General features: G+C 69.6%; 99 protein-coding genes, 3 tRNA genes and 1 pseudogene (1 of these 103 only partly in view). 54 read left to right on the forward strand and 49 right to left on the reverse strand.

The annotated features are described in order from the left end of the window. On the forward strand, nucleotides 1–1,548 hold the 3' end of the coding sequence (locus JHB91_RS00830; RefSeq protein WP_199470830.1) for a S8 family serine peptidase. 1,755 nt of this gene lie to the left of the window's left edge; only the last 1,548 of its 3,303 coding nucleotides appear in the window; its start codon lies beyond the left edge, outside the window; the stop codon is at nucleotides 1,546–1,548. 75 nt (nucleotides 1,549–1,623) lie between these two features. Here the strand turns inward: JHB91_RS00830 and JHB91_RS00835 are convergent, their stop codons facing one another. From JHB91_RS00835 to rnd, 7 genes are all read right to left on the reverse strand, one after another. Further along, the gene (locus JHB91_RS00835) at nucleotides 1,624–2,493 is read right to left on the reverse strand and encodes a DMT family transporter (protein WP_199472603.1); all 870 of its coding nucleotides are present in this window, start codon (nucleotides 2,491–2,493) and stop codon (nucleotides 1,624–1,626) included. Between the two features lie 41 nt (nucleotides 2,494–2,534). Then, nucleotides 2,535–3,596: a UDP-N-acetylmuramate dehydrogenase gene (gene murB / locus JHB91_RS00840; protein ID WP_343225032.1), complete on the reverse strand. Its 1,062-nt coding sequence runs from the start codon at nucleotides 3,594–3,596 to the stop codon at nucleotides 2,535–2,537. Beyond that, a complete protein-coding gene (locus JHB91_RS00845) occupies nucleotides 3,593–4,648 on the reverse strand; it encodes a quinone-dependent dihydroorotate dehydrogenase (RefSeq protein ID WP_199470832.1) in 1,056 nt (351 codons plus the stop codon). Before JHB91_RS00845 ends, murB begins: the two co-directional genes overlap by 4 nt. 7 nt (nucleotides 4,649–4,655) lie before the next feature. Next, complete coding sequence (locus tag JHB91_RS00850) at nucleotides 4,656–6,191, reverse strand: aldehyde dehydrogenase family protein (protein ID WP_199470833.1); 1,536 nt, start codon at nucleotides 6,189–6,191, stop codon at nucleotides 4,656–4,658. Between the two features lie 65 nt (nucleotides 6,192–6,256). Further along, nucleotides 6,257–6,333, reverse strand: a tRNA-Arg gene (locus JHB91_RS00855). A gap of 128 nt (nucleotides 6,334–6,461) precedes the next feature. Beyond that, nucleotides 6,462–6,537, reverse strand: a tRNA-Ala gene (locus JHB91_RS00860). Nucleotides 6,538–6,551: 14 nt separating this feature from the next. Next, nucleotides 6,552–7,670, reverse strand: a complete 1,119-nt coding sequence (gene rnd / locus JHB91_RS00865; RefSeq protein WP_199470834.1) for a ribonuclease D — start codon at nucleotides 7,668–7,670, stop codon at nucleotides 6,552–6,554. A 179-nt stretch (nucleotides 7,671–7,849) separates the two neighbouring features. Between rnd and JHB91_RS00870 the strand changes: the two genes are divergently transcribed. Together JHB91_RS00870 and JHB91_RS00875 are read left to right on the forward strand one after the other, a co-directional pair. Beyond that, the gene (locus JHB91_RS00870; RefSeq protein WP_233398493.1) at nucleotides 7,850–9,664 is read left to right on the forward strand and encodes a formylglycine-generating enzyme family protein; all 1,815 of its coding nucleotides are present in this window, start codon (nucleotides 7,850–7,852) and stop codon (nucleotides 9,662–9,664) included. 23 nt (nucleotides 9,665–9,687) lie between these two features. Then, entirely contained in the window at nucleotides 9,688–10,596 is a 909-nt protein-coding gene (locus JHB91_RS00875; protein WP_199470836.1) for a M48 family metallopeptidase, read from the forward strand. 29 nt (nucleotides 10,597–10,625) lie between these two features. Here JHB91_RS00875 and phbB read toward each other — a convergent pair whose 3' ends face one another. The 4 genes from phbB to gluQRS form a co-directional block, all read right to left on the reverse strand. Beyond that, nucleotides 10,626–11,378 carry an acetoacetyl-CoA reductase gene (gene phbB / locus JHB91_RS00880; protein ID WP_199470837.1) on the reverse strand — a complete coding sequence of 251 codons (753 nt, stop codon included), beginning with the start codon at nucleotides 11,376–11,378 and terminating at the stop codon, nucleotides 10,626–10,628. Beyond that, nucleotides 11,375–11,881 (reverse strand): polyhydroxyalkanoate synthesis repressor PhaR, encoded by a 507-nt coding sequence (phaR, locus tag JHB91_RS00885; protein WP_199373028.1) that lies wholly within the window; start codon nucleotides 11,879–11,881, stop codon nucleotides 11,375–11,377. Before phaR ends, phbB begins: the two co-directional genes overlap by 4 nt. A gap of 89 nt (nucleotides 11,882–11,970) precedes the next feature. Next, nucleotides 11,971–12,711, reverse strand: a complete 741-nt coding sequence (locus tag JHB91_RS00890) for a beta-ketoacyl-ACP reductase (protein ID WP_199470838.1) — start codon at nucleotides 12,709–12,711, stop codon at nucleotides 11,971–11,973. Between the two features lie 48 nt (nucleotides 12,712–12,759). Continuing rightward, nucleotides 12,760–13,686 (reverse strand): tRNA glutamyl-Q(34) synthetase GluQRS, encoded by a 927-nt coding sequence (gluQRS, locus tag JHB91_RS00895; RefSeq protein ID WP_199470839.1) that lies wholly within the window; start codon nucleotides 13,684–13,686, stop codon nucleotides 12,760–12,762. Nucleotides 13,687–13,771: 85 nt separating this feature from the next. On the opposite strand from gluQRS, the gene htpX reads away from it, so the two are divergent. After that, nucleotides 13,772–14,677, forward strand: coding sequence for a protease HtpX (gene htpX / locus JHB91_RS00900; protein ID WP_199470840.1), 906 nt, complete (start codon nucleotides 13,772–13,774; stop codon nucleotides 14,675–14,677). A gap of 422 nt (nucleotides 14,678–15,099) precedes the next feature. Here htpX and JHB91_RS00905 read toward each other — a convergent pair whose 3' ends face one another. After that, entirely contained in the window at nucleotides 15,100–17,190 is a 2,091-nt protein-coding gene (locus JHB91_RS00905; protein ID WP_199470841.1) for an EAL domain-containing protein, read from the reverse strand. 107 nt (nucleotides 17,191–17,297) lie between these two features. Continuing rightward, nucleotides 17,298–18,302 (reverse strand): EF-P beta-lysylation protein EpmB, encoded by a 1,005-nt coding sequence (gene epmB / locus JHB91_RS00910; RefSeq protein ID WP_199470842.1) that lies wholly within the window; start codon nucleotides 18,300–18,302, stop codon nucleotides 17,298–17,300. 59 nt (nucleotides 18,303–18,361) lie between these two features. Between epmB and efp the strand changes: the two genes are divergently transcribed. The 8 genes from efp to JHB91_RS00950 all read left to right on the forward strand — a co-directional run bounded on the left by efp (nucleotide 18,362) and on the right by JHB91_RS00950 (nucleotide 26,033). Further along, nucleotides 18,362–18,928, forward strand: coding sequence for an elongation factor P (gene efp, locus JHB91_RS00915; RefSeq protein WP_199373022.1), 567 nt, complete (start codon nucleotides 18,362–18,364; stop codon nucleotides 18,926–18,928). After that, a complete protein-coding gene (locus JHB91_RS00920) occupies nucleotides 18,928–20,277 on the forward strand; it encodes a TRZ/ATZ family hydrolase (protein ID WP_199470843.1) in 1,350 nt (449 codons plus the stop codon). The genes efp and JHB91_RS00920 overlap by 1 nt, the downstream gene beginning before the upstream one ends. Before the next feature lie 2 nt (nucleotides 20,278–20,279). Beyond that, entirely contained in the window at nucleotides 20,280–21,005 is a 726-nt protein-coding gene (ubiG, locus tag JHB91_RS00925) for a bifunctional 2-polyprenyl-6-hydroxyphenol methylase/3-demethylubiquinol 3-O-methyltransferase UbiG (protein ID WP_199472604.1), read from the forward strand. Next, nucleotides 21,002–21,694 carry a phosphoglycolate phosphatase gene (gph, locus tag JHB91_RS00930; RefSeq protein ID WP_199470844.1) on the forward strand — a complete coding sequence of 231 codons (693 nt, stop codon included), beginning with the start codon at nucleotides 21,002–21,004 and terminating at the stop codon, nucleotides 21,692–21,694. Before ubiG ends, gph begins: the two co-directional genes overlap by 4 nt. Next, nucleotides 21,691–22,362, forward strand: a complete 672-nt coding sequence (locus tag JHB91_RS00935) for a phytoene/squalene synthase family protein (RefSeq protein ID WP_199470845.1) — start codon at nucleotides 21,691–21,693, stop codon at nucleotides 22,360–22,362. Before gph ends, JHB91_RS00935 begins: the two co-directional genes overlap by 4 nt. Before the next feature lie 77 nt (nucleotides 22,363–22,439). After that, on the forward strand, nucleotides 22,440–23,369 hold the full coding sequence (gene folE2 / locus JHB91_RS00940; protein WP_233398494.1) for a GTP cyclohydrolase FolE2: 930 nt from the start codon (nucleotides 22,440–22,442) through the stop codon (nucleotides 23,367–23,369). A gap of 199 nt (nucleotides 23,370–23,568) precedes the next feature. Further along, complete coding sequence (locus JHB91_RS00945) at nucleotides 23,569–25,146, forward strand: diguanylate cyclase (RefSeq protein WP_199470847.1); 1,578 nt, start codon at nucleotides 23,569–23,571, stop codon at nucleotides 25,144–25,146. A 2-nt stretch (nucleotides 25,147–25,148) separates the two neighbouring features. Next, nucleotides 25,149–26,033, forward strand: a complete 885-nt coding sequence (locus JHB91_RS00950) for a hypothetical protein (RefSeq protein ID WP_233398495.1) — start codon at nucleotides 25,149–25,151, stop codon at nucleotides 26,031–26,033. Between the two features lie 25 nt (nucleotides 26,034–26,058). On the opposite strand, the gene JHB91_RS00955 is transcribed toward JHB91_RS00950, so the two are convergent. The 3 genes from JHB91_RS00955 to yidD are packed head-to-tail and all read right to left on the reverse strand — an operon-like array spanning nucleotide 26,059 to nucleotide 28,510. Continuing rightward, nucleotides 26,059–26,901 (reverse strand): M23 family metallopeptidase, encoded by an 843-nt coding sequence (locus JHB91_RS00955; RefSeq protein WP_199472606.1) that lies wholly within the window; start codon nucleotides 26,899–26,901, stop codon nucleotides 26,059–26,061. A 26-nt stretch (nucleotides 26,902–26,927) separates the two neighbouring features. Further along, complete coding sequence (locus JHB91_RS00960) at nucleotides 26,928–28,277, reverse strand: dihydroorotase (protein WP_199470848.1); 1,350 nt, start codon at nucleotides 28,275–28,277, stop codon at nucleotides 26,928–26,930. Continuing rightward, nucleotides 28,274–28,510, reverse strand: a complete 237-nt coding sequence (yidD, locus tag JHB91_RS00965; protein WP_199373015.1) for a membrane protein insertion efficiency factor YidD — start codon at nucleotides 28,508–28,510, stop codon at nucleotides 28,274–28,276. The genes JHB91_RS00960 and yidD overlap by 4 nt, the downstream gene beginning before the upstream one ends. A gap of 245 nt (nucleotides 28,511–28,755) precedes the next feature. On the opposite strand from yidD, the gene dksA reads away from it, so the two are divergent. Both dksA and JHB91_RS00975 read left to right on the forward strand, forming a co-directional pair. Next, on the forward strand, nucleotides 28,756–29,889 hold the full coding sequence (gene dksA / locus JHB91_RS00970; protein WP_199373254.1) for an RNA polymerase-binding protein DksA: 1,134 nt from the start codon (nucleotides 28,756–28,758) through the stop codon (nucleotides 29,887–29,889). A 141-nt stretch (nucleotides 29,890–30,030) separates the two neighbouring features. Beyond that, nucleotides 30,031–30,543, forward strand: a complete 513-nt coding sequence (locus tag JHB91_RS00975) for a hypothetical protein (RefSeq protein WP_199470849.1) — start codon at nucleotides 30,031–30,033, stop codon at nucleotides 30,541–30,543. 76 nt (nucleotides 30,544–30,619) lie between these two features. Here the strand turns inward: JHB91_RS00975 and JHB91_RS00980 are convergent, their stop codons facing one another. The 3 genes from JHB91_RS00980 to cysS all read right to left on the reverse strand — a co-directional run bounded on the left by JHB91_RS00980 (nucleotide 30,620) and on the right by cysS (nucleotide 33,749). Beyond that, on the reverse strand, nucleotides 30,620–31,825 hold the full coding sequence (locus tag JHB91_RS00980; RefSeq protein WP_255527525.1) for an MFS transporter: 1,206 nt from the start codon (nucleotides 31,823–31,825) through the stop codon (nucleotides 30,620–30,622). 68 nt (nucleotides 31,826–31,893) lie between these two features. Next, complete coding sequence (locus JHB91_RS00985; protein WP_199373014.1) at nucleotides 31,894–32,334, reverse strand: SufE family protein; 441 nt, start codon at nucleotides 32,332–32,334, stop codon at nucleotides 31,894–31,896. Further along, nucleotides 32,331–33,749, reverse strand: coding sequence for a cysteine--tRNA ligase (gene cysS, locus JHB91_RS00990; protein ID WP_199470850.1), 1,419 nt, complete (start codon nucleotides 33,747–33,749; stop codon nucleotides 32,331–32,333). The genes JHB91_RS00985 and cysS overlap by 4 nt, the downstream gene beginning before the upstream one ends. Before the next feature lie 105 nt (nucleotides 33,750–33,854). Here cysS and JHB91_RS00995 point away from each other — a divergent pair, with 105 nt between their 5' ends. The 7 genes from JHB91_RS00995 to argH all read left to right on the forward strand — a co-directional run bounded on the left by JHB91_RS00995 (nucleotide 33,855) and on the right by argH (nucleotide 41,627). After that, a complete protein-coding gene (locus JHB91_RS00995; protein ID WP_199373012.1) occupies nucleotides 33,855–34,349 on the forward strand; it encodes a hypothetical protein in 495 nt (164 codons plus the stop codon). 235 nt (nucleotides 34,350–34,584) lie between these two features. Beyond that, the gene (locus tag JHB91_RS01000) at nucleotides 34,585–35,616 is read left to right on the forward strand and encodes an N-acetylornithine carbamoyltransferase (RefSeq protein WP_199373011.1); all 1,032 of its coding nucleotides are present in this window, start codon (nucleotides 34,585–34,587) and stop codon (nucleotides 35,614–35,616) included. Between the two features lie 68 nt (nucleotides 35,617–35,684). Continuing rightward, nucleotides 35,685–36,893 (forward strand): argininosuccinate synthase, encoded by a 1,209-nt coding sequence (locus JHB91_RS01005; protein ID WP_199470851.1) that lies wholly within the window; start codon nucleotides 35,685–35,687, stop codon nucleotides 36,891–36,893. Between the two features lie 17 nt (nucleotides 36,894–36,910). Next, nucleotides 36,911–37,996 carry an acetylornithine deacetylase gene (locus tag JHB91_RS01010; protein ID WP_199472608.1) on the forward strand — a complete coding sequence of 362 codons (1,086 nt, stop codon included), beginning with the start codon at nucleotides 36,911–36,913 and terminating at the stop codon, nucleotides 37,994–37,996. Then, on the forward strand, nucleotides 37,993–39,366 hold the full coding sequence (locus JHB91_RS01015; RefSeq protein ID WP_199470852.1) for an acetylglutamate kinase: 1,374 nt from the start codon (nucleotides 37,993–37,995) through the stop codon (nucleotides 39,364–39,366). The genes JHB91_RS01010 and JHB91_RS01015 overlap by 4 nt, the downstream gene beginning before the upstream one ends. Beyond that, nucleotides 39,359–40,306 carry an N-acetyl-gamma-glutamyl-phosphate reductase gene (gene argC, locus JHB91_RS01020; protein ID WP_199470853.1) on the forward strand — a complete coding sequence of 316 codons (948 nt, stop codon included), beginning with the start codon at nucleotides 39,359–39,361 and terminating at the stop codon, nucleotides 40,304–40,306. Before JHB91_RS01015 ends, argC begins: the two co-directional genes overlap by 8 nt. 16 nt (nucleotides 40,307–40,322) lie before the next feature. Beyond that, nucleotides 40,323–41,627 (forward strand): argininosuccinate lyase, encoded by a 1,305-nt coding sequence (argH, locus tag JHB91_RS01025; protein WP_199470854.1) that lies wholly within the window; start codon nucleotides 40,323–40,325, stop codon nucleotides 41,625–41,627. 47 nt (nucleotides 41,628–41,674) lie between these two features. On the opposite strand, the gene JHB91_RS01030 is transcribed toward argH, so the two are convergent. Beyond that, entirely contained in the window at nucleotides 41,675–42,943 is a 1,269-nt protein-coding gene (locus JHB91_RS01030) for an MFS transporter (protein WP_199470855.1), read from the reverse strand. An 84-nt stretch (nucleotides 42,944–43,027) separates the two neighbouring features. After that, nucleotides 43,028–43,104: transfer RNA gene (locus tag JHB91_RS01035), tRNA-Pro, on the reverse strand. A gap of 134 nt (nucleotides 43,105–43,238) precedes the next feature. Between JHB91_RS01035 and hisS the strand changes: the two genes are divergently transcribed. The 14 genes from hisS to hisIE all read left to right on the forward strand — a co-directional run bounded on the left by hisS (nucleotide 43,239) and on the right by hisIE (nucleotide 56,654). After that, nucleotides 43,239–44,630 (forward strand): histidine--tRNA ligase, encoded by a 1,392-nt coding sequence (gene hisS / locus JHB91_RS01040; RefSeq protein ID WP_199470856.1) that lies wholly within the window; start codon nucleotides 43,239–43,241, stop codon nucleotides 44,628–44,630. Beyond that, nucleotides 44,620–46,527, forward strand: coding sequence for an aromatic amino acid lyase (locus JHB91_RS01045; protein ID WP_343225033.1), 1,908 nt, complete (start codon nucleotides 44,620–44,622; stop codon nucleotides 46,525–46,527). The genes hisS and JHB91_RS01045 overlap by 11 nt, the downstream gene beginning before the upstream one ends. Continuing rightward, a complete protein-coding gene (locus JHB91_RS01050) occupies nucleotides 46,524–46,880 on the forward strand; it encodes a hypothetical protein (RefSeq protein WP_199470857.1) in 357 nt (118 codons plus the stop codon). Before JHB91_RS01045 ends, JHB91_RS01050 begins: the two co-directional genes overlap by 4 nt. A gap of 185 nt (nucleotides 46,881–47,065) precedes the next feature. Continuing rightward, on the forward strand, nucleotides 47,066–47,644 hold the full coding sequence (locus tag JHB91_RS01055; protein ID WP_199470858.1) for a hypothetical protein: 579 nt from the start codon (nucleotides 47,066–47,068) through the stop codon (nucleotides 47,642–47,644). A gap of 5 nt (nucleotides 47,645–47,649) precedes the next feature. Further along, nucleotides 47,650–49,122 (forward strand): hypothetical protein, encoded by a 1,473-nt coding sequence (locus JHB91_RS01060; RefSeq protein WP_199470859.1) that lies wholly within the window; start codon nucleotides 47,650–47,652, stop codon nucleotides 49,120–49,122. 98 nt (nucleotides 49,123–49,220) lie between these two features. Beyond that, the gene (locus JHB91_RS01065; RefSeq protein WP_199470860.1) at nucleotides 49,221–49,547 is read left to right on the forward strand and encodes a YerC/YecD family TrpR-related protein; all 327 of its coding nucleotides are present in this window, start codon (nucleotides 49,221–49,223) and stop codon (nucleotides 49,545–49,547) included. A gap of 11 nt (nucleotides 49,548–49,558) precedes the next feature. Next, complete coding sequence (gene hisG / locus JHB91_RS01070; RefSeq protein ID WP_199373000.1) at nucleotides 49,559–50,473, forward strand: ATP phosphoribosyltransferase; 915 nt, start codon at nucleotides 49,559–49,561, stop codon at nucleotides 50,471–50,473. Beyond that, nucleotides 50,470–51,777 carry a histidinol dehydrogenase gene (gene hisD, locus JHB91_RS01075; protein WP_199372999.1) on the forward strand — a complete coding sequence of 436 codons (1,308 nt, stop codon included), beginning with the start codon at nucleotides 50,470–50,472 and terminating at the stop codon, nucleotides 51,775–51,777. The genes hisG and hisD overlap by 4 nt, the downstream gene beginning before the upstream one ends. Continuing rightward, a complete protein-coding gene (hisC, locus tag JHB91_RS01080) occupies nucleotides 51,774–52,856 on the forward strand; it encodes a histidinol-phosphate transaminase (RefSeq protein WP_199470861.1) in 1,083 nt (360 codons plus the stop codon). Before hisD ends, hisC begins: the two co-directional genes overlap by 4 nt. Beyond that, entirely contained in the window at nucleotides 52,853–53,926 is a 1,074-nt protein-coding gene (gene hisB, locus JHB91_RS01085; RefSeq protein WP_199470862.1) for a bifunctional histidinol-phosphatase/imidazoleglycerol-phosphate dehydratase HisB, read from the forward strand. The genes hisC and hisB overlap by 4 nt, the downstream gene beginning before the upstream one ends. 2 nt (nucleotides 53,927–53,928) lie before the next feature. Continuing rightward, nucleotides 53,929–54,525, forward strand: coding sequence for an imidazole glycerol phosphate synthase subunit HisH (gene hisH / locus JHB91_RS01090; protein ID WP_199470863.1), 597 nt, complete (start codon nucleotides 53,929–53,931; stop codon nucleotides 54,523–54,525). Continuing rightward, nucleotides 54,522–55,295 carry a HisA/HisF-related TIM barrel protein gene (locus JHB91_RS01095; RefSeq protein ID WP_199470864.1) on the forward strand — a complete coding sequence of 258 codons (774 nt, stop codon included), beginning with the start codon at nucleotides 54,522–54,524 and terminating at the stop codon, nucleotides 55,293–55,295. Before hisH ends, JHB91_RS01095 begins: the two co-directional genes overlap by 4 nt. Further along, nucleotides 55,289–56,062, forward strand: a complete 774-nt coding sequence (gene hisF, locus JHB91_RS01100; RefSeq protein ID WP_199470865.1) for an imidazole glycerol phosphate synthase subunit HisF — start codon at nucleotides 55,289–55,291, stop codon at nucleotides 56,060–56,062. The genes JHB91_RS01095 and hisF overlap by 7 nt, the downstream gene beginning before the upstream one ends. After that, nucleotides 56,055–56,654 (forward strand): bifunctional phosphoribosyl-AMP cyclohydrolase/phosphoribosyl-ATP diphosphatase HisIE, encoded by a 600-nt coding sequence (gene hisIE / locus JHB91_RS01105; protein WP_199470866.1) that lies wholly within the window; start codon nucleotides 56,055–56,057, stop codon nucleotides 56,652–56,654. Before hisF ends, hisIE begins: the two co-directional genes overlap by 8 nt. Nucleotides 56,655–56,671: 17 nt before the next feature. Here the strand turns inward: hisIE and JHB91_RS14045 are convergent, their stop codons facing one another. Beyond that, nucleotides 56,672–58,507, reverse strand: coding sequence for a diguanylate cyclase (locus tag JHB91_RS14045; protein ID WP_199470867.1), 1,836 nt, complete (start codon nucleotides 58,505–58,507; stop codon nucleotides 56,672–56,674). Nucleotides 58,508–58,665: 158 nt separating this feature from the next. Here JHB91_RS14045 and JHB91_RS01115 point away from each other — a divergent pair, with 158 nt between their 5' ends. Beyond that, nucleotides 58,666–59,940, forward strand: a complete 1,275-nt coding sequence (locus tag JHB91_RS01115; protein WP_234446938.1) for a calcineurin-like phosphoesterase C-terminal domain-containing protein — start codon at nucleotides 58,666–58,668, stop codon at nucleotides 59,938–59,940. Nucleotides 59,941–59,949: 9 nt separating this feature from the next. On the opposite strand, the gene mtnC is transcribed toward JHB91_RS01115, so the two are convergent. The 5 genes from mtnC to JHB91_RS01140 are packed head-to-tail and all read right to left on the reverse strand — an operon-like array spanning nucleotide 59,950 to nucleotide 64,685. Further along, nucleotides 59,950–60,642 (reverse strand): acireductone synthase, encoded by a 693-nt coding sequence (gene mtnC / locus JHB91_RS01120; RefSeq protein ID WP_199372990.1) that lies wholly within the window; start codon nucleotides 60,640–60,642, stop codon nucleotides 59,950–59,952. 12 nt (nucleotides 60,643–60,654) lie between these two features. Then, nucleotides 60,655–61,209: an acireductone dioxygenase gene (locus JHB91_RS01125; RefSeq protein WP_199372989.1), complete on the reverse strand. Its 555-nt coding sequence runs from the start codon at nucleotides 61,207–61,209 to the stop codon at nucleotides 60,655–60,657. 18 nt (nucleotides 61,210–61,227) lie between these two features. After that, nucleotides 61,228–61,872 (reverse strand): methylthioribulose 1-phosphate dehydratase, encoded by a 645-nt coding sequence (locus JHB91_RS01130; protein WP_199372988.1) that lies wholly within the window; start codon nucleotides 61,870–61,872, stop codon nucleotides 61,228–61,230. A 35-nt stretch (nucleotides 61,873–61,907) separates the two neighbouring features. Next, complete coding sequence (locus JHB91_RS01135) at nucleotides 61,908–63,206, reverse strand: amino acid permease (protein ID WP_199372987.1); 1,299 nt, start codon at nucleotides 63,204–63,206, stop codon at nucleotides 61,908–61,910. A gap of 12 nt (nucleotides 63,207–63,218) precedes the next feature. Next, nucleotides 63,219–64,685 carry an amino acid permease gene (locus JHB91_RS01140; RefSeq protein WP_199372986.1) on the reverse strand — a complete coding sequence of 489 codons (1,467 nt, stop codon included), beginning with the start codon at nucleotides 64,683–64,685 and terminating at the stop codon, nucleotides 63,219–63,221. A gap of 249 nt (nucleotides 64,686–64,934) precedes the next feature. Here JHB91_RS01140 and JHB91_RS01145 point away from each other — a divergent pair, with 249 nt between their 5' ends. Continuing rightward, a complete protein-coding gene (locus JHB91_RS01145; RefSeq protein ID WP_233348146.1) occupies nucleotides 64,935–65,441 on the forward strand; it encodes an NUDIX hydrolase in 507 nt (168 codons plus the stop codon). Here the strand turns inward: JHB91_RS01145 and serA are convergent. Further along, on the reverse strand, nucleotides 65,435–66,676 hold the full coding sequence (gene serA / locus JHB91_RS01150; RefSeq protein WP_199373250.1) for a phosphoglycerate dehydrogenase: 1,242 nt from the start codon (nucleotides 66,674–66,676) through the stop codon (nucleotides 65,435–65,437). The two genes, JHB91_RS01145 and serA, sit on opposite strands and share 7 nt — an antisense overlap. 111 nt (nucleotides 66,677–66,787) lie before the next feature. Between serA and JHB91_RS01155 the strand changes: the two genes are divergently transcribed. The 5 genes from JHB91_RS01155 to JHB91_RS01175 all read left to right on the forward strand — a co-directional run bounded on the left by JHB91_RS01155 (nucleotide 66,788) and on the right by JHB91_RS01175 (nucleotide 73,187). Further along, complete coding sequence (locus JHB91_RS01155) at nucleotides 66,788–68,200, forward strand: FAD-binding oxidoreductase (RefSeq protein ID WP_199470868.1); 1,413 nt, start codon at nucleotides 66,788–66,790, stop codon at nucleotides 68,198–68,200. Next, the gene (locus JHB91_RS01160) at nucleotides 68,197–68,499 is read left to right on the forward strand and encodes a DUF2388 domain-containing protein (protein WP_199372983.1); all 303 of its coding nucleotides are present in this window, start codon (nucleotides 68,197–68,199) and stop codon (nucleotides 68,497–68,499) included. Before JHB91_RS01155 ends, JHB91_RS01160 begins: the two co-directional genes overlap by 4 nt. A gap of 7 nt (nucleotides 68,500–68,506) precedes the next feature. Next, nucleotides 68,507–70,345 (forward strand): DUF4105 domain-containing protein, encoded by a 1,839-nt coding sequence (locus tag JHB91_RS01165; RefSeq protein WP_199470869.1) that lies wholly within the window; start codon nucleotides 68,507–68,509, stop codon nucleotides 70,343–70,345. A gap of 71 nt (nucleotides 70,346–70,416) precedes the next feature. Continuing rightward, nucleotides 70,417–71,985, forward strand: coding sequence for a glycosyltransferase family 39 protein (locus JHB91_RS01170; protein ID WP_199470871.1), 1,569 nt, complete (start codon nucleotides 70,417–70,419; stop codon nucleotides 71,983–71,985). A gap of 5 nt (nucleotides 71,986–71,990) precedes the next feature. Beyond that, nucleotides 71,991–73,187, forward strand: a complete 1,197-nt coding sequence (locus JHB91_RS01175) for an MFS transporter (protein ID WP_343225034.1) — start codon at nucleotides 71,991–71,993, stop codon at nucleotides 73,185–73,187. 13 nt (nucleotides 73,188–73,200) lie between these two features. Here JHB91_RS01175 and yeiP read toward each other — a convergent pair whose 3' ends face one another. From yeiP to JHB91_RS01210, 7 genes are all read right to left on the reverse strand, one after another. Continuing rightward, complete coding sequence (gene yeiP / locus JHB91_RS01180; protein WP_185115472.1) at nucleotides 73,201–73,767, reverse strand: elongation factor P-like protein YeiP; 567 nt, start codon at nucleotides 73,765–73,767, stop codon at nucleotides 73,201–73,203. 9 nt (nucleotides 73,768–73,776) lie between these two features. Beyond that, nucleotides 73,777–74,547, reverse strand: coding sequence for an SDR family NAD(P)-dependent oxidoreductase (locus JHB91_RS01185; protein ID WP_199372979.1), 771 nt, complete (start codon nucleotides 74,545–74,547; stop codon nucleotides 73,777–73,779). Between the two features lie 31 nt (nucleotides 74,548–74,578). Beyond that, nucleotides 74,579–77,161 (reverse strand): EAL domain-containing protein, encoded by a 2,583-nt coding sequence (locus JHB91_RS01190; RefSeq protein WP_199470875.1) that lies wholly within the window; start codon nucleotides 77,159–77,161, stop codon nucleotides 74,579–74,581. Then, nucleotides 77,158–78,051, reverse strand: coding sequence for a hydroxymethylglutaryl-CoA lyase (locus tag JHB91_RS01195; protein WP_199472610.1), 894 nt, complete (start codon nucleotides 78,049–78,051; stop codon nucleotides 77,158–77,160). Before JHB91_RS01195 ends, JHB91_RS01190 begins: the two co-directional genes overlap by 4 nt. Before the next feature lie 8 nt (nucleotides 78,052–78,059). Beyond that, nucleotides 78,060–80,072, reverse strand: a complete 2,013-nt coding sequence (locus tag JHB91_RS01200) for an acetyl/propionyl/methylcrotonyl-CoA carboxylase subunit alpha (RefSeq protein ID WP_199470877.1) — start codon at nucleotides 80,070–80,072, stop codon at nucleotides 78,060–78,062. Between the two features lie 48 nt (nucleotides 80,073–80,120). Then, nucleotides 80,121–80,504, reverse strand: coding sequence for a GxxExxY protein (locus JHB91_RS01205; protein ID WP_199372976.1), 384 nt, complete (start codon nucleotides 80,502–80,504; stop codon nucleotides 80,121–80,123). Between the two features lie 78 nt (nucleotides 80,505–80,582). After that, entirely contained in the window at nucleotides 80,583–81,365 is a 783-nt protein-coding gene (locus tag JHB91_RS01210; RefSeq protein WP_199470879.1) for an enoyl-CoA hydratase-related protein, read from the reverse strand. 84 nt (nucleotides 81,366–81,449) lie between these two features. Between JHB91_RS01210 and JHB91_RS01215 the strand changes: the two genes are divergently transcribed. From JHB91_RS01215 to JHB91_RS01225, 3 genes are read left to right on the forward strand one after another with little or no spacing between them, the layout of a single operon-like run. Next, complete coding sequence (locus JHB91_RS01215; protein WP_199372974.1) at nucleotides 81,450–81,698, forward strand: FeoA family protein; 249 nt, start codon at nucleotides 81,450–81,452, stop codon at nucleotides 81,696–81,698. Then, complete coding sequence (locus JHB91_RS01220) at nucleotides 81,695–83,575, forward strand: ferrous iron transporter B (protein WP_199470881.1); 1,881 nt, start codon at nucleotides 81,695–81,697, stop codon at nucleotides 83,573–83,575. The genes JHB91_RS01215 and JHB91_RS01220 overlap by 4 nt, the downstream gene beginning before the upstream one ends. A 3-nt stretch (nucleotides 83,576–83,578) precedes the next feature. Beyond that, the gene (locus tag JHB91_RS01225) at nucleotides 83,579–83,818 is read left to right on the forward strand and encodes a DUF6587 family protein (RefSeq protein WP_199372972.1); all 240 of its coding nucleotides are present in this window, start codon (nucleotides 83,579–83,581) and stop codon (nucleotides 83,816–83,818) included. Between the two features lie 107 nt (nucleotides 83,819–83,925). On the opposite strand, the gene JHB91_RS01230 is transcribed toward JHB91_RS01225, so the two are convergent. The 11 genes and pseudogenes from JHB91_RS01230 to JHB91_RS01280 all read right to left on the reverse strand — a co-directional run bounded on the left by JHB91_RS01230 (nucleotide 83,926) and on the right by JHB91_RS01280 (nucleotide 95,464). Further along, nucleotides 83,926–84,825 carry a hypothetical protein gene (locus JHB91_RS01230; RefSeq protein ID WP_199470883.1) on the reverse strand — a complete coding sequence of 300 codons (900 nt, stop codon included), beginning with the start codon at nucleotides 84,823–84,825 and terminating at the stop codon, nucleotides 83,926–83,928. A gap of 297 nt (nucleotides 84,826–85,122) precedes the next feature. Further along, nucleotides 85,123–85,434, reverse strand: a pseudogene (locus tag JHB91_RS01235) (hypothetical protein); the annotation flags it as partial. After that, on the reverse strand, nucleotides 85,431–85,988 hold the full coding sequence (locus JHB91_RS01240) for a polymer-forming cytoskeletal protein (protein ID WP_199372969.1): 558 nt from the start codon (nucleotides 85,986–85,988) through the stop codon (nucleotides 85,431–85,433). The pseudogene JHB91_RS01235 and the gene JHB91_RS01240, both read right to left, overlap by 4 nt. 125 nt (nucleotides 85,989–86,113) lie before the next feature. Further along, the gene (locus JHB91_RS01245) at nucleotides 86,114–87,721 is read right to left on the reverse strand and encodes a carboxyl transferase domain-containing protein (RefSeq protein WP_199470885.1); all 1,608 of its coding nucleotides are present in this window, start codon (nucleotides 87,719–87,721) and stop codon (nucleotides 86,114–86,116) included. Between the two features lie 99 nt (nucleotides 87,722–87,820). Beyond that, nucleotides 87,821–88,180: a hypothetical protein gene (locus tag JHB91_RS01250; protein ID WP_199372967.1), complete on the reverse strand. Its 360-nt coding sequence runs from the start codon at nucleotides 88,178–88,180 to the stop codon at nucleotides 87,821–87,823. Between the two features lie 116 nt (nucleotides 88,181–88,296). Continuing rightward, on the reverse strand, nucleotides 88,297–88,644 hold the full coding sequence (locus tag JHB91_RS01255) for a hypothetical protein (protein ID WP_199372966.1): 348 nt from the start codon (nucleotides 88,642–88,644) through the stop codon (nucleotides 88,297–88,299). A gap of 122 nt (nucleotides 88,645–88,766) precedes the next feature. Next, nucleotides 88,767–89,942: a thiolase family protein gene (locus JHB91_RS01260; protein WP_199470886.1), complete on the reverse strand. Its 1,176-nt coding sequence runs from the start codon at nucleotides 89,940–89,942 to the stop codon at nucleotides 88,767–88,769. A 93-nt stretch (nucleotides 89,943–90,035) separates the two neighbouring features. Further along, complete coding sequence (locus tag JHB91_RS01265) at nucleotides 90,036–91,193, reverse strand: isovaleryl-CoA dehydrogenase (RefSeq protein WP_199470888.1); 1,158 nt, start codon at nucleotides 91,191–91,193, stop codon at nucleotides 90,036–90,038. 104 nt (nucleotides 91,194–91,297) lie between these two features. After that, on the reverse strand, nucleotides 91,298–92,401 hold the full coding sequence (locus JHB91_RS01270; RefSeq protein ID WP_199372963.1) for a Glu/Leu/Phe/Val dehydrogenase: 1,104 nt from the start codon (nucleotides 92,399–92,401) through the stop codon (nucleotides 91,298–91,300). Between the two features lie 178 nt (nucleotides 92,402–92,579). Beyond that, the gene (locus tag JHB91_RS14065; protein WP_343225035.1) at nucleotides 92,580–93,839 is read right to left on the reverse strand and encodes a 2OG-Fe(II) oxygenase; all 1,260 of its coding nucleotides are present in this window, start codon (nucleotides 93,837–93,839) and stop codon (nucleotides 92,580–92,582) included. Then, complete coding sequence (locus JHB91_RS01280; protein WP_199470890.1) at nucleotides 93,836–95,464, reverse strand: phospholipase D family protein; 1,629 nt, start codon at nucleotides 95,462–95,464, stop codon at nucleotides 93,836–93,838. Before JHB91_RS01280 ends, JHB91_RS14065 begins: the two co-directional genes overlap by 4 nt. Nucleotides 95,465–95,549: 85 nt before the next feature. Between JHB91_RS01280 and JHB91_RS01285 the strand changes: the two genes are divergently transcribed. The 7 genes from JHB91_RS01285 to JHB91_RS14070 all read left to right on the forward strand — a co-directional run bounded on the left by JHB91_RS01285 (nucleotide 95,550) and on the right by JHB91_RS14070 (nucleotide 107,141). Next, entirely contained in the window at nucleotides 95,550–97,682 is a 2,133-nt protein-coding gene (locus JHB91_RS01285; protein WP_199470892.1) for a C1 family peptidase, read from the forward strand. 126 nt (nucleotides 97,683–97,808) lie between these two features. Continuing rightward, on the forward strand, nucleotides 97,809–98,384 hold the full coding sequence (locus tag JHB91_RS01290; RefSeq protein ID WP_199470894.1) for a biliverdin-producing heme oxygenase: 576 nt from the start codon (nucleotides 97,809–97,811) through the stop codon (nucleotides 98,382–98,384). Next, a complete protein-coding gene (locus tag JHB91_RS01295; protein WP_199470895.1) occupies nucleotides 98,381–100,072 on the forward strand; it encodes a GAF domain-containing protein in 1,692 nt (563 codons plus the stop codon). Before JHB91_RS01290 ends, JHB91_RS01295 begins: the two co-directional genes overlap by 4 nt. A gap of 83 nt (nucleotides 100,073–100,155) precedes the next feature. Further along, nucleotides 100,156–103,737, forward strand: coding sequence for a methylmalonyl-CoA mutase family protein (locus JHB91_RS01300; RefSeq protein WP_199472612.1), 3,582 nt, complete (start codon nucleotides 100,156–100,158; stop codon nucleotides 103,735–103,737). Between the two features lie 69 nt (nucleotides 103,738–103,806). Further along, the gene (locus tag JHB91_RS01305) at nucleotides 103,807–105,129 is read left to right on the forward strand and encodes an NAD(P)/FAD-dependent oxidoreductase (RefSeq protein ID WP_343225036.1); all 1,323 of its coding nucleotides are present in this window, start codon (nucleotides 103,807–103,809) and stop codon (nucleotides 105,127–105,129) included. A 384-nt stretch (nucleotides 105,130–105,513) separates the two neighbouring features. Next, nucleotides 105,514–106,131: a hypothetical protein gene (locus tag JHB91_RS01310; RefSeq protein WP_199470897.1), complete on the forward strand. Its 618-nt coding sequence runs from the start codon at nucleotides 105,514–105,516 to the stop codon at nucleotides 106,129–106,131. Further along, on the forward strand, nucleotides 106,128–107,141 hold the full coding sequence (locus tag JHB91_RS14070) for an ATP-binding protein (RefSeq protein ID WP_199470899.1): 1,014 nt from the start codon (nucleotides 106,128–106,130) through the stop codon (nucleotides 107,139–107,141). Before JHB91_RS01310 ends, JHB91_RS14070 begins: the two co-directional genes overlap by 4 nt. Nucleotides 107,142–107,379: 238 nt before the next feature. On the opposite strand, the gene JHB91_RS01320 is transcribed toward JHB91_RS14070, so the two are convergent. Then, on the reverse strand, nucleotides 107,380–110,532 hold the full coding sequence (locus tag JHB91_RS01320; protein WP_343225080.1) for a DUF3427 domain-containing protein: 3,153 nt from the start codon (nucleotides 110,530–110,532) through the stop codon (nucleotides 107,380–107,382). 90 nt (nucleotides 110,533–110,622) lie between these two features. Between JHB91_RS01320 and JHB91_RS01325 the strand changes: the two genes are divergently transcribed. Both JHB91_RS01325 and JHB91_RS01330 read left to right on the forward strand, forming a co-directional pair. Beyond that, nucleotides 110,623–110,991, forward strand: a complete 369-nt coding sequence (locus tag JHB91_RS01325) for a hypothetical protein (RefSeq protein WP_199470901.1) — start codon at nucleotides 110,623–110,625, stop codon at nucleotides 110,989–110,991. Nucleotides 110,992–111,091: 100 nt separating this feature from the next. Continuing rightward, entirely contained in the window at nucleotides 111,092–111,817 is a 726-nt protein-coding gene (locus tag JHB91_RS01330) for a phospholipase D family protein (RefSeq protein ID WP_199470903.1), read from the forward strand. A 62-nt stretch (nucleotides 111,818–111,879) separates the two neighbouring features. Here the strand turns inward: JHB91_RS01330 and JHB91_RS01335 are convergent, their stop codons facing one another. Beyond that, complete coding sequence (locus JHB91_RS01335) at nucleotides 111,880–112,674, reverse strand: restriction endonuclease (RefSeq protein ID WP_199470905.1); 795 nt, start codon at nucleotides 112,672–112,674, stop codon at nucleotides 111,880–111,882. A gap of 34 nt (nucleotides 112,675–112,708) precedes the next feature. After that, nucleotides 112,709–113,233: a hypothetical protein gene (locus tag JHB91_RS01340; protein WP_199470907.1), complete on the reverse strand. Its 525-nt coding sequence runs from the start codon at nucleotides 113,231–113,233 to the stop codon at nucleotides 112,709–112,711. Between the last annotated feature and the right edge of the window lie 170 nt (nucleotides 113,234–113,403).

The following is a 113,403-nucleotide window of genomic DNA, read 5'->3' on the forward strand; positions in this document are numbered from 1 at the left end:
ACCGCGCCCGGCTACGCCATCCTGGCCGCCGTGGCCGGCACCACCATCAGCGGGTCGGAGAACGCGGTGGGCCTGATCAGCGGCACGTCGATGGCGTCGCCGCACCAGGCGGGTGCTGCTGCCCTCGTGCGCCAGGCGCGTCCGGGCTGGAGCGTGTCCGAGGTGAAGTCGGCGCTGGCGATGACCGCCACCGGCACGGTCTTCCTCGAAGACGAAGTGACGCCTGCCAATCCGTTCGCGCGCGGTTCGGGGCGCATCCGGGTCGACCAGGCGGTGCGCGCCGGCCTGGTGCTGGATGAAACCGCGGCCAACTACAGCGCGGCCAATCCGGCGACGGGTGGCGACCCCGCCACGCTGAACCTGCCGAGCCTGGCCGACCGCAACTGCGACGGGGGCTGCACGTTCACCCGCACCTTCCGCAACGTGGACGGCCGCACCCAGGACTGGGCGGCCAGCCTGAGTGGCCTGCGTGGGCGCGTGCACCCGATCTTCGCGCGCGTGCCGGCCAACGGCAGCGTGACCTTCGAAGTGACCATCGACAGCAGCAACCTGCCCAACAACGGCAGCTGGAGCTTCGGCAAACTGCGGCTCGCGCCGAGCGGCGTGAAGGGTGGCAAGGCGAATCCGGTGCTGAACCTGCCGATCGGCGTGGCGGTGCAGCCGCCGGTGCTGGTGCTGCCGGCGCTCGTGCAGGCCAGCATCGCGGCCGGTGGCCAGGGCTCGGTGGCGATTCCGATGTCCAACGCGGGCGGTTCGGCGTTGGCCTGGTCGGTCGACAACACCGGCAATGCGATCAGCAGGCTGGTCGATATCTGGCGCGGCGCGGTCACCAGTGGCTTCCGTGCCAGCCGGTACAGCGATCCGGCATCGGCGGGTGGCCTGCTGGCCCAGTTCTCCAGCGACGACTTCACCGTCGAGACGAGCACGCGTATCACCAGGATCACGGCCGAGGGCTTCGTGGTCAGCGGCGTCGCGCTCCCCACGGCGTCACCGAACCTGAGCTGGAGCATCTACCCGGATGCCGGCGGCATGCCGGCGGGTAATCCCCACAGCAACCCTGGCGCGGCGGTGTGGGCGCACACGAGGTCGGCGCTTGCCCCGGGCGTGCTGGTGGAGGGTGGCCGCATCGGCCTCGACCTGGTGGCCGCCGGCCAGTCCCTCACGCTCGCCCCGGGTCGCTACTGGGTGGTGATCAACACCGCCGGCACGTTCGCCAACCGCTGGGCGTGGTTCGGCAGCAGCGTCGGGCAGGGCGGCTTTGCCAGCCTCAACGTGGCCGGCGACGGCAGTGGCGCGTGGGCCGCCAACGTGGCGTTCCCCTCGCTCGACCTGCAGGTTGATGGCGAGGTGCCGTGTGGCGCGAGCTGGCTGGGTGCGGTCACGCCGTCGTCGGGTTCGCTGGACGCCGGCGGCTCGCAGTCGCTGGTCGGCACGCTGCTCGGCAACGGGCTGGCGGCGGGCAGCTACTCGGGCTTCGCCTGCGTGGCGAGCAACGACCCGGCCGTAGCGAAGAAAGCGGCACGCGTGGCGCTGACCGTCACGCCGTGATCCCGGGCCTCGCCCGGTCGTGAATGCAAAGGGCCCGGGAAACCGGGCCCTTTGCCGTTGCAGCTCAGCGCTGCGCTATTCCCCGGGCTTGGCAGCCTCGGCCGGGGCGCTCGTCGCGGCGCGCCGCGCCAACTGCACCTCGCGGTGCGCGATATAGATGTTGGCACCCAGGATGATGCCGGCGCCGATGAGGGTCCAGCGCGTGGGCGCCTCGCCGAACAGCAGCCAGGCCGCCACCGCCACCAGCGGCAACTGCATGAAGCTGATCGGCTGCAGCGCCGAGACCTCGCCGATCTTCAGCGCCCGCGTCCACAGCAGCTGGCCACCGGTGCCGAACGCGCCGAGCAGCAGCAGCCACAGCCAGGTGATGCCCTGCGGCCACTCCCAGGCGAACAGTGCCGGCACCAGCGACATCGGCACCCAGAACACGTAGGTGTAGAACACGATGGTGTCGGCGGCGTCCACGCGCGACAGCTGCTTGATCTGGATCGCCACCAGCGCCGAGAGCAGGGCGCCACCCAGCGCCACCAGGCTGCCGGCGCTGAAAGCCTCGCTGCCCGGGCGCACGATCACCAGCACGCCAACCAGGCCGATCACCACCGCCGACCAGCGCCGCATGCGCACGGTTTCGCCGAGGATGAACACCGCGGCCACGGTCGCGAGCAGCGGCGTGGCATACGACAGCGCCACCGCCTGCGCCATCGGCAGGTTGCCCAGCGCCCAGAAGCCGCACAGCATCGACGCCACGCCGATCGCGCAGCGCACCAGGTAACGCGGCAGCTGCGTGGTGCGCGGCAGGCGCCAGCCGTCGCGGAACAGGAACGGCAGCAGGAACAGCAGGCCGAACAGGTTGCGGAAGAACGCGACCTGGTAAGTCGAAAGGTCCGCCGAGGCGATGCGGATCATGACCGCCATCGCCGCGAAGAAGGTGGTGCTGCCGAGCATCAGCAGCGCGGCGCGCGCCTGCGGGCTGGCGGACCCCGGATTCACCAGGCGGCGCCGACGATGCGTGGCTCCGGCTCGAGGGCAACGCCGAAGCGCGCTTCGACCGACGCGGTGATGCGTCGCGCCAGCGCAAGCAGCCCGGCGCCACTGGCACCGCCGTGGTTGACCAGCACCAGGGCGTGCCCGGGCGCCACGCCGGCGTCGCCGTCGCGATGGCCTTTCCAGCCGGCGGCGTCGATCAGCCACGCCGCGGACAGCTTGCGCATGCCAGGCATGCCCGACGCGAAGCAGGGCAGGCGCGGGTGCGCGGCAAGCAGCGCGTCGGCCTGCGCGACCGGCACGATCGGATTCTTGAAGAAGCTGCCGGCGTTGCCGAGCAGGGCCGGATCCGGGAGTTTGCGCCGGCGGATGCGGCACACCGCCTCGGACACCTGCGCCGGGGTCGGCGATTCGATGCGCATGGCCGCGAGCTCCTCGCCAATGCCCACGTAGCCGAGCTCCAGCCGCGGCGTGCGCGCCAGGGCGAACTCCACCGCGGTGACGATCCAGCGTGCGCGCTCGCGCTTGAAGCGGCTGTCGCGGTAGGCGAAGCCGCAGGCCGCGGCATCGAGGCGCACCAGGTGGCCCGCGTCGCGGTCCCAGGCCTCGACCGCGTGCACGTGGCGCTCGATCTCGACACCGTAGGCGCCGATGTTCTGGATCGGCGCGGCGCCGACCGTGCCCGGGATCAGCGACAGGTTCTCCAGCCCGGACAGTCCGAGGGCGAGCGTGTCGAGCACGAAGTCGTGCCAGCCACGACCGGCACCGGCGCGCACGACGACCCTGTCCGCGTCCTCGTCGATCACCGCGACCGCGCTGTCGCGCATGGCCAGCGCAACGCCTTCGAGGTTGGCGGCGAACAGCAGGTTGCTGCCGCCACCGATCACCAGCAGTTCGCCGCCTTGGATCCGCGGGTCGGCGAGTACGGCGGGCAGGGCGGTGGCATCGCCCACCTCGACCAGCCACGCGGCGCGCGCGGGCACGCGGAACGTGGTGCGATCGACCAGGTCGGCGTCGCGGGTCCAGCGCACGGCGTGCGGGGCGTCAATCGGCGTGGCGCTCACAGGTTGGGCAGGTTTCCGCGGCTGGGCGCTTCCTTGCGGCGGCGGATGGCCTCCACGCACTCGCCGATCAGGCGCGGCCCGCGGTACACCAGCCCGGTGTAGAGCTGCACCAGCGTTGCGCCGGCCGCGGTCTTCTTGGCCGCATCGGCGCCGGACATCACCCCGCCCACGCCGATCAGCGGAATACCGTCGGGCAAGCGGGTGCGCAGCATGCGCAGCACCGCGGTGGACTTGTTCATCAGCGGCTCGCCGGACAGCCCCCCCGCCTGTGCCGCATGCCGGTGGCCCTGCACGGCGATGCGCGACACCGTGGTGTTGGTGGCGATCACGCCGTCGACCGAGAGGTCACCGAGCACGCGCGCGGCGGCATCGATGTCCTCGTCGCTGAGGTCGGGTGCGACCTTGACCAGCAGCGGCACGCGGCGGCCGTGGCGCGAGGCCAGCCGCTCCTGTGCTTCGCGCAGTTCGCCGACCAGCCGCCGCAGCGCCTGTTCTTCCTGCAGCTCGCGCAGGCCCGCGGTATTGGGCGATGAAATGTTGACCGTCACGTAGTCGGCGAGCGGATAGACGCGTTCCAGGCAGTGCAGGTAGTCGGTCACCGCGGATTCGTTCGGGGTGTCCTTGTTCTTGCCGATGTTGATGCCGAGCAGGCCACCCTGGCGCCTTGCGCGTTCCACGTTGCGCACCAGCGCATCCACGCCATTGTTGTTGAAGCCCAGCCGGTTGATCAGCGCGCGGTACTGCGGCAGGCGGAACATGCGCGGTGCCTGGTTGCCCGGCTGCGCGCGCGGCGTGACCGTGCCGATCTCGACAAAGCCGAAGCCGAGCGCAAGCAGCGCGTCGATGTGTTCGCCGTTCTTGTCCAGCCCCGCGGCAAGACCCACGGGGTTGGGGAAATCCAGGCCGAAGGCGCGCGTCGGGAACGGGCGCGGCCGGGCGCCGAGCAGGCGCTGCAGCCGCACGCGGTGCAGCGCCTCCATGGACGCCAGGCCGAGCCGGTGTGCACGTTCCGGCTCGAGTGCGAAGAGGAAAGGCCGTGCCAACCCGTACATCGCGTCCTCAGATATCGAACTTGATGCCCTGGGCCAGCGGCAGCGCGTCCGAGTAGTTGATGGTGTTGGTCTGGCGGCGCATGTAGGCGCGCCAGGCGTCCGAGCCGGACTCGCGTCCGCCGCCGGTTTCCTTCTCGCCGCCGAACGCGCCGCCGATCTCGGCGCCCGAGGTGCCGATGTTGACGTTGGCGATGCCGCAGTCAGATCCGGCCGCCGACAGGAACGCCTCGGCGCGCTTGAGGTTGGTGGTGAAGATCGACGACGACAGGCCCTGCGGCACGTCGTTCTGCATCGCGATCGCCTCGTCGAGCTGCGAATACTTCATCACGTACAGGATCGGCGCGAAGGTCTCGGTCTGCACGACTTCGGCGCTGTTGGCCAGGCCGGTGATGATGGTCGGCAGCACGAAGAAGCCCTTGCGGTCGGTGAGCGCGGTGCCGCCACTCTCGACCTTGCCGCCGGCGGCCTTGGCCTGCTCGATCGCCGCCAGGAAGGCGTCGACCGCGGACTGGCTGTTGAGCGGGCCCATGAGGTTTGCGGCATCGGTCGGGTCGCCGATCTTCTTCTCCACCTGCGCGTAGGCGGTCTTCAGCTTGCCCAGCACGTCGTCGAAGATCGACTCGTGGATGAAGACGCGGCGCGTGCTGGTGCAGCGCTGGCCGGCGGTGCCGACGGCGCCGAAGGCGATCGCCGGGATCGCGAGCGCAAGGTCCGCGGTCTCGTCGACGATGATCGCGTTGTTGCCGCCCAGTTCCAGCAGCGAGCGGCCCATGCGGCGCGCGACGCGCTCGCCGACCTGGCGGCCGACGCGCGTGGAGCCGGTGAAGCTCACCAGCGCGATGCGCTTGTCGTCCACGAAGCGCTCGGCAAGGTCGTTGCCGGCATCGTTGAACATGAAGAACAGGTCGGGGAAACCGGCCTTGGCCAGCGCCTCGTTGCAGATGCGCACCGAGGCGATCGCCGACAGCGGGGTCTTGCCCGAGGGCTTCCAGATCGAGATGTCGCCGCACACTGCGGCGATGAACGAGTTCCAGGCCCAGACCGCGACCGGGAAGTTGAACGCCGAGATGATTCCGACGATGCCCAGCGGGTGCCACTGCTCGTACATGCGGTGGCCCGGGCGCTCGGAGTGCATGGTCAGGCCGTAGAGCTGGCGCGACAGTCCGACCGCGAAGTCGCCGATGTCGATCATCTCCTGGACCTCGCCGTCGCCTTCGGGCTTGGACTTGCCCATCTCGAGCGCGACCAGCGAGCCGAGTTCATCCTTGTGCGCGCGCAGCGCGTCGGCGCAAAGGCGGATCGCTTCGCCGCGGCGCGGGGCGGGCGTGGTGCGCCAGACCTTGAACGCGGCCTGCGCGCGCTCGACGATCAGTTCGTAATCGGCCTGCGAGGAGGCATTGACCTTGGCCAGCACCTCGCCAGTGCTCGGGTTGACCGGCTCGAGCACACCGGCATCGGCGGTCTTCGACCATTCGCCACCACCGAGGAAGGTGCCGGACTCGTGGGCGGACAGGCCGAGGGCGGTGAGTACGGGGTGGGACATGGCAGGCTCCTGCGTTCGTGCGCGGCGGCGGGCCCGGGGGCGACCGTCCGTCGATGCGATGAGGGTGGCGCCCCCGGCGCGATTCGAACGCACGACCTTCCCCTTAGGAGGGGGACGCTCTATCCAGCTGAGCTACGGGGGCTGCAACCCGCGATTTTGGCACGCCGTGCATGGTGGCGGCAAAAAGGCCGCGGGAAGGCCCCGAAGTGGCCGGCGCCTGCGCCGCCAAAAAAAAACGCCCGACCTTTCGGGTCGGGCGTCTGGAAATCGTGGTGGAGCGGAGGGGGATCGAACCCCTGACCTTCGCGATGCGAACGCGACGCTCTCCCAGCTGAGCTACCGCCCCACGAGCTGCGGATTCTATACGTTGGTTCCGCCGCTCGGCAAACACTGCGTGCCGCTGGCCAGCAGCGGCGCCAGCGTGGGGGACAGCAGTTCGCGGCGCCAGCCGCCCAGCACCGACCAGTCGCCGTCGTCGAGCAGCGACTCCAGCCGACGCCGCGAGGCGAGCACGCCATCGGGAAGGCCAAGTTCGGCGCTGCGCGCGGCGACGGCGTCCTGGAGGCGGCGGACCGCAGCCTTGTCGCGCTCCTCGGTGCGGATCGGGGGCGCGTCGGCCTCGTCGGCCAGCGGCGTGCCCAGGGCGGCCCAGAGTTCTGCACCCAGCTTGCGCGGCGCCTTGGGGTGGGCATCGAGCAGCTGCTTCAGCGCGCCGGAATCCACGGGGTTGGCGCGCGCGATGCCGGCGGCCAACTCGTTGTCGAGCACCCAGGTGCGCGGCCGGTCGTGTTCGCGCGCCCAGGCGTCGCGCCAGCGCAGCAGCCGCAGCAGGCGGCGCTGGCCGTCGCCATCCAGCGACTGCGCGGCGCGGATCGGCAGGTGTGGCCAGCGCTCCAGGCCATCGCTGCGCGCGGTGTCGCGCATGCGCGCGCAGTCTTCGCGCAGCCAGTCCAGGCGGCCGAGCGCGTCAAGGCGGTCGCGCAGGTGGTCGTGCAGGGCGAACAGATGGCGCACGTCGTCGGCGGCGTACGCAAGCTGCGCTTCGGACAGCGGCCGCCGCAGCCAGTCGGAACGGGTCTCGCCCTTCGACAGCGTCACGCCGAGGATCTCCGCCACCAGCTTCTGGTAGCCGGCGCCGGCCGCAACGCCTGCGATCGCGGCCGCGACCTGGGTGTCGAACAGGCCTTCGGGTACGGCATCGCAGGCACGGCGGAACGCGATCAGGTCCTCGCTGGCGCTGTGCATCACCTTGGTGATCGCGGGGTCGAGCAGGATCGGGCGCAGCGCGTCGCAGGTGCCCGGCGCCAGGGTATCGACCAGCAGGATCTCGTCGTGCACGGCGATCTGCACCAGGGCCAGCTGCGGCCACCAGGTGCGTTCGCGGATGAACTCGGTATCCAGGCCGATGCGCGCGGGGCGTGTTTCGAAGCGGGCGAGCAGGGCGGCCGGCTCGGCGATCCAGCGGAAGTCTTGGTCCATCGGCGCCAGCTTACCGACCGCGCCGTGTGCTCGGCAAACGCAGCAAAGGCAGGTCCGCGAGCCGGGGGCGCTGCGCGGTATCGGCCGCTTGCCGTAATCTGGCGCCCGTGAATGCCCCACGCACAGCCTCTCCCCGACCTCGCCGCCCCCTCCGGGCTGTCGCGTTCATGGCGTTGGCCATGGCGCTTTCGGCCGCTTGCAGCCGCGACGCCGGTGATGCCGACCCGCAGGGCGACGCCGCAGCAGGTGCCGGGGCGGCCGATGGCAACGTCACCATCAGCGGCGATGACAGCATCGCCGAGCGCCTGACGTGGCGCGCGCCGCGCGTGGTCCTGCCGGAGGGCGACGAAGACCTCGCCGCGACGCGCGCGCGCGCGCAGGTCGCGTTGGAATCCGGCGACCTTGATCTCGGCGTGAACTCCGCCATCCCGCTGTACCTCGCCATCCTGGGCCGGGATGGCGACGACCGCGGGGCCCGCGCCGGCCTGGAGCGCGCGCTGCAGGACCTGCTTGCGCAGGGCGACCAGGCACTCGCCGGCGCCGGCGACGACATCACCGCCCTGCGTCGCGCGCAGCAGGTCGCGGCGGTCGCGCGCAGCCTGCGTCCGGCTGACGAGGCGGTGCGTGCGTACCTGGCCAAGGTCGACCGAGCCGAACAGCTGTGGGAACTCAACCGCAGCGCCGAGGGCGAACTGCGCGCCGGTCGCCTGGGCGAAGACGGCGGTGGCGCGCTGGCCCGCGTGCATGAGGTGCTGGCGCTGTCCGAAGGCCAGCCGCGGGCCATGCAGACGCTGGCCGCCATCGAGAGCGCGCTTATCAGGCGCGCCGAAGACGCGGCGGCGAAGGGCGATTTCGACGACGCCGATGCCTGGATTGCGCATGCGGCCAAGGTGCGCGAGGACAGCGCGACGATCCCGGACGCGCGCGAGCGCGTGGCCATCATGCGCCGCGCGCGCGTGCTGGCCCTGCGCGACGAGGCGATGGCCGCGCTGCATGGCGCGGACGGCATCGAACGCGCGCGCGCGCGCCTGGCGCAGATGCTCAACCTGGCCGCGCCCGGCGATCCGGCGGTGGTCGAGCTGCGCGAGCGGATCGACCTGGCGGTGCACTACGGAAATTTCCGCCCCGGTCAGCGCTTCACCGACGGCGCCGGTGGTGGCCGTGGGCCGCAGATGGTGGTGGTGCCGCATGGCGGATTCACCATGGGCGCCGCCGACGATGACCGCGACGCGGAGGACAGCGAGAAACCCAGCCGCAACCTGCGCTTCGACCGCGGCTTCGCGCTGTCGCAGCACGAAGTGACCGTGGCCGAGTTCCGCAGGTTCGTCGACGCGACCGGTCATCGCAGCCGCGCCGAGCGACGCGGGTTCTCGATGGCCTACGACGAGCGCAGCGGCAACTTCGTGCGCCGCAGCAAGGCCGACTGGCGCACCGACTTCTCCGGCAAGGTCGCCGAAGGTGCACTGCCGGTGGTGCACGTCAGCGCGCGCGACGCACAGGCCTATGCGGACTGGCTGGCCTCGGTGACCGGCCAGCGCTACCGCCTGCCGAGCGAGGCCGAGTTCGAGTACGCGCTGCGCGCCGGGGGCAGTGGCCAGTACCCATGGGGCGACGGCGCGCCGCCGGCCGGGGCGGGCAACCTGACCGGCGACAAGGACCGGTCGCCCGGCGGCCGCAGCTGGAGCAACGCCTTCGACGACTACGACGACGGGCACTGGGGTCCGGCTCCGGTGGGAAGCTTCTCCGCGAATGCATTCGGTCTTCACGACCTGGCGGGCAATGTCAGCGAATGGGTCGCCGACTGCTGGCATGACAGCTATCGACGGGCCCCCGCTGACGGCGCAGCCTGGGTGAATCCCGGCTGCCGCACGCAGGTGGTGCGCGGCGGTGCCTGGGCGAGCTCCCCGGTGCAGACACGCAGCGCCTGGCGCGCACCGGCACCGGTCGACAACACCAACGCACGCGTGGGCTTCCGGGTCGCGCGCGACATCTGAATCCAACGGCAGGAGCAAGGCGAATGCGTCAGGACCCGTTCGGGCGGCAACAGCAGCGCCAGTCGTCGTCGCGTCGCGGCTTCAACCCCAGGATCCTGATCCTGATCGCCTTCATCGGCTACGGCGCCTACTACTACTTCTCCAACCAGACCGTCGACCCGGTGACCGGCGAGAAAGTGCTGATCGACAAGTCGCTGTCGATCGAGGACGAGAAGGCGCTGGGCCTGCAGGCCTACGAGGAGATCCTGTCGACCGAACAGCCTGTGGACCCCAACCTGCCGATCGCGCGCGAGATCCGCGAGATCGCGCAGCGCCTGATTGCCAAGGTGCCGGAAGTGGAGGCGGCGCTGGCGGCGGAAAACGGGCAGCAGGCGCCGGGCTTCTCGGCCGGCTTCGAGTGGGACGTCAATGTCATCCAGTCCGAGCAGGCGAATGCCTTCTGCCTGCCCGGGGGCAAGATGGCGGTGTACACCGGCCTGGTGCCGGTGGCGCAGAACGACGATGCGATGGCGGTGGTGATGGGCCACGAGATCGCCCATGCCCTGTTGCGCCACGGTGCCCAGCGCATGGCGCAGCAAAAGCTGACCCAGGTCGGGCAGATGGCGGGCGCCATGAGCGGCATGGACCCGCAGCAGCAACAGATGGTGATGGCGGCGATGGGCTACGGCTACCTGCTGCCGTATGCGCGCAAGCACGAAACCGAAGCCGACGTGGTCGGCCTGATGCTCGCCGCCGCCGCATGCTACGACCCGCAGGAAGCGGTGCCGCTCTGGGAGCGGATGAGCGCGGCCAGCGGTGGCCAGGCGCCGCCCGAGTTCTCGTCCACGCATCCCAATCCAGGCACGCGCATCGAGAACCTGCAGTCGCTGATGCCCAAGGCGATGGAATACCAGAAACGCTTCTGCCCGCAGGGCGCGACCGCGGCGCGCTGAATGCGGGTAAACAGGCTTTTCCGGGCCGCTCAGAAGCTCATGAACATCCCGCCGTTGACGGGAATGTTGGCGCCGGTGATGTAACCGGCGTCCTCGGCGGCGAGGAAGGCTACGGTGCGGGCGATTTCGTCGGGGCGGCCGAGGCGCCCGACCGGCACCTGGGCGACGATGCCAGCGCGGATTTCTTCGGGAATGGCCAGCACCAGCGCCGTCTCGCAATAGCCGGGCGACACCGAGTTGACGGTCACGCCCTTGCGCGCGACCTCGCGCGCCAGCGCCATGGTGAAGCCGTGCATGCCGGCCTTCGCCGCGGCGTAGTTGGTCTGGCCGAACTGCCCGGTCTGGCCGTTGACCGAACTTATGTTGACGATGCGGCCGTGGCCGCGCGCCGCCATGCCGTCGACCGCGTGCCGGCAGAGGTTGAACACGCCGTCGAGGTTCACCGACAGCACCGAATCCCACTGCTCGCGGTCCATCTTGCGCAGCGTACCGTCGCGGGTGATGCCGGCGGCGTTGACCAGCACGTCGAGGCGGCCCTCGCTTTCCTCGACATCGGCCACGAAGCTGCCACAGGCGTCGAAGTCGGCCACATCCAGCGGCAGGAAGGCCACGTCCAGCCCGTCGACCGCGGCTTCGAAGGCTGCGACGCGCGCGGCATCGCGGCCGAGGTCGGCGGCGATCACGCGTTGTCCCGACGCGGCGAGCGTCCGGCAGATGGCCGTGCCCAGCCCGCCGATGCCGCCGGTGACGACGGCAACGCGTTTCCCCGTGGCGGCCGTCACTTGCCGCGCGGCTTCTGGCTGCCGCTCGCCTTGCCGGTCTTGTCGGCCGGCTCGGAGGCCGGGCGCGCTACGCCGCCGACCAGGTTCTTCTGCAGTTCCTGCCACATGGCCATGTTGCGCTCGGTGAGCTGGTTCATCATGGCCCACGGCGTCTGCCCGAGCATGCCGCCCATCTGCTGGCGGAACTGCTGCTGCTGCTCCAGGAACGTATGCATCGAGCGTTCCAGGTAGGTGCCCATGAAGCCCTGCAGCGAGTCGCCGTAGAAGCGGATGATCTGGCTGAGGAGTTCGGTGGACAGCATCGGCTGCCCGTCCTGCTCGTGCTCGGTGATGATCTGCAGCAGCACCTGGCGGGTCAGGTCGTCGCCGCTCTTGGCGTCGCGGACCTCGAAGTCCTCGCCGTCGACGATCAGTTGCCGGACGTCCTCGATGGTGATGTAGCTCGAGATCTCGGTGTCGTACAGACGGCGGTTGGGATACTTCTTGATGACGCGCATGGCCATGGAGCAGGCGCTCTGAAAACGGGACTTGCCCGCAGCATGGCGCAGTGCAGCAGGGCTTGCAACCGGCGCCCCGAGGGGCGCCGTCACGCTCACCAGCCCATGTATTGGCCGCCGTTGGCCGACAGGTTGGCGCCGGTGATCCAGGCAGCTTCGTCGGGGAGGAAGAACGCCACCGCGTAGGCGATTTCATCCGGATGGCCGAGGCGCCCGGTGGGAATCTGGGCAACGATCTTCTCGCGCACCGCCTCGGGCACGGCCATCACCATGTCGGTGCCGATGTAGCCGGGGGACACGGTGTTGACGGTGATGCCGAACTTCGCGTTTTCCTGCGCCAGCGAAATCGTGAAGCCGTGCATGCCGGCCTTGGCGGCGGCGTAGTTGGCCTGTCCGTACTGGCCCTTCTGGCCGTTGATCGAACTGATCTGGATGATCCGGCCCCACTTGCGCTCGCGCATGCCCTCGATGACCGCGCGGGTGACGTTGAAGCAGGAGTTGAGGTTGGTGTCGATGACCTCGTTCCACTGGTCCGCGGTCATCTTGTGGAAGGTGCCGTCGCGGGTGATGCCGGCGTTGTTGACCAGCACGTCGACCGGGCCGAGCTGGGCTTCCACGTCGCGCACCATGGCGGCCGCGTCTTCGGCGCTGGACACGTCGCCGCGCGCAAGCGCGACCTCGCAACCGTGGGCCCGCATCTCCTGCTGCCAGGCCCTCGCGCGCTCCTCGTTGCGATAGTTGGTGGCCACGCGGTAGCCCGCGTCTGCCAGCCGCTTGCAGATCGCCGTGCCGATGCCGCCGGTACCGCCGGTCACCAAAGCCACCCGTCCTTCCATGTCTGCGCTCCCCGTTGCATGGACGCCGGACGCGTCCGTTGCCGGATTCTATGCGTCATCCATTGCAGCGCCGTTGTGCAATGCGGCGATGGACACCGGCGCCTGCGGGATGCGGGCGGGATCAATGGCCGCCACTGCAGCGGCCAGCAGCGGCGCGAGTGCAGCATGCGACGGCAGCGCGTGCGGAGCCTGGCCCAGCGCACGCCATGCGGCACGCAGCGCCGGCAGCGGATGCCCGGCATCGACAGCAAGCGCGTGCAGCGATTTCGACAGCTTGCGGCCGTCGCCGTCCAGCACCAGCGGCAGGTGCAGGTAGCGCGGACGCGGCAGGCCGAGCGCCTGCTGCAGCAGCAACTGGCGCGGGGTGGAGTCGAGCAGGTCGGCGCCGCGGACGATGTCGGTGATGCCCTGCGCGGCATCGTCGACGACCACGGCGAGCTGGTAGGCCCAGGGTCCGTCGGCGCGGCGCAGCACGAAGTCGCCGGCTTCGCGGGCCACGTCCTGGGTAACGCGGCCATGCACGCCGTCGTCGAACGCCATGCGGGTGCCGTCGGCCACGCGCAGCCGGATCGCGGGATCGGTGCGGCGCGCGCCCGGGACGCAGCGACGATGGATGCCACCGCTGGCGGCGAGGTCGGTACGGCTGCAATGGCATTCGAACGCCAGGCCCCCGTCCAGCAGCCTGGCCAGGGCCTCCGCGTAAAGCGCCCCGCGGCGCGACTGGTGTTCGACCGGGCGGTCGGGGTGCAGGCCGAACGCCGACAGCGTGCGCAGTTGCGCGCCTGCCGCCCCGGCCACCTCGCGCGGCGGGTCGATGTCTTCCACTCGCACCAGCCACTCGCCACCGGCGCGGCGCGCGAGCAGCCAGCTACCGAAGGCCACGAGCAGCGACCCGAAATGCAGTGGCCCGGTGGGCGAGGGTGCGAAGCGGCCGCGGTACGGCGGTCGTGGCGGATGGGCTGGCTGGGGGGGCACGGTGGGCACCTGGGCGTCAGCTTGAATTTAAACGCGTGCGCCCACAATTTGCACCGCATACCCGCGTCATTCCAGGACACACCCCATGCTCAAGCGCGTTGCTCTCTTCCTCGCCACCAACCTGGCGGTACTCGCGCTGCTCAGCGTCATCATGTCGGTGTTCGGCATCAATCCGCAGTCGATGGGCGGCTTGCTGGTGATGGCGATGCTGTTCGGCTTCGGCGGTTCGCTGATCTCGCTGCTGTCGTCGAAGTGGGTGGCCAAGCGCGCCGCAGGGCTGCACGTCATCACCCAGCCGCGCAACGAGACCGAGCGCTGGCTGGTCGACACCGTCGCCCGCCAGGCGCAGGCCGCCGGCATCGGCATGCCGGAAGTGGCGGTGTACGAAGCGCCCGAAATCAACGCCTTCGCGACCGGCGCGAGCCGCAACAACGCGCTGGTCGCGGTTTCCACGGGCCTGCTGCGCTCGATGGACCACGGCGAGGCCGAGGCCGTGCTGGCCCACGAGGTCAGCCACGTGGCCAACGGCGACATGGTGACCATGGCGCTGCTGCAGGGCGTGCTGAACACGTTCGTGATCGTGCTGGCGCGCGTGGTCGGGCGCGCGGTGGACGGTTATCTCAGCAACGGCCGCGAAGGCGGCGGTGGCATGGCCTACTTCGCCATCGTGTTCGTGCTCGACATGGTGTTCGGGCTGTTCGCCAGCGTGATTGCGATGTGGTTCTCGCGCCACCGCGAATTCCGCGCCGACGCCGGCGGTGCCGCGCTGGCCGGCCGCGACAAGATGGTCGCCGCGCTCAAGCGCCTGTCGCTCAACCAGGGCGCCAACACCCTGCCCAAGCAGGTCGCGGCGTTCGGCATCAGCGGTGGCGTGGCCCACGGCCTGCGCCGCCTGATGATGAGCCACCCGCCGCTGGAAGAGCGCATCCGCGCCCTCGAAGCCGGCAGCATCGACGGCAAGGCTGCCCTGCAGCAGGGCTTCCTCGCCTGATCCCGCTGCGCTGAGGTAGCGGCGGGGCGAGCAGGAGGGGGCTGCGGCGGGGCTGCCCGCGCATGCCGCCCCGCTTCGCTGGCGTTCCGAGGCGTGCGCGTGCCGACATGCCCGGCCAGTCGGTGTTGGGCCGTGGCGGGTTGTGGTGAGCCTTGCGGGTTCACGCGGGGCTGTCCGCGCATGCCGACGCTCTTCGCTGGCGTTCCGAGGCGTGCGAGCGCCGACATGCGCGGACAGCCTTCATGCACCGCGACGGATTGTCGGCCAGCACCCCAGAGCACTGTCCCGTCCTTGCTGCCCTCCCACTGCAGCAGGATCACGAGGAGGCTGGAGGCTGCAGGCCGCAAGCGCACGCCTCGGAACGCCAGCGAAGCTTGCGGCCTGCAGTCTCCAGCCGGACCGTGGCCTTGCGAAAGCAGCCCTTATTCGAAGTCGTAACCCATGTCCGGCCCGGACGGCGCCAGGAAGTGCCCGGACACGTAGTCCACCCCGGTGCCGAACAGCACCGACATCGTGGCCGCATCGCTGACGAATTCGGCCATGGTCTGGATGCCGAGCTCGCGCGCCTTGCCGGCGATCTCGCGGACGCGCTGCTGGTTGTCGGCGCTCTTGGCCAGATCCTCGGTGAAGCCCGGGTCGATCTTCAGCATGTTCGGCTTCAGGTGCGCCAGCAGCTGGAACGAATCCAGGCCCGCCCCGAAGTGCTCCAGCGCGATCCGGCAGTCCAGGCGGCCGATGGCCGCCGCGAACGCCTGCGCCGCCTTGAGGTGGGTGAACACCTTGGCCTCGGGCAGTTCCAGCACCAGGTACTCGCCGGGCACGCCGTGCGCCAGCAGCTGCTCGCCGATGTAGCGCGGCAGGCTGTCGTCGTGCAGCGACGCCTGGCTGACCTTGACCAGCAGCGTGGTGGGCCGGCCGGCGCGGATGCGCTCGCCGATCACCGCGATGGTGTGGCCCACCACGTAGCGGTCGATCTCCCACAGCAGGCCGTGCTCTTCGGCGATCTGCAGGAACGTCAGCGGCTTGATCAGCTCGCCGTCGTCGCTTTTCAGGCGCAGGAACGCCTCGTATACCGCGCCGGTATCGCCCTGCAGGCTGATCACCGGCTGGTAATGCAGCAGGAAGCCCTCGCTGTCGAGCGCGTCGCGCAGGCGGGTGACCCAGGCCTGGACGTGTTCTTCCTCGGCGCGGTCGACCGCGCTGGCGTCGAACAGCTCCAGGCGGTTGCCGCCGGTGCCGCTGGCCGAGGTCACGCCCTCGGTGGCCTTGGCCAGCACTTGGCTGACGCTGGCGATCTTCTCGCCGACCTGCACGCCGCCGATGCTCGCGGTGATCACGCTGGAGCGTTCGCCGATCTCGAACAGCTCCGCGGCGAAGGCTTCGAGCACGCGCGCGGCAGTGGCCTGGGTGCGGGTGTGGTCGCTGTTGCGCAACAGCACGGCGAGCGTGTGTTCGCCGAAGCGGGCCGCGATCGCGTCCTCGCCTTCGGCCTCGACCACGGCCTGCAGGCGCGTGCCCACCGCGGCGAGGATGGCATCGGCTGAATCCAGGCCGATATCTGCCAGCAGGTGCTGGTAGTGGTCGGGTTCGACCAGCAGCAGGCCGTGCTGCACGCTGCCCTGCGATACCGCGTCGACCGCATCCTCCAGCGCGCGCAGGAATGTCGGCCGGTTGAGCAGCCCGGTGACCTGGTCGCGCTGGCGCAGTTCCTCGATCTCCTGCGCCAGCTCGGGGTCGAACGCGTCCTGGCGGCGGAAGATTACCTGCAGGCAGGGCTCGCCCTCGTACTGCGCCTGGGTGAACTCCATGGCCGCGGGGAACGCGTTGCCGTTGATGTCGCGTGCCTCGAGTTCATGGCGCGGCGGCGGGGCGTCGCCGCGGGCGAGGTCCTTGAGCAGCTGCCGGAAGCCCTCGATGTGCTGTGGCGCGACCATGTCGAGCAGCGACATGCCCTCGACGTCCTCGAAATCGTCATAGCCGAACATCTCCAGGTAGGCCTGGTTGGCGCGGATATGCATGCCTTCGTGGATGTAGGCGATCGGCTCGCGCGAGGAATCGATCAGCGCGTCGCAACGGCGCTCGGTCTCGCGCAGGCGGCCTTCGAGCCGGCGCAGCGCGCGCCGTGCCTCGACGTCGGCCCAGACTTCGCGGATCGCGGCCAGCAGCAGTTGCGGCCGTTCGCGCAGGGCGACCGCGCGCACGCCGGCGGTCATCGCGTCGACGTAGCCGGCCTCGTCGATGGTCTCGGCCAGCGCCACCACCGGAAGGTCCTTGCCGCTGGCCAGCACCTGCTGCATGAGCTGCGCGAACGGCACGCTGGCGGACGCCTGTTCGGCCACCACCACGTCGATCGGCTGCGCCGCGATGGTGGTTGCCAGTTCGTCCGCCGATGCCGGGCGCAGCGGGCGCACCGCGATGCCGGCGTTGCGCAGCGTACTGACGATGGCTTCGGCCGCTTCGACGCTGTCGTCGACGATCATCAGCCGCAGGGCGGCATCCTGGCTCTTGGACATTGCGGTCTCCGTGGTAGCGGCGTTATGCCATGCGCCGACGCGCGGCGTCCACGACAGCGGCATGCAGCGCTGGCGAAGCGTGAGCGTCGTCGCCGATGCGCAGGCGATTACAGCGCGCGTTTCGAGGCATCGCCGGCGACTTCGCGCACTAGCCTGGGAACAAGGTAGCCGGGCAGGCGCGCGACCAGCGCCGCGTGCAGTTCACGGGCGTGCGCGTCGGCCACCTCGAAATGCGCGGTGCCGGCGACGCGGTCGAGCTGGTGCAGGTAGTACGGCAGCACGCCGGCGTCGAACCCGCGCTCGCACAGCGTGGCCAGCGCCTCCATCGAATCGTTGACCCCGGCCAGCAGGACCGCCTGGTTGAGCAGGGTGGCGCCGGCGGCGCGCAGCGCGGCCATGGCGGCATCCACGTCGGCGTCGAACTCGTTGCCGTGGTTGGCGTGCACCACCACCACCACCGGCCACGGCAGCGAAGACAGCCACGCCAGCAGTGCGTCATCCACGCGCTCCGGCAGCACCACCGGCAGCCGGGTGTGGATGCGCAGGCGGCGCACGTGGGGCACCGCGCGCAGGCGGTCGGTGACTTCAACCAGCTTGTGGGTGGCGAGCGCCAGCGGGTCTCCGCCTGACAGGATCACCTCGGTGACGGACGGATCGGTGGCGATCGCCTCGACGGCGGCGGCCCAGCCGCCCGCCGCGGCGGTCTCTTCGGCGTAGGGAAAGTGGCGGCGGAAGCAGTAGCGGCAGTTGATCGCGCAGCTGCCGGTGGCCACCAGCAGGGCGCGGCCCTCGTACTTGTGGATCACTCCCCGGGCCACGCGCGCGGCGCCATCGCCGACCGCATCCAGCCCGAACCCGGGCACGGTGCGCAGCTCGTCATCCAGCGGCAGGACCTGGCGCAGCAGGGGGTCGTGGCGGTCGCCGTGGCGCATCCGGCCGATGAACGCGCGCGGCACCCGCAGCGCGAAGGCAGCCACGGCGGCGTCCGGAACGGAGCCGGCTTCGGCCTCCAGGCCGAGCAGGGCGAGCAGCTCGCGCGGGTCGCGGACCGAGTCGCGCCAGGCCTGCTGCCAACCGCGTGGCTGCATGGGAAGGGGGGCTGCGAGTATCATTTCGCCACATTCTAGCCGCTCACGCGGCCTACCCCCGCCGAACCCCTGCAGGAGCACGCATGGCCAGCTATGGCATGAACGACGTCAAGAACGGGATGAAGATCCTGGTCAACAATGATCCGGCCGTCATCACCGACACCGAGTACGTCAAGCCGGGCAAGGGCCAGGCGTTCACCCGCGTGAAGTACCGCCTGATCAAGTCGGGCCGCGTGCAGGAAGTCACCATGAAGGCGACCGACTCCATGGAAGCCGCCGACGTGGTCGATACCGACATGCGCTATCTGTATGCCGACGGCGAGTACTGGCACTTCATGGACCCGGAGAGCTTCGAGCAGGTGCAGGCCGACAAGGCCGGCATGGGCGGCGCCGAGAAGTGGCTGAAGGGCGAGGAAGACTGCGTGGTGACGTTGTGGAACGGCACGCCGATCCAGGTCACCCCGCCGAACTTCGTCGAGCTCAAGATTGCCGAGACCGACCCCGGCGTCCGCGGCGACACCTCCGGCGGTGGCGGCAAGCCGGCCACGCTGGAGACCGGCGCGGTGGTGCGCGTACCGCTGTTCGTCGGCCAGGAAGAAGTCATCAAGGTCGACACGCGCTCCGGCGAGTACGTCAGCCGGGTCAAGTGATGACGGTGGCGGAGACCCCCGAAGCCTGCGACCTGCTGCTCGAGGCCGGCTTCGTGGTGCCGGTCGAGCCGCACGCGGTGGTGCTGGAGGACCATGCGGTGGCGGTCCGCGACGGCGTGATCGTCGCGGTGCTACCGATCGCGGAGGCACGCCTGCGCTTCTCCGCGACGGAGACCGTGTCACGCCCCGGCGCGGCGGTGGTGCCGGGTTTCGTCAACGCCCACACCCACAACCCGATGACCCTGCTGCGCGGGATAGCCGACGACCTGCCGCTCAAGGTCTGGCTGCAGCAGCACATCTGGCCGATCGAGGCCGCGGTGATCGCGCCGGACTTCGTCGCCGACGGCATCACGCTCGCCATCGCCGAAATGCTGCGCGGTGGCACCACCTGTGCCAACGAGAACTACTTCTTCCCGGACGTGCAGGCCGCGGTGTACAAGCGCCACGGCTTCCGCGCCCGGGTCGGCCTGCCGGTCATCGACTTCCCCACCGCGTGGGCGAAGAGCGACGACGAGTACTTCGACAAGGCCGGCGAGGTGCACGACCAGTGGCGCGACGATCCGCTGGTGTCGATGGCGTTCGCGCCGCACGCGCCGTACACCGTCAGCGACGCCAACTTCGAACGCGTGCGCATGCTCTCCGACCAGCTCGACGTGCCGGTGCACCTGCACCTGCACGAGACCGCGCAGGAGGTCGAGCAGTCGATCCGCGAGCATGGCCAGCGCCCGCTGGCACGGCTCGACCGCCTGGGCCTGGTCAACGACCGCCTCATCGCGGTGCACATGACCCAGCTGACCGACGCCGAGATCCACCTGTGCGCCGCGCGCGGCGTGAGCGTGGTGCATTGCCCGGAGTCCAACCTGAAGCTCGCCTCCGGGTTCTGCCCGGCCTGCGCACTGGAGCGCGCGGGCGTGAACCTGGCCATCGGCACCGACGGCTGCGCCAGCAACAACGATCTCGACATGGTCTCCGAAACCCGCACTGCGGCACTGCTGGCCAAGGCGGTGGCGCAGGACGCCGAGGCGTTCGATGCGTTCACCGCGCTGCGCGCGGCGACCCTCGGTGGCGCGAAGGCGATGGGGCTCGACCACCTTGTCGGCTCGATCGAGCCCGGCAAGCAGGCCGACCTGGCCTGCATCGAACTCTCCGACCTCGAGACCCAGCCGCTGCACCACGTGGTGTCGCAGCTGGTCTACGCCGCCGGCCGCCACCAGGTGAGCGACGTCTGGATCGCCGGCCGCGCGCGGCTGCGCGCCCGCCAGCTGGTCGACATGGACGTGGCCGCCATCACCGCCAACGCACGGCAATGGCGCGAGCGCATTGCCGGCATCGACCGCAGGCAGCCATGACCATGCAGCCGTCATCCGACGCACGCCCCAACTTCCGCCAGTCCGAGCTCGACAAGTTCGCCGCGCTCGCCACCCGCTGGTGGGATCCGGACGGGCCGCAGAAGCCGCTGCACGCACTCAATCCGGTGCGCCTGGCCTATGTGCAGGCACGCGCGCCGTTGTCGGGGCGCCGCGCCCTGGATGTCGGCTGTGGCGCCGGGCTGCTGAGCGAGGCCATGGCGCGCGCCGGCGCCGAGGTCACCGCGACCGACCTGGCCGACGAGCTGATCAAGGTCGCGCGCCTGCACGGGCTGGAGTCCGGCCTCAAGGTCGACTACCGGCTGCAGGCGGTGGAAGCACTGGCGGACGAAATGCCCGGCGCGTTCGACACCGTGACCTGCATGGAGATGCTCGAGCACGTGCCCGACCCGGGCGCCATCCTCGGCGCGTGCGCACGCCTGCTGAAGCCGGGCGGTCGCCTGTTCGTGTCCACGCTCAACCGCACGCCGGCGGCGTTCGCGCTGGCGATCGTCGGTGCCGAATACATCGCCCGCCTGCTGCCGCGCGGCACCCACCAGTACCGCGATTTCATCAAGCCGTCGGAGCTGGCCGCATGGCTGCGCGCGGCCGGACTCGAGCTCGAAGACGTCAGCGGCATGGTCTACGAGCCCTGGCGCAACGCGGCGCGGCTGTCGTCGCGCACCGACGTCAACTACCTCGCCTGCGCGCGCAGGCCGGACGCGGCGTGAGCGGAGCTGCATCGCCGGCCGGGCAGGGCGGCCGCTTCCCGCGCTGCGTGCTGTTCGATCTTGACGGCACCCTGCTCGACAGCGCCCCGGACATGGCCGCCACCCTCAACCGCATGCGCGCCGCGCGCGGGGCGGCACCGATGGAGCTTGCTGACGTGCGCCCGCACGTCTCGCGCGGTGCGCGGGCGATGAGCGCGGCGGCCTTCCCGGAGCTTGGCGGCGAGATCGGGCCGGAGATCGTGCGCGAATTCCTCGACACCTATGCCACGGAGCTTGGCCGCCATGGCGCCGCGTTCGACGGCATCGAACCCATGCTGGCCGCGCTCGAAGCCGATGGCGCGTGCTGGGGCATCATCACCAACAAGCCCGAGTACCTGGCGCGCGCGCTGATGCCCGGGCTGGGCTGGGAGTCGCGCAGCGCGGTGCTGATCGGTGGCGACAGCCTGGCCGAACGAAAGCCGCACCCGCTGCCCTTGCTGCACGCCGCGGCACGGCTCGGCTTCGCGCCGGGCGAATGCGTGTACGTCGGCGACGACGAGCGCGACATCCTTGCCGCGCGCGCCGCGGGCATGCGTTCGCTGGTCGCGCTGTGGGGTTACCGACTGCAGCACGACGACCCGCTCACCTGGCAGGCGGACGCCATGGCCGACGCGCCGCAGGACCTGCTCGACCCGGCGGCCTGGCCGTGAGCGTCGATGTGCGCGACGAGGCCGCCGGCTTCGTCGCCAAGTGGCGGACGCGCTGGCCGGAGTGGGCGCTGGCGATGGTGTTCGTGCCGGCGGCGCAGCGCGATGTGGTGGACGCCTGGTTCAGCCTGCTGCAGGAGCTGACCGACGCTGCCTGGGGCGGCAGCGATCCCACGCCCGGGCTTGCCAAGCTGGCCTGGTGGCAGGACGAGTTGGCGGGCTGGGAAAAGGGCGCGCGCCGCCATCCGCTGGGCGCGGTGCTGCAGCCGCGGCAGGCGCCGTGGAAGGCGCTCGGGCACGGCCTGCCTGCGCTGCGCGCCATGCGCGACGACGGCGAGCCCGGCAGCTTGCCGATGGCATCCGCGCCTCGGGATGGTCGGGCCTTCGCCGAGGCGGTTGCCGCGTGCGAGGCGGTGTTGTTCGCCGGGCGCGCGGTCGATGCGGACGCGGTCGCCGCGGTCTCGGCGACGCTGGCCGGGGAGCATTCGCTGCTTGGCGGCGCGGACGTTGCCGCCGGGCCGCTGGCGGCGGCCAGGCCGGCGCGACCCGGCACGCGGCCTCGCGGTATCCATCTCGCCCTGCTGCACGCGCGATTGTCACGCCCCGGACGCGCGGTGCCGCCACTGCGTGCGCTGCTGGCCGCCTGGCGCGGGGCGCGCAGCGCGGCCTGATCGCTACGCAGCGTTGCAGCGAGCGGTTTGCAGCGCCGGGTACAATTGCAAACCGTTCTCGATTGCAGGCATCACGTTTGACTTCCACCACGCAACCGCAGGCGCTGCCCGACGTCGCCGACGACCTCGCCGCAGCCGCGCGCCCGCTCGACTGGGTCGGCATGCGCCGGATCGCGCTGCCGCTGCGCGTGGCCAGCGACGACGGGGACTCCATGCTGGTGCCGGCATCCGCGGACATCGGCGTGAACCTGGCCAGCGCCGACACGCGTGGCATCCACATGTCGCGCCTGTACCTGCGCCTGCAGGACACCCTGGCCGCGCAGCCGCTCACGGTTCCGGTGCTCGGGCGGCTGCTGCAGGACTGCATCGACTCGCAGTCCGGCCTGGCCACCACGGCGCGCCTGACGCTGCGCTACGAGCACCTGCTGCTGCGCCGCGCGCTGGCCAGCGACAACGCCGGTTGGAAGGCCTATCCGGTCGAAGTCGACGCCACGCTGTCGGTCACCGGCCTGGAAACCGTGCTCGCGTTCGGCGTCGACTATTCGAGTACCTGTCCGGCGTCCGCGGCGCTGTCGCGCAGGGCCAACGCCGATCGCTTCGAAGCCGACTTCAACGGTGCACCGCCGCCGTCCGCGACGGCGGTGCGCGACTGGCTGGCGTCTGAGCGCGGCCTGGCCGCCACGCCGCATGCGCAGCGCAGCCGCGCCGACGTGCGCGTGGTGCTGCGCCCCGGCATCGCGATGCTGCCGCTGCGCGAGCTGGTCGACGCGGTCGAAGCCGGGCTCGGCACGCCCGTGCAGACCGCGGTCAAGCGCGAGGACGAGCAGGCCTTTGCCCGCGCCAACGCCGCCAACCTGATGTTCTGCGAGGACGCCGCGCGCCGCGTCGCCGCCGCTGTCGCCGCCGACCCGCGCGTCGCGCGCTTCGACATCACCGTCTCGCACTTCGAGAGCCTGCACGCCCACGACGCCGTGGCGCGCGTGGCGGGGAGCTGCGCGCCGCGCTGAGCCGGCCGCGCCCGCCTCGCTGCACGGCCGGCATGTGCTGGGCTACGATTGCGCGATGGGGAGGGGGGAAACGAAGCGTTTGTCTGGGTGGTGCAGTCTCTGGCTGTGCCTGGTGTTGCTGTGTGCCGGGCCCGCCTCCGCGTCCGCCGGTAACGCCTTCGTGCTGCAGCCGTTGCCGGCCGGCGGGGAAGCCATCGACGTGGCCGACTTGCGTTCCGGCGGTCTCGATGACCGGCTCGGCCCGCCTTCGGCGCCGGTGATCCAGACGCGCCGCGGTGATGTGACCTGGTGGCGGGTCACCACCGCCGTGCCGCTGGCTCCGGACAGCCTGCCGCAACTGGTGCTGCGTTCGCCGTTCCTGAACCATGTGCAGGCGTGGGTGCCCGGCAGTGACGCGCCGGTGAGCCACGCACTGTATGGCGAACACGCGGACTCCCGCTATTCGCACCGCGCGCTGGTGGTGGACCTGCCACAGGGTATCCCGGCAGGCGAAGCTGTCTGGCTGCGTGTGGACGGGGCATCCTCGCTGCAGATGCCGGTCTCCATCGAGTCCCTCGACCAGGTGCATCGCCATGACCTCGCCTTCGTCGCCTGGCGGGTGTTCGTGCTGTCCGTGCTTTCGGTGCTGGTGTTGCTGGCCTTCGCCTTCCGCGTCGGCACCGGCGATGCCAGCTTTGCGTGGTTCGGCGCGATGCTGTTCTTCGCGGTGCTGTATCTCGTGTCCATCAGCGGCGATCTCCGCCTGCTGCCCGGCGCGGACACCGTGTTCGGAGGGTCGTCGCGGGCCAACCGCGTGGTCGGCGGGCTGGGCGTCGTGTGCAGCAACCTGTTCCAGCGCGCCTACCTGGACCTGCGCGGCAAGCTTCCCGCGCTCGATCGGCTGCTGTGGGTGGGCACCGCGTTGGCGGCGGTCGCCGGCGTCGGCAGCATGGTCGGTGATGCCGCCTGGCTGGGGCTTCTGGGCAACATCGGGCTCATGCTCTCGGCCGCCCTGCTGCTGGTCGGGAGCACGATGCTTGCGCTGCGTGGCGATCGTGCCGGGCGCGTGGTCATGGCGTCCTGGCTGCCGCTGATGGTGTTCACGACGCTCATGGCCACTGAGGTGATGGGGCTTTGGGCCGGCCCTTCCTGGCTGGTGCAGGGGCTTGCGGGCAGCTTCGCCGTGGCCGGGCTGCTGCTCACCATTGGCCTGGCCGACAAGCTGATGGAGCTGCGCCGGGACCGCGACCACGCCAGCGCGCGGGCGCGGGCGGATGAGCTGACCGGCATGCTCAACCGCGCCGGCGTGGAGTCGGAGCTCCGGCGGGCCGTGCAGCAGGCCGGCGCCGATGCCGCGCCCGCAAGCATCGCATTCGTGGACGTCGACAACTTCAAGATGATCAACGACGCGTACGGGCACAGCATCGGCGACCAGTGCCTGCGGATCGTGTCGCAGCGCATCCGCAGCCAGCTGCGTGGCGACGAGGTCATCGGCCGGTACGGTGGCGACGAGTTCCTCGTGGTGTTGCCGAAGGCCGGCCTGGACGACGCGCTGGCTGTCGCGCGGCGCATGCTGGCATCGGTCAATGGCCGCCCGCTGGCGATCAACGACCTGCGTTTGGACGGCAGCCTGAGCATCGGCGTGGCGGAACTCGTGGCCGGCGAAACCGCGGAGGCGCTGGTAGAGCGCGCCGATGCCGCGCTGTACGCCAGCAAGCAGGCGGGACGCAACCGCGTGACCGGCGCAGCCAGCGATGGCATGCAGGAAGATCCGCCCGGCGCGCCAGTGACGATATGACCATGCTGTCGCTCGACGCGCTGCAGGAAGGCGACATCCTGCTGATGATGGGTGACGGTCCGCTATCGGATCTGATCGCCTGGGCCAGCGACGGAATCTACAGCCACGCCGCCATCGTTGCCGACAACGGTGAGCTGATCGAGGCCTCGCTGCGCGGCGTACGGCGCTATCCGCTGGCGCGTCGCGTCGCGGAACAGGCGCATTTCCACTGCATCGACGCGTTCCGCATGCGCGATGGCCTCGGCCGGGCGATCGATGCCCGCGACCGTGGTCGTGTCCGCCAGCACGCGCAGGGGATGCTCGGCGTGCCGTACCCGGTCAATCAGCTGGCGCTGCTGGGCGTGGTGATGGCGGTGCGCGGCAAGTGGCCCGCGCATCCACTGGCGCGCAAGCTGGTCAGGCTGGCGCTTGACCATGCGTTGCCGGCCCGATCACCGGCGATGGTCTGCAGCGAAGTCGTCTATCGCAGCTGGGCGGAGTGCGACGTCGACCCGCGGGGCAGGCTGGCGCCGCGGATCGTCGAGGGCGAACGCGGCGTCGCCCCGTTCCCGGCGATCGACTGGAAGGTGCTGTTCGACGAAGTCGGCCCCTTGCTGGGGTCGCAGGCGCTGCTGGCAGCGGGCGCTGCCCGCGGCACCACTGCCCCCGCGGATGCCGACGCCACCGTGCTGCTTGCCGACGACGGCGAGGACATCGCCGACGCCGCCCTGGAACAGGCGCGCCTCCAGGTGCTGGCGGGGCTGGACCAGGGCGTTCTGCTGCGCGGCGCCGGCGTGGAGTCGCTGGCCGATCCGCGCCCGAACCCGCGCCTGGTCTCGCCGCAGGACCTGGCCAACTCGCCCGGCGCGGAACTGCTCGGCCGCCTGATGCAGCGCCCTATGGGGTGAGGCGAGCAGGGCGCCGCCACATCCCTCACGGGCGTTCCAGCACCAGCAGCGGGTCGACGCGCACGTCGAACCAGTTCATGCCCCAGTGCAGGTGGGGGCCGGTGGCGCGCCCTGTGGCGCCGACGGCGGCGAACGCCTGGCCCTGTTCGACGCGGTCGCCTTCCGCGACATCGATGCGCGAGAGGTGCAGGAAGTTGGAGCTCACGCCGTGGCCGTGGTCGATCACCACGGTGCCGCCGGTGAGGTAGAGGCCCGGGTCGGCGAACGTCACCACGCCGGCCGCGGGTGCCTTCACCGCGGTGCCGGTGGGCGCGGCGATGTCCATGCCCGAGTGTCCGGACCCGGGCTTGCCGTTGTAGATGCGCCCGCTGCCGAAGCGTCCACTGATGCGGCCCTCGACCGGGCGCTGGAAGCGCTGCGCGAAGTCGGCGCGGTCGTCGTCGCGCACCCGCGCCGCGGTGACGCGCGCCTGTTCGCGGCGGATGCGCTCGGCGATCGCCGGCGGCGGATCGACGGTCTTCGGCGGCACGCCGTTCACGTGTTCCATCGGCCAGTCGCGCGGGGTGACGGCGATGCTCGCGTCCGTGCGGCTGCCGTCCGGTGCGGTCACGCCCACGCGCAGCGGACCGGTCGCATCGCGTCCCACGCCGAACACCACGCTGCCGTAGCCCGTGGTGCGCAGCACGCGGCCGGCGTAATCGACGCGGCTGCCGGGTGGCACCTTGCCGATCACCAGCGCGCCCTGCTGCACGCTGGCCGGGAACACCACGCGCGTGTCGGACGTGGCCGACTGTTCATTCGAAGCCTGACGCGCGGACGCGCCGGCAGGTGCGAACGCCAGCGCAACGCCTGCGGCCAGCGCCAGCAGCGCCGGCAAGGCGAGCACGGCTCGGATCAACGCGCGAACTCCAGGCGTTTGCCCTGCGGGTCGCCCACCAGTGCAGTGCCATCCCACGCCAGGGCGCCATTGACCCAAGTGGAGGCGATGCGCGAACGGAACGTGGTGCCCTCGAACGGCGACCAGCCGCATTTCGACAGCACGTCCTCGCGCTTCACGGTGAACGGGCGGTCCTCCACCAGCACCAGGTCGGCGTGGTAGCCCTCGCGCAGGAAGCCGCGTTCGGCTACGCCGAACAGCTGTGCAGGCGCGTGCGCGAACTTCTGCACCACGCGCGCGACGTCGAAATGGCCTTCGTGCACGCACTCCAGGGCCGCGACCAGCGCGTACTGCACCAGCGGCAACCCGCTCGGCGCGCGCACGTAGGGGTTGTGCTTTTCTTCCCAGGTGTGCGGCGCGTGGTCGGTGGCGAGCACGTCGATGACATCGTCGGCCAGCGCGCGCAGCAGCGCGGCGCGGTCGGAGGCTTCCTTGATCGCCGGGTTGCACTTGATCTGGTGGCCCAGGCGCGCGTAGTCGGCGCGGTCGAAGCGCAGGAAGTGGATGCAGGTCTCGGCGGTGATGCGCTTGCGCAGCCTGCCGTCGGCATCGACCAGCGGGCCGGCCTCGAACAGCGCGAGTTCGTCGGCGGTGGAGATGTGCAGCACGTGCAGCCGCGTGTCGTGGCGGCGCGCGAGCTCCAGCGCCAGGCGCGTGGACTTGATGCAGGCCTCGCGCGAGCGGATGTCGGGGTGCAGCCCGGCGGGGATGTCATCGCCGTATTTCGCGCGCGCGGCGGCCTGCGCCGCCTCGATCATCGGCGTGTCTTCGCAGTGGGTGATGATCGGCACCGGGGTTTCGCGGAAGATCGCGTCCAGCGTGGCCGGGTTGTCGACCAGCATGTTGCCGGTCGACGCGCCCATGAACACCTTCAGCCCCGGGGTGGCGCGCGGATCGATGGCACGGACCGCCTCGAGGTTGTCGTTGCTCGCGCCCATGTAGAAGCCGTGGTTGGCACGCGCGCGGCCGGCGGCGCGCGCGTACTTGTCCTCGAGCGCCGCGGCATCGAGGGTCGGCGGGCTGGTGTTGGGCATGTCCATGAAGCTGGTCAGGCCACCGGCCACGGCAGCCGCGGATTCGGTGGCCATGTCGGCCTTGTATTCCATGCCCGGTTCGCGGAAGTGCACCTGGTCGTCGATCATCCCCGGCAGCAGCAGGCGGCCGGCGGCATCGACCACGGTTTCGCCGTCGCGCGCGGCCAGGCTGGGGGCGATGGCGTCGATGCGCCCGGCACGGATGCGCAGGTCGGCGTCGAATTCGCGGCCTTCGTTCACCAGTCGGGCGTTGACGATCAGGGTGTCGGTCATCCAGGACGCTCCTTGCGCCGCGGCGGCACGGGGTCGTGCCCGCCGGGATTGAGTGGGTGGCAGCGGCCGACGCGCCGGACCGCAAGCCAGCCGCCACGGAGTGTCCCGTGGCTGGCCAAGGCCTGCATGGCGTACTCGGAACAGCTTGGCGCGAACCGGCAACGTGGCCCGAGCAGCGGGCTGAGCCAGCGTTTGTAAACGCGCAGCAGCGCAATGAGGAGACGATTGATCACGTGGCGCCGACGCAAAGGCCTGCCGCGGTTGCCGCTGCAGTCCGGGCAGGGTATAACACCCCGCTTTCCCGTCCAAGCGACGGGGTGTGGCGCCGGCCACGGATGGTTACCGGCGGCCGGAGCTTCAGGACCGCCGCGCCGCGCCAAGGCCGAGCATTGAATCCTCACCCCGCTGCCGTCATGTTGACGGGATTGCCGGCGGCGTTCGTGCCGGCACCCACTTCCAAGTACAAGGATCGCTGACCGTGGCAGTGAAGAAGACAGTCAAGAAGGCCGCCAAGGCCGCCAAGCCCGCAGCGAAGAAGGCCGCGAAGAAGGCTGCCAAGGCCGCGCCGAAGACCCTTGCCGCCAAGAAGCCAGTTGCAAAGAAGCCGGTTGCGAAGAAGGCCGTTGCAAAGAAGGCAACGAAGCCGGCAGCGAAGAAGACCGTGAACAAGCCCGTGGCGAAGTCCGCCGCCAAGAAGGTCGTGGCAAAAAAGCCCGCGGCCAAGAAGTCCGTCGCCAAGACGGCCCCCAAGAAGGTTGCTGTGAAGAAGACTGTGAAAACTGCCGCAAAGCCGGCTGTCAAGAAAGTCGTGGCGAAAAAGGCTGCGGCAAAGAAAGTCGTGACGAAGGCGCCTGCGGCCAAGGCTGCACCGAAGAAGGCGATTGCCAGTGCACCGGTGGCGAAGAAGGCCGCCGCAACCCCGTCGAAGCCGACTGTGAAGAAGTCCGTTGCACCGGTGGCCAAGGCCCCGGTGAGCAAGGCTCCGGTGACCAGGGCGGTAGCAGCGGCCCAGCCCGTCGTCCAGAAGTCGGCGACCAAGGCGTCCGCCAAGGCCGCGACCAAGGTTGCACCTGCGGCCAAGCCCACGCCTGCGCGTCCAGCCGGCAAGGTCGCGGTGGCGATCACCAACCGTCCGCCGGCCGCCCCGGCGCCCAAGACCCGCTACAAGGTCGTGCCCTACAAGACCGACGAGGCCAACGGGCGCCCGATCGTCCCGGAGGGCTACAAGCCCGGCGCGGACGAGGAGTACATGAGCCCGTTGCAGCTCGAGTATTTCCGCAAGCGCCTCGCGGAATGGCGCGCCGACCTGGTGGAAGAGTCCAAGCAGACCATCGAGAACCTCAAGGACGAAGTGCGCGACGTCGGCGACGACGCCGAGCGTGCCACGCGCGAAACCGAGAACTCGCTCGAACTGCGTACCCGCGACCGCTACCGCAAGCTGATCGGCAAGATCGACAGCACGCTCAAGCGCGTGGATTCCGGCGAATACGGCTACAGCGTCGATTCCGGCGAGGAAATCGGCCTGGATCGCCTCGAGGCGCGCCTCACCGCAGAGCGCACGATCGACGAGCAGGAGCGCTGGGAGCACCTGCGCAAGCAGATCGGCGACTGAGGTCGCTTCTCTCCTGCCGCCCGAAGCCCCGCGATGCGGGGCTTTTTTTATCGCATCGACCGCGCGCGTCCGAGTGATGGCCGGCTGCAGGAGACGCTCGCGTTCTGAATAGGCGAGTACCCACCTGCACCAGGAGTTGCCATGCGTCCCATCGTTTGCCTCGCCATCGCCGTTGCTACCGTCTCGACCGCGTTCCCGTCGTCCGCCGATGCCGCGACCATCGTCCGTCGCATGCTCGAGAACGGAGGTTCGGCCTGCACCGGCGCGTTGCCGACCTACGAGGGCGCGCTGCGCAAGCGCCCACAGGCGATCGCCAACGAGGGCACCACGACCGCGTTTGTCACTTGCTCGCTGGCGATCAACGAACTCGACGCGTCGGCGCCGCATCTCGCCTACCTGCGACTGCTGAACAACAACGCGGTACCTGTGTCAGTGACTTGCACGTTCGTCAACGGCGCACAGTGGCAGGGCAGCGAGTTCTTTCCGATGACGCTGGAATTGTCCGCGAACGGCTCCAGGAACTGGCAGTGGGGCGTCGTTAGCGGCACCGAGCCGTTCCCCAAGCGCCAGGTCAACTTCTCCTGCGCGCTGCCGCCCGGCATCGCGGTGGCCTTTGTTGGCCAGGAATTCAGGCAGGAGATCGGCGCGCCCTGATCCGACCGGGGTGCGTCCTCGAAGGCCCCGCTCCGGCGGGGTCTTCGCGTTTCACGGCGGCGCCGCATGCTCGGCGCTAATGCAGCTCGCGCATGTCCAGGCGCCGCAACCGCGGCGCGCGCCACGCAGTGACCGCCGCCACGGTCATGGTCACGCAGCCGCCCAGCACCACCGCCGGCACCAGCCCGAGCAGGCGGCCCATGGAGCCGGCGTAGAACGCGCCCAGTTCGTTCGACGAGCCCACGAACAGGCCGTTGATCGAAGACACCCGGCCGCGCATCGCATCCGGCGTGGCCAGCTGCAGGATGGTCGAGCGCAGCACCACCGACACGCCGTCACAGACACCCGACATCAGCAGGAAGAACGCCGACAGCCAGAACGCGGTCGACAGCCCGAAACCGATGATGCAGATGCCGAAGCCGGCCACCGCGAACAGCAGGATGCGCCCGGCGTTGCGCGTCGGTGGCCGTCGCGCCAGCCACACGCCCATCGCTACAGCACCCAGCGCCGGCGCGCTGCGCAGGATCCCGAGGCCTTCCGGGCCGTAGTGCAGGATTTCCTTGATGAAGGCGGGCGCAAGCGAGATCGCGCCGCCAAACAGCACCGCGAACATGTCCAGCGCCAGCGCGGCCAGCAGGATCTGGTGCGAGAACACGAAGCGCGCGCCTTCGGCGATGCTGGCAAAGATCGGCGCGCCCTGCAGGGTGATCGCGGGCTCGGTCACCTTCAGTCGGCCGACGGCCAGCGCGGCCATCAGCGCAAAGCCGGCCGCAACGGCATAGGCCGCGGACTTGCCGGCCAGGCCGACGATCAACCCGCCGGCTGCCGGCCCCAGCACCATCGCGGACTGGAACACGATCGAACCCACGCTCGCGCCGCGTGCGAACTGGGTGCGTGGCAGCACCCGCGCGAACAGCGCGTTGTAGACCGGGCCGAGGAACGCGCGCACCGCGCCGGTCAGCGCGACCGCGGCGTAGATCCAGCCGACGTGCACCTGGCCGAGCACGCCGGCGGCGATCAATGCCAGCGCGATCGGCGTCAGCGCCAGGCCGATGCAGGCGAACATGCCAAGCCTGCGCCGTGGGAGATGGTCCACCAGGTACCCCGCGAACGGCGCCACGCAAAAGTACGGCAGCAGTTCCGCCAGGCCGATCAGGCCGAGCATCCACGGGTCGCGCGTGAGCTCATAGACATGCCAGCCCACCGTCACCGCGACCATCTGGTAGGACAGGATGTTGCAGATCCGGTAGGCCATCAGCCCGCGGAACGAGCGGTTGCGCAGCGGTGCCGCGCTGTCCTGCCCAGTGCCGTCAGTGTCGCCCGGTGGCGTGGCGGCGGTGCCCGCCGTGGTCACGCCTGCGCGCGCTGCGCGGTATCGCGGATCACGGCGAGGAGCGCGGCCAGGCCGTTGCTGCGGGTGGGCGAAAGATGCTTCGCCAGCCCGATGTCGGCGATGTAGCCCGGCTCGGACGCAAGGATCTCCGCGGCGCTGCGGCCCGCGTAGACGCGCAACGCCAGGAACACCAGGCCGGAGACGATGGCCGAGTCACTGGCCGCGGCGAAATCCAGCCGCGTGGCGTCGCCGGACGGCACGATCCAAACCATCGACTGGCAGCCGAGCAGCCGGTGCTCCTCGGTGCGCAGTGCGTCCGGGAACGGCGGCAGCTTGCGGCCGAGGTCGATCAAGTACTGGTAACGCTCCGACCAGTCGCTGAAGAACGCGAACTCGTCGCGGATCGCGGCCTGGGCCTCGTCGGCGGTGGCTTCGAGCGGGAATACGGTGTCGTTCATGCGCGCTTCCAGCGTACGCCCTGCGGCGTGTCCTCGAGCAGGATGCCTTCGCCGGCAAGCTGGTCGCGGATGCTGTCCGCGCGTGCGAAGTCGCGCGCCTGCTTGGCGGCGGCGCGCTCCTCGACGAGGGCCTGGATGCGTGCGTCGTCATCGCCCGACGCGCCGCGCGCGAACCACGCCGCCGGCGACTGCTGCAGCAGGCCCAGGATGCGGCCACCGGCGCGCAGGCTGGCGCCGTGGGTGGCCAGTGCCAGCAACGGGCCGTCCCCGGATGCTTCGCCGTGGGCGATCGCGTTGCGCAGCACGCGCGCGTTGCCGGCGATCGCGGCCAGTTCGGCCAGTGCCTGCGGGGTGTTGAGGTCGTCGTCGAGCGCGGCTTCGACCGCGTCGGGAATCGCGACGTCCGGAGCCGTGCCCGCGGGTACCAGCGCGTCGACGTCGCGGAGCGTGCCGTACAGCCGGTCCAGGGTGCGCACGCTCTGTTCGACCAGCGCATCCGACCAGTCCAGCGGCTGCCGGTAGTGCGCCGACATCAGTGCATGGCGCAGCGCTTCGGGCGGGTGCGCGCGCACCAGGTCGTGGACCTTCTCGATGTTGCCCAGCGACTTCGACATCTTGGCGCCGCCGAAGTTGAGCATGCCGTTGTGCAGCCAGAATCGCGCGAACGGCTTGCCGCCGTGCGCGCACTCGCTCTGCGCGATCTCGTTTTCGTGGTGCGGGAACTGCAGGTCCACGCCGCCGGCGTGGATGTCGATGGTCTCGCCGAGATGGGCGGCGGCCATCGCCGAGCATTCGATGTGCCAGCCCGGGCGGCCATGGCCCCAGGGCGAGTCCCAGCCGGGCAGGTCGCCGGTGGAGGGCTTCCATAGCACGAAGTCGCCCGGGTCGCGCTTGTACGGGGCCACTTCGACGCGGGCGCCGGCGAGCATGTCCTCGAGCTCGCGGCGCGAGAGCTTGCCGTAGCCATCGAAGCTTGCGACCGCGAACAGCACGTGGCCTTCGGCGGCATACGCGTTGCCTGCGGCGACGAGGCGCTCGACCATGGCGATGATCTGCGGGATGTGGCGCGTGGCCTCCGGCTCGATGTCCGGCGGCGCCACGCCCAGCGCGGCCATGTCCTCGCGGTAGGCGGCGGCGAAGCGGTCGGTGATGGCCGAGATCGGCACGCCCTGTTCGGCGGCGGCGGCGTTGATCTTGTCGTCGACGTCGGTGATGTTGCGGGCGTAGTCCAGACGGCCGAAACGGCGGCGCAGCAGCCGCGCCAGCACGTCGAACACCACCGGCCCGCGCGCGTTGCCGATATGCACGTAGTTGTAGACCGTGGGCCCGCAGACATACATCGTCGTGCGCTCCGGATCCGCGGGTTGGAAGTCCTCGACCCGCCGGGTCAGGCTGTTGAACAGTCGCAGGGTCATTGCATGGGCCGCTGTGCAGACCCGTGATTCTAGCGGCCGCGGCAGGGCCACGACAGCCACGATTCAGCCCCTGTGCCCGGCCAGCCCATACACTGCCGGATATCCATGCACCCGTCCTCGCCCGCCAAGCGGTGCCTGCCGCTGCTCTTCGTCGCCGCCCTCGCGGCGCCCGCGGCGTGGGCGCAGCACACGGTGATCCAGTCCGAGAACGTGCGCTACGAGTACGCCCAGGTGCTGCGCGCGGAGCCGGTCTACCAGACCCTGCGCGCCACCAGCATGGTCGAGCGCTGCGAGCAGTCGTCGATGGTGCAGGCCGCAGACGACCCGGAATCGCGCCGCGGGCTGGCGCGCGTGGTCGGCGCGGTCAAGGACGTGCTCGCCCCGGCAAGGGCGGCGGAGGTTGCAGGCAGTGACGACGCCGACGCCGCGGGCTGCCGCATGGTGCCCGTGGAGCGCGAGTTCCGCCGCCCGATCGCCTACGACGTCGATTACGTGCACCGCGGCAGCAAGTACCGCTCGCGCCTGCCCGCAGACCCCGGCAACCGGCTGCGGGTGCGGGTGTCGGTGACGCCGGTGGCGCCCGCCGGCAACCAGGATTAGACCCCGACGCTTGCACCCCGGGCCGCGGGCATGGGACCATTCCGGGTCATGCAGCACACCGCGATCAGCAGCGCCGACCTCCTCACCTCCGCCCGCATGGCGTCGGGGATGACCTCGCGCGCGCACCGACCGGACGCCCTCATTCCCGCGGGTTGAGACCGGATCGCCTGTATGTCCGTTGTCCAGAGCCCGGCCCGAGCCGGGTTTTTTCGTTTCCAGACCCATGGACCAGACCATGACCCCACCGATCAAGCCCGCTCCAATCAAGCACTTCCTCAATACCCAGGACTGGAGCCGCGCCGAGCTCGACGCCGTGCTGGCCGACGCCGAGCGCATGAAGCGCGATCGCCTGGGTGACGCGTTCAAGGGCAAGTCGATCGCCCTGCTGTTCTTCAATCCCTCGCTGCGCACGCGCACCAGCTTCGAGCTCGGCGCGTTCCAGCTCGGCGGCCACGCGGTGGTGCTGCAGCCCGGCAAGGACGCCTGGCCGATCGAGTTCGACCTGGGCACGGTGATGGACGGCGAGGCCGAGGAGCACATCGCCGAGGTCGCGCGCGTGCTCAGCCGCTACGTCGACATGATCGGCGTGCGCGCGTTCCCGAAGTTCGTCGACTGGTCGCTGGACCGCGAGGACCGCGTGCTGGCCGGCTTCGCGAAGTACGCCACGGTGCCGGTGATCAACATGGAAACCATCACGCATCCCTGCCAGGAGCTGGCGCACGCGCTGGCGCTGCAGGAGCATTTCGGCACGCGCGACCTGCGCGGCAAGAAGTATGTCCTCACCTGGACCTACCATCCCAAGCCGCTGAACACGGCCGTCGCCAACTCGGCGCTGACCATCGCCACCCGGATGGGCATGGACGTGACGCTGCTGTGCCCCACGCCGGAGTACGTCCTGGACGAGCGCTACATGGGCTGGGCGGCCGACAACATCGCCGAGAGCGGCGGCTCGCTCACCGTCAGCCACGACATCGACAGCGCCTATGCCGGCGCCGACGTGGTGTACGCCAAGAGCTGGGGCGCGCTGCCGTACTTCGGCAACTGGGCGCCGGAGAAGCCGATCCGCGACCAGTACCGCCACTTCATGGTCGACGAGGCCAAGATGGCGCGCACCAACGATGCCGTCTTCAGCCACTGCCTGCCGCTGCGCCGCAACATCAAGGCCACGGATGCGGTGATGGATTCACCGCGCTGCATCGCCGTCGACGAGGCCGGCAACCGCCTGCACGTGCAGAAGGCGGTGATGGCGGCGCTGGCCAGGCAGTAAACCGGCAGCGCCCCTCCGGCGCCGCGCAGCAACGAATTCCTCCCCCACGTCCAGATCGAGCGGCATCCATGAACACCCCCGAGACATCCAAAGACATCGTCCTCGCCTTCTCCGGCGGCCTCGACACCAGCTTCTGCGTGCCGTGGCTGAAGGAGCAGGGCTGGAACGTGCACACCGTGTTCGCCGACACCGGCGGCGTCGATGCCGACGAGCGTGCCTTCATCGAAAAGCGCGCCGCGGAGCTCGGCGTGGCCAGCCACGTCACGATCGATGGCGGTCCGGCGATCTGGGACGGCTTCGTGAAGCCGTTCGTATGGGCCGGCGAGTGCTACCAGGGCCAGTACCCGCTGCTGGTCTCCGACCGCTACCTGATCGTCGACGCCACCCTGGCGCGCGCCCGCGACCTCGGCACCAATGCCATCGCGCATGGCTGCACCGGCATGGGCAACGACCAGGTGCGCTTCGACCTGGCGGTGAAGGCTTCGGGTGATTTCCGCATCGTGGCGCCGATCCGCGAGATCCAGAAGGAACACACGCAGACCCGCGCTTACGAGCAGGAGTACCTGGCCGCGCGAGGCTTCGGCGTGCGCGCCAAGCAGCGCGCCTACACGATCAACGAGAACCTGCTCGGGCTGACCATGTCCGGCGGCGAGATCGACCGCTGGGAGGCCCCGGGCGAGGGCGCGCGCGGCTGGTGCGCGCCGCGCGCCGCATGGCCGGAGCAGACGCTGAGCGTGGCGCTGCGCTTCGTCAACGGCGAAGCCGTGGCCATGGACGGCGAGGAGATGCGCGGCGAAACGCTGTTGGCACGCCTCAACACCATGTTCGCGCCGTACGGCGTGGGCCGCGGCATGTACACCGGCGACACCACCATCGGCCTCAAGGGCCGCATCGTGTACGAGGCGCCGGGCCTGACCGCACTGCTGGCCGCACACCGCGCGCTGGAAGAAGCAGTGCTCACCAAGCAGCAGAACCGCTTCAAGCCCGACGTTGCGCGCAAGTGGGTGGAGCTGGTGTACGAAGGCTTCTTCCACGACCCGCTGAAGACCGATCTCGAGGCGTTCCTGGCCTCGTCGCAGGCGACCGTCAACGGCGAAGTGGTGCTGGAGACCCGCGGCGGCCGCGTCGACGCGGTGGCGGTGCGTTCGCCGCACATCCTCAATGCCAGCGGCGCGACCTACGCGCAGTCGGCCGACTGGGGCGTGGAGGAGGCCGAGGGCTTCATCAAGCTGTTCGGCATGAGCTCGACGCTGTGGGCGGAGGTCAACCGCCAGTGAGCCACGCCGGCGACCCGCTGCTCGATGCCGTGCTGCGCCACCTGCGCGCGCTGGTGGCGTTCGACACCCGCAACCCGCCGCGCGCGATCGACAGCGGCGGGATCTTCGACTACATCCGCGGGCAGCTGCCGGATTTCGAGGTGACGGTCAGCGACCACGGCGCGGGCGCGGTGTCGCTGTTCGCGCGCCGCGGCCAGCCGGCGCTGCTGTTCAACGTGCACCTGGACACGGTGCCGGATTCGCCGGCATGGACCGCCGATCCGCACGTGCTGCGCGTCGAGGACGGGCGCGCGATCGGCCTCGGCGCCTGCGACATCAAGGGCGCGGCCGCGGCGCTGATCGCCGCGGCGCAGGCCAGCGACGGCGATGCGGCGTTCCTGTTCTCCAGCGACGAGGAAGCCAACGATCCGCGCTGCATCGCCGCGTTCCTGGCGTCCGCGCACGGCTTCGAAGACGTGCTGGTGGCCGAGCCGACCGGCTGCGAGGCGGTGCTCGCGCACCGTGGCATCGCCGCCGTGCAGCTGCGCTTCCACGGCGAAGCCGGCCATGCATCGGGCGCGCAGGCGCTGTCCGCCAGCGCCGTGCACAAGGCGATGCGCTGGGGCGTCGACGCGCTGGCGCTGGCCGAAGGCGAGGCCCACCAGCGGTTCGGCGGCCTGACCGGGCTGCGCTTCAACATCGGTCGCGTCGAGGGCGGCATCAAGGCCAACGTGATCGCGCCTGCGGCCGAGGTGCGCTTCGGCTTCCGCCCGCTGCCGTCGCAGGACATGGAGATGCTGCACGCGCGCTTCGCCGCGCTGGCCGCGGAAGGCAGCGACTACACGCCCACGTTCTTCGGCCCCTCGCTGCCGGCCGGCGACGTGTCTGCCGCGGAAGAGCGCCGCCTGGCCGCACGCGACCTGGCCGACGGCCTGGGCCTCGCGATCGGCAACGCCGTCGATTTCTGGACCGAAGCCTCGCTGTTCTCCGCCGCCGGCCTCAACGCCATCGTCTACGGGCCCGGCCACATCGCCCAGGCGCATACCGCCGACGAATGGGTGTCGCTCGACCAGCTCGCACGCTACGCCGGCGCCGTGCACGCCATCCTCTCGAAGGCCACATGAACGCAACGCCCGCCATGCAGAACGTCCACCGCCAGACCCGGCAGACCATCGTCCGGCTGCTGTCCGGCATGGGCAGCACCAAGGAAATCAGCCAGTACCTGAAGCGCTTCTCGCAGCTCGATGCCGCGCGCTTCGCGGTGGTCAAGGTGGGCGGCGCCGTGCTGCGCGACCAGCTCGACGAGCTGGTGTCGTCGCTGGCGTTCCTGCAGCAGGTCGGCCTGACGCCGATCGTGCTGCACGGCGCCGGGCCGCAGCTCGACGAAGCCATGCGGGATGCCGGCATCGAGAAGCGCGTGGTCGACAACCTGCGCTACACCGATGCCGAAGGCCTGGCGATCGTGCGCCGCGTCATGCGCGAGGAGAACCTGCGCCTGGTGGAGGCACTGCAGGCGGAGGGCGTGCGCGCCACGTCGATCCAGTCGGGCGTGTTCGAGTGCGCGTTCCTCGACCGCGAGCGCTATGGCCTGGTCGGCAAGGTCGCGCGCGTCGATACAGACGGCGTGGGTGCGGCCATCAAGGCCGGCTCGATCCCGGTGATCGCCTCGCTCGGCGAGACGGCGGAAGGCCAGATCGTCAACGTCAACGCCGACTGGGCCGCCAACGAACTCATCAAGACCCTGCAACCGTACAAGATCGTGTTCCTCACCGGCACCGGCGGCCTGCTTGGCGCCGACGGCGAGCTGATCGACTCGATCAACCTCAGCACCGAATACGACGAACTGCTGGCGCAGCCCTGGCTGCACTCCGGCATGCGGGTGAAGATCGAGCAGATCCACGACCTGCTGATGGCACTGCCGCATTCGTCGTCGGTGTCGATCACGCGCCCCGGCGAGCTGGCCAAGGAGCTGTTCACCCACAAGGGCTCCGGCACCCTGGTGCGTCGCGGCGAGCGCGTGCTGCGCGCCGAACGCTGGGACCAGCTGGACCTGCCGCGGCTGCGCACGCTGATCGAATCGGCCTTCGGGCGCACGCTGGCGCACGACTACTTCGAGCGCACGCCCTTGCTGCGCGCCTACGTCAGCGAGCACTACCGCACGGCGGTGATCCTCACCGAAGTGGACGGCGTGCCGTACCTCGACAAGTTCGCGGTGCTCGACGACGCCCAGGGCGAGGGCCTCGGGCGCGCGGTGTGGCAGGTGATGCGCGAGGAAACCCCGCGGCTGTTCTGGCGTTCGCGCCACGACAACGCGGTCAACATCTTCTATTACGCCGAGTCCGACGGCTGCTACAAGCAGGCCAAGTGGAAGGTGTTCTGGTACGGCCTGCAGGCGTTCCCGGACATCGAGCGCGCGGTGGCGCACTGCGCGGTGCGCCAGCCGACGCTGCTCGATCATTCCGCGCGCGCAACGTCGGCGGTGCAGCATGATTAAGTCGGTCGGCATCGTCGGCGCGCGCGGCCATACCGGCGCCGAGCTGATCCGCCTGCTCGCCGCGCACCCCGGCTTCGAGCTCGCGTTCGTGTCCTCGCGCGAACTCGACGGCCAGCCGGTGTCGGCGCACGTGCCCGAATACCGCGGCGACTTGCGCTACGCCAACATCGCGCACGAATCGCTGGGCGGATACGCCGTCGATGCCTGCGTGCTGGCGCTGCCCAACGGCAAGTCGGATGCCTGCGTCGCCGGCCTGGCCGGGCAGGGCGCCGACCCCGTGATCGTGGACCTCTCCGCTGATCACCGTTTTGACGACGCCTGGTACTACGGCCTGCCCGAACTGACCCGCGCCACGTATGCCGGACAGCGGCGCATCGCCAACCCGGGCTGCTACGCCAGCGCCATGCAGTTCGCCATCGCGCCGATGCTCGATGCGCTCGAAGGCCCGGTGCAGTGCTTCGGCGTGTCCGGATTCTCCGGCGCCGGCACCTCGCCCTCCGACCGCAACGATCCCGGCAAGCTGCGCGACAACCTGATGCCCTACGCGCTGGTGGACCACCTGCACGAGCGCGAGGTCACACGCCACCTGGGCGCGCCCGTCGAGTTCATGCCGCACGTGGCGCCGCATTTCCGCGGCATCACGCTCACCGCCAACCTGCACCTGCGCACGCCGGTCACGCTGGACACCGTGCGTGCGCGCTACCACGCCCGCTATGCCGGCGAGCCGCTGCTGCGCGTGGTGGACGAAGCGCCGTGGGTGAGCGCGATCGCCGGCCGCCACGGCGTGGAGGTCGGCGGCTTCACGCTGTCGGCCGACGGGCGCCGCCTGGTGGTGGTGGCCACGCTCGACAACCTGCTCAAGGGCGCCGCCACCCAGGCGCTGCAGAACCTCAACCTCGCCTTCGGCTATCCCGAGACGCAAGGCATCCCGCTCGACTGATCCCGCTGGAACCGACATGTCCGACCTTCTGTGGCAAAAGCCCGGCGTCACCGTCGATGCCGCCATCCAGGCTTTCCTGGCCGGCGACGACGTGGTGCTCGACCGCGAGTTCTTCCTGCACGACATCGAGGCCAGCCGCGCGCATGCGCAGGGCCTGGCGCGCATCGCGATCCTGGCCGAAGACGAACTCGCCGGCATCGAGCGCGAGCTCGACGTGCTGGCCGGTGATTTCAGCGCCAGCCGCTTCGTGCTCGACGACCGCTACGAGGACGGCCACTCCGCGATCGAGGCGCGCCTCACCGAGCGCCTCGGCGATGCCGGGCGCCGCATCCACACCGGCCGCAGCCGCAACGACCAGGTGCTGGTGGCGACGCGGCTGTGGCTGAAGGCGCAGCTGGCGCGCACGCAGGCGCTGTGCGTGGAGGTCGCGGGCATCGCGCTCGACCGTGCCGCGGCTGAGCGCGACGTGCCGCTGCCCGGCTACACGCACCTGCAGCGCGCGGTGGTGTCGTCGCTGGGCATGTGGTGGTCGGCGTGGGCGGAGGCGTTCATCGACAACGCGGCGCGCGCGCGCGACACCCTGGCCTGGATCGACGCCAATCCGCTCGGCAGCGCCGCCGGCTACGGCGTCAACCTGCCGCTCGACCGCGACCACACCACCGCCGCGCTCGGCTTCGGGCGCATGCAGGTCGCGGCGACCTACGCGCAGCTGTCGCGCGGCAAGTTCGAGATGGCGGCGCTGGAGGCGCTGTCGAGCGCCATGCTCGACCTGCGCCGCCTCGCCTGGGACCTGAGCCTGTTCACGGCGGCGGAGTTCGGTTTCGTGGCGTTGCCCGCGCAGTACACCACCGGCAGCTCGATCATGCCCAACAAGCGCAATCCCGACGTCATCGAGCTGATGCGCGCGACCTACGCGAGCGTGGCCGCGGCGCGCTGCGAGATCGAGCAGCTGCTGTCGCTGCCGTCGGGCTACCACCGCGACCTGCAGGTGTCGAAGGGCGCGCTGTTCCATGGCTTCGGCAAGGGCTTGCAGGCGCTCGCGCTGCTGCCGGACCTGCTGCGCAACCTGGACTGGCGCGTGGAGCGGATGCATGCGGCGCTGGAGCCGTCGATGTATGCCACGGACCTCGCCGTCGACATGGCGCGAGAGGGTGTGCCGTTCCGTGATGCCTACCGCCAGGCCGCCGATCCGGCGCGCTGGGCGGAAGGCGATCCGGCTGCGAGCCTGTTGGCGCGGGTGTCGCCAGGGGCGGCGGCGGACTTGAGCCTCGATGTGTTGCGCGCGCGTCTGGTGGACGTGCAGGGCGTGTCCCGAGGCTGAGAGAGCGCTTGGCGAGGTTGCGCGACGCTTCGCGCGCCGCCGGCCACTCAGGCTTGTTGCCAGGCGTCTTCGAGGAATCGCGGCTTGCACGCCTGCCACGCGCCCAGCAGCATCACAACGGCGCTTGCGGCGAGCATGGCGAACGGCCAGGTCCAGCTGCCGGTGGTCTCATGCAGCAGCCCGAACAGCAGCGGGCCAAGACAGGCCAGCGTGTAGCCCATGCCCTGCGTGAAGCCCGAGAGAGCGGCGGAGCCCGCCGGCGTGCGGGTGCGCTTGTTGAGCAGGGTCAGCGCAAGCGGGAAGGTGCAGCCGCCGAGCCCGAGCAGGGAGACCCAGAGCAGTGGCATGGCCATCGGGGCGACCAGCAGCCCCGCGTACGCCGCCACCTGGCACGCGGCGCAGGCGAAGACGATCGGGAAGGGGTTGCGTACGCGCACAGCGATCGCCGGCATCACCAGCGCACCGAGCAGGCCCAGGCCGGCGAACAACGCCACCATCGCGCCACCGTAGGCCGGGCTGGCGCCCGCGTCGGTCAGCAGCTTGGGCAGCCAGGTGAACAGGGCATAGGTCATCAGCGAGGTCATGCCGAACATCAGCGCCATGCCCCAGCCGATCGCGGTGCGCCAGGTGCGCACGCGCGGGGGCGGGGCGACGAGTTCGGGGGCGCCGTCGCCGGGCAGCACGGCGCGGTCGTGGACGCGTGCCAGCGCCGAATCGGCACGCCGCTCGATCCACAGCACGCCCAGCCAGGGCAGGATCGCCGCCACTGCGATCACGGCCCAGGCACCCAGGGAAATGCGCCAGCCCACGGCCGCGGCCACCGGCACGGCCAGCAGCGCGGGCAGGATGGTGCCCATCTGCATGACCGCGATGTACAGCGTGCTAACCATGCCGATGCGCGCGGCGAAGTAGCGCTTCACCAGCGGCGGCAGCACCACGTTGCCGATGCCGGCGCCGGCCAGGGCCACCAGCGAACCGGCGATCAGCACCGGAGTGCCGGGCGCGAGCGAGCGCAGCACCAGCCCGGCGGCGGCCAGCGCCATCGCCAGCAACGCGGTGCGTTCCAGGCCCGCGCGGTGCGCGATGGCGGGTGTGGCCACCCCAAACAGGGCGAAGGCCGCGCTCGGCAGCATGCCCAGCACGCCGGCCATGGTGGCGCCGAACGCGAACTCGCGACCCAGCACGTCCAGCAGCGGGGTGATGGAGGTGACGGCGGTGCGCAGGTTGAACGCGGACAGCACGATCCCGGCGAGCACCAGCGCCGCGCCCGCGCCGAGGGCGGGGGTGGGCGATGCCGGGGACGCTGCTGCACGCATGGGGGAAACGGACTCCAGGAAGCCGCGCCGGGCGCGGAAACGAAAAGACCGGCCGATGGGCCGGTCTTCGCTTGCAATCACCAGTGGTCGGGGAGACAGGATTCGAACCTGCGACTTCTACGTCCCGAACGTAGCGCTCTACCAGGCTGAGCTACACCCCGAGTCGGTGAGCCGCGCATTTTAGGAGTCGTGAGCGCGAAGGGCAAGCCCCTTGTTGTTGGTCGTGCCGGGAATGTGCCGGCAGTCGCTAGAATGCGGGGCTGACCGGTCCACCTTGTCCCCGGAGTTTCCCGCCTTGATCAAGCCACGTACGCCCCCGGGCGTCATGGAGCTGCTGCCCCGCGACCAGATCGCCTTCCAGCGCATGCTCGACACCATCCGCGGCACCTTCGAGCGCTTCGGCTTCCTGCCGGTGGAAACCCCGGTGTTCGAGCTGTCCGAGGTCCTGCTGACCAAGACCGGCGGCGAGACCGAGCGCCAGGTGTATTTCGTGCAGTCCACCGGTGCGCTGGGCAAGGCGGCCGAGTCCGGCGGCGCCGAGGGCGTGCCGGAGATGGCGCTGCGCTTCGACCTGACCGTGCCGCTGGCGCGTTACGTGGCCGAGCACGAGCACGACCTGGCGTTCCCGTTCCGCCGCTACCAGATGCAGCGCGTGTACCGCGGCGAGCGCGCCCAGCGCGGGCGGTTCCGCGAGTTCTACCAGTGCGACATCGACGTGATCGGCAAGGACACGCTGTCGCCGCGCTTCGACGCCGAGATCCCGGCGGTCATCCACGCGGTGTTCGAGGCCTTGGGCATCGGCGCGTTCACCATCCAGCTCAACCACCGCAAGCTGCTGCGCGGCTACTTCGAGGGCCTGGGCATCGAAGGCGACCGCCAGGCGGCGGTGCTGCGCGAGATCGACAAGCTCGACAAGCGCGGCGAAGACGCGGTGCGCGCGACGCTCGAGGGCGAAGGCTTCGGAATTGCCGCGGACGTGGTGGAGCGGCTGATGGCGTTCTCGCGCGTGCGCTCCACGGGCCACGATGACGCCCTGGCGCGGCTCGATGCGCTCGGCGCCGGCACCGCGCTGTTCGAGGAAGGCCGCGACGAGCTGCGCGCGCTGCTCGGTACGCTGCAGGCGATGGGCGTGCCCGAGGCGCGCTACGCGATCAACCTGTCGATCGCGCGCGGCCTGGACTACTACACCGGCATGGTCTACGAGACCGTGCTCGACGCGAACCCGGGCATCGGCTCGATCTGCTCGGGCGGCCGCTACGAGGACCTCGCCGGGCACTACACGAAGTCGAAGCTGCCCGGTGTCGGCATCTCCATCGGCCTGACGCGGCTGTTCTGGCAGCTGCGCGAGGCGGGGCTGGTGACGACGGCAGAGAGTTCGGTCGATGCGCTGGTCACGCTGTTCGATGATGCGGGACTTGAGCACGCGCTGGCGCTGTCGCAGCGCCTGCGCGCTGCCGGCCTGAACGTCGAGACCCAGCTGGAGCCGCGCAAGCTGGCCAAGCAGATGCAGTACGCCGACCGCGCCGGCATCCGCTTCGTGGTGATCCGTGGCGACAACGAGGCCGAACGCGGCGTGGTGGCGGTCAAGGACCTCCGTCGCGGCGAACAGTTCGAAGTCGTCGAAGCCGAACTGGCGCAGACGCTGCTCGTGGAGCGCGAACAATGGAAGGTGCAGGGTGGGCAATAACGTGATCCGCCTCGACGGGCTGTCGCTGACGCGCGCGCAGCTGGTGGCCGTTGCGCGGGGCGCCAGCGTCGCGCTCGATGAGCGCGCATTGACCGCGGTCGCCCGCGCCGCCGACTTCCTGGCCGAGCAGGTGCGCCGCGAGGAGCCGATCTACGGCGTGTCCACCGGCTTCGGCAGCAATGCCGACAAATTGCTCGGTGCGCATCCGCTGCGCGACGAGCTGCCGGGCGCCACGCCCTCCGGCCGCTCGCTGCACGAGGAGCTGCAGCACAACCTGATCATCACCCATGCGGTGAACGTCGGTGAGCCGCTGGCCGCCGACGTGGTGCGCGCGATGCTGTGCATCCGCATCAACACCCTGCTGCGTGGGCACTCGGGCATCCGCGTCGGCACGCTGCAGGCGATGGCCGCGATGCTCAACGCCGGCATCGTGCCGGTGGTGCCGGCGCTCGGGTCGGTGGGCGCCTCGGGCGACCTGTCGCCGCTGTCGCACCTGGCGATCGTGCTGCTCGGCGGCGGCGAGGCGTTCGTCGAAGGCGAACGCATGCCCGGTGCCGAAGCGCTGCGCCGCGCCGGCCTGGAGCCGCTGCAGCTGTCGTACAAGGAAGGCCTGGCGCTCAACAACGGCACCGCGCAGATGCTGGCGATGGGCGTGCTGGCGGTGGCGCAGCTCGAGGACCTGCTGGACACCGCGGACCTCGCCGCGGCGATGACCATCGACGCCTTTGCAGGACGCCTGGGCGCGTTCGCCGAGGACGTGCACGCGCTGCGCCCGCACCCGGGCCAGGTCGCGGCCGCCGCGCACCTGCGCGCGCTGCTTGAAGGCTCCACGCTGGCGGATATCCCGTACCACCTGGTGCCACGCTTCAGGCAGTGGCTGCCGACAAGCTGGGATGTCGCCGCGGCGCAGGCGCTCAATTTCGACATCGGCTGGGACTGGGTGCCGCTGGGCCAGCGCCACGGCCGCGAGAAGTTCTACGACCGCTTCCGCCCGTTCCGCGGCGGCAAGAAGCACCAGCCGCAGGACAGCTATTCGCTGCGCTGCGTGCCGCAGGTGCACGGCGCGGTGCGCGACGCGGTGGCGCAGGCCGCGCGCGTGCTCGAGGTCGAGCTCAATTCCGTCACCGACAACCCGCTGGTGTTCCCGGACAAGGTGGCCGAGCACGTCGAGGAGCAAGTGATTTCCGCAGGGCACTTCCACGGCATGCCGCTGGCGCTGGCGATGAGCTACGTCAAGGCCGCGATCCCGGTGCTGGCCTCGATCTCCGAGCGCCGCCTCAACAAGCTGGTCGACCCGGCCACCAACGATGGCCTGCCGGCGTTCCTGATCGGCAACGAGGACGGCACCGAATCCGGCTTCATGATCGTGCAGTACACCGCCGCGGCGATCGTCAACGACCTCGCCAGCCGCGCAATGCCGACCAGCGTGTATTCGATCCCGACCTCGGCCAACGCCGAGGACCACGTGTCCATGGGCGCCAACGAAGCCCGCCACGTGCTGGCCATGGCCGCCGATCTCGGCAAGGTGCTCGCGCTGGAGCTGTACACCGCTGCCCAGGCGCTGGACCTGCGGCGCGACATGATCAATGCCGCGCGTGACCTGGCGCGGCGCGTGGACGCACCGGCGTTCGCCGCGAAGGTGCAGGCCGGCGCGCTGCCGGATGCCGCGGCGCAGGCGGCCTTCATCGCCGAAGTCGACGGCCTGCGCGGCGAGCTCGCGGCCGCTGAGGCGTTCCACCCCGGCAAGGCCGTGGCGGCGGCGCACGCCGTGATCCGCACGCGCATCCCGTTTCTCGACCGCGACCGCGCGCTGGATGGCGAGGTTGCCGCCGCTGTAAGGCTGGTGGAAGAGGGCACGCTGCTCGCTGCGATCCCGCGCAGCGGCGTCCCGGGTTGAACCTGCCGCTGCACCTGGGCTGGCTGGGGGCGTTGGAGGCCGGGTTGATCGCGCTGCTGATCGGCGCGCTGGCCTACGCGCTGTTCCACGCCATCGGCGTGCGCCAGCGCTGGACGCCCGGCCACGCCATCGGCTGGGCCTGCCTGTCGGCGGTGGCGGTTGGTGCCGGCATCGACATCTGGCACCTGTTCTACATGGGCGTGGTGAAGCTGGAATCGCCCGTGTACGCCCGCATCGCGCTGGCCAAGATCCATGACCCCAACGGCCTCGGCACCCGCGTGCTGATGGAGATGGTGGGCGCGGTTTGTGGCGTGGCGCTGGCGTGGATGGTGGCGGAGCGGCGGGGCAGGTAGCCGGCCGCGATGGTGTGCCCCGCTGGCCCACAGGCGGTGTAGGGGATTTCCCGAACTGCGGAACGGCCCCCGTCCAGTAGCACAGATGGCGCTAGACTCGGCGCGTGCAAGGAAGCACGCCATGGCACCCGGCTCCGCCGCAATGGCGAGAGGGTGGGCCTGTCGACTACATGGAGGGACCCGCAATGTCGAAAACTTCCCCGTTTCGCACCACGATGCCTGCGCACGTGATACTGCTGACAGCATCATTGGCCCTCACAGCAGCAACTCGGGACGCCCGCGCGCTTCAGTCATCAGGTCACGGCGAGGTGGCGCATGTCGACGCAGTTCTTGAAGGCGAAGACTGTCATTCGATCAGTGAGCTCACTGCCAAGGAAGCCTGTTTCGCAGGGGTGGGTGAAGAGCTGATCGCCCGATGCGAGGCTCTGCGTGCAAACGCATGCAAGCCTTATCGGGACATGCATCGGGCGGAGCGCAGGTTGCGTGACCTTGGCGCCGAGATGCTTGCGATCAACAGGAGACGCCTCGCCACGTATGTCGAATCCGATCCTGCCTATCTGGACGATTTGGGCACGCTTGCCTCCGCGGCCGATGAGGCATGGCGTGCATGGCGCGACGCTGCGTGCTCTCTGGAACCGTTCGCGGATGGAATGTCGCGACGGGAAGCCTCCGACCTCACGGAGGCCTGTCGCGCGCATTGGACGGAGCAGCGGGTTTCGGAAATCGACAGCAAGATCCAGGAGCTTGAACAAGCCAGGGAGTGAGCAGCATGGACAAGGATGTCTATAACCCACTGAGCAAAGTGTCATTTGAGGCGATTGCATACAACGCCGTCGGCCGAGCAAGTGAGGTTGGTACCTTCCCCGCATACGCACTCGTACACAGCACTGGCAACTCGGGTTGGTCGGTCGGCATGGTCCAGTGGGACTTCGGGCAGCGAGGCCGGGGTGAGAAAGTTCACCTGCTGTTGGACAACTACCAGGCTTGGTCGCGGCCAGAAGATCGGTTCAGCAACGTCGAGGTCGACTCGCTGACAAACCGGCTTCAGCGGAGAGGGCAAGTTGGAAACGGTCTTACCCAGGGCGAGCAGGAGCGGCTCAACGCGTACCTGAGGTCCGACTCGGGTCGCGATTTCGTCAACGCGCTCAATCGCGAGCAGATCGAGTACAAATGGGCCCGGATCGGTGAGCCGCTTTCTCAGGTCGGATGGCTGCAGGATCTCGGCGTCTCCGACCCTGCGGCGGTTGGCGAAATCGTTGCGATGACCAGCAAGCTGTTCAATCAGAACGAGACTCGCGGCGCAAGACTGCTCCAGCAGTTGCTAGGCACAGAGATGAGTTCCGAGGCGGTGGAGCACTGGATCGGATCAAGCGGAATCGAAGGTCTCAATCCGCAAGCGCGCAAGGCGATAGTCAGCGGGAGAGACTCCGTGCTTGCCGGCATTCGCTTGATGAATGCCATGGAGACGGGGCACGGCGCGCTGAGCACGCGCTGGAGGGATGTGGTCTACGTGAACGGCGATGCGGCGCTCGCGCGCGGCTTCAACATCAATCCCGAGCTCCAGCTGTTCGATGCAATGATGCGAAACCCTGCGCAGGGCGCACGGATTTTCAGGAATGTCGAACTCGGCCTTCCCTCTGGCCCTGCAATCTCGTCGGGGATCAACAAGCTCGCCAGGCTCGAAATGGCCCGGGTCGAGCTTGATGTCGCGGGAGACCTCAGTGTCACTGGGCCCCGGGGTTTTCAGTATCGACTGAGCGAGGCGGGATGGACTCTGGTGGGTGAGCCGGTCGCCCGGCGTCGTGAGGTCGATACGCCGGACCATATCGAACTGGGTCGGGCGCAGCCCATGAGTCCAGGCAACGGAGCCTCCGAGGCTCGTGGGCTGGCCGATGGCCGGAGTGTCCTCGACGTTGGTGCCCACGATGACGTCTGCGGTATCGCCGGCAGTGTCCTTCAGGACGTCCAGCGCTCGGGCATGACCGGGGTGACTCTGGCACGTCTCAGCGAAGGTGGCGCCAGGACTCTGCAGGATTCGAGTGGGAAGCTCATCGCCTGGCAGGGTGACCCTCGCGATCCCGCTACGCGCTGGAGCGTGACGTCGGTGGAGGATGCAGCTGGCGTCGACGTGGATGAGGTTCTCCGACACTGCAATCGCGCTGTTGATAGGCCGGAACGGTCGACGGCACACGCGTCCATGCAGCAAGTCGGGCCCCAGCAAGGTGGGCCCGCAGGCCTCTAGGCAGTCCGCCGGCGTTCCCGAACTTCGAGATGAACGAGCGGACTTGCGCCGCTTCGGGTGCTGTGCATAATGTACTAACGCATTAACACGCTGTCACAATGAAACAACGCCCGCTCACACTGTCGAGGAAGGACGCCGACGCCGGATTCAAGGCGTTGGCGAAGGCGCTTGCCGCGCTCGACAACCCGGCGGACGTGGCGGCGTTCCTGCGCGACCTGTGCACTCCGGCCGAGCTGGAGGCCATGTCCGATCGTTGGCGCGTGGTGCCGCTGCTGCTTGAAGGCGTGCCGTATCGCGAGATCCACGAACGCACCATGGTCAGCGTGACCACCGTCGGGCGCGTCGCCCGTACGTTGGAGCAGGGCGAGGGCGGCTATGCCGCGGCCGTGCGGCATCAGTTTCCCCGCCTCGCCGAATCCCACTGAAGGCCCCCGCCATGAGTCCTCCCGTCGCCGCGGCGCGCCGCGATCGATTGCGCATTGCCATCCAGAAATCCGGCCGCCTGGGCGAGCCGGCGCGTGCCCTGCTCGCATCCTGCGGGCTGTCGTGGCGAGAGAGCCGCGACCGCCTGTTCTGCTACGGCGAGTCGCTGCCGGTCGATCTGCTGCTGGTGCGTGACGACGATATCCCCGGGTTGCTCGCCGACGGCGTCTGCGACTACGGCATCGTCGGGCGCAACGTGCTGGACGAATACTCGGCCGAGCGCGCGGAGCAGGGCACTGCCGCGGCTGCACGCGAGCTGCGCGCGCTGGGGTTCGGCGGCTGCCGGCTCGACATCGCGCTGCCGGAAGGCCAGGCCTGGGACGGGCCTGCGCAGCTCCAGGGCGCGCGCATCGCCACCAGCTATCCCGCATTGCTGCGCCAGTGGCTGCAGGCCAACGGCGTGTCCGCTTCGGTGGTCACGCTGTCGGGGTCGGTCGAGATCGCGCCGCGGCTGGGGCAGGCCGATGCGATCTGCGACCTGGTGTCGAGTGGCGCCACGCTCTCGGCAAACCAGCTGGTGCCGGTGGCCACGCTGCTGCGCAGCGAGGCCGTGCTGGCAGGTCCGCCGCAGCCGTTCACCGATGCCCGCGCCGACCTCGCGCAACTGCTGCTGCGCAGGCTGGATGGCGTGCTGAAGATCCGCGACAGCCGGCTGCTGCTCTTCCAGGCGCCGCGCAGTGCGATGCCCGGCCTGATGAAGCTGCTGCCCGACGCCGAGCCGCCGACCGTGATGCAGCTGGACGGCGCCGACAGCCTGTCGTTGCAGGCGCTGTGCCATGGCGCGATGACCTGGCAGCGGCTGGAGGACCTCAAGTTGGCGGGTGCCAGTGGCCTGATGGTGCTGCCGGTCGAGAGGACGCTGGCATGAAGCGGCTGCGCTGGTCCACCCTGGATGCCACCGCGCGCAACGCCGCGCTGCGCCGCCCGACGCAGGCCACGTCGGAGGCGACCGCGCGCTCGGTCGCGGGGATCATCGAGCAGGTGCGGCTGCGTGGCGATGTGGCGCTGACGGAGTACGCCCGCAGGTTCGACGGTGTCGACCTCGACGCGTTCGTGGTGGGCGACGGCGATTTCCTCGCCGCGCAGGCGCAGGTGTCCGCGACCCTGCGCGGCGCGATGGTCGCGGCACGGGCACGCATCGAAACCTTCCACCGCGCCGGCATGCAGGGCGACTACGCCGTCGATACCGCGCCCGGCGTGACCTGCGAGCGCGTCGTGCGCCCGATCCGCCGCGTCGGCCTGTACGTGCCCGCCGGCAGCGCGCCGTTGCCGTCCACCGCGCTGATGCTCGGCGTGCCGGCAAGCCTCGCCGGCTGCGCGGACATCGTGCTGTGCACGCCACCGCGCGCCGACGGCAGCGCGGATCCTGCGGTGTTGGTGGCGGCGGCCCTGTGCGGCATCACGCGGGTGTTCAAGCTCGGCGGCGCGCAGGCGATTGCGGCCATGGCCTGCGGCACGGCGAGCGTGCCGGCCTGCGACAAGGTGTTCGGCCCCGGCAACGCCTACGTCACCGAGGCCAAGCGCCAGGTGGCGCAGGCGGGCCTGGCGGCGATCGACATGCCCGCGGGGCCGTCGGAGGTGCTGGTGATCGCGGATGCCGGCGCCAACGCCGCGTGGGTCGCGGCGGACCTCCTGTCGCAGGCCGAGCACGGTCCGGATTCGCAGGTGCTGCTGCTGTCCGACAGCGAGGCCTTGCTCGAGCGGGTGGGGGTCGAGCTCGAAGCGCAGCTGGACGCGTTGCCGCGTGCGGCGATCGCGCGCGAGGCGCTGTCGGCGTCGCGACTGGTGCTGGTGGACACGCTCGACGAGGCGTTCGCCATCAGCAACGACTATGCGCCGGAGCACCTGATCCTTGCGCTGCGCGCGCCGCGCGCCTGGCTGGATCGCGTGGCGGCCGCAGGCTCGGTGTTCCTTGGCGACCACACGCCGGAGGCGCTGGGTGACTACTGCAGCGGCACCAACCACGTGCTGCCGACCGGTGGCTCGGCGGCGGCGTGGAGCGGCGTCAGCGTGGCCAGCTTCCAGAATTTCCTGAGCGTGCAGACTGCTACGCCAGCGGGCATCGCCGCGATCGGTCCGGACGCGGTCGTGCTGGCCGAGGCCGAAGGGCTCGAAGCACACGCCAACGCGGTGCGCCTGCGGCTGCAGTCGCCGCTGCAGGCATGCGCATGAGCGCGGCCATCGAGCTGCTGCGCCCGGACCTGCGCGGGTTCGCAGGCTACCGCTCCGCACGCGGTGAAGCGATGCGCGGCGATGTCTGGCTCAATGCCAACGAAAGCGCGTGGCCGAACCCGGGCGATGCCGGCGGCGACGCCAACCGCTACCCAGAGCCGCAGCCCGTTGTGCTGCGCGCCGCGCTGGCCGCGCTGTACGGCTGCAAACCCGACCAGTTGCTGGTGGGCCGCGGCAGTGACGAGGCGATCGACCTGCTGGTGCGCGCGCTGTGCCGTCCCGGCATCGACGCGGTGCTGGCTACGCCGCCGGTGTTCGGCATGTATGCGGTCAGCGCGCGGCTGCAGGGAGCGCCGCTGCTCGAGGTGCCGCTGCGCGACACCGACGCTGGATTCGAGCTGGATGGCGAAGCACTGCTCGCCGCGGCGGTGCAGGGCAACGCACGGATCGTGTTCCTGTGCTCGCCATCCAACCCGACGGGTGGCGCGATTCCGCTGGCGCTCATTGCCGAGATCGCGGCGCGGCTCGCGGGCCGCGCGCTGGTAGTGGTGGACGAGGCCTACGCGGAGTTCGACAGCCAGGCCTCGGCGACCGCGCTGCTGGCCAGCTGCCCCAACCTGGCCGTGCTGCGCACGCTGTCCAAGGCCCATGCGCTGGCGGCGGCGCGGATCGGTTGCGTGATCGCGGATGCCGGCCTCATCGCCGCGCTGCGCGCCTGCCAGGCGCCGTATCCGGTGCCGGCACCGTGCGCAGCGCTGGCGTTGGCCGCGTTGGCGCCGGACGTCCTGGCCACCACGCGCGCACGCGTGGACCTGGTGGTCGCCGAGCGCGAGCGCATGCGGCTTGCCCTGGCCGGCCTGCCCGGCGTGCGCCGGGTGTATGCGTCGGCGGGCAACTTCCTGCTGCTGCGCTTCGCCGATGCCGGCGCCGCGCTGGCCTCGCTGCGGGCCGAGGGCGTGGTGGTGCGCGACCAGCGCGCTGTTGCCGGCCTCGACGATGCACTTCGCATCACCATCGGCACGGCGGCCGAGAACGAACGCGTATTGACTGCGCTCCGCGCGGCGAGGAGCACGCCATGACACCGATCCTGTTCGTCGACCGCGACGGCACGCTCATCGAGGAGCCGGCCGACCTGCAAGTCGACGGCCTGCACAAGCTGCGCTTCTGTCGCGACGTGGTGCCGGCACTGCTGCGCCTGCGCGATGCCGGCTACCAGTTCGTCATGGTCAGCAACCAGGACGGGCTGGGGACCGACGCCTTCCCGCAGGCGGACTTCGATGGCCCGCAGCTGCTGATGATGCAGTTCTTCGAAAGCCAGGGCATCACCTTTCGCGACGTGCTCATCGACAGCAGCCTGCCCGCCGACAACGCGCCCACGCGCAAGCCCGGCCTGGGCCTGGTCATGCCATACCTCAAGGACCGCAGCATCGATTGGTCGCGTTCGGCCATGGTGGGCGACCGCGACACCGACATGCAGTTCGCCGACAACCTCGGCATCCGCGGCTTCCACCTGCGCTCATCGCGCTTCGGTGGCGAGTGGGACTGGCCGTCGATCGCGCACGCCCTGGTCGACGCGGCGCGCCGCGCCAGCGTGGTGCGCGAGACGCGCGAGACCCGCATCCGCGTGGACATCGACCTGGACAGCGTGGCGGAGCCGGCCATCGCCACCGGCCTGGCGTTCTTCGACCACATGCTGGAACAAATCGGCAAGCACGGCGGCATCGCGCTGCGGGTGCAGGCCGAAGGCGACCTGCACATCGACGAACACCACACCGTCGAGGACACCGGCCTGGCGCTGGGCCAGGCGCTGCGCGAGGCGCTGGGCGACAAGCGCGGCATCGGCCGCTACGGCTTCACCCTGCCGATGGACGAGACCCTGGCCAGCGCGGCACTCGACTTCGGCGGCCGGCCGTACCTGGTGTTCGAAGGCACATTCCGGCGCGAGCGCGTGGGCGACCTGCCGACCGAACTGGTGGCGCACTTCTTCCGCTCGCTGTGCGACGCCTGCGGGCTGAACCTGCACCTGCAGGTCAAAGGCGACAACGACCACCACCAGGTGGAGGCCTGCTTCAAGGCCTTCGCGCGCGCGTTGCGGCAGGCGGTCGCGCGCAGCGGCCAGGTGCTGCCGAGCACCAAGGGCACGCTGTAGCCATGGACGTGGCGGTCATCGATGCCGGCGGCGCCAACCTGGGTTCGGTGCGCCACGCACTGGAGCGGCTTGGCGCCCGGCCACGCATCGCGCGCGATGCCGATGCGCTGCGCGGCGCGGCGCGCGTGATCCTGCCGGGCGTCGGTGCCGCCGCGCCGGCGATGCGGCTGCTGCGCGAGCGCGGGTTCGAAGCACTGCTTAAAGCACCGACGGTGCCGCTCCTGGGCATCTGCCTGGGCATGCAGCTGCTGTTCGAGTCTTCCGAGGAGGGCGATGTGGCCTGCCTCGGACTGTTGCGTGGCAGCGTGCGGCGCATGGCCCCGGGACCCGGCGTGCGCGTCCCGCACATGGGCTGGAACCGGCTGCGCACGCGAGGCGATTCACGGTTGATGGCCGGGATCGACGACGGCGCATGGGTCTACTTCGTGCATGGCTACGCCGCGCCCGTGACCGGCGACTGCGTGGCTGACTGCACGCACGGTGCGGCCTTCGCGGCGGTGGTGGAGCACGGCCTGGTGGCCGGCGCGCAGTTCCATCCGGAACGCTCCGGCGCGGCCGGTGCGCGACTGCTGCAGAACTTCCTTGGAGCGCGGACATGAGTTTCACGGTCTATCCCGCGATCGACATCCGCGATGGCCGCGTGGTGCGGCTGGCGCAGGGCGATTACTCGCGCGAGTCCCGCTACACGGATGCGCCGCTGGACCTGGCCATGCGCCATGCCCAAGCGGGTGCGCGCTGGCTGCACCTGGTCGATCTCGACGCGGCACGCGCCGGCGGCTACACGCTGGCGCCGCTGCTGTCCGGCATCAAGGCGCGGACCGGGTTGTCGGTACAGACCGGTGGCGGCGTGCGCGGCGAGGCCGATGTCGCCGCGATGCTGGAGGCCGGTGCGGACCGCGTGGTCATCGGCTCGCTGGCGGTCGCCGAGCGCGAGATGGTCGCGGCGTGGGTCGCGCGCTACGGTGCCGAGCGGATCGTGGTCGCGCTGGACGCGCGCCAGGCGGCCGACGGGCAGTGGCGCCCCGCCACGCATGGCTGGACCGAAGACGCCGCGGAGACACTGGACGCGTTGGTGGCGTTCCATGCCGACGCCGGCTTGCAGCACCTCCTGTGCACCGACATCGGCCGCGACGGCATGCTGGCCGGGCCCAACCTGGCGCTCTACGCGCGGCTGCTCGCGCGTGCGCCCATGCTGCGGCTGCAGGCCAGCGGCGGTGCACGCGACGCCGCCGACGTCGCCGCAGCGCGCGGCATCGGCTGCGACGGCATCGTGCTCGGCAAGGCGCTGCTGGAAGGCCGCCTGGCGCTGGCCGACGCGCTGGCGTACGACGACGCTGCACTCATCTCCGCGCAGGCGCCACCATGCTGAGCCGCCGCATCATTCCCTGCCTCGACGTGCAGGACGGCCGTGTGGTCAAGGGCGTGCGTTTCCGCGACCACGTCGACGTCGGCGACATCGCCACGCTCGCGCAGCGCTATCGCGACCAGGGGGCCGACGAGCTGGTGTTCTACGACATCGGTGCCAGTCCACGCGGGCGCAGCGTCGACATCGCCTGGATCGAGCGCCTGGCGCGGCTGCTGGACATCCCGTTCTGCGTCGCCGGCGGCATCCGCAGCGTCGACGACGCGCGCCGCGTGCTGCACGCGGGGGCCGACAAGATCTCGGTCAACACGCCGGCGCTCGAGCGTCCCGCGCTGGTCACGGAGCTGGCCGACGCGTTCGGCGTGCAGTGCGTGGTCGTCGGTATCGACTCGTTGCGCGAGGCCGACGGCGAGTGGCGCGTGCGCAGCCACACCGGGGATGCCGTGGCGATGCGCGCGCCCGGGCGGCGCACGCTCGACTGGATCGAGGAAGTGCAGTCGCTCGGTGCCGGCGAAGTGGTGCTGAACTGCATGGCCAGCGACGGCGCAAGGATCGGCTACGACATCGAACAGCTGCGCGCCGCGCGCGCCGCGTGCCGGGTGCCACTGGTTGCGTCCGGCGGTGCCGGCGCCATCGCGCACTTCGCCGAGGTGTTCCGCGAGGCCGACGTCGATGCCGCGCTGGCGGCCAGCGTCTTCCACTCCGGGGAAATCGTCATTCCCGAACTCAAGCAGGCCCTGCGAGAGCAGGGCATCGAGGTGCGCGATGCGTGACGCCATGCCGGCGCTGGACTGGGACAAGGGCGGCGGCCTGCTGCCGGCGATCGTGCAGGACGCGCGCACGCAGCGGGTGCTGATGCTCGGGTACATGAGCCGCGAGTCGCTCGCGGCCACGCACGAGACCGGTCTGGTCACGTTCTTCAGCCGCAGCCGCCAGCGCCTGTGGACCAAGGGCGAATCCAGTGGCCATCACCTGAAGCTGGTCGCCATCGAGACCGACTGCGACGCCGATGCGCTGCTGGTGACGGCGGAGCCACAGGGACCCACCTGCCACCTCGGTCGCGACAGCTGTTTCGCCGGGGCCCGCGGCAGCGCGCTTGCCGAGCTCGACCGCGTGGTCGAGTCGCGTGCCGCCGCGATGCCGGAAGGCAGCTACACCACGCGCCTGCTGGCTGGCGGCATCCGCCGCGTCGCGCAGAAGGTCGGCGAGGAAGGCGTGGAGACCGCGCTGGCGGCGGTCGTCGAGGAAGACGCCGCGTTGCTCGGCGAGGCCGCCGACCTGGCCTATCACCTGCTGGTGCTGCTGCGCGCGCGCGGTCTGGGATTGTCCGACCTGGAGCAGGTGCTGCGCACGCGCAGCGCGTGAGCACGATCCGCACCGGCTCAGGCTGCCGAGATGGACGTCCTCACGCAGTCGCGGCCGTTGGCCTTGGCGCTGTAGAGCGCCTGGTCGGCGATCTGGAAGGCGTCGTCGATGTCGTCGATCGCACCCGGCTCGATGGTGTGCACGCCGACGCTGGCCGACATGCGGATGATGTCGCCGTTCGACACGCAGGGCTCGGCCAGCAGCGACTGGCGCACCTCTTCGGCGACCGCGACCGCGGCGTGCAGGTCGTGGCCCGGCAGCGCGACCACGAACTCCTCGCCACCGAAGCGCGCCGGTAGCGCGTCGTGCGGCCGCAGCGCGCGGCCGATGCGCTGCGTGGCCCAGCGCAGGCATTCGTCGCCGACCAGGTGCCCGTATTCGTCGTTGACCGACTTGAAGTGGTCGAGGTCGATCATCAGCAGCGACAGCGGCTGGCCGTCATCGTTGCAGTCGCGCAGCATCCGCTCGAAGGCCTCGTGGAAGTAGGTGCGGTTGTAGAGGCCGGTCAGCCCGTCGCGGCGACTGGAATCGCGCAGCCGCGCGTGCGCCTCCTCCAGCTGCACCAGGGCGTGCCGCACCTCGCTGGTGCGCTGCGCGACCTTGCGCTCGAGCATCAGGTTGGCATCGCTGACGATGCGTTCGTTCTCGTTGCGCAGCGACGCATACCGGTAGCTCAGCGCGATCGAGAGGAACAGCATCTCCAGGGCGGAGCCGAGCTGCACGCCGTACTCGGTCAAGAACGACTTGGGGACCACGCCGAACGCGACCAGGGTGAATACCCCCGTGCCCGCGAGGAACATGCTCCACGACAGCAGGAACAGCCGCGCCGGCGCGTAGCCGCGGCGCAGCGCCACCACGCTGACGATCGTGATCCAGATGATGCTGGCCAGCACGGCCAGCGACACCGCCTGGGTGATGATGCGGTACGGGACGATGATCGCCGCGATGCCGAATGCGACGAACGCGGCAATGGCAATGATGCTGACCACGTTGCCGCGCGGCCAGCGTTCGCCCAGCCCGAGGAACACGCGCGCGAACTGGTGCATGCCCACCAGCGCAAGGCTGATCGACAGCGGCACCGACTTGTCGGCGAGCCAGGTGTTGTCCGGCCACAGGTATTCGAACCCCAGGCCGTTCAGGCAGAACAGCACCAGCCCGAATGCACCGATGTGGAACAGGTACCAGAAGTAGCTGGCATCACGCAGCACCAGCCACAGCACCAGGTTGTAGAAGAACAGCGCCAGCAGGATCCCGTAGTACAGGCCAATCGAAAACTGAGCATCGCGCGACATCTCGGTGAACGCGCTGGGCGTGTACAGCACCAGCGGCACCTGCATCGAACTCTGGCTCTGCACCCGGATCAGCAGCTCCACGCGCTGCCCGACCGGCAGGTCGAGCAGGAAGTTGGGGTGCCTGTAACGGATGCTGCGCTCGGCGAAGGGCAGGGTGTCGCCACCCGCGCGGTGCTCGATGCGACCGTCGGGGTAGCGGACATAGAGGTCGATCTGGTCACTGAGCGGATAGGCCTGCACCAGCAGCCAGCGCGGTTCCGCACGGTTCTCGTTGATGATGGCCGCATGGAACCAGAACGCCCCCTTCTGGAAGCCGAAGGCGGCATCGTTGCGCGGCAGCGGGGCGAACACGCCGTTGCCGACGCGCCGCAACGCATCTTCGACCCGGTCCCTGGCTTCAGTGTCGTGGTGGTAGCTCATGTACGGCGAGAGCGCGATCTCGCGGGTCGCCTCGCCAAGGCCCAGCGTCGGCGCGGCCCACGCGCTGGTCGCGCATGCCAGGAGCAGGCAGAGGCAGGTCAGCAGCAGCCGCCAGGCGGGCGCGGGCCTCGCCTGGATCATCCCCATCTGCACGTGCCTGCTTCCATGTCGGCCCCTACTCCCCCGCCAGGGCTGATCATATGCCCGCGGCATCGTACTTTTGCAAACGAAGGCGGCCGGCATAATGGGCCATCGCTCGCGACGGAACATGTATGCCTCGGTCGACCCGGATTCTTGGAGTGGCGCTCCTGGTGGCGCTGGCTGCACCCGCCACGGCCCGCGACGCGCTGACGGTGCTGCTGTTCGCCGATCCGCAGGTCAAGTCCATGCGCGATGTCGACTATTACGCGCGCGACATCGTCGAGCCGCTGCGCGCCGACGCCGGCATGGGCGCCGATTTCGGCATCAGCCTGGGCGACATCGTCGATGACGTCGTCGCGCTGTATCCGGAGGTCAACGCGGTTACCGCAAGGCTCGGCATCCCGTGGCTGCACGTGCCGGGCAACCATGACCTCGACCCGGGTGCCGAAGGAGACGAGGGATCGCTGTCGGCGTTCCACCGCAGCTACGGCCCGGACAGCTATGTGCGCGAGGAGCCCGAGGCCGCCTTCGTCGTGCTCGACAACGTCGTGAAGCTGCCGGGCGCGCGCGGCGGCTACGTCGGCGGCCTGCGTGAGGACCAGTTCGCGCTGCTCGAGGCCTGGCTGCCCACCCAGCCGCGCGACCGCCTGCTGGTGCTGGCGATGCACATCCCGCTGTTCGATACCGCGGCGCCCGGCCGCGCCGAGACCTTCCGCCGCGCCGACCGCGAGCGGCTGTTCGTGTTGCTGCGCGACTTCCCGAGAGTGCTGGTGCTCAGCGGCCATCGCCACACCCAACGCCATTACCGGCACGGGCCGGCTGACGGCTGGCACGGCGCCACGCCGCTGCACGAGTACAACGTCGGCGCGGCCAGCGGCGCGTTCTGGTCGGGTGCCCCGGACGCGGACGGCATCCCCGACGCCACCATGGCCGACGGCACGCCCAACGGCCACGCGTTGCTGAAGATCGATGCCGACGGCGATTACCGCCTGTCCTGGCATCCCGCGCGGCTGCCCGCGGACAACCCGTCGCTCACCGCGGCGATGGCGCTGCACGCGCCCGCAGTGCTGCGGCACGGCGCCTATCCCGCCTGGGCGGTCTACGCCAATGTGTTCATGGGCGAGGACGACAGCGTGGTCGAGTACCGCATCGACGGCGGCGCCTGGCGCGCGATGGACAAGGTGTCGCGCGCCGATCCACGCCTGCTGGCCGAGAACGTGCGCGACGACGCGGCAGGCGCGCTGCGCGGCTACGACCGCTCGCCCGAAGCCGAAGTCTCGGCCCACCTGTGGCGCGGGGCGCTGCCTACCGACCTGGACCCGGGCGAGCACGAGGTCGAGGTGCGCACCTTCGACCGCTGGCTCGGCGAGCAGCGGGCCGCGACCCGGTATCGCCTGGACCAGGCCGAACCGGGACACGGCACGTCGCCCTAGGCAGAACGATCAGGGCGTGATGGCGTCGAACGAATCCACGCGCGCGTGGCCGTTGGCCGCATCGCCGGTGCGCGGCTGCGGGTAATCCTGCAGCCGGTCGACCAGCACGGTGCGCAGGCCGGCATCGCGCGCGGCGTCGAGTTCGGCCACCACGTCGGACAGGAACACGATGTCGCCCGGCTCGCGCTGCAGGCGTCCGGCGATGTTGGCGTAGCTCGCGGCCTCACGCTTGCCGCCGACCTCGGTGTCGAAGAAGGCGTCGAACAGCGGCAGCAGGTCGCCGGCATCGGAATGGCCGAAGAACAGCTTCTGCGCGGGCACCGAACCGGATGAGTACACCGCCAGCGGGTGGCCCGCGTCGTGCCAGCGGCGCAGCCCGGCCACCGCGTCGGGGTAGATGTGCGCGGTGAAATCGGCGCGCCGGTAACCCTCGCTCCACATCATGCCCTGCAGGGCTTTGAGCGCGGTGTGCTTGCGGTCCTCGTCGATCCAGCCCTGCAGCGTCTCCACGATCATCGCGTCATCGCACATCGCGCCATGCGCGGTGGCCACCTCGTCCAGCCAGCGCCGCACTTCGGGGTCATGGCCACGCTCGCGCACGAAGCGCGGCAGCTCGCGCCGCGCATACGGAAACAGCACGTCGCGCACGAACGCGATGCTGCCCGTGGTCCCTTCGATGTCAGTGAGTACCGTCGTCTTCATGCAAGCCGCGCCTCAGCGCGAACCCTTTTCGTAGCGCGGGAATTTCCGCGCGATGTCGGTGCCGGTGAAGTGGCCGATCCAGCCGTCGGGCTGCTGGAAGAAGCGGATGGCGACGAATTCCGGCTCCGGTCCCATGTCGAACCAGTGCGTGGTGCCGTCGGGGACCGCGATCAGGTCGTCCTTGACGCACTCGATCTCGTAGACCTTGCCGTCGACGTGCAGGGTGAACAGCCCGGAGCCCGCCACGAAGAACCGCACCTCGTCTTCCTTGTGGAAGTGCTCGTCGAGGAACTTGCCGCGCATTTCCTCGCGCTTCGGGTTGTCGGGCGCGATGCTGATCACGTCGACCGAGGTGAATCCGCGCTCGGCGCTGATGCGGTCGACGTCGGCCCTGTACGCGGCGAGAACCTCGTCCTGCGTGGCGCCGGCGGCGATCGGCTGCGTGGCTTGCCAGCGCTCGAACGTCACGCCGATGGCATTCAGTTCGCGCGCGATGGCGTCGCCGGCGCTGGTGTCGAGCAGCGGGGTGGTGGGGGCGTCGTCGGCAAAAATGCGCAGGCGGCTCATGTCGGGATCTCCTTTGGTTCAGCGCCGCGGCTGCAGCCGCAGCAGGTCCAGCTCGCAGCCGAGCAGGAACTCGAAAGCTTCGAGGTGGCGGCGCGCCTCGGCCATGTCGCGGCCCCAGGCGTACAGGCCATGGCCGTCGATCAGGTAGCCCCACATCGGGCCGTCGTCGAGCAGCGCGTCGACCTGCGCGGCCAGCGTGGGCATGTCCTGGCTGTTGGGCAGCACCGGCAGGTCGAGTTCCACCTCGTGGGTGGAGGTTCCCGCGAAGGCCTTCAGCAGCTCGTAGCCGGCCAGGTGCACGTGGCCGGCGCCGGCGTACAGGCGCGAGGCGACGGTCTGCGTGCGCGAATGCGTGTGCAGCACGCAGCCGATGTCGGGAAACCTGCGGTAGAGCTGGGTGTGCAGCAGGGTCTCGGCGGAGGGCCGGTGGTCGCTGCCGACCGCCTTGCCGTCGAAGTCGACGACCATGATGTCGGCCTCGCACAGCTTGCCCTTGTCGCGGCCGGATACGGTGATCGCGGCATGGCGGTCATCGAGCCGGCGCGAGAAGTTGCTGCTGGTCGCGGGCGTCCAGCCGGCCGCCGAAAGCTCGCGGACATTGATGATGAGTTCGCCGGCGCGGTCGCGCAGCGCGTGGATGTCGTAGGGCAGGGTGTCGACCATGCCCCGATTCTACCGCGCGGGTCTAACGCGCGGGTCTAACGCGTGGCGCGGCGCGCGAAGCCCCGGTAGCCGGCCCAGCACAGCAGTGCGATCACCAGCCCGCCGACCAGCGTGTCGACCGGCGTGGAGTAGACCAGCAGGCCGCAGGCGACCAGCGCGCCCATTCCGAGCAGACGCTCGCGCGGACCGGAAGGCAGCTCCGGCGAACCCAGCAACAGGCTCAGGCCGGCGGCGATATAAGCCATCACCACCAGCGTCACCACCATGTTGATGATGGTCTCGAACTGCGACGACACCGTCGGCGCCAACGTGAACACTGCGATCAGGGTCATGGCCGAGGCGATGATGAACAACCCCCAGCGCGCCGAGCCGTTGGGATGCAGGCGCCCGAAGATCGCCGGCAGGAAGCCGCGGTGCGCGGCGCGCGCGCCGGACTCGCCACTGACCAGCATCCATCCGCCGAGCGTGCCGGTGGCCTTGATGGCCGCCGCGGCGGCGATCACCGGCACCGCCCACACGCCGAACATCTCGCCCGCGACCAGCGCGAACGGCGCGCTCGATTCGGCGATGCGTTCGGCGGGCACGATGCCCATCATCAACACCGACGACACCAGGTAGACCACGCCGGCGATCAGGATGCCGCCGATGGTGGCGCGCGGCACGTTGCGGTCCGGATCGCGCACCACGCCGGCGACCATCGCGCCGGTCTCAAGGCCCACGAACGCCCAGAAGATCGGCGCCAGCGACGCCATCACCACCACCGCGTCGGTCTCGCCGCTGACGTTCCATGCGGCGCGGTAGATCTCCGGGTCGAAGCTGCCCCAGCCCGCGGTCAGCACCGCGACCACCGGCAGCAGGCCGAACACCACGCACAGCGACTGGAAGCGCGCGATCGGGCGCGGGCCCATCAGGTTGATGGCGAACATCAGCCAGATCAGCGCGATCTGCCCGAACAGGCGCATGCCCGGACCGTCACCGAGCTGGAGCAGGGCCACGATGTAGCCGAACGCCGCCACCGCGATCGCGTTGTTGCCGATCCATGACGAGATCCAGTACAGCGTGGTCGCCAGGAAGCCCATGTCGCGGCCCAGCGCCGGCCGCACGTAGTCGTCGGGCGAGGTCATGTCCGGGTAGGCGCGCGCCAGCCGCGCGAACGCCGCGCCCAGCACCACCGCGAGGATGGTGCCGAGCAGCCAGGCCAGCGCGGTCACGCCGCCGGACTTGGCCAGGGTGGCCGGCAACAGGAAGAACCCCGAGCCGATCATGTTGTTGGCGACAACGAACGTCGCCAGCACCGGGCCGATCTTCTTTGCGCTGGCGACCACGTCAGTCATGGCTGCTTGTCCTCAGCGCGTACGCAGCTTGCTGTGCCAGTGGCCGTAGCCGAAATAGATCACCATGCCGATGACCATCCAGCCCACGAACAGCGGCCAGTGCTCCATGAACGGCGGCAGGAACAGGTACAGGCAGGCCGCGACGCCGAGCGGCGACACGATGTACACCAGCGGCACGCGGAACGGACGCGGCAGGTCGGGCCGCTTCAGGCGCAGCACCAGCACGCCGGCGGACACCGTGGCGAAAGCCAGCAGGGTGCCCATCGACACCATCTCGCCGAGCAGGCCGATCGGCAGGAAGCCCGCCAGGCATGCCGCGATCGCGCCGACGATGATCGTGCCCACGTAAGGCGTCTGGTACTTCGTGTGGACCTTGCCGAAGATTTTCGGCAGCAGGCCGTCGCGCGACATGCTGTAGAAGATGCGCGGCTGCGCCATCAGCATCACCAGGATCACCGAGGACAGGCCGGCAATCGCGCCGACCTCCACCACCGACTTCAGCCACAGCAGGTCGGGGTAGGCCTCCAGCGCGGTGGACACCGGCTTCGGCGTCGACAGTTGCGGGTACGGCACCAGGCCGGTCAGCACGCCGCAGACCACGATGTAGACGATGGTGCAGAACACCAGCGAACCGAGGATGCCGATCGGCATGTCACGCTGCGGGTTCTTGGCTTCGCCGGCGGCGGTGGAGACCGCATCGAAGCCGATGTAGGCGAAGAACACGATCGACGCGCCGCGCACGATGCCTTCCACGCCGTACTTGCCCGGGCCCTCGTTCGCGGGGATGAAGGGCTGCCAGTTGGCCGGGTCGATGTACTGCAGGCCGAAGCCGATGAACAGCAGGATCACCGTGACCTTGAGGGCCACGATGATGGAGTTCACGAACGCCGACTGGGTGATGCCGACGTAGCACAGGCCGCTGACCGCAGCGACGATGGCCACCGCCGGCAGGTTGAGGATCGCGCCGGTGCGCACGAACTCGCCGTTGGTGACGGTGAACGTGGCCATCGACAGCGCGTCCGGGATCGGCACGCCCAGCGTGCCGAGGAAACCGTTGAGGTAGCCGGACCAGCCCACGGCGACGGTGGAGGCCGCGAACAGGTATTCCAGCACCAGGCACCAGCCGATGAACCACGCCACGAACTCGCCGAGCGTGGCGTAGGCGTAGGAATAGGCGCTGCCGGAGACCGGCATCATCGATGCGAATTCGGCATAGCACAGGCCCGCCAGTGCGCAGGCGAATCCGGCCAGCACGAAGCTCAGCACCACCGCCGGGCCGGCATGTTCGGCCGCGGCATGGCCGGTCAGCACGAAGATGCCCGCGCCGATCACCGCGCCCACGCCGAGCAGGAACAGTTGCGTCGCCGTGAGCGTGCGCTTCAGGCTCACTTCGCCCTGCAGGCTGCCTTCGACCGGTTCGCCGGCATCCACGTGTGGAGCAGGCTCGATCGCCTTGACCCGCATGAGGTCTCTGAGCATTCGCGTGTTCCCCTTCGTTGTGGCAACGGACGGCGTGGGGACCGCGCTGCATTGGACGGTGCCACAGGCACCATGGCTGCCGTACCTTGCCAAAGCATGGCGGGGATCACAAGCGGCATCGCGGGGCCTGCGCGCGGCGATAATGGAGCGCCGGGCACGAGCCAAAAAATGTCGCAACGCACCATCCATCTGCACCCAGGTGACGATCCCGCCATCGAGCGGCTCGCAGCCGCGTTCGCCGCGCATGGCATGCGCATGCCCGATGAGGCCGAGGCCGCGGACATGTTCATCGCGCTGCTGCGCGACCGCGAGGATCCCTTCCTGCGCACGCGCCTGGCCGGCCACTTCACCGCGTCGGCGCTGGTGGTGAGCGCCGACGGCCGGCGCACGCTGCTCACCCACCATCGCAAGCTCGATCGCTGGCTGCAGCCCGGCGGCCATGCCGACGGCGACCGCGATCTCGCGCGCGTCGCACTGGGCGAAGCCGAAGAGGAAACCGGACTGGTCGGGCTGGTGCTCGAGGGCGGGATCTTCGACCTCGACCGGCACTGGATTCCGGCGCGCAATGAGGTGCCCGGCCATTGGCACCACGACGTGCGCTACGTGGTGCGCGCCGGCGCCGACGAGCGTTTCGTGGTCAGCGACGAATCACATGCGCTGGCCTGGCGCGACATCGCGGCCGTCGCCGCCGACGACGGCATCGACCCGTCACTGCGCCGCATGGCGTGCAAGTGGCTGGGGCGCGCGCCTCAGTAGAGGATGCGCGCGCGCAGCGTGGCGGGCACCGCGGCCAGCGCCGTGCGCAGGCCCTGCGCCTGCTCCGGCGTCGCGGTGATGTCGATCACCACGTAGCCGACCTTGCTGTCGGTGCGCAGGAACTGGCCGTCGATGTTCACACCCGCCTGCGAGAAGATGTCGTTGACCTGCGACAGCACGCCCGGCACGTTGCGGTGGATGTGCAGCAGTCGCTGGCTCCCTTCGTGCCCAGGCAGCGTGACCTCGGGGAAGTTGACCGCCGACAGCGTGCTGCCGTTGTCGCTGTAGCGCACCAGCTTCGACGCCACCTCGATGCCGATGTTGTCCTGCGCCTCGAGCGTGCTGCCGCCGACGTGCGGAGTGAGGATGACGTTGTCGAAGCGCGTCAGTGGCGACGTGAACGCATCCTCGTTGCCCTTGGGCTCGACCGGGAACACATCCACCGCCGCGCCGCCGACCTGGCCGCTGTCGAGCGCCGCGGCCAGCGCGTCGATGTCGACCACGGTGCCGCGCGAGGCGTTGATCAGGTGCACGCCGGGCTTCATCGCCGCGAGTTCGGACGCGCCGATCATCAGGCGCGTGGCAGGGGTTTCCGGCACGTGCAGGGTGACGACGTCGGCGCGCGCCAACAGGTCGTCCATCCCGATCGCGGCCTGCGCGTTGCCGAGCGACAGCTTGGCCTCGATGTCATGGAACAGCACGCGCATGCCGAAGCCTTCGGCAAGCAGCCCGACCTGGGTGCCGATGTGGCCGTAGCCGATGATGCCGAGCGTCTTGCCGCGCACCTCGTGGCTGCCGGTCGCCGACTTCAGCCAGCCGCCGCGCAGGCATTCGGCGTGCTTCCGCGGGATGCCGCGCATCAGCATGATCGCCTCGGCGATCACCAGCTCGGCCACGCTGCGGGTGTTGGAGTAGGGCGCGTTGAACACCGGTACGCCGGCAAGCTCGGCCGCGTCCAGGTCCACCTGGTTGGTGCCGATGCAGAAGCAGCCGACCGCCAGCAGGCGCCTGGCGTCGGCCAGCACGTCCGCCGTCAGCTGGGTGCGCGAACGGATGCCGACGATGTGCGCCTCGGCGATGCGCGCGCGCAGCTCGTCCTCGGGCAGCGACGATGCGAACGCCTCGATGTTCGAATAGCCGGCGTTGCGGAACACCTCGACCGCGCTGTCGCTGACGCCCTCCAGCAGCAACACACGGATATCCTTGCGGGGGTAGGAGGTCTTGAGCATGCGGATGCGCCGGGCGGGCCCTGCAGTGTGCCAGCGGGCGCCGCATGTTGCACCGCAGCGCTGGACGCTGGCGCGCGTGGCTGGCAGGCTGGCCGCAATGCACGCTGAGCGGTCCAGATGAGCGATCCACGACTCGAGCGCCTGTGCGAGGCCGTCCCCGGCCTGGCGCTGGCCACGTCCGCCGACGACCTGCTGCACTACGGCCAGGACTGGACGCGGCGCTGGACGCCGGCGCCGCTGGCGATCGCGTTTCCGGCCAGCGTGGAGCAGGTCGTCGCGGTGCTGCGCTGGGCTGGCGCGGAGAACGTGGCGGTGGTGCCCTCGGGCGGGCGCACCGGGTTGTCGGGGGGCGCGGTGGCGGCCAACGGCGAACTGGTGCTGAGCCTGGAACGCATGCGCCGCGTACTTGCCTTCGATGCGGTCGACCGCACGCTGGTCGTCGAGGCGGGCGTGGCGCTGGAGACGGTGCAGGAAGCGGCGCGCAGCCATGGCCTGTACTACCCGGTCGATTTCGCATCCCGCGGCTCCTGCACCATCGGCGGCAACATCGCCACCAACGCCGGCGGCATCCGCGTGCTGCGCTACGGCAACACCCGCGAATGGGTCGCCGGGCTGAAGCTGGTGACCGCCGCCGGCGACGTGCTCGACCTCAACCGCGGCCTGGTCAAGAACTCCAGCGGCTACGACCTGCGCCACCTGGCCATCGCCTCGGAGGGCACGCTGGGCGTGGTGGTGGAGGCCACGCTGCGACTCACCGCGCCGCCGCCGCCCACCGCGACCATGTTGCTGGCGCTGCCCTCGTTTGCGGTGCTGATGCAGGTGTTCCAGGCGCTGCGCGAACGGCTGGCGCTGGAGGCATTCGAGTTCTTCACCGACCGCGCGCTGCATCACGTGGTCGCGCATGGCGCGCAGGCGCCGTTCGCCGACGTGCATCCGTACTACGTGGTGGCCGAGTTCGCGGCCGACGGCGCCGATGATCCGCGCCTGCTCGACGCCTTCAGCCACTGCGCGGAGCAGGGTTGGGTGGCCGACGGCGTGATTGCCGGCAGCGACGCGCAGGCGGCGCAGCTCTGGCGCCTTCGCGAGGGCATCACCGAAAGCCTCGCAGCATCGTTGCCTTACAAGAACGACGTGGCCGTGCGGGTGTCGGCGATGCCCGCGTTCCTGGCCGAGGCGCAGGCGCTGCTCGCGGCCGAATATCCGGATTTCGAGGTCGTCTGGTTCGGGCACATCGGCGACGGCAACCTGCACATCAACGTGCTCAAGCCCGCCGACATGGAGCAGGATCAGTTCGTGGCGCGCTGCGGCGCGGTCACCGCACACCTCGCCAGCCTGCTGAACCGCCACGGCGGCAGCATCTCCGCCGAACACGGCATCGGCCTGGTCAAGAAGGCCTTCCTCGGCTCCACACGCGATGCCGCCGAGATCGCGGTGATGCGCGCGCTGCGCCTCGCCCTCGACCCGGCGGGTATCCTCAATCCCGGCAAGCTCTTCGACGCCGAATCCCCCACCAGCGACCCCACGCCATGACCCGATTCTTCCCCGCCTGCGCGCTGCTGCTGCTCGCGGTTGCCCCCGTCCACGCTTCCAGCTTCGCCGGCACCAGCGGCGGTGCCTCGTCGGCATCCAGCGCCGGCTCGTCCGGATCCACGTCCGGCAACGACAAGATCGTGCTGCAGGCGCGCGAGGATGCGGCCGGTTTCGTCGCCACCGATGGACGCATCCGCGGTGCACGCCTCGAGGCGGCATTGCGCCACCTGCGCGGGCAGTCGGCCGCGGCGCGCGACGCCAGCGACCTTGAACTGGCGCGGGCGATCCTCGCCCGCTGATGCGCTGATGCACCGCTGGGCCAGGCGCCTGCTGCTGTGTGCGCTGGCCGTGCCGTGGCCCGCGCATGCGGCGCTGCAGGTCACCGCGGAAAGCGGCGCGACCGCGGCCGATGCCGAGGCAAGCCGGCGGCTGGTGCAGGCGACGCTGCCGCGCCTGCCGCCCGTGCTGCGGGACTGGGACGCCACGCTGCAGCTGGGCTGGCGCGACGACCTGCCGGCGCAGGTGCACGGCCGCATCCGCGGGCGCCGCATCCTGCTCGACCGCGCCCTGCTGGCCGCGTGGCAGGACGGGTCGGCGGGAGAGGGGCGCGATGCCGCGGTGACGGCGCTCGTCCACGAGGTCGCACACGCCTGGGACCACGGTCCCGGCCGTATCTCGCGCGATCCGCGCACGCTCGACCTGGCCGGTTGGCAGGTGCGGCCGCTGTGGCCCGGTCGTGGCGCACGCAATGCCTTCAACGCGCGCAGCCCCGATGCCTACGAACTGGCGTCGCCCGCGGAGTTCGTGGCGGTGAACGTCGAGCACTTCCTGCTGGATCCGGCGTACGCCTGCCGGCGCCCGGCGCTGCATGCGCATTTCGCCGCCCACTTCGGCTGGTCGCCGGAGGCGCCGGCCTGCGCCGCCACGCTGCCCTACGTCGACGCCGGCGCACTCGCCGATGCCGATGCCGCGCCGCTGCTGGAACTCGATCCGGCGCGCGTGGTCGCCGTGGACTACCTCCTCGCCGGCGACGGCGAAGCCATGTCGAGCCGCTGGGGACACAGCATGCTGCGCCTCGTGGTCTGCGCCCCGGGACGCGCGCCCGGGCCCGACTGCCGCCTCGACCTCGACCACCACCGCGTGCTTTCGTTCCGCGCGTTCGTCGACGACCTGCAGCTCTCGAGCTGGCGCGGGCTCACCGGTGGCTATCCGTCGCGGCTGTTCGTGCTGCCGCTGCAGCAGGTCGTGGACGAGTACACGCGGGTGGAGATGCGCCCGCTGGCATCGATCCCGCTGCGGCTGTCCGCCGGCGAGATCGCCGCGCTGCTCGAACGCGCGGCGCGCGTGCACTGGAGCTACGACGGCCGCTACCGCTTCGTCGGCAACAACTGCGCGGTGGAAACCTGGAAGCTGCTGCACGACGGACTGCCGCGCGCGTCCGCGGCCGACCTCGCCAGCATCACGCCGAAGGGCCTGCTCCGGCGCCTGCGCCGCGCCGGGCTGGTCGACGATTCCGCGGTGCCGGCGGATGCCGACGAGGCGCGCCGGTTCGGCTACCGTTTCGAGCCCTGGAACGCCCACTACCAGGCGCTGTACGACACCGCACGCGAGATCCTCGCGCTGGAACACGCCGCCGTGGCGGACTGGCTGCGCATGGCGCCCGCGCAACGTGCGCCGTGGCTGCAACGCGGCGACATGCGCGCGTCCGCGGCACTGCTGCTGCTGGAAGAGGCGGCCCTGCGCCGCGAGGAGCAGCAGGCGCGCGATGCGCTCAAGCGGCTCGTGTTCCGTGCGGGCGACGCCGGCCGCAGCGCCTACCGGCGCGCGACCGACGTGCCCGGCGACGGGCTGCTGCCGATCCTGGCCGAGGCGTTGCGCGAAGGTGGCGCACTCGCCAGTCCTTCGGCCCTGCTGTCGCTGCCGGGTTACGGCCTGCCGCTGGCGGCCGAGCGCACGCAGGCCCGTACCGGCGCTGGCGCGCGTGCGGCCCGCCTGCGCGCGCTGGAGGACCGCCTGCGGGCCGCGGCCCGTGACCGGCTGCCGCGGGCGACGCGGGAATCACTGGAGCAGGCCGAAGCCAACGTGGCCGCCCTGGGCGCCCGCCTGCGTGGACTGCACGAAGCCGAAGGCGGCGTTGCCTTCTAGGCGCGGCGGCGCTGCGACAATTCTCCGATGCGGCCGCGGCGATGATGCCGGCTCCACGTGCAGGCCGCCGCATGCGCTTCCTCCGACTCCATCACCCTCCGGGCGCAGTCCGTCCCGTCGACCTTCGGGTCGTCAGGGATCGCAGCGCCTGGGGTTTCGCGCTTCTCTGCATCCTGCTGGCGTTCGCGTTCCTCGGCAGTCGCGGGCTGTGGGATCCCGACGAGGGGCGCTACGCCAATGTGGCGCTCAACATGCTGGACAGCGGCGACTGGCTCAATCCGAAGCGCAGCGGCGATGTCGGCCATTGGACCAAGCCGCCGCTGACCTACTGGGCGATCGCCGCGAGCGTGGGCGTGTTCGGCAAGACCGCGGCGGCGGCGCGACTCCCGGCGGCGCTCTGCTACCTGTTGTGCATCTGGCTGACCTGGCGCATCGGCAGGCGGCTGGCGCCGGGCTGCGAACGCACTGCCGCGCTGGCCTACGCCACCATGCTGCTCCCGTTCGGGGCGTCGCAGATGGTCACGACCGACTTCCTGCTGGCGGCATTCGAGACCCTGGCGGTATGGGCGTTCGTCGAGGCGCGGATGTCGGGCCGGCATCCTGGCGCCTGGGGGGGCCTCATGTGGGTGGGCTTCGCGCTGGCGTTCCTGACCAAGGGGCCGCCGGGACTGTTGCCGTTGCCGGTGCTGCTGGCATTCGACTGGCTGGTGTGGCGCCGGCATCCCGGGTTCCGCTTGTGGGGGCTGTCGCTGTTCTGCCTGCTGGCGCTGCCCTGGTTTGTCGCGGTCGTCGCCGACAATCCGGGGCTGCTCGAGTATTTCGTGGGCGACGAGGTGGTGAATCGTGTCGTCACCGACAAGTTCGGGCGCCACGGACAGTGGTACGGGTGGTTGCTCGTGTATGCGCCCACCCTGGTCGTGGGGACCATGCCGTGGTCGCCGGCGCTGTGGCGATGGCTGCGCGCACTGCCGGCCGACCTGCAGCGGTGGCGCAGCGTCGAAGGCCGGCAGGCCGACCCTGCGGCGCTCTTCCTCGCGCTGTGGGTGCTGCTGCCGCTGCTGGTGTTCTGCCTGGCCCAGTCCCGGCTGCCGCTGTACCTGCTGCCGCTGTTCGTGCCGTTGGCACTGCTGGTCGCCGTCCAGCGCCGGAAGGAACACCGGCCGTTGCCGCGGTGGCCGTGGCTGGCCGCCTGGGTCGTGGTGCTGCTGGCGCTGAAGCTTGCCGCGAGCTTCTGGCCCACGCACAAGGACGCGTCGCAGTGGGCCGTCGCGATCCACGAGCGGGCGCCGGGCCCGGTGCACGAAGTGATCTTCGTCGAGGACATGACGCGTTACGGACTGCGCCTGCACCTCGATGCCGAGATCGAAAAGATCGGCCTGGATCCGGTTCCTGCCGGGGCCAGGGCACGCTTCAATCCGGTCGATGACGAGGATCTCGCGACCGAACTCGCGGAGGCCGCCGACCAGCCCGGAGCGGTCTGGATCTGCAAGCAGTCACGGTGGCCCGGCATCCGTCTTCGGATCGCGGCGCTGGGATTCGTCGCCACCCCGCTGGGCACGCCCTATCGCGGGCGCGTCATCTTCAGGACCCGCCCTGTCGCGGCGCTGTCCGGACCCGTGGCCGGTCAGGACCGGCATTGAGCCGCGTGGCCAGGCCGACCTCCCGTTTCCGGCGCCTGCCCGTCCCGCCCACGGTCTGGACGCTGGGCTTCGTCAGCCTGTTCACCGACATGGGCTCGGAAATGGTGCACGCGCTGTTGCCCGTGCTGCTGGTCCAGGGCCTGGGGGCAAGCATGTTGGCGATCGGACTGATCGAGGGCGCGGCGGAGTCGCTGGCGATGGTGGTGAAAGTGTTCTCCGGCTATCTCAGCGATGCCGTGGGCCGGCGCAAGCCGCTGGTGCTGTTGGGCTATGGCCTGGCGGCCGTGGTCAAACCCGTGTTCCCGCTGGCCGATTCGGTCGCCACGGTGACGCTTGCGCGGCTGCTCGACCGCCTGGGGAAGGGCATCAGGGGTGCTCCCCGCGACGCGCTGGTGGTCGACGTGACGCCTCCCGCCGTCATGGGTGCGGCCTTCGGGCTGCGCCAATCCATGGACACCGTCGGCGCCGTGCTGGGGCCGCTGCTGGCCATGGCGCTGATGTGGCTGCATGCAGGCGACATCCGCACCGTGCTCTGGTGGGCGGTGCTGCCAGGCGCGGTTGCGGTGCTGCTGCTGCTCCGGTTGCGGGAACCGCCCCGGCAGCATGGGCGCGCCACTCCGCCATTGACCCGGCCGGGCCTTGCGCGGCTCGGCTCCGGCTTTGCGCGGCTGGCGGTGCTGGGCGCCTTGTTCTCGCTCGCGCGGTTCAGCGAGGCGTTCCTGATCCTTCGCGCCACGGATGTCGGCCTGGCGCTTGCCTACGTGCCACTGGTGCTGGCGTTGATGAGCCTCGCCTACGCAGCGACGGCGTATCCGGCGGGCCGCCTGGCGGACCGGATGCCCCCGGCGATGCTGCTGGCGGGTGGCATGGTGATGCTCGCGCTGGCGGACCTGGCACTGGTCCTGGCCAACGATGCGACGTGGGTGCTTGTCGGTGCCGCACTGTGGGGGCTCCACCTGGGCCTGACCCAGGGGGTGCTCGCAAGCATGGTGGCCGGCGTGGCGCCGGAGCAGCATCGCGGCACCGCGTTCGGCGTGTTCAACCTGGTGTCGGGCGTTGCGCTGCTGGCCGCAAGCGTGCTCGCCGGATGGCTGTGGGACAGCGCAGGACCGGCGTGGACGTTCGGGGTCGGGGCGGGGCTGTCGCTGCTGACCCTGCTGCTGATCCCGGTGCTGGGTAGCGGGGGTAAGCGCCCGCCGTAGCGGGCGCGCCCTGTCAGTCGGCGCGGCCGGAGAACTCGCCGCTGGTGGTGTTGACGAGCACGCGCTCGCCGTTGCCGATGTACTCCGGCACCTGGATCTCGATGCCGGTGGACAGCCGCGCCGGCTTCGGCCGCTTGGTGGCCGTGCCGCCCTTGAGTTCGGGCGGGGTTTCCACGACTTCCAGGGTCACGGTCTGCGGGAGCTGGAGCGCGACCGGGGCGTCGTCGATCAGCTGCACGTAGCAGCCGCTGAGGCCATCGGTGATGTAGCCGGCACCGTCGCCGACCATCGCCGGATCGAGCGGGTAGGGCGTGAAGTCCTCGTCGTCCATGAACACGAAGGCATCGCCGTCCTTGTAGGAAAAGCTGGCCTGGCGGCGCAGCAGCTCGACTTCCTTCAGGTCGTCGTCGCCGTCGAACGAGGCGTCGGTCTTGTTGCCGCCGGGCACGCTGTACATGGTGAAGCGGAAGCGCACGTTGCCGCCGCGGCCCTGCGGCGAGCTGCGGTCGATGTCGCGGACCTGGTACACGGTGCCGTTGTGCTCGACCACGTTTCCTTTCTTCACGTCATAGGCTTTCATCGAGGGTCCTTACTTGGGTGCGAGGCGCACGGCGCCGTCGAGGCGGATGGTTTCGCCGTTGATGTAGCGGTTGCCGATGACGTACGCGACCAGGTCGGCGAACTCTTCGGGGCGGCCAAGGCGCGAGGGGAACGGGATCGACGCGCCCAGCGAGGCCTGCACGTCATCGGGCATGCCGTCGACCATCGGCGTCCAGAAGATGCCGGGCGCGATGGTGTTCACGCGGATGCCGAAGCGCGCCAGTTCGCGCGCCATCGGCAGGGTCATCGCGACCACGCCGCCCTTCGACGCCGAGTAGGCGGCCTGGCCGATCTGGCCTTCGTAGGCGGCGACCGAGGCGGTGTTGATGATCACGCCGCGCTCGCCGTCGTCGCCCGGCGCGTTGTGCTGCATCTGCGCGGCAGCGGCCTTGGCGACGTTGAAGCTGCCGACCAGGTTGACCATCACCGTTGTGGAGAACTGCTGCAGCGGCATCGGTGCTTCGCGGCCGAGCACGCGGCCGGCGCCGAGGATGCCGGCGCAGTTGATCGCCGCGTCCAGCCCGCCGAGGAAATCCTTCGCCGCCGCCACGTTGGTTGCCACGCCGTCCTCGCTGGTGACGTCGGTGCGGAAGTAGCGTGCGTTGGCATCACCGAGCGCGGCGATCGCGGCGCCGCCCTTGTCGTCATTCACGTCGAACAGCGCGACCTTGCCGCCGGCGTCGACGATGCGCGTGGCCACGGCAAGGCCGAGGCCGGAAACGCCACCGGTGACGATGGCGCGGGTGTCCTGGAGCCGCATGGAGTGGGTTCCTTGAGGGTAAACCGCGATTTTAGCGCGTCCCCGGTGCTCCAAGGCTCAGCGCGAACTGGTCGGCCGGCAGGCCCGGCGAGAACAGGAAGCCCTGGCCCACCGGCACGCCGAGCGCGAGCAGGAACGCGCGCTGCTCTTCGTTCTCCACGCCTTCCGCCACCAGCCCGAGGCCGAGGCTGTGGGCGATGCCGGCGACCGCCTGGCAGACGGCGACGTCCGACGCATTGCCGGGCACGCCGGCCACGAACAGCTGGCTCAGCTTCAGGCCCTGGATCGGCAGCCGGCGCAGGTAGTTGAGCGCGCTGTAGCCCTCGCCGAAGTCGTCGATCGCCAGCGCGACGTCCATCGCGCGCAGCTGGGCGAAGGTGTTCATCGTCTCGGGCGCGTCCTCGATCAGCACGCGCTCGGTGAATTCCAGCTCCAGCGCCGCGCCGGGCAGGGCGTATTCGTCGAGCAGCGCGCGCACGTTGGCGGCAAGGTCGTCGCCCAGGAACTGCCGGTAGGACACGTTGACCGCCACCCGCACGATGCCGTGCCCGGCGTCGCGCCATTCCGCGACCTGGCGGCAGGCCATGCGCAGCACCCAGAGTCCGATGCGCACGATGTCGCCGGTGCTTTCGGCCTGGCTGATGAAGTGGTCGGGCCGCATTTCGCCCAGGCGCTCGTTGCGCCAGCGGATCAGCGCCTCTGCGGCGACGATGCGGCCGCTGACGAGGTCCACCTGCGGCTGGTAGACAAGGTGGAACTCGTCGTTGTCGGCGGCGTGGCGCAGCTGGGTTTCGAAGCGCAGGCGGTCGCGCTGCGACTGCGCCATGGCCGGGGTGAACACCTGCCGGCCGTTGCGCACCCGCCGCTTGCTCGCGTACATCGCGGTGTCGGCGCTCTGGATCAGCGCGTGCGGGCTCTCGCCGTCATCGGGCGCGCGCGCGATGCCGATGCTCGCGGTGACCGCGAACTCCTCCTTCTCCACGCCAAAGCCGATGGCGAAGGCGTCGAGGATCGCGTCCGCCAGCCGCTCGGGGCTGTCCGGATCGTCGGCGGTGGAGCAGGCCACCAGGAACTCGTCGCCGCCGAAGCGCGCAATCAGGCCCTCGGTGCCCACGGCCCGGCGCAGGCGCTGCGCGGCGGTCACCAGCAGGGCGTCGCCGGCGGCATGGCCCAGCACGTCGTTGACCATCTTGAAACGGTCGAGGTCGATGTACAGCACCGCCACCCGCGACAGCGTGGCATCGGCCATGCGCGCGGCCAGCTCGCCCAGGATCGCGTCGCGGTTGAGCAGGCCGGTGAGCGGATCGGTGCGCGCCTGCACGCGCAGTGTTTCCTGGCCCTGCTTGTGCGCGGTGATGTCCTGCAGGGTGCCGGTGATGCGGCTGGCGCCCGGGTCGCCGGGTTCGGCCTCGCCGATCACGCGCACCCAGAATGCGTGGCCGTCGGCGCGCGAGCCCTGCAGCTCGAGGTCGAAACCGTGGCCTTCGAGGATCGTCGCGTCCACCGCACGGCGGAAGCGCGCGCGGTCGTCGTGGGCGAGGCAGGCGATCATGTCGTCGATCGACGCCGGCAACTGCGCCTGCGCCAGGATCCCGGCGGCGACATCGGTGAGGTACAGCCGTGCTGCGGCGCGGTCCCATTCCCAGCCACCGATGCGCGCCAGGGTCTGCACGCGATGGAACAGCGCGCTGTCGCGCTTGAGCGCGGTGACGTCGGAGAACATCGACAGCGCCTGGTGCGGCCGGTCGCTGCCGGCGGCGTACTGCGGCACCGAAGTCACCGACAGCCAGCGCAGCTTTCGCTGCGGGCGGTGGTAGAGGCCAAGCAGGGTGCTGCCGATCAGGCGGCCTTCGCGGATGGCGCGCGTGGCGGGATACTCCTCGGCCGGCATTTCGCTGCCGTCCTCGCGCACCACCATCCACTCGCTCGCCGGGCGCGGCGTGCGCTGGTTCGGGTGGCCCGGCACGTGGCCCGGTACGCCGATCATGCGCAGCGCGGCGGAGTTCGCGTACACCAGGCTGCCATCCGCTGTCTGGATCACGATGCCCTTGTCGATCACCTCCATCAGCTCGCGGTAGCGCACCTCGGCTTCGCGCCGGCGGCTGAGGTCGCGGGCGACCGCCACCACGCACTTGCGGCCGTCGTGCAGGAAGCCGGCCGAATGCACTTCCACCGGGAACCGCGTGCCGTCGGCGCGCATGTTGCTCACTTCGATCACGAAGCTCTCGCCGCGGTCCACGGCGTCCCACACCGGCGCCATGTGGTCCTCGGGCAGGTCCGGGTTGAGCACGTGGATCGGCTGGCCGACGATCTCCTCGCGCGGCCGCCGGTAGGCCGCCATGCCGGCCTTGTTGAGGTCGAGCACGATGCCATGCTCGTCGATGATGCTGACCGGGTCGGGTACGGCGTCGAACAGCGCGTGGTAGCGCAGGCGCGCGACCTCGGCGTCCACGCTGGCCGCCTGCAGCGCATCGCGCGCGTGGCAGAGCATCTCGCGGGTGTGGGCAGGCAACGAGAGGTCGCGGCAGGCGGAGTCGAGCGCTGCGAGGACCTGCGCGTTGCCGTCGTTGTCCGACAGCAGCGCGTGGGTTCCAGGCAGGCGCGTCGCGGTCATGTCGCGGTGCGCGCCCGCGTTACCCTGCTGCCGCTTTCGCGGCCGAGTAACCCGGCCAGCCAGCGGCCGGTGTCGGCCAGCGCGTCAAGGTCGACTCCGGTCTGGATGCCCATGCCGTGCAGCATATACACCAGGTCCTCGGTGGCGAGGTTGCCGCTGGCGCCCTTCGCATAGGGGCAGCCGCCGGTGCCCGAGACCGCGGCATCGACCACCGCCACGCCTTCCTCCAGGCAGGCCAGCACGTTGGCCAGCGCCTGGCCGTAGGTGTCGTGGAAATGCACCGCCAGCGCAGGCATCGGCACCGCGTCGGCCACCGCGCGCAGCATCGCGCGCGCCTTGCCCGGGGTGCCCACGCCAATGGTGTCGCCAAGCGAGATCTCGTAGCAGCCCATCGCATGCAGCGCGCACGCCACGCGCACGACCTCCGCCACCGGCACGTCGCCCTGGTAGGGGCAGCCGAGCACGGTGGAGACGTAGCCGCGCACGCGCACGCCGTCGTCCGCGGCCTGCGCCAGCACCGGGCGGAAGCGTTCCAGCGATTCGTCGATGGCGGCGTTGGTGTTGCGGCGGTTGAAGGCTTCCGACGCCGCGGTGAACAGCGCGACTTCGGTGGCGCCGACGGCACGCGCGCGTGCGTATCCCTGCAGGTTGGGCACCAGCACCGGATAGGCCACGCCATCGCGGCGCGTGATGCCGGCGAACACGTCCGCGGCATCGGCCAGCTGCGGCACCCATTTCGGGCTGACGAAGCTGGTGGCCTCGATGGTCTGCAGGCCGGTGGCCGACAGCCGGTCGACCAGCGCGATCTTGTCCGCGGTGGCGACGATCGCCGCTTCGTTCTGCAGGCCGTCGCGCGGTCCCACCTCGACGATGCGCACGCGGGACGGCAGGGCCATGGTCAGGACTCCAGGACCACCAGCACCGCATCGGCCTCGACGAAGTCGCCTTCGTGCGCGCGCAGCTCGGCTACGACACCGTCGCGCGGCGCCTTGAGCGCGAGCTCCATCTTCATCGCCTCCATGACCAGCAGTTCCTGTCCCTGCGCCACGCTGTCCCCCGGGGCTACCCTGGTGACGACAATACGCCCGGGCATCGGTGCCGCGATACGGTCTCCGGAGCCGGCGGTGTCGGCCAGGTCGGCCTGGTAGGGCAGGGCGCGCTCGAAGCGCCAGTGGCGACGCCCGTCGTGGAGCATCAGGCGGCCTGCGTGGGCATCGAGCCGGTAGCGCCGGCCGGCACCGTCGAAGCGCGCCGACAGGCCGCCGTCGACCAGGCGCGCCCCGGCCACCGCGCTGTGCGCGCCATCGCGGCTGATGCGGTAGTCGCCGTGCGCACCATGCGCCTCGAACACATGGCGCTGGCCGTCGGCGCGCAGCACCACGCGGCGCAGGCCGGCGTGGCCCAGGCGCCAGCCGTCGGCGATCGCCCAGGGCGAGCCGGGGTCGCTGCTGCCGGCGGCGGCGCAGCGCGCCTCGGCTTCTTCGGCAAGGAGCGCGGCGGTGGCGGCGGCGAGCAGGGCGGCATCGTGGTCGCCGGCAGCGGCGCCGGCGTCGTCGCCGATGAACTCGTCGAGGTGGCGATCGAGGTAGCCGGTGTCGATGCTGCCGTCGACCACCGCCGGGTGGCGGACCAGGCGTTCGAGGAAGGCGATGTTCGACTTCGGGCCATCGATCGCGCAGTCCGCCAGCGCGTCGCGCAGCCGCGCCAGCGCGCCGGCGCGGTCGCGGTCATGGACGATCAGCTTGGCGATCATCGGATCGTAGAAGATCGTCACCACATCGCCTTCCACCACGCCGGCATCGACACGCACGTGAGCCGACGGTGCGGGCAGGCGCAGGCGCTGCAGGCGGCCGGAGCCGGGCAGGAAGCCGGCGTCGGGGTCCTCGGCGTACAGCCGCACCTCGATGGCGTGGCCGTTGCGCGGAATCGCGTCCTGCGCCAGCGGCAGCGGCTCGCCCGCGGCCACGCGCAGCTGCCACTCCACCAGGTCCAGGCCGGTGACCATCTCGGTGACCGGGTGTTCGACCTGCAGCCGGGTGTTGATCTCCATGAAGAAGAACTCGCCCGACGGCGCGACGATGAACTCCACCGTGCCGGCGTTGGCGTAGTCGATGGCGCGCGCGGCCAGCACCGCGGCCGCGCCCATGCGCGCGCGCAGTTCCGGCGTGAGGAACGGCGAGGGCGATTCTTCGAGCACCTTCTGGTAGCGGCGCTGCGCCGAGCACTCGCGTTCGTTGAGATGGATGGCGTTGCCATGCGCGTCGCCGAACACCTGGATCTCGATATGCCGCGGCGACTCGATGTAGCGCTCCAGCAGCACGCGGTCGCGGCCGAAGGCGTTGCGCGCCTCGCGCTGGCAGCTTTCCAGTGCCGGCAGGAACTCCGCGGCCGCGCGCACCACGCGCATGCCCTTGCCGCCGCCGCCGTGCGCGGCCTTGATCATCAGCGGATAGCCGATGCGGTCGGCTTCGCGCTGCAGTAGCTCCGGCGACTGGTCCTCGCCGGTATAGCCGGGCACCACCGGCACGCCCGCGGCGTGCATCAGCTCCTTGGCGCCGGCCTTGCTGCCCATCCTGCGCATCGACGCCGCCTTCGGGCCGATGAAGGCGATGCCCGCGGCCTCGACCGCGTCGGCGAAGTCGGCGTTCTCACTGAGGAAGCCGTACCCGGGATGGATGGCCTGCGCACCGGACTGCTTCGCCACGTCGAGGATCACGTCGCCGCGCAGGTAGCTGTCCTGCGGCCGCGGCCCACCGATCGGCCACGCCTCGTCAGCCAGGCGCACGTGCTGCGCATCGGCGTCGGCTTCGGAGTACACCGCCACCGTGGCGATGCCCATGCGCCGCGCGGTGCGGATGACGCGGCAGGCGATTTCGCCGCGGTTGGCGATCAGGATTTTCTGGAAGAGCATTCTTTTGGCCACGGATTTGCGCGGATTACGCGGATCAGGCTGAGGAGTCTATGAGAAAACGCGCCTGCGGAATTCGGGGCGGGGACCGAAGTTGAGGAGGAGGCCCACGCGGATGCGCGTCGCTTTGAGGTAGTTGAGCAGCTGCGCTTCGTGGGCATCAGTCAGGGAGCGTGCTGCTTTGATTTCGACGAGCAGGCAACCCTCGACTAGAACGTCCGTGCGGAATTCGCCCACCAGGTGGTTGTGGAACCGCACCTCGACGGGGACCTGCCGTTCCGCTCGCAGTCCACATTCATGCAGGCGAATCGCAAGTGCCTGCTCGTACACGCTCTCCAAAAACCCGTGCCCCAACTCGTTATACGTATCAAAGAAAGCCCCGATCACCTGCTTGCTGACCCTGCGATGCATCAGCCCCGTCATGTCCGCATCCATGCGTCCTCCCTCCATTGGTTCTTGCCTCGACCCGATCCGCGCAATCCGCGCAAATCCGTGGCCAAAAACGCTGTTGCTCTACTCCACCCACCCCGGCGCACGCTTGTCGAGGAACGCGCCCAGCCCTTCCTGGCCTTCCGGCGACACGCGCAGGGCGGCGATCAGCGCGGCGTTGTCGTGGTCGAGGCGGTCGGCATCGGTTGCGGTGGCGACTTCGCGCACCAGGCGCTTGGCGTCGGCGGACGCGAACGGCGCGGCCTTCAGCAGCAGCGCCACCTGACGATCGACGGCGGCATCCAGCTCGTCGGCGGGTACCAGCTGGTGCAGCAGGCCGATGCGCAGCGCCTCGGCGGCATCGAAGATCTCGGCCGTGGCAAACCAGCGCCGCGCCTGGCGGCTGCCGATCGCAGCGATGACGTAGGGCGAGATCACCGCCGGCAGCAGGCCCAGGCGGCTTTCGGTCAGGCCGAACTTCGCCTCCGGCACGCCGATGGCGATGTCGCAGCAGGCCACCAGCCCCACGCCGCCGCCAAACGCCGCGCCGTGCACGCGCGCGATGGTCGGCTTGGGCAGGCGGTCCAGGGTGCGCATCAGCCGCGCCAGGGCGAGGGCATCGTCGCGGTTCGCGCCTTCGTCGGCCGCGGCCATGGCGCGCATCCAGTTGAGGTCGGCGCCGGCGGAGAACGAGGCGCCGCGGCCTTCCAGCACCACCACGCGCACCCCGGCGTCGCCAGCCAGCGCGTCGAGCGCGGCGGTGAGTTCGGCGATCAGCGCGGCATCGAACGCGTTGTGCAGCGTCGGACGGTCCAGGCACAGGCGTGCCACGGCGCCATGCCGCGTAAGTGTCAGGGGTGCCGGCATCTCGAGCCTCCGCGGTTGGACATAAATGATAGCCGCGGGCCGTCACCGCGCTACAATGAGAACAGTTCCCATTTGGAAGTTGCCGTGAGGCTGACCGAGCTGCCGCGCCGCGAACGTGCCATCGTCGAGCGCGTCGAGTCGCGATACGACAACGACCACATCGCGCGCCGCCTGCGCGAGCTCGGTTTCGTGGCCGGCGAAGAAGTGCAGGTCACGGCCGCCGGTCCGTTCGGCGCCGAGCCGCTGCTGGTGCAGGTCGGCTACACGCGTTTCGCGCTGCGACGCGACGAGGCCGCGCGCGTGGTGCTGCGCAACGGCGACGCGCGGCCATGAGCGCCGACGCCAGGGCGCTGCCGCGGCTGGCGCTGGTCGGCAACCCGAACTGCGGCAAGACCGCGCTGTTCAACCAGCTGACCGGCAGCCGGCAGAAGGTCGCCAACTACACGGGCGTCACCGTCGAGCGCAAGGAAGGCCGCCTGATCGCGCCGTCCGGGCGCCAGTACGCGGTGCTCGACCTGCCCGGCGCCTACAGCCTGCATCCCTCGAGCCTGGACGAGGCGATCACCCGCGACCTGTGTCGCGGCTTCTATCCCGGCGAGCCGGTGCCCGACGCCATCGTCTGCGTGATCGACGCCACCAACCTGCGCCTGCACCTGCGCTTCGCGCTGGAAGTGCGCGAGCTCGGACTGCCGATGGTGATCGCGCTCAACATGGCCGACGCCGCCGCACGCCGCGGCGTGGTGATCGACCGCGCCGCACTGGAGGCCGAGCTTGGCGTGCCAGTGGTGGAGACCGTGGCCGTGCAGCACGACGGTGCCGTGGCGCTGGTCGAACGGATCGAAGCGATGACCGCGGCGCCGCGGCCGCCCCACGTTCGCCTGGGTGGCACCGACACGGCGGTCGACAGCGACGCGCTGCACGCGGAAACCCGGCGCCTGCTGGCACTCGCGGTCACCATGCCCACGCGCACCGCACGCCTCGACGACAGCCTTGACCGCTGGCTGCTGCATCCGGTATTCGGGCTGCTGACGCTGGCGGTGGTGATGTTCCTGATCTTCCAGGCGGTGTACGCCTGGGCCACGCCGGTGATGGACCTGATCGAAGCCGGCACCGCGTGGCTGGGCGGCGCCGTCGCCGCGGCCATGCCGGACGGTCCGCTGCAGAGCCTGCTGGTCGACGGCATCATCGCCGGGCTGGGCGGGGTGGTGGTGTTCCTGCCGCAGATCCTGGTGCTGTTCGCCTTCATCCTCGCGCTGGAGGAATCCGGCTACCTGCCGCGCGCGGCGTTCCTGCTCGACCGCATGATGGCGGCGGCGGGCCTCTCCGGCCGCTCCTTCATCCCGCTGCTGTCGAGTTTCGCCTGCGCGGTGCCGGGCATCATGTCCACGCGCTCCATCCAGGACCCGCGCGACCGCATCGCCACGATCATGGTGGCGCCGCTGATGACCTGCTCGGCGCGGCTGCCGGTGTATGCGCTGCTGATCGGCGCCTTCATCCCCGCGCGCGAAGTCGCCGGCATGTTCAACCTGCAGGGCCTGGTGCTGTTCGCGCTGTACATGGCAGGCATCGTCAGCGCGCTGGCGGTGTCGTGGATCATGAAGCGCTGGCGCCGCGACAAGGGCGAGCATCCGCTGCTGCTGGAGCTGCCGTCGTACCGGGTGCCGCACCCGCGCGACCTGCTGATCGGGCTCTACGAGCGCGGCATGATCTTCCTCAAGCGCGTCGGCGGCATCATCTTCGCGCTCACCGTGCTGCTGTGGGTGCTGCTGTCGTTCCCGGCGCCGCCGGCCGACGCCATCGGCCCGGCCATCGACTACAGCTTCGCCGGCCGCATCGGCCATGCGCTGGCCTCGGTGTTCGCGCCGATCGGCTTCAACTGGCAGATCTGCATCGCGCTGATCCCGGGCCTGGCCGCGCGCGAGGTCGCGGTGTCCGCGCTGGCCACCGTGTACGCGCTGTCCGCCGTGGACGACGAAGCCGCCAGCCAGGCCCTGCTGCCGATCATCAGCGACGGCTGGTCGCTCGCCACCGGCCTGTCCCTGCTGGTGTGGTTCATCTACGCGCCGCAGTGCATCGCCACCTGGGCGGCCATCCGTCGCGAGACCGGTTCGTGGAAGCTCATGGCCATCAACGCGGTGTTCCTGTTCCTGCTGGCGTACCTGGCGTCGTTCGCCACCTATCAGATCACCGTGGCGCTGGGCGGCGGCTGAGCCATGGATGCCGGTCTCGCCGTGCAATACGTGGTCGTGGCGCTGGTGGTCCTGCTCGCCGCCTGGATGGCGCTGCGCCGGCAGTTTCCCGGCACCACGCGTCGCCTGCGCATCGCGATCGCGCTGCCGCTGGTGCGCGACGGGCGGCCGGCGTGGATGCGGCGCCTCGGCCTGCGCATCGCGCCTGCGGGCAGTGGCGGCGGCGCGGCCTGCGGCAACACGTCATGTGGTGGCTGCGGTTGATGGGTTGAATTGTCGCGCGCTGGCGCGTTGGCACATCGCTCCGCGGTCTGACGGCCCTGCGGGCCTTTAGGCCCGCTGCGCGATGCGCCAACGCGCCTGTGGCGACATTACGGTGGCGTTGAGAGGCGTGCGTGTACGGCGCGGGCGAATCCTGCCCCGGCGTGGGGATCCTGGCCGAGGTAGAAGTCCGGTTCGATCAGTTCGGCTTCCATCAACAGCCAACGGCCGTCGGCGTCGGGCACGACGTCGATGCGTGCGTACAACAGTGGCGTGCCGATCGCGGCTAGGGTCTGCCCGGCCAGCGCAAGCGCGCCCTCGGGCGGATCGGGCACGGCGGTGTAGAGGCCTCCGTACTGCACCTGGATGCGGAAGTCGCCTGGGACGGGGCGCTTGTTGACCGCGTGGCTCAGGCGCCCGCCGAAAAACAGCAGCGAGGTTTCGCCTTCGGTCTCGATCGTCGGCAGGTAGGGCTGGATCATGGCGGCACCGTCGGGCGCGCCGACCAGTGCCTCGCCGCGACGCAGGCGCTGCGTCTGCCAGGCACCGCCGGATACGGTCGGCTTGACGATCAGCTGTGCGGCGCCGGTTGCCTCGAACATCGCATCGATCTGTTCGCGCGTGACGCGCTCGGTCCAGGTGGTCGGTGGAATCGCCACGCCGTGCCCGGCCAGCGCATCGAGATAGCGCTTGTCGGAGTTGGAAGCCAGCACCTCGGCCGGGTTGGCGATCGCCACGCCCGCGTGCTGCCACGCCCGGCATGCCCGCAGCCAGCGCGCGTGGTCGAGGTGGTAGCCCCACACCAGCAACGGCAGCACCAGCGGGAATTCCATCAGCTGCGCGCAGTCGTCGACATGCGCGGTCCAGGGCGTGGGCGTTGCCGTCACGCCTGCGGTGGCGAGCGCGGCGGAGAGCCGCGCGAGCACGCCGGGCCAGCTCCCGGCATAGGTCTCATCCGCCGGGTCCGTGGTGAGGATGGCGACGCGATTCGATTCGACTGGGGTGTGCATCGCGAGAGTCCTTGTCGCGCTGGCGGGTCGTCACATCGCTTCGCGGTCTGACGGCCCTTCGGGCCTTCAGGCCCGCTGCGCGATGCGCCAACCCGCCCGTGGCGAGCTTTTCGCGGCCCGGAGGGCCGCCGGCCCCGCGAAGGCAATCAGCGCGGTGGGCGTGCACCGTGCGGAGCCGGCCTCGGCACGCAAGACGGTGGAGCACGGTGCACGCCCCCCCCCCACGCCCACCCAAAAAAACAAATGCCGCGAAGGATGGGTCTTCGGCATCCGCCGCATGTCGTTGGTCGGCATCAACTCCACCGCCAGGGTAAACGTGCGCGCATCGCCCGGATGGATGGCACCCACGCCGACCACCTGGTGCGACACCTCCTTGCCCTCGTCGTCACGGATGGTCAGCACCACCGAATATTCCCAGGCACCACCTTCGGCGGGATGGCGGATCTCGCCCTCCACCTGCAGCGCACGGGTGACCTGCGTGGGCTGCGCCTTGTCTTCAAAGCGCAGGTAGTGCCGGCACGATGGACACGCCACCGCGCTTTCGAGGATTGTCGTCTTGCAGTGCGGGCAGGTGCGCGTGGCACCTGCCGCACCGGGGCGCGTGCTCACGAGACCAGGTCGAGCCCGGCCTTGGAAGCGTCCTTCTTGCCCTTGTCGTCCTTGGCCGGCGCATCGCCGTCGCCCCAACCGCACTCCACGTTGCCGCGGATGCGCGCGCCGGCCGCGACCGTCAGCGTGCCCGCCTTGACGTCGCCCATCAGCACCGACGACTGCTGCAGCTCCACGCGCGACGCGGACTCGATGTTGCCTTCCAGCTCGCCGGCCACCGTGACGCGCTGCGCGCGCACGCCACCGTTGAGCTTGGCGCCGCTCTCGATGGTCAGGTCGCCTTCGACGTTCACGTCGCCCTTGAACTTGCCGGCGATGCGCACATGGCCGCTGCCGGAGATCTTGCCCTCGATGGTGAGGTCGGCCGCGATCAGCGATTCCTTGAGCTGCGGCTGCGCCGGCACGCGCGGGGTCGGCGTGGGCGTCTGCACCGGAGCGAAGTCGGCGATCGCGGGAGTGGGCTCGCGCACCGGCGTGTCGGCCTGGCTGTTGCTGTTGCCGAACGGCAGCGTGGTGTCTTTCTTGGCGGAGCCTTGCGGGTTGAAAATGGCCATCGGGGGATGCTTCCTCAAGTACAGGGTAGGGCGTCAGGGAAGTCCGAGCCTATCACGCGCGCACCTTCACACCGCTGTGACATGGGTCACCAAAACTGAACCGGGCCAATGACTTGCGTCCGCCGCTACATGCGGAACACGCCGAATCGGGCGGGCTCCACAGGCGCATTCAGTGACGCGGAAACCGCCATGCCAAGCACCCGACGGGTGTCGGCCGGGTCGATGATGCCGTCGTCCCACAGCCGCGCCGTCGCATACCAGGGGCTGCCCTGCGACTCGTACTGGTCACGGATCGGCGTCTTGAATGCTTCCTCCTCGTCCGCGCTCCAGCTGCCGCCACGCGCCTCGATGCCGTCGCGCGTGACCGTGGCCAGCACGCTCGCCGCCTGCTCGCCGCCCATCACGCTGATGCGCGCGTTGGGCCACATCCACAGGAAGCGCGCGCCGTAGGCGCGGCCGCACATCGCGTAGTTGCCGGCGCCGAAGCTGCCGCCGATCACCACGGTGAACTTGGGCACGCTCGAGCACGCGACGGCGGTGACCATCTTCGCGCCGTCCTTGGCGATGCCGGCGTTCTCGTATTTCCTGCCGACCATGAAGCCGGTGATGTTCTGCAGGAACACCAGCGGGATGCCGCGCTGGTTGCACAGCTCGATGAAGTGCGCGCCCTTGAGCGCCGACTCGGAGAACAGGATGCCGTTGTTGGCGACGATGCCGACCGGATAGCCGTGCAGGTGCGCGAAGCCGGTGACCAGCGTCTTGCCGTAGCGCGCCTTGAACTCCTGGAACTCGCTGCCGTCGACGATGCGCGCGATGACCTCGCGGATGTCGAACGGGCGGCGCGTGTCCTTCGGCACGATGCCGTACAGCTCCTCGGCGGCGAACAGCGGCTCGACCACCGGGCGCGTCGCCACAGTCAGGACCTTGCGGCGGTTGAAGGTGCCCACGATGTCGCGCGCGATCTGCAGCGCGTGGCGATCGTCTTCGGCGAAATGGTCGGCCACGCCCGAGACCGCGGTGTGCACGTCGGCGCCGCCCAGCGCCTCGGCATCGACCACTTCGCCGGTCGCCGCCTTCACCAGCGGCGGGCCGCCGAGGAAGATCGTGCCCTGGCCCTTGACGATCACCGACTCGTCGCACATCGCCGGCACGTAGGCGCCGCCGGCCGTGCAACTGCCCATCACCACCGCGACCTGCGGGATGTTCTCGGCACTCATCCGTGCCTGGTTGTAGAAGATGCGGCCGAAGTGCTCGCGGTCCGGGAACACCTCGTCCTGCAGGGGCAGGAACGCGCCGCCGGAGTCGACCAGGTACACGCAGGGCAGGTGGTTCTCGCGCGCGACTTCCTGCGCGCGCAGGTGCTTCTTCACCGTCATCGGGAAGTAGGTGCCGCCCTTGACCGTGGCGTCGTTGGCCACGACCACCACTTCCTGGCCCATCACCCGGCCGATGCCGCAGACCATGCCCGCCGCGGGCGCGGCGCCGTCGTACATGTCCTCGGCGGCGAGCGGCGCGATCTCGAGGAAGGGCGAGCCCGGGTCGAGCAGGGCGGCGATGCGCTCGCGCGGCAGCAGCTTGCCGCGCGCGGTGTGCTTCTCGCGGGCCTTGTCACCGCCGCCGTCGGCCGCGCGCGCCAGGCGCCGGTCGAGCTCGGCGACGAGTGCACGGTGGTGATCGACGTTGCCGATGAAGTCGCTGGACGCGGTGTCCAGGCTGCTGCTGAGGACGGGCATGCGCTCACACGTGGCTGCGGGTGGCCGGCAAGGATACCCGCAAGAAAAAAGGCCCGCCGAAGCGGGCCTTTGCTGCCGGGCAGAGCCAGGCGGCGAAGGTCAGTCTTCGACCTTGTCGGCGGCGGCGTCGGCCTTGTCGGCGGCGTCGCGCAGCGCGTCGGCGGTGGCGGCCTCGGCATTCTCGGCGGCAGCGGCGGCGGCGGCCTGCGCTTCGGCGGTGGCCTGGTCGACGGCGGCACCGGCTTCGGCAGCGGTTTCGCCGGCGGCAGCGGCAGCGGCGTCGGCGGACGCGGCGACGGCGTCACCGGTGGCTTCGGCGGCCTGGCCGATGGTGTCGCCAGCGGTCTCGGCGGTGGCTTCGGCCTCGGCGGCGGCCTGCTGGGCGGTGGAGGTCTCGTTCTGGCACGCGGCGAGCGCGAAGGTGCAGGCGGCCAGCAGAGCGACGGTCTTGATCTTCATGGGAAATCCCCTGAGGTGTGGTTGAGCGGAGTTTGCAGCGGAAGTTGCAATGGAAAAGCCGCTGGCGGACCAGCGGCTTTTCTTTCTACATGACGCTAGGGATACGGCTGACCCGATTACGGGGTCGCCGCGTCCTTGACAGCCTCGGCCTCGTTCTCGGCGGCGTCGGCAGCGTCCTGCGCGGTGTCGAGCGCGTCTTCGGCGGCATCGGCAGCGGCGTCGGCGGCTTCGCCGGTACCGGCGGCAGCGGCGGCAGCGGCCTGGTCGGCAGCGGCGTCAGCAGCGGCAACGGCCGAGTCGGCAGCGGCGTCGGCAGCCTGGGTGCCGGCCATGGCGGCGTCGGCAGCAGCCTGGTCGGCGGTCTGCGCGGCGTCGGCAGCGGCGTCGGCGGCGGCGTCCTGGTTGGAGCACGCGGTCAGGGCGAAGCCCAGCGCCAGCGCGATCAGCAGCTTGTTGATGGTCATTTGGTACATTCCTCGTCGTGGATTGGGCAACGCGCAACTGCGCGCCGCGACAATGATGACAAGCCTCGATTGGCTGTCAAGCGGAAGTTTGAAGTGCCAGAGGTAAAGGGCGTGTTAACGGATCAGGCAAGTTCGACCGCGATCGCGGTCGCCTCGCCGCCGCCGATGCACAGCGAAGCCACGCCACGCTTGCCTCCGCTGGCCTTCAGGGCGTGCAGCAGGGTGACCACCAGGCGGGCACCGCTGGCGCCGATCGGATGTCCCAGCGCGCAGGCGCCGCCATTGACGTTTACCTTGGCGTGGGGAATGTCGAGATCGTGCATGGGCGCCATTGCCACGCAGGCGAAGGCCTCGTTGATTTCGAACAGGTCGACGTCGGCGACCGTCCAGCCCGCCTTGGCGAGCACGTTTGAAATCGCTTTCACCGGCGCGGTGGTGAACCATTCCGGCGCCTGCGCATGGCTGGCGTGGGCCACGATGCGCGCCAGCGGGGCAAGCCCGCGACGGCTGGCTTCGTCAGACGACATCATCACCACCGCGGCGGCGCCATCGGAAATCTTCGAGGACGACGCGGCGGTGAGCAGGCCCTCCTTGCCGAACGCGGGGCGCAGGCCGGGAATCTTGGCGACGTCGATGCGGCCCGGTTCCTCGTCGCTGTCGACCACCACGTCGCCCTTGCGCGACTTCACCGTGACCGCCGCGATCTCGTCCTTGAACGCCCCCAACGCCTGCGCCTGCTGCGCGCGGCGCACGCTTTCGGCCGAGAACGCATCAAGTGCTTCACGGCTGAAGTTGTACTTGTCGCAGGCGGCATCGCCGAACACGCCCATCGCCTTGCCGTCATCCGGGTTGGTCAGGCCGTCGTGCGCCATGTGGTCGAGGAACTCGGCGCTGCCGAAGCGCAGGCCGGTGCGCGAGCCGTTGAGCAGGTGCGGGGCATTGGTCATCGACTCCATGCCACCCGCCACCACCACCGAGGCCGAGCCGGCCTTGATCATGTCGTGCGCCAGCATGATGGTCTTCATGCCCGAGCCGCACACCTTGTTGACGGTGGTGCAGCCGGCGGCATCGGGGATGCCCGCCGCGCGCGACGCCTGGCGCGCCGGCGCCTGGCCCAGGCCGGCCGGCAGCACGCAGCCCATCAGGACCTCGTCCACCTGGTCGGCGGCAACGCCCGAGGCGGAAAGCGCGGCGGAGATCGCCGTGGCGCCGAGGGTCGGGGTGGGCACGCCGGTGAACTGGCCGAGCATGGAACCGATGGCGGTGCGCTTGGCACCGACGATGACGATGTCGGTCATGGGGAACTCCGATGGTGATGTGCGGCCATTATCGCACTGCAGCATCGGCCTGCCATCGGCCGTTGGTCCGGGGGCTGGGCGCCCCCGGGGCCCTCAGGCGCGGCCCTCGAACAGCTCGCGCCCGATCAGCATGCGCCGGATCTCGTTGGTGCCGGCGCCGATCGCATAGAGCTTGGCGTCGCGCAGGATGCGCCCGGTCGGGTATTCGTTGATGTAGCCGTTGCCGCCGAGCGCCTGGATGCCTTCGAGCGCCACCTGCACCGCGGCCTCGGAGGCGTGCAGCAGGCAGCTGGCGGCGTCGATGCGCGAGCGGTGGCCGGCGTCGTAGTCGCGCGCCACCTGGTAGGCGAAGGCGCGGCTGGATTGCAGCGCGGTGTACATGTCGGCGATCTTGGCCTGCATGATGCCGAACGTGCCGATGGCGGCGTCGAACTGGCGGCGCTCGCGCACGTAGGGCAGGGCGGCATCGAGCGCGGCCTGCATGAGGCCGATCGGACCGCCGGAGAGCACCAGGCGCTCGGTGTCGAGGCCCTTCATCAGCACGCGCACGCCCTGGTTCACTTCGCCCAGCACGTTTTCCGCGGGAATCGCGCAGTTCTCGAACACCAGTTCGCAGGTGTTGGAGCCGCGCATGCCCAGCTTGTCGAGCTTCTGCGCGGTGCTGAAGCCGGGCATGCCGCGCTCCACGATGAACGCCGTCATGCCCTTGCTGCCGGCCTCCTTGCCCGCGGTGCGCATGTAGACCACCAGCACGTCGGCCTCGGGGCCGTTGGTGATCCACATCTTGCTGCCGTTGGCGATCCACACGCCGTCGCGAAGCTCCGCGCGGCAGGCCATCGAACCGACCACGTCGGAGCCGGCGCCGGCCTCGCTCATCGCCAGCGCGCCCTTCCATTCGCCGCTGCACAGCTTCGGCAGGTACTTCGCGCGCTGCGCGTCGTTGCCATTGGCATGCAGGTTGTTGACGCAGAGGTTGGAGTGCGCGCCGTAGGACAGGCCGATGGCGCCTGAGGCGCGCGAGATCTCCTCCATCGCCACCAGGTGCGCCAGGTAGCCCATGTCGCTGCCGCCGAACTCGCCCGGCACGGTCAGGCCGAGCAGGCCCATCTCGCCAAGCTTCGGCCACAGCGGCTGCGGGAACGCGTTGTCGTGGTCGGCGGCCTCGGCGAGCGGTGCGATCTCGGCTTCGGCAAAACGGCGCACGGCGTCGCGCAGCGCGTCGATGTCTTCTCCAAGCGGAAACGGGCGCATGGTCGTTCCTCCATGTGGTGCGGCCGGCACATCCGGTGCCGGCGCTGATTTCGGAAACAACGACGGGGCACTCGGCCCCGTCGTTGCGTACTACGTGGCGCGGATCATGCGCCGCCGCGGATGCGGCCCTGGAAGCGCGGCGTGCTGCGCCCCAGCGGCAGCTTCAGCTTGCCCATCACCTCGATGCGCTCCTCGGCCATGCGGTCGGCGGCCTTGTAGGTCGGGATGCCGTCACGGTCGGCGATCTCGAAGATGCGCGTCAGGTTGTGGTAGATCGTGCGCATCATGCGCATGGCGCGCTCGCGGTTGTAGCCGGTCATTTCCAGCGCGACGTTCATCACGCCGCCGGCGTTCACGGCGTAGTCCGGCGCGTACACGATGCCGCGCTTGGCCACTTCGTCGCCGATCGCGTTGCTGGCCAGCTGGTTGTTGGCCGGGCCGCAGATGACCTTGAACTTCATGCGGTCGAGCGTCTGCTCGTTGAGCGTGCCGCCCAGCGCGCACGGCGAGTACACGTCGGCGTCGACGTCGTAGATGTCGTCCGGGGCAACCGCCTCGGCACCGTACTCGTTGACCGCCTTGTCCAGCAGCGCCTTGTTGATGTCGGTCACGAAGATCTTCGCGCCGCGCTCCTTCAGCAGCTTCACGTATTCCATGCCCACGTGGCCGAGGCCCTGCACGGCGTAGCTGTAGTTGCCGACTTCCTCGTCGCCGTACTTCTTCTGCAGCGTGGCCATCAGGCCCTGCAGCGAGCCGTAGGCGGTGAACGGCGAGGGATCGCCCGAACCACCATGCACCTGGTGCACGCCGGTCACGAACTCGGTCTCGCGGTACACGTATTCCATGTCGTTGACGTCGATGCCGACGTCCTCGGCGGTGATGTAACGGCCGCCCAGCGACTGCACGAACTGGCCGAACGCGCGGAACAGCGCCTCGGACTTGTCGGTGGCCGGGTCGCCGATGATCACCGCCTTGCCGCCGCCGATGTCCAGGCCGGCCACAGCGTTCTTGTACGTCATGCCGCGCGACAGGCGCAGCACGTCGTTCAGCGCGTCGGCCTCGGTCTTGTACGGCCACATGCGCGTGCCGCCCAGGGCCGGGCCGAGCACCGTGTTGTGGATCGCGATGATCGCCTTCAGGCCGGCGTCCTTGTTGTGGCAGAACACGACCTGCTCGTGGCCGTAGGTATCGAGGTGCTCGAAAATCATTTCGCAAACTCCGCTGCCGGCGCGTCGCGAGGTGCGACCAACGTCGGCGATGTTGGTGTAAGTCGTTGAATCGACAAGGGTCGAGGCGCGAGTCGCGCGATATCGGCGCAACAAGCCGGGAATTTTACCCCCCTCCCCGGGGAAAAGCCCGTGGCGTCAGGTGAAGGCGCCGGGCCCCTCACCAGTCGCGGTAGGGCCGCTGGCGCAACCACAGGGTGGCCAGCCACTTCACCCCGCGCTCGACCGGCAGCCCGGCATGCAGCGAATCCGGGTCCGGGCGTCCGTCGGCGAGCAGGTTGTCGAACACCACCGCGCGGCCGGCGCGGGGCGTCACGGTGACCCCGGCGACCGGGAACTCCGTGCCGCCGCCGGCCTCCACCGCGTCGAGGTACACGCAGATGGTGCGCGCGCGGTTGCCGGCCTGCGGACGGTCGCCGTCGATCGCGGCCTGCGGCAGGTAGTCGCGATGCGGGCGGTACTGCTGCCCGGGGGCGTAGCGCAGCACGATCAGGTGTTCGGCATGCACCAGGTCGATGCCGGCCGCGGCGCAGATGCGCAGCTGCACCGTGCGCAGCGCCAGGTCCTCCAGCACCGGGTCGACACTGGCATCGCTGCTGGTGCGCAATGGCATCGCGAGCGCCGCGCCCGTCACCGGGTCGACCGTTTGCGACGCCCGCAGCAGCGGGTCCGCGCACGCCACCAGCAGGCGGCATTCGTCCGCCGACAGCAGGCCCTCGATGGTGGACACATGCGGGCGGTGCGCCAGCAGCTCCGCCGGCGGCATCGCCAGCGCATCCTCGAAGGCCAGCTGGTGCGGCACGGACGACGGTTGCCAGGGCATCGCCGCATCGATTGCCGGCAGCCGTGTCCGGCCATGCGCCGCGAGTTGCGCATCGAGCGAGGCCGCCACGTCGGGGTTCACCGGGCCGCCTTCGCCGCGACGCAGGCGCTCGGCCAGCAGCTGCGCCGACACGGGGTCGCCGGCCGCCGCCGCGCGTTCGAACAGCTGCAGCGCCAGTGCCTGGTCGTCGGCCTGCGCGCGGCGCCCGAAGTGGATCGCCGCGGCGCGCAGTGCCGGCGGGTAGCCGGCCTCGACCGCGCGCGCGACGCGCTGGTTGATGCGCCCGTCGCGCGGCAGGGCCACCCCGCCCAGCGCGACCAGCGCCAGGTGGTAGGCGGCCACCGCGTCGCCGTCGGCCTCCGCGCGCTGCAGCCAGTCGACGGCCGCGGCGGGGTCGGGTGCGCCGACGATGCCGTGCAGCAGCATCCGCGCCAGCTCCACACGCGCACCGGCGTGGCCCGCCTCCGCCGCGCTGCGGTAGGCCACCAGCGCCGCGTCCATGTCCATGTGCGCCACCAGCACCTGGCCCAGCCGGTAGCCGGCCGAGGCATCGCCCGCACGGGCCTGGGCGCGCAGCGCGTCGAGGTCGTGGCTCACAGCTGCGACTCGATCGGCAGCCAGCGCATCACCGCGGCCTGCGCGCGGCGCCAGGCGCCGGCTTCCGGCTCGCGGTCATGGACGCGCGGCGGCTCCACCGAGCGGTCCAGCCAGCGCAGCTTGTCGGTGGGATCCAGCCACACCCGGTAGCTCAGCGCGGGGCTGGCCAGGTGCAGGTATTCGGCGCGCAGCGCGTCAGCCAGGCCGGCGTGGTCGAAGAACACGCCCATCTCGGTATTGAGCCAGGCGGAGCGCGGGTCGAGGTTGTAGGAGCCGATGAAGCCGTGGCTGCGGTCGATCAGGAACGCCTTGGTGTGCAGGCTGGCACCACTGCCTCTGGCGCTGCCGCTGCCGCCAAAGCCGCTGCCGCGGCTGGCAGTGGCGCGTGGGTGGTCCTTGCCGGCGTCCGCATCGCCCGCGTCGCCCGCGCCTGCCGCCTCGTGCCGCAGTTCGTACAGGTGCACGCCGCCGGCGAGCAGCGGTTTGCGGTATTTCGAATAGCCGCCGTGCACCGCGGCCACGTCGTTGGCCGCCAGCGAGTTGGTCACCACGCCCACGTGCACGCCGCCTGCGGCCAGGCCGGTGAGCTGCGCGGTGATGGCGTCGCCGGGCACGAAGTAGGGCGAGATCAGCAGCGCCGCCTGGCGGGCGTCGCGCAGGGCGGCATCGATGCGGTGCACCAGCCAGCCGCGCTGGTCGTCGCCGGCGTGCTTGAGCGGCGGGTCGGACACCACCTCGATGTGCTCGCTCCAGTACGGCGCGAGCTCCTGTTCGACGTAGGCGCGCACCGTGGGCGACGACTCCACGCGCTCGAGGTAGCGGCGCGCCGCGGCGGTTTCGGCCTCGCCGCCGATCGCCGCCAGGATCGCCGGCGCATCGAAGTCGCGTCGCTTGTTCAACCCGGCCAGCGGCACCGCCGCGTCGCTGTTCCAGAACGCATCGAAGATCGCATCGGCGTCGGCCACCGCCGGCCCGAACAGCAGCAGGTCGAGGTCGTGGAAGTTGGCGTCGTCGGATGCGCTGAAATACTCCAGCCCGATGTTGCGGCCGCCCACCACCGCCACCCGGCCGTCGGCGATCCACGCCTTGTTGTGCATGCGGTGGTTGAGGCTGAAGACCCGCTGCAGCATTTCCAGCAGGCGCGAGATGCCGTCGCGGTTGCGGAACGGGTTGTACACCCGCACCTCGATGCCGGCATGGCTGTCGAGCAGCATCAGCTGGCCATCCTTGCCGCCGGCGCTGATGTCGTCGAGCAGCAGGCGCACGCGCACGCCGCGCTCGGCGGCCAGCCACGCCTCGCGCGCCAGCAGGCGGCCGGTGAGGTCGTCGTGCCAGATGTAGTACTGCAGGTCCAGGCTGCGCCCGGCCTGGCGCGCCGACATGGCGCGCGCGGCAAAGGCATCGATGCCGTCGGTGAGCATCAGCGCGCCGGTCTTGCCGGGGTTGCGCGCCAGCAGCGGCACGAGCTCGCGGTCCAGCGCGGTCTGGTCGGTCGACAGCGGCAGCGCATGGCTCGGCGCGCCGTTGGCCGCCGGCGTGAGCTGGTCGGCCAGCAGCAGTCCGCTGCCCACCATGGCCGCAGCCGAAAACGTGCCCCACAGCAGGATGCGCTTGACCCGGGTCATCGTGTGCTCGAACGTGGATGCCGCGCACAGCCGCGGCCGCGCGACTGTAGCCGCCGCGTAGTCCCCCCAGCAAGGAGAGACGAGCATGGCCACACGTCGCAGCACGCCGCGCACCGCGGAAGGACCCGTCACCGCAACGCCACCGCTGGCCGTGCTGCAGCCCGGCACCGGCACGCGGTTGTTCGATGCGCGGCCCGATACCGCCGACTTCCGCGACCGCATGTTCGAACCCACGCTGGTTGACGTGCCCACCGAAGCACCGCTCGATGACCACCTCGCGCTTGGCGTGCCGGTGCTCGACCAGGGCGTGGACGGCGCCTGCACCGCGTTCGGCCTGGCCACCGTGGCGCATACGCTCTTGCGCCGCCGCCGACCGCAGCCCGAAGCCGCGCAGATCAGCGCGCGCATGTTCTACGACATGGCGCGCCGCTACGACGAGTGGGACGGCGAGGGCTACGCCGGCTCCAGCTGCCGCGGCGCCATGAAGGCCTGGCACCGCCACGGCGTATGCGCCGAGGAGCTGTGGCCGTACCGCCCCGGCATCGCCATCGAGCCATATACAGAGGAACGCGCGCGCGACGCCCTGCGCAATCCGATGGGCGCCTACGCCCGCGTCAACCACAAGGACCTGGTGGCCATGCACGCCGCGTTCGGCGAGGTGCGCGTGCTGTACGCCTCGTGCGCCGTGCACGCGGGCTGGCAGGCGCCGCCGAAGGATGGCCACATCGCCTGGAAGCGGCAGGAGGTCATCGGCTACCACGCGTTCGCGATCGTCGGCTACGACCGCGGCGGGTTCTGGATCCAGAACGCCTGGGGCACCGGCTGGGGTCGTGGCGGTTTCGGCCGCATCAGCTACGACGAATGGCTGGAGCACGGCACCGATGTCTGGGTGGCGCGGCTGGCGGTGCCGGTCGAGCTGGAACGCGCCGGCTCGGCCGCGGTCAGCAACTCGCTGCTCGGCCGGCAGTCGGTGGGCTACGCGCAGGCCGACCTGCGCCCGCACATCGTGAGCCTTGGCAACAACGGCGCGCTGCGCTGCGACGGCCGCTTCGCCTGCACCCAGGACGACGTGCGCAACATCGTGCGCCGCGACATGCGCGCCATCACCGCCGGCTGGAAGAAGAAACGCGTGCTGCTGTACGCGCACGGCGGGCTGGTGCCGGAGGATGCCGCCATCCAGCGCGTCGCCGACTACCGCGAGGCGATGCTGGCGCAGGAGATCTACCCGCTGTCCTTCATCTGGAAGACCGACCTGTGGACCACGCTCGGCAACATCCTGAAAGACGCCGCGCGCCCGCGCAGCGAGGGCATCGTCGACAAGGCCAAGGACCTGCTGCTCGATCGGCTCGATGACACGGTCGAGCCACTCGCGCGCGCGATCGGTGGCCGCGCGGTGTGGGACGAGATGAAGGAGAACGCCACGCTGGCCACCACCGCGGTGCGCGCCGCGCCCGGCGGTGGCGTGGTGGAACACGGCGGCGCCGCGCAAGTCGCGCGCCTGGTCGATGAGTGGCGGCGCGAGGACGCCAAGGTCGAGATCCACATCGCCGCGCACAGCGCCGGCAGCATCCTGATGGCGCCGCTGCTGCAGCTGCTCACGCGCCCCGGGCAGATCATCGGCGGCCCGGCCCACGGCATGCTCGGCATGGGCGGGCGCGTGGCCAGCGTGTCGCTGTGGGCGCCGGCGATCGACATGGACAGCTTCATCCAGGCCTACGTGCCGGCCATCTCTTCGCGCGCGGTGGCGCGCGCATCGCTTACCACGCTCACCGACAGCGCCGAGCAGGACGACCACTGCATGCGCCTGTACAACAAGTCGCTGCTGTACCTGGTGGCCCGCGCGCTGGAAAAGCAGCCGCGCAGCTGGATCGACCAGCGCCTGCGCCAGGGCACGCCGATCGCCGGCATGGCGCGCTTCATCGCCGCACGCGAGCCCGCCGACCAGGCCTGGGGCCATGAACGCGTAACCAAGCTGATCGAAGCCGGCCGCCTCGCGTGGGTGCAGGCACCCAACGACCGGCCGCTGGGCGATCCGGGCGCGTCGCGTGCGTCCACGCACGGCGGTTTCGATGACGATCCGGCCACGCTGCAGGCGCTGATTTCATTCATCCTCGGCCGTGCCACGGCACCTGCCGGAATCGCCCTGCACCGCACCAGCGCTGACATGAGCGCGCGGCGTGAGCGTGCGCGCGACGCGCTATCCGAGTCATCTACATGAACGAGGGCCCGGTTCGCGCGGTTTACGTCGTCGCGCAGCGGGTGATTAGATGGCGGCCATCGCGCCTGGGTGGCGCGCGTGAAGTGAGGCTGGGCGATGCAGGGAGCCGGACAGGAGGTGCGCCCGATGGGCGCCGATGAGACGCGACACGCGGGCGCGCTGCATGAAGTGCGCGCCGCCACCCGTGCCACGCATGAAGCGCTGGACGCCGCGCTGCCCGACGGGTTGCACGGTGTCGATGACTACACGCGCTACCTCGGCGCGCTGCTGCCGCTCGCGCAGTGGCTGGCCGACAGCTGGTCGCCGGCATGGCCGGAAGAACTCGCCTGCTGGTATGACAGCGAGCGCGTCGACTGCCTGCGCGCCGACCTGGCCGCGCTCGACGCGCCCGCCTCCGGCAGCGCGATGGCCAGCGCGGCGACGCCCGCCGAATGGCTCGGCGGCTGCTATGTGATGGAAGGCTCCGCACTCGGCGCGCGGGTGCTGTCGCGCCACGTCGACGCGCTGGTCAACGAGCGCCCGGAAGTCGCCGACGCCCGGCAGTTCATGCGCCACCTCGGGCGCGATCCCAAGCGCTGGCGCTGCTTCGCAGGCCGCCTCGATGCGCTGCCGGCCGATGCCGTGGCCGATGCCGTGCGCGGCGCGCGCCGCGGCTTCGCGATGGTCTACCGCAATCTCGTGCCGCATGGAGTGCCCGCATGAACGTCGATCCCGCCCTGCAACGCGCACTGGATGCCTGCGCCGAAGAACCCATCCACGTCATCGGCGCCATCCAGCCGCCCGGCGTGCTGCTGGTGTTCCGCCGCAGCGACCACGGCATCGTCGCCGCGTCCGCCAACGCGGTGGATCTGTTCGAAGTCGACGGCATCAACGCATTGCTCGGCCAGCCGGTGGAGACGCTGCTCGACAGCGGCCCGCTGGGCGCGATCGAGGCGGTGCTGGCGCGCGGCGTGGGCGGGCTGTCGCAGTTCGCCGGCATCATCAACGTCGGGCCGATGGGTGCGATGCACGAGGTGTCCACGCATGCCATGGGCGACCTGGTGCACCTCGAGCTGCAGCCCTCGGGCCAGGCCCCGCCGCTGGAAGGCGGACACATGGCGGTCAGCGGCCTGGACGATGCCTCCGCAGGCCAGGAGTTCCTGCCCGCGGTGGCGCGCAAGGTGCAGGCGCTGTCGGGTTACGGGCGGGTGATGGTCTACCGCTTCCTCGCCGACCACAGCGGCGAGGTGGTGGCCGAGGCGCTGGCGGGCGACATGGCGTCGTATGCCGACCTGCGCTTCCCGGCATCGGACATCCCGCCGCAGGCGCGCGCGCTGTACGTGCGCAACCGCCTGCGGGTGATCGCCGACACCAGCTGCACGCCGGTGCCGGTGCACCAGCTGCCGTCGCTGGGTGAGCCGCTGGACATGAGCTTCGACGTGCTGCGCGCGGTGGCGCCGGTGCACGTTGAGTATCTGCACAACATGGGCGTGGCGGCATCGATGTCGATCTCGCTGGTGGTCAACGGCAAGCTGTGGGGGCTGGTGGCGTGTCATCACGATGCGCCGCGCCCGATCGGCGCGCGCCAGCGCCAGGCGCTGGACATGGTCGGCCGCCACGTCTCGATGATCCTCGACGCCCGCGCGCTGCGCGCCCGCGCCCGCCGCGAGGACGTCATGCGCGCGCAGCGCGATGCGCTGGAAGCCCTGTTGCGCGCCGCGCCGTTGCCGTCCGAGGCACTGCTGGAGCATCTGGATGTGCTGCAGGGCGCGGTGCGTGCCGATGGCGTCGCCGTGCACATCGGCGGCGAGCTGCGCAGCCATGGCGTGGTGCCCGATGCGGCCGGCCTGGAGGCGGCACTGCAGTGGGCGCGCGCCCAGGGCCGCCGCGGCCCGGCGTCCACGCGGGCCTGCAGCGACTGGACCAGCGCCGGCATGACCGGCGCCTGCGGCCTGTTCAGCACGCCGCTGGGCGAGGGCGCGGACGACTGGCTGCTGCTGTTCCGTTCCGAGCAGCGCGAAACCGTGCGCTGGGCCGGGCGCCCGGACCACCCGTTCCAGGTGGATCCCGACGGCGGCAAGATCGGCCCGCGCACCAGCTTCGAAGCCTGGGAGCAGCAGGTCGTCGGCACGGCGGCGCCGTGGACCGACCGCGATGCCGAATTGGCGCACCACCTGTGCCTGGTGATCGAGCGCCACCTGGTGGCCGCGCCATCGCTGCCGCGCCCCGCGGACGCGCTGATGGACGAACGCCTGGTGAGCCACGAGGCCCGCGACCTGGCCGCGCGCCTGCTGCGCCTCGCGGAACTGCTGTCCAGCGCACGCACCCGCCGCGCACGCCTGCAGCGCCTGAACGCGCTGCTGCTGCAGATGGAAGAAGAGCTGGGCGCGCTGGCCGACGTCGAGGAATAGCGCGCCGGCCGGTCCGTTCGGCAGTCGTGGAGGCCCGGGCTACAATCGGGCGGTTCCCCACGAACCGCATGGACCTGCCCCCGATGAGCGTTCCCGCCAGCCAGCACTTCCCGACCGCGCAGTCTGAAACCAGTCCGCTGCGGTTCGTCACCGCCGCCAGCCTGTTCGACGGCCACGACGCCGCCATCAACATCATGCGGCGGCTGATCCAGGCGCAGGGCGCGGAGGTGATCCACCTCGGCCACAACCGCTCGGTGGAAGACGTGGTGCGCGCCGCGCTGCAGGAAGACGCCGACGCCATCGCCCTGTCCAGCTACCAGGGCGGGCACGTCGAGTACATGAAGTACATGGTCGACATGCTGCGCGAGCACGGCGCCGGCCACATCCGCGTGGTCGCCGGCGGCGGCGGCACCATCACCCCGGAGGAGATCCGCGAGCTGCAGGACTACGGCGTCGAGCGCATCTACCACCCCAACGACGGCATGAAACTGGGCCTGGTGGAGATGATCGAGGACGTGGTGGCCCGCGTCGGCGCCGCCCGCGAGCAGCGCGGCCAGGCGCACCTGCCGCCGGCGGACGACGTGGTCGCCCGCATCGGCCCGTCGCGGGTCGATCCCGACCAGGTGGCCATCGGCCACACGCTGTCGGCAATCGAAGCCGGCACCTACGGAGAGGCCGAGCTCACTGCGCTGCGCAAGCACTGGGCCGTGGGCACGCACGCACCGGTGATCGGCATCACCGGCACCGGCGGCGCCGGCAAGTCGTCGGTCACCGATGAGCTGCTGAACCGCTTCCTGTCGAGCTTCCCGGACATCCGCATCGCGGTGGTTTCGGTGGACCCCACGCGCCGCCGCACCGGTGGCGCGCTGCTCGGCGACCGCATCCGCATGAACTCGCTGCGCTCGCACCGGGTGTACATGCGCTCCATGGCCACGCGCCGGCAGAACGTGGCCACCAACGCCGTGCTCAAGGACTGCATCGCCTACCTGCGCGGTCTGGGCTTTGGCCTGGTGATCGTGGAGACCGCCGGCATCGGCCAGTCGGACTCGGAGATCGTCGACATGGTCGACTTCCCGATGTACGTCATGACGTCGGACTACGGCGCGGCCAGCCAGCTCGAGAAGATCGACATGATCGACTTCGCCGAGCTGATCGTGCTCAACAAGTACGACAAGCGCGGTGCGGAGGACGCCCTGCGCGACATCCGCAAGCAGTGGAAGCGCAACCGCGTGGCGTTCAAGACCGCCGACGAGGACGTGCCGGTCTATCCCACCATCGCCAGCCAGTTCAACGACCCCGGCATCAGCTGGATGTTCGCCAACCTGTGCCGCCTGCTGCGCGAGAAGCTGTCGCTGCCGGCGGAGCGCTGGACCCCGACCCTCGACACCACGCTGAAGGAGCCGCGGGCGACGGTGCTGATTCCGGGGGCGCGGGTGCGGTATCTCGCCGAGATCGCCGAGCAGGGCAGGGCGATCAACGCCAGCATCGAGAAGCAGGCGGAGGCGGCGGATCGGGCGCAGGCGTTCTGGCAGTCGCTGCATGAGCTGGGTGATCCGGCGCTGCCGGCTGCGCTGGATCTTTACGGCATGAACGACGTTGTCTCGCGAAGGCGCGAAGACGCGAAGGAGGGCGATGCGGGGGTGGTGGACCGGAGTCTCCTGACGCTGCGCCAGCGCTACAACGACGCGCTGCAGTCGCTCACCCCGGATTCGCTGAACCTGCTGCGCGCCTGGCCGCAGCGCCTGAAGTCGATCACCGATGAAGTCACCGAATACGAAGTGCGTGGCAAGGCGATCCGCGTCGAGAACTACCGCGAGTCCCTGAGCCACCAGAAGATCCCCAAGATCGCCGCGCCCACCTACAAGAGCTGGGGCGAGCTGCTGACGTTCCTGGGCAAGGAGAACCTGCCGGGCAGCTACCCCTACACCGGCGGCGTGTACCCGTACCGCCGCACCGGCGAGGACCCGATCCGCATGTTCGCCGGCGAAGGCACGCCCGAGCGCACCAACCGCCGCTTCCATTACCTCTCCGTCGGCCAGCCCGCCGCGCGCCTGTCCACCGCCTTCGACTCGGTCACGCTGTACGGAGAAGACCCCGCGCCGCGCCCGGACATCTACGGCAAGATCGGCAACTCCGGCGTCAACGTGCCCACGCTTGACGACATGAAGAAGCTGTACTCCGGCTTCGACCTGTGCGCGCCCACCACCAGCGTGTCGATGACCATCAACGGCCCCGCGCCGATGATCCTGGCGATGTTCATGAACTGCGCCGTCGACCAGCAGGTGGAGAAGTACCTGAAGGCCGACCCCGCGCGCTGGGCCGCCGCCGAACAGACGCTCGCCAAGCGCTTTGAAGGCAAGCAGCGCCCGGTCTATTACGGTGACCTGCCGCCGACCAACGACGGCCTGGGCCTGGGCCTGCTGGGCGTGACCGGCAACGAGATGGTGGATGCGGAGACCTACGCCCGCATCAAGGCGGAAACGCTCAAGACCGTGCGTGGCACCGTGCAGGCCGACATCCTGAAAGAGGACCAGGCGCAGAACACCTGCATCTTCAGCACCGAGTTCGCGCTGCGCATGATGGGCGACATCCAGCAGTACTTCGTCGACAACGGCGTGCGCAACTTCTACTCGGTGTCTATCTCCGGGTATCACATTGCCGAAGCCGGGGCGAACCCGATCAGCCAGCTGGCATTTACGCTTTCCAACGGCTTCACCATCGTCGAGTACTACCTGGCGCGCGGCATGAAGATCGACGACTTCGCGCCCAACCTGTCGTTCTTCTTCTCCAACGGCATGGACCCCGAGTACACCGTGATCGGCCGCGTGGCCCGCCGCATCTGGGCACGCGCCATGCGCGAGCGCTACGGCGCCAACGAACGCAGCCAGATGATGAAGTACCACATCCAGACCAGCGGCCGCAGCCTGCACGCGCAGGAGATCCAGTTCAACGACATCCGCACCACGCTGCAGGCGCTGTACGCCCTGTTCGACAACTGCAACTCCCTGCACACCAACGCCTACGACGAAGCCATCACCACGCCCACCGAAGAGAGCGTGCGCCGCGCCGTGGCCATCCAGATGATCATCAACAAGGAGCTGGGGCTCAACTTCAACGAGAACCCCTGGCAGGGCAGCTTTGCCGTCGACTACCTGACCGGCATGGTGGAAGAGGCCGTGTACAAGGAGTTCGAAGCCATCAGCGAGCGCGGCGGCGTGCTGGGCGCCATGGACACCATGTACCAGCGCGGCAAGATCCAGGAAGAGAGCCTGTACTACGAGCACAAAAAGCACGACGGCAGCCTGCCGCTGGTGGGCGTGAACACGTTCCTGCCGAAGGAACACGCAGGCGAGATCGCCACCGAGATCGAACTGATCCGCAGCACGGAAGAAGAGAAGGGCCAGCAGATCGCCAACGTGGAGCTGTGGCAGCAGGGGCGCAACGCCCTGGCGCCGGCCGGTGAAACGTCACACGCGCATCAGGCCGCGGCGGATGAGGAGCCTGCGATGGTGCATGACGGCCATGGCCTCGCCTACCTTCAGAACACGGCGCGGGAGAGGCGCAATGTGTTCGAGGCGTTGATGGAGGCGGTGAAGACGCATAGCCTGGGGCAGATCAGCCATGCGCTTTATGATGTGGGTGGGGAATACAGGCGAAACATGTAACCGCGCAGATGATGCCGCCGCCCGCGCGGCGGCATCGGCAAGGAACGCGTAGTCACTCCGGGGGGAGCCGTGGCGAACGTACGACCAAACATCGGGCCGCTTACGGAGGCGGCCGCGGCGCCTGCGCGCCGCCTGCGGATCGCGATCGTTGGTTATGGCACCGGCGGCCAGGCGTGCGCGCTTCTGCTGTCCAACGATGGCCACGAGGTCACGGTATTCGAGCGCGCCGCCGCGCCCGGGCCGGTGGGCGCGGGCTTCCTGCTGCAGCCCGTCGGGCTGGCGGTGCTGTGGCAGATGGGGCTGTTGCCGCAGGTGCTGGCGCATGGCGCCGTGGTCACGCGCCTGTATGGCGAGACCGCGGCCGGCCGGCCGGTGATGGACATGCGCTATGGCGACCTGGACGCGCGCTACTTCGGGCTCGGCCTGCAGCGCGGCGCGCTCTTCAGCGTGCTGGACGCGGCGTGGCAGGCGGGCCGGCAGCTCCATGACGACTGCACCATCGTCGACGTCGATGCCGAGGCCGGCAAGCTCACCGACGCGCGCGGCGTGCGGCACGCCGGCTACGACCTGGTGATCGTGGCCGACGGCGCGGCCTCGCGCCTGCGCGGCAAGGTCACGCCCGCGCGCCTCAACCGGCCTTATGCCTGGGGTGCGCAGTGGTGCCTGGTGGAGCAGGGCGCGTGGGCGTGGCCCGCCGAACTGCAACAACGCTACGTCGGCGCGCGCCGCATGGCCGGGATGTTGCCGGTGGGCACGCGCCCGGGCGACCCGGTGCCGCGCCTCAGCTTCTTCTGGAGCATGCCTGTGTCGGCGCTGGACGGCGATGCCTCGGCGCGCCAATGGCGCGGCGAACTCCAAGCCCTGTGGCCCGATGCCGCCGCGCGCCTGCAGGCCACCGATGTGCCGGACGGTTTAGCCATGGCGCGTTATCGAGACGCGGTGCACGCGCGCTGGTCACGCGGCCGCGCCGTATTACTGGGTGACGCTGCGCACGCCATGAGTCCCCAGCTCGGTCAAGGCGTCAACATGGCGCTGCTTGATGCGCGTGCCCTTCGCGACGCGTTGCGCCGGGAAGCCGCGGTGCCGGCTGCGCTTGCCGCCTACGAGCGCGAGCGGCGCGCACACGTCGGTATCTATCACTTCTGGAGCCGCTGGCTTACGCCGATGTTCCAGTCGGAGCGGGACCGTGTCGCCTCGCTGCGCGACCTGGTGTTCCATCCGCTGTCGCGGGTGCCGGGTGGGCGTGGGCAGATGTTGCGGGTTCTGAGTGGGACGCGGCGGGGGTGGCTTGGATCTTTCGCGTTGCCGGCGGGGTTTCTCGATGCGATTTCTAACGAATGCAGCGAGAGCACGGTCGGAGCCACGCCATCGAGCGTGCGGGGTGTGCTCTGAAAACGGTGGCAGGGGGAACGCGCCGGCGAGATCGCCACCGAGATCGAACTGATCCGCAGCGCGGAAGAAGAGAAGGGCCAGCAAATCGTCAACGTGGAGTTGTGGCAGCGGAGGCGCAACGCCCTGGCGCCGGCTGGTGAGACGTCACACGCGCATCAGGCGGCAGCGGATGAGGAGCCTGCGATGGTGCATGACGGGCATGGCATGGCGTACCTTCTGAACACGGCGCGGGAGAGGCGCAATGTGTTTGAGGCGCTGATGGAGGCGGTGAAGACGCATAGCTTGGGGCAGATAAGTCGTGCGCTTTATGATGTGGGTGGGGAGTATCGGCGGAATACGTAAGGGCGCTCCTTAACGAGGAGATCACGATAATCGGGAGGCTAAATGGAAGGAAGTTTGGGGGGCTGGGCCAGTATCGTCTCGATTGCGGCGGGACTCTTAGCGATCGCGGGGTCACTTGCAGGGCGCGGCTATTGGCGAAGGCGCACAAGCCGTGGTGCAGCTGAGTCGTCGCAGGGGGGAAGCAATAACTCCCAGAGTGTCGTGGTCAACGTAGGTGCTCCGTCGGCGACAGATGACACGTCGGAATCCAGGGATGCGATCCGCACCATGACAGTGCCTGAGCTCAAGAGAGCGATCAGGATTCTATTCATCGACGACGATCGCGGGTTTAAGATCGTCGGCATACTGAAGAAAATGGGGTGGGAGTATGTTCGCATCGTCACTGACGTTAGCTCGCTAGAGCAATCTGCGATCACTGAGGCTGATGTGATATTTGTCGACATACAGGGGGTCGGCAAGAAAATGCATTACGCTGATGAAGGGTTAGGCCTTGCGCTGGCTATAAAGCGCCGACATCAGAACAAGAAGGTGATCATCTATTCTGCTCAGGAAGTTGGTGCTCGCTTCCATGAGGCGCTCCAGGAGGCAGATTATTCGTTGCCTAAAACGGCTGAACCGGTTCGCTTCGAAGACACCATTGTACGAGTGCTCCAGAAGTGAAAGAGGTCTATGCCCGGTTCGCACTGTGGTCCGAGCTCCGAGTGGAACCCTTGATAAACACTCTGGGGCCGTATTTTGACGAGATTCCTGTCGATCCAATTGATGGTTCGTCAGTTGAGGTTATTCGGGGGAAGAAGGCGAGAGTCGCGCGGCGATCAATCGCAGGATTTCGTGCCGTATCTCTCTCGTTCGATCCGGATAGAGTAAGGAGCAAGAGAATCCTGGACCAGGAGCTTCACGTTGTTCTGAGTGCTGCATCAGCGATATATGCCGGCACCGTGCGGGCCGAAGCTCGGGCGAAGCGCCTGATCCACAACCTTAAGACGCTCACTGCAAAAACTTCACAAGAGATATTTTTGGTTTTTCAGCAAAATCGAATGCTCGACGCGCCGAAGGAAGTAGTTGAGTACCTGTCTGCTGAGGTTCTAAAGTTCCCACAAGAGACGGCGAAGGCCGTAGTTGAAGTGCTGAAGCATCAGTCGGCTCAGAAGGCAGAATATTCCGCGTTCGAGAAGCTCGCTGGGAATATCCAGTCTATTAAGCCTGAAGCGCACGAGGTGCATCGGGTGCTCATGAATGTCTTTTACTTGTTCTTTGCAGATTTCTTGGACAAGAAGGTGTGGGTTAATGTAGAGCCTACAAGAGTTCAGGGGCTTTTTGATTACGATGCTATTCACGCGTGCATCTATTATCTAGTGGATAACGCTGCCAAGTACTGCAGTCCATCAACCAGGCTTGAAGTTTCCGTCAGTGTCAAGGATGCGCTCGTGGATATTAGCTTCGAGATGGAGAGCTTGTTCATCCCTGCTGGGGAGCAGGACATCATTTTTGAAGAGGGAATCTCTGGATCGGTAGCCTCAAAGAAGGACCTTCACGGTGCCGGGCTCGGCCTGTTCCTGGCTCGTGAAATGGCCAGGTTGAACGGCGGGCGGCTCAATTTGTTGGCAGGAAGGGTTGCGAGAGGGGACTATTCACGAAACACGTTTGTGCTCACTCTGCCCTGCGCATAGGCGGTTGAAATCGAACAGACGCGTGGTTCGTGTGCAAACTGATGGCACCCCCGGCTGATCCAGGTCTAATGGCGGGACGTATCGATTGGGAACACTTCGCAATCGATGCGGGTACCGAGGTGCCGCATGTGTGGCTTGGCGTTCGATGTGCGATGCGGTGACGCGAGTTCCCGGTGCGCGCTGTTGGAGCCTGCGAATTTCTATCACGATGCTCCTACGATCACACGTGTGTTCGGGGCTAGCTGACTGCAGCAGCGAACTTCGTATAGAGGTCGCCGGACAGAGAATGCTCAAGACTCCATGTGATCGCCATCGGGCGCTCCCCCTCGCTGGAGACGAAGTGGGCGGGGCCGAGCAGCCAGAAGGCTCGGTCGTCGGTGGTCAGCCGCGCGAAGGGCAGCACGTGGGTCCCCTGTGCCTTGTGCGTTTGGTAGCGACGGCCAGTCGGACTCGCCTCCCGGATCGTCGACTGACTCTCCCAGTGCAGCAGTGAGGGACTGATCGCGTAATCCCGATAGCGGGTCGTCGGCGAGAAGTGCTCGCTGGTCTTGTCCAAGGTGAACGCCAGCAGGTCGACACGGTGCGGCTCAAGCCATCGCGAGCCTTCGCGCCATTCCGCCAGCCTGAGGTCTTGCCCATTGCCGAAGGCGGCAAGAATCTCTCGTCGCGTATAGCGGGCATGGATCTGTAGCGGTACGTCCGGGTGCGATGGCAGCGCCGAGTGCAAATGGTCAATGCGCCGCTCCAGCACATCCATGAGTTGCCCCAGCTCTACAACGACCTGCGTATGGCTCCAGATCAGCGCGAGCGCCTCATCCAGGCTATCTGGGGCACCTGGGATAGATTCGGTGAGAACGGCGGCCAACATGTGAGCCAGACGGCGGTTCAGCAGATCCGCCTCCTCGATCTTCGGAGCCTGGTTCCGCTCGGTCCAAGCACGGTAGGCGCCAATCCGCTGCTGATCATCGACGTGCAGGAGGCGCCCAAGTGCGCGCCGCAGGATGGCTTCGTGCGGACCTGCGACCGCAGTAGGCAAGCCACCGGCCTCGAGCAGGTCTGACCAGCAATGCTGGCCGGCATAGATGTCCTCAAGGCTGAGTCCGGAAGCGTCAAGGAAGCGGGTGAGGGTAATCTCGCGATCGCCCTCCGCGATGCGACTGAGCTCTCGCGCCTTCTCCGGCCAGCGCGTGGGCAGGCTCTCCCGGATGTTGTCCACCACCAGCTTGCTGGCGACGGGGTCCAGCTGCATGTGGCAGCCGCTGGGCAGGAACGGGAACTCGCCTTCGATCTGCTGTACTAGCTTCTGACGACCTCCGGGCAGCAACGCACCAAACCAACGTTGGAACTGGAATTCCTTGCGGTGATGCCCAATGAAGTCGACGACTGTGCACATCGACTTGTTCGGCTCACGGCGCAGGCCGCGACCGAGCTGCTGCAAGAAGATGGTGGCGCTGTCAGTTGGCCGCAGCATGATAAGGGTGTCGACAGTGGGGATATCGACTCCCTCGTTGAACAGATCCACCGAGAACAGCACTCGCAGCCGCCCCGCGCCAAGATCAGCCAAGGACTGGCGGCGGACCTCGTCAGGGGTGTCCGACCAGATCGCCTTGGACGGAAGACCGGCAGCGTTGAATTGCTGTGCCATGAATTGCGCATGCGCGATCGACACGCAAAACCCCAGCGCACGCATCTGCCCCGCATCGGGGACGATGCGCACCACGTTGGCTATGATGCGGCGCGCCAGCACATGGTCCGCTGTTAGCAGGGTGGTCAGCTCCGAGAGGTCGTAGCCGCGGCCCCGACGCCAGGAGACGGTGCTGTAGTCGACGCCATCGGCGACGCCGAAGTAGGAGAACGGGCACAGCCGATGTTGGTCGATTGCATCCCACAGCCGAAGCTCGGCGGCGATTCGGCCATCGAACCATTGCAGGATCGGCAAGCCGTCTGCGCGCTCCGGCGTCGCGGTGAGCCCAAGCAGCTCGCGTGGCGTCAGGTGATGCAAGAGCGCGTCGTACGTCTTGGCGGCCGCGTGGTGGAACTCGTCAACAATCACGACATCGAAATGGTCCGCCGGAAGCTTATTGACACCGGATGCACTCAAGCTGGCCACTGACGCGAACACGTGCTCAAACATCCGCGGCTTGTCGCCGCCTACCCACAGCTCGCCGAAGGCAGCATCGCGAAGCGCATGGCGAAACGTCCGCAGCGCCTGGTCGAGGATCTCCTGTCGATGTGCAACGAAGAGCAGGCGTGCGCGAGGCAGTCGGGCACGAAGCCGGACGTAATCCAGAGCCGACATGACGGTCTTGCCGGTGCCGGTGGCAGCGACCAGCAGGTTCCGGTGGCGGCCCTGAAAGCGCGCTAGCTCAAGCTGCTCAAGGAGGCGAGCTTGGAACGGCTCGGGCCGGATCTCCACAGGGCTGAGGTAGACGCGTGGACCGCTGGGTGCTGTCTGCGTCAGTTCGTGAAATTCGCCGGCGTCATACGGGCGGAAGTCCGAGTTGTTCCAGTAGCTCTCGAAGACCGCGTTGAACTTGTCGATCACGTCCGGGTTGCGCGCGCCGGAGACGCGAACGTTCCACTCAAGGCCGGTGACTTGGGCGGAGTGCGTCAGGTTGGATGAGCCGATGTATGCGGTCGAGTAGCCACTGTGGCGATGGAACAACCACGCCTTCGCGTGCAGGCGGGTCATGGTGGTGTCGTACGACACTCGGATCTCGGCGCCCAACTCGCGTAGTGCATCGAGGGCGGCGCCTTCTGTTGAATTGGTGTAAGTCGTCGTAAGCAACCGGAGCGTCTTGCCGTCTTCGACGTGGCGGCGGAGCCGGTCCAGTAGCGGGCGGATGCCTGTCTGCCTGACGAAGGCCATGAGCACATCGATCCGATCAGCGGAGGCGACTTCCGTGCCGAGCTGAAAGCCGATCCGTGGTTCGCCGGGGGCGTTGGTCAGCAGAGTTGTGTCGAGTAGGGGTGTGGCGGGAAGCGACACGGGTGGCGGCGTCCCGTCTGGCAACAGCCCGCTGATGGCGCGAAGCACATCGCCTGCGGTAGCAGGAGCATCGCCGACGTCGACACCCTTGCCATCAACTTCGAGGATACCGACGAGTCGCCGTGCAATCTCGAGGCCGACGGCTGCCCGGTGCCGAGTCTCCAATCCACCGATCGCGCGCCGGATCAGCGTTGCAAGATGAAGTGCTATGCGGTCAGGTGCCTCTTCAGGATGGAGCGGCGAGCGATGCACGTGATGCGCCGCCCCAACTTTGCCAAGTTCCTGTTCGAGCGTCTGTGTGACAAGTTGCTCGAACAGTCCGCGCGGTAGTCCTGCCATTCCTATCCCCTGATTTTGCTGGGACCAGGATAGCGTCGGATTGCTGATGAACGGAGTCTGCACGTTCAAGCGCTGGGACTTGCTTAGCCATCGCAGGTAATGAGACCCGCCGTTCCTACCCTCTAAGCCCATCCAATGGTGGAAAGTGACGACATGGACTGCACCTCCAGCATCTTCGAGTACATGTACCGAGACGGTGGCAACTTCAAGACATTAGGGCGCTTGCGGCTCTCGGGCGCCGACGCGGGCGCCGAGGCGACCATGCGGTCCTGCCTTGAGTGGAGCAACCAGTTCGTCGCGGAGCAGGTCGGGATTCCTTCGCTCTGCCGCGAGCACTGGGAGTCGGTAGGTGAGGGACCTTCAGAGCTTGATCACGCCTATCACGAGTTCGCCGGTCTCTCGGCGGCAACCAGTGACGATTCGGCGTTGCCTGTCTGGGGCGCACTCGAAACGCTCATCGCCCGCATGAAGGCGGCTTCGCGCCAGTGGGATGTGCGGTTGTCGCCGAACTGCGACCTGTAGCCGGGGCGGCGTCTGCCTGGCGCCATGCAGTTCCCCATTAGCTAAGACCTTGAGGTGCGGCTGGTGGCAGAATCCCGTGGTCCCCGACCACGGAACGGCCATGGCCAAGTTTCTCAACACCAGCGCCACCAACTATTTCCTCGAAGAGCTCATCAAGGACGCCAAGGACCGGCTGATCCTCATCAGCCCGTACCTGAAACTCAACGACCGGGTGAGGGAGCTGCTGGCCGACAAGAACCGCCTCAAGATCGACGTGCGCATGGTCTATGGCAAGAGCGAGCTGCAGCCGGCCGAGATCAGCTGGCTGCGCGAGCAGACATACGTGCGCACCAGCTTCTGCAAGAACCTGCACGCCAAGTGCTATCTCAACGAGGAGCTGTGTATCGTCACCAGCCTCAACCTCTACGAGTTCAGCCAGGTCAACAACAACGAAATGGGAATCCTGATCCGACGCTCGGATGACGCGGAGCTCTATCGCGACGCCTACGAAGAAGCACAGCGGATCATCCGCATCAGCGACGAGGTCAGGATTTCGCTAGAGCGTGTGGCGAGCATCGATGTCCCGGCGGAGAAGACCGAACCTGGCAACCAAGGCGAGGCCGAGGGAGAGCCCGGCGACGCGGGCAAAGTCACATCCTCAAAGCTGGCGCGCAAGCTGGGACTCAAGACCAACGAGTTCCTGGACAAGCTGGTGGCGGGCGGTCATCTCGAGATGAAAGATGGTAAGCACCACCTCACCGAAGCCGGAAAGAGCGCGGGCGGCGAGTTCCGGTTGAGCCCGCGCTTCGGGCCGTACTTTCTCTGGCCCGAAACGTTTACTGTTTGAGCATGGCCTGCAATCTACCGCCTCCCACCGCGGGCCAGGTTCCGGCGCGAGCAGAGCGACAGTCAAGCGGGTGCTGTCCCTTTGCACTGCGGAAAGCGCGAACACCCCATGAACCGTTCGCCGGTCCGGCGGTTGTGCCGTTCGACCATCGCACCTGAGCAGCGAGGGCAGGCAAGCGCTTGGTTGGTCGCAGGAGCGCCCGTTGAATCACTTCTGTGGATGGTCGCCTGCGCCATCTGGATTCGCTCGAACAGCTCGTTCCCGGTGACCAGATAGATGTGCTTTCCCTGGGCAAAGCGCCTTGCATCGGCGGTGAAACTGCCGGCGCTCACGATGTGCACCGCATCGGCGCCGTGGTGATCGACCAGGCCCCACATTTCGCGCACGGTGGAAGCGTCGACCTGGCGGCGCTTCCATTGCTTGCACTGCACCAGCTCGCGACGGCCAGCCCTCGACAGGATGAGATCGATGCCGCCGTCTTTTCCTCCAAGTCCGTTTTCAACGACCTCGTAACCTTGGCGACGGTACGACTCTCCCACCAGCATCTCGAACTCGCGCCACGAAATGCTGGCCAGGCTGTCTAGATTCGTGCGCGTGTCATGCAGGGTGCGGCGCTGACGCGCGTTCATCCACGACGCTCCGGCTGCCAGCCAACAGGCCAGCATCACGATCCACGCCAAGGGCGCCAGCACCGCACCAATCTGTTGCCCCACAGGTCGCAGCACAGGCCCGCCGGCGGAGAGATAGGCGCCGATCCCATATCGAATGACCAGAAACGCGGCCATGCCAGCGAGTATTCCCACAGGCCATGGCCATGATGCGACCTCGTCCAGGCCGCTCTTCTTTCGACGTCCCATTGCAATCCTCCTTGTCAGGACGTAGCCGCGAACGTCAAGGCGCGTCGTTCGGCTCCGCTACCAGATCTTCATCAGCCGGCATTGCCGCCGCCGTGGCTTGAGACGCTCCGCCCGGAGTCGCGGTGCGCAGTTTGGCGGTCATCTCGGCGACCAGTTCGCTGATCACCCTGTTCTCGTCCTGGAAGCCATGGAAGGCGGAGTTCTTCCAGTCGCCGGCGACGAGCAGGTCGCCGGTGCGCGCGTCGAAGATCTTGATGGCCACGGAGTGGAGGTACATCGCGATGTCCCAACGCCAGACATCCACGTAACTCACGATGCCGTCGACTTCGCTGGACTGCCGGGTGCCCACGGGCAACGGCGCCCGCACGGTAAAGCCGTTCTGGACCAGCGCATTCCGCAGGGCCCCATCCATGGCTTCGGAGTTGCCATCGGAAGGAGCCTGGGCAATGGACAGGACGGGCGGCGGCGCGGACTTCGCCAGCAGGACGTCCTGATGGGTGGCGCAGGCAGACAGGAACAAGGCAGCCGCAATGGCGGCGCCGCGCGTGAGCAGTTTCATTCGTATTTCCCCCTGTGGAGCGAAAACTATAGGCGATCGAGGGCGCGTGGCGTACTCGGGCCATGGAGGCGAGCGGCCTTGAGAAGCGAGGTTCCAGGTCCCGGTGTGCGTGACCAGAAATGTCACCTGCTGCCGGAGCAGGTGTGCATGTGGGTCTCGGCACGGCGGAC

Origin of the sequence: Luteimonas sp. MC1828 (assembly GCF_016461615.1) — a bacterium.
GTDB lineage: Bacteria > Pseudomonadota > Gammaproteobacteria > Xanthomonadales > Xanthomonadaceae > Luteimonas.

What these genes read in the sequence shown, in the direction of transcription:
- htpX (WP_199470840.1), top strand. Translation starts at nt 13,772, where the DNA reads ATGCTCAAGCGCGTTGCTCTCTTCCTCGCCACCAACCTGGCGGTACTC.
- JHB91_RS01095 (WP_199470864.1), top strand. Translation starts at nt 54,522, where the DNA reads ATGAGTTTCACGGTCTATCCCGCGATCGACATCCGCGATGGCCGCGTG.
- JHB91_RS01245 (WP_199470885.1), bottom strand. Translation starts at nt 87,721, where the DNA reads ATGCCCGTCCTCAGCAGCAGCCTGGACACCGCGTCCAGCGACTTCATC.
- efp (WP_199373022.1), top strand. Translation starts at nt 18,362, where the DNA reads ATGGCCAGCTATGGCATGAACGACGTCAAGAACGGGATGAAGATCCTG.
- JHB91_RS01130 (WP_199372988.1), bottom strand. Translation starts at nt 61,872, where the DNA reads ATGGTCGACACCCTGCCCTACGACATCCACGCGCTGCGCGACCGCGCC.
- phaR (WP_199373028.1), bottom strand. Translation starts at nt 11,881, where the DNA reads ATGGCCATGCGCGTCATCAAGAAGTATCCCAACCGCCGTCTGTACGAC.
- JHB91_RS01015 (WP_199470852.1), top strand. Translation starts at nt 37,993, where the DNA reads ATGAACGCAACGCCCGCCATGCAGAACGTCCACCGCCAGACCCGGCAG.
- argC (WP_199470853.1), top strand. Translation starts at nt 39,359, where the DNA reads ATGATTAAGTCGGTCGGCATCGTCGGCGCGCGCGGCCATACCGGCGCC.
- JHB91_RS01165 (WP_199470869.1), top strand. Translation starts at nt 68,507, where the DNA reads ATGCACCGCTGGGCCAGGCGCCTGCTGCTGTGTGCGCTGGCCGTGCCG.
- JHB91_RS01260 (WP_199470886.1), bottom strand. Translation starts at nt 89,942, where the DNA reads ATGACCGACATCGTCATCGTCGGTGCCAAGCGCACCGCCATCGGTTCC.
- JHB91_RS01185 (WP_199372979.1), bottom strand. Translation starts at nt 74,547, where the DNA reads ATGCGGCTCCAGGACACCCGCGCCATCGTCACCGGTGGCGTTTCCGGC.
- JHB91_RS01325 (WP_199470901.1), top strand. Translation starts at nt 110,623, where the DNA reads ATGGACTGCACCTCCAGCATCTTCGAGTACATGTACCGAGACGGTGGC.
- JHB91_RS00875 (WP_199470836.1), top strand. Translation starts at nt 9,688, where the DNA reads ATGCGTCAGGACCCGTTCGGGCGGCAACAGCAGCGCCAGTCGTCGTCG.
- JHB91_RS01060 (WP_199470859.1), top strand. Translation starts at nt 47,650, where the DNA reads ATGGACAAGGATGTCTATAACCCACTGAGCAAAGTGTCATTTGAGGCG.
- JHB91_RS00985 (WP_199373014.1), bottom strand. Translation starts at nt 32,334, where the DNA reads ATGAACGACACCGTATTCCCGCTCGAAGCCACCGCCGACGAGGCCCAG.
- JHB91_RS01240 (WP_199372969.1), bottom strand. Translation starts at nt 85,988, where the DNA reads ATGGCCATTTTCAACCCGCAAGGCTCCGCCAAGAAAGACACCACGCTG.
- hisG (WP_199373000.1), top strand. Translation starts at nt 49,559, where the DNA reads ATGAGTCCTCCCGTCGCCGCGGCGCGCCGCGATCGATTGCGCATTGCC.
- JHB91_RS01140 (WP_199372986.1), bottom strand. Translation starts at nt 64,685, where the DNA reads ATGCTCAGAGACCTCATGCGGGTCAAGGCGATCGAGCCTGCTCCACAC.
- hisF (WP_199470865.1), top strand. Translation starts at nt 55,289, where the DNA reads ATGCTGAGCCGCCGCATCATTCCCTGCCTCGACGTGCAGGACGGCCGT.
- JHB91_RS00890 (WP_199470838.1), bottom strand. Translation starts at nt 12,711, where the DNA reads ATGGAAGGACGGGTGGCTTTGGTGACCGGCGGTACCGGCGGCATCGGC.
- JHB91_RS00845 (WP_199470832.1), bottom strand. Translation starts at nt 4,648, where the DNA reads ATGTACGGGTTGGCACGGCCTTTCCTCTTCGCACTCGAGCCGGAACGT.
- JHB91_RS01055 (WP_199470858.1), top strand. Translation starts at nt 47,066, where the DNA reads ATGTCGAAAACTTCCCCGTTTCGCACCACGATGCCTGCGCACGTGATA.
- hisIE (WP_199470866.1), top strand. Translation starts at nt 56,055, where the DNA reads ATGCGTGACGCCATGCCGGCGCTGGACTGGGACAAGGGCGGCGGCCTG.
- JHB91_RS00905 (WP_199470841.1), bottom strand. Translation starts at nt 17,190, where the DNA reads ATGTCCAAGAGCCAGGATGCCGCCCTGCGGCTGATGATCGTCGACGAC.
- JHB91_RS01285 (WP_199470892.1), top strand. Translation starts at nt 95,550, where the DNA reads ATGGCCACACGTCGCAGCACGCCGCGCACCGCGGAAGGACCCGTCACC.
- JHB91_RS01340 (WP_199470907.1), bottom strand. Translation starts at nt 113,233, where the DNA reads ATGAAACTGCTCACGCGCGGCGCCGCCATTGCGGCTGCCTTGTTCCTG.
- yeiP (WP_185115472.1), bottom strand. Translation starts at nt 73,767, where the DNA reads ATGAAAGCCTATGACGTGAAGAAAGGAAACGTGGTCGAGCACAACGGC.
- JHB91_RS14045 (WP_199470867.1), bottom strand. Translation starts at nt 58,507, where the DNA reads ATGATCCAGGCGAGGCCCGCGCCCGCCTGGCGGCTGCTGCTGACCTGC.
- JHB91_RS01200 (WP_199470877.1), bottom strand. Translation starts at nt 80,072, where the DNA reads ATGCTCTTCCAGAAAATCCTGATCGCCAACCGCGGCGAAATCGCCTGC.
- hisH (WP_199470863.1), top strand. Translation starts at nt 53,929, where the DNA reads ATGGACGTGGCGGTCATCGATGCCGGCGGCGCCAACCTGGGTTCGGTG.
- JHB91_RS01280 (WP_199470890.1), bottom strand. Translation starts at nt 95,464, where the DNA reads ATGACCCGGGTCAAGCGCATCCTGCTGTGGGGCACGTTTTCGGCTGCG.
- JHB91_RS01210 (WP_199470879.1), bottom strand. Translation starts at nt 81,365, where the DNA reads ATGCCGGCACCCCTGACACTTACGCGGCATGGCGCCGTGGCACGCCTG.
- hisB (WP_199470862.1), top strand. Translation starts at nt 52,853, where the DNA reads ATGACACCGATCCTGTTCGTCGACCGCGACGGCACGCTCATCGAGGAG.
- JHB91_RS01145 (WP_233348146.1), top strand. Translation starts at nt 64,935, where the DNA reads ATGCGCATGCCCGATGAGGCCGAGGCCGCGGACATGTTCATCGCGCTG.
- JHB91_RS01000 (WP_199373011.1), top strand. Translation starts at nt 34,585, where the DNA reads ATGACCCCACCGATCAAGCCCGCTCCAATCAAGCACTTCCTCAATACC.
- JHB91_RS00950 (WP_233398495.1), top strand. Translation starts at nt 25,149, where the DNA reads ATGCTGTCGCTCGACGCGCTGCAGGAAGGCGACATCCTGCTGATGATG.
- ubiG (WP_199472604.1), top strand. Translation starts at nt 20,280, where the DNA reads ATGCAGCCGTCATCCGACGCACGCCCCAACTTCCGCCAGTCCGAGCTC.
- JHB91_RS01030 (WP_199470855.1), bottom strand. Translation starts at nt 42,943, where the DNA reads ATGCGTGCAGCAGCGTCCCCGGCATCGCCCACCCCCGCCCTCGGCGCG.
- JHB91_RS01230 (WP_199470883.1), bottom strand. Translation starts at nt 84,825, where the DNA reads ATGCACACCCCAGTCGAATCGAATCGCGTCGCCATCCTCACCACGGAC.
- cysS (WP_199470850.1), bottom strand. Translation starts at nt 33,749, where the DNA reads ATGACCCTGCGACTGTTCAACAGCCTGACCCGGCGGGTCGAGGACTTC.
- JHB91_RS01295 (WP_199470895.1), top strand. Translation starts at nt 98,381, where the DNA reads ATGAACGTCGATCCCGCCCTGCAACGCGCACTGGATGCCTGCGCCGAA.
- JHB91_RS01300 (WP_199472612.1), top strand. Translation starts at nt 100,156, where the DNA reads ATGAGCGTTCCCGCCAGCCAGCACTTCCCGACCGCGCAGTCTGAAACC.
- JHB91_RS01290 (WP_199470894.1), top strand. Translation starts at nt 97,809, where the DNA reads ATGGGCGCCGATGAGACGCGACACGCGGGCGCGCTGCATGAAGTGCGC.
- JHB91_RS01225 (WP_199372972.1), top strand. Translation starts at nt 83,579, where the DNA reads ATGGATGCCGGTCTCGCCGTGCAATACGTGGTCGTGGCGCTGGTGGTC.
- JHB91_RS00850 (WP_199470833.1), bottom strand. Translation starts at nt 6,191, where the DNA reads ATGTCCCACCCCGTACTCACCGCCCTCGGCCTGTCCGCCCACGAGTCC.
- JHB91_RS01250 (WP_199372967.1), bottom strand. Translation starts at nt 88,180, where the DNA reads ATGAAGATCAAGACCGTCGCTCTGCTGGCCGCCTGCACCTTCGCGCTC.
- JHB91_RS01335 (WP_199470905.1), bottom strand. Translation starts at nt 112,674, where the DNA reads ATGGGACGTCGAAAGAAGAGCGGCCTGGACGAGGTCGCATCATGGCCA.
- JHB91_RS01205 (WP_199372976.1), bottom strand. Translation starts at nt 80,504, where the DNA reads ATGGATGCGGACATGACGGGGCTGATGCATCGCAGGGTCAGCAAGCAG.
- JHB91_RS00920 (WP_199470843.1), top strand. Translation starts at nt 18,928, where the DNA reads ATGACGGTGGCGGAGACCCCCGAAGCCTGCGACCTGCTGCTCGAGGCC.
- JHB91_RS01155 (WP_199470868.1), top strand. Translation starts at nt 66,788, where the DNA reads ATGAGCGATCCACGACTCGAGCGCCTGTGCGAGGCCGTCCCCGGCCTG.
- hisC (WP_199470861.1), top strand. Translation starts at nt 51,774, where the DNA reads ATGAGCGCGGCCATCGAGCTGCTGCGCCCGGACCTGCGCGGGTTCGCA.
- JHB91_RS00870 (WP_233398493.1), top strand. Translation starts at nt 7,850, where the DNA reads ATGGCGCTTTCGGCCGCTTGCAGCCGCGACGCCGGTGATGCCGACCCG.
- mtnC (WP_199372990.1), bottom strand. Translation starts at nt 60,642, where the DNA reads ATGAAGACGACGGTACTCACTGACATCGAAGGGACCACGGGCAGCATC.
- JHB91_RS01220 (WP_199470881.1), top strand. Translation starts at nt 81,695, where the DNA reads ATGAGCGCCGACGCCAGGGCGCTGCCGCGGCTGGCGCTGGTCGGCAAC.
- JHB91_RS01330 (WP_199470903.1), top strand. Translation starts at nt 111,092, where the DNA reads ATGGCCAAGTTTCTCAACACCAGCGCCACCAACTATTTCCTCGAAGAG.
- JHB91_RS01265 (WP_199470888.1), bottom strand. Translation starts at nt 91,193, where the DNA reads ATGCGCCCGTTTCCGCTTGGAGAAGACATCGACGCGCTGCGCGACGCC.
- JHB91_RS00835 (WP_199472603.1), bottom strand. Translation starts at nt 2,493, where the DNA reads ATGCTCGGCAGCACCACCTTCTTCGCGGCGATGGCGGTCATGATCCGC.
- JHB91_RS01190 (WP_199470875.1), bottom strand. Translation starts at nt 77,161, where the DNA reads ATGACCGCGACGCGCCTGCCTGGAACCCACGCGCTGCTGTCGGACAAC.
- argH (WP_199470854.1), top strand. Translation starts at nt 40,323, where the DNA reads ATGTCCGACCTTCTGTGGCAAAAGCCCGGCGTCACCGTCGATGCCGCC.
- JHB91_RS01270 (WP_199372963.1), bottom strand. Translation starts at nt 92,401, where the DNA reads ATGATTTTCGAGCACCTCGATACCTACGGCCACGAGCAGGTCGTGTTC.
- rnd (WP_199470834.1), bottom strand. Translation starts at nt 7,670, where the DNA reads ATGGACCAAGACTTCCGCTGGATCGCCGAGCCGGCCGCCCTGCTCGCC.
- JHB91_RS00960 (WP_199470848.1), bottom strand. Translation starts at nt 28,277, where the DNA reads ATGACCGACACCCTGATCGTCAACGCCCGACTGGTGAACGAAGGCCGC.
- JHB91_RS01005 (WP_199470851.1), top strand. Translation starts at nt 35,685, where the DNA reads ATGAACACCCCCGAGACATCCAAAGACATCGTCCTCGCCTTCTCCGGC.
- JHB91_RS01160 (WP_199372983.1), top strand. Translation starts at nt 68,197, where the DNA reads ATGACCCGATTCTTCCCCGCCTGCGCGCTGCTGCTGCTCGCGGTTGCC.
- hisD (WP_199372999.1), top strand. Translation starts at nt 50,470, where the DNA reads ATGAAGCGGCTGCGCTGGTCCACCCTGGATGCCACCGCGCGCAACGCC.
- JHB91_RS01135 (WP_199372987.1), bottom strand. Translation starts at nt 63,206, where the DNA reads ATGACTGACGTGGTCGCCAGCGCAAAGAAGATCGGCCCGGTGCTGGCG.
- JHB91_RS01310 (WP_199470897.1), top strand. Translation starts at nt 105,514, where the DNA reads ATGGAAGGAAGTTTGGGGGGCTGGGCCAGTATCGTCTCGATTGCGGCG.
- JHB91_RS01125 (WP_199372989.1), bottom strand. Translation starts at nt 61,209, where the DNA reads ATGAGCCGCCTGCGCATTTTTGCCGACGACGCCCCCACCACCCCGCTG.
- JHB91_RS01170 (WP_199470871.1), top strand. Translation starts at nt 70,417, where the DNA reads ATGCGCTTCCTCCGACTCCATCACCCTCCGGGCGCAGTCCGTCCCGTC.
- epmB (WP_199470842.1), bottom strand. Translation starts at nt 18,302, where the DNA reads ATGATACTCGCAGCCCCCCTTCCCATGCAGCCACGCGGTTGGCAGCAG.
- JHB91_RS00975 (WP_199470849.1), top strand. Translation starts at nt 30,031, where the DNA reads ATGCGTCCCATCGTTTGCCTCGCCATCGCCGTTGCTACCGTCTCGACC.
- JHB91_RS00995 (WP_199373012.1), top strand. Translation starts at nt 33,855, where the DNA reads ATGCACCCGTCCTCGCCCGCCAAGCGGTGCCTGCCGCTGCTCTTCGTC.
- JHB91_RS01065 (WP_199470860.1), top strand. Translation starts at nt 49,221, where the DNA reads ATGAAACAACGCCCGCTCACACTGTCGAGGAAGGACGCCGACGCCGGA.
- JHB91_RS01255 (WP_199372966.1), bottom strand. Translation starts at nt 88,644, where the DNA reads ATGACCATCAACAAGCTGCTGATCGCGCTGGCGCTGGGCTTCGCCCTG.